This is a genomic window from Chryseobacterium tructae (genome assembly GCF_030409875.1).
Classification (GTDB): domain Bacteria; phylum Bacteroidota; class Bacteroidia; order Flavobacteriales; family Weeksellaceae; genus Chryseobacterium; species Chryseobacterium tructae.
Genome location: NZ_JAUFQR010000001.1, coordinates 2133845 through 2249187 on the forward strand (window position 1 = coordinate 2133845; position 115343 = coordinate 2249187).

Here is a 115343-nt window from a genome sequence, read left to right on the forward strand (position 1 = left end):
TCCCGCGAGATTTTCTTTTGCTCATGGAGGAAAAGACGGCCACCCATTTCCGGTTCCGATTAATGTATATGATGAAAGCATTAATATTCTTAGAAAAGGGATAGAAAAATCAAAACTTGGAAATTCAGATAAGCTGAATACTTTAAATAAACTCCATCAAATTGTAGCTGCTGCAGAAAAAGATTTTACTCCCGATTTTGATATTCAGGAAGTTATTGAAGAAGAACGTCAGAATTCATGGCGTTTTGGAGGAAAAACAGTCATGGGTGATGCTCAGAAACCTGCTCCTCCTAAACCTATTCAACTCTCTTTATTTTAATACGAAAATTTAGAGGTCTACCTATTAATTTGCATTCAATATCTAAAATTCTTTCACCATAACGACAAATATTGGTATACCATTCCCCTCCACTGGAAGGGTGTCAAATTGAAGATTTGACGGGGTGGTCTCTTCCAATATTTAAACTCTTGTTTAAATATGTGATATTGCTAACTTATCTTAAATTCAGTGAAATATGTGGTATTGAATCATAAATAAATCATTTTGTTTAATTAAAATTACGATTATTTCAATTTAAAATTTTATTTTTAAAGTCTTAAAAAAATGACCTGATGACCTATAAATCCCTAGAAGTGTGTTACGATTTTCCGTTTTTTCTTCAGGAAGAACTTGATGAAATATTTAAGGCTCATGAAAAAACATCCTTTCAAAAAGGAGATTTTATTCTTGAAGAAGGAAAGATGGCAAGTGAATACTATATTCTGGATAGCGGGTTGGCTCGTTCATTTGTTAATGATTTTAATGGAAATGAAGTTACCACTCATTTTTTCGTGGAAAATGAGGTCATTATTGAGGTCTTGTCTATGTTTCAAAGAATCCCAACGCAGGAAAATATTGTCTGTATCACAGATTGTGAATGCTGGAAGTTGGATTACGATACTTTTCAGGAGCTTTTTCACAAAATTCCTAATCTTAGGGAATGGGGAAGAGCATGGATGTCTAAGGAACTTTTTGATTACAAACAAAGGTCGGTGGAAATGTTTACCCTTTCAGCGACAAGAAGATATTTGAACCTGTTGGAGCAGAAATCTAAGGTCATACAGTTTGCCCCTTTGAAACAGATTGCTTCTTATCTTGGAGTGACAGATACTTCCCTGAGCAGAATCCGTAAAGAATTGGTCTCTCATCCCAAGAAAATTTAAATCTTGCCTTATGGCAAGTAGATTTTCATTACACCTTGGTAATTTTGATTAAAAGTTTAACACCAAAATTATTAAAAATGAAAATCAATCAAGTCTATATCAATCTACCCGTAAAAGATGTACAGAAAACCAGAGCATTCTGGACAACGCTTGGCTTTTCTATTAACGAACAGTTTTCAGATGATAAAGCGGTATGTGTGGTGATGAAAGAAGATCATATCTATACGATGTTTCTGAAAGAAGAGTTTTTTCAAACCTTTACGAACAGACCTTTTGCCAAAGGTGATACCACACAAGTGCTTCTTGCTATTGGAGTAGAACATAGAGAAGAAGTAGACGGAATGGTAAATACAGCCATTGAAAATGGGGGTTCCAAATACAGTGAGCCTATGGATCACGGATGGATGTATCAAAGTGCTTTTGCAGATATTGATGGCCATCAGTGGGAAGTAATGTATGCCGATTCTTCACAGTTTCCGGATAATATCTAATAAATTTTATTTCCAAATAAACATAGAAACAATGTCAAACGAAATAGAATTAGTAAAAAATCAGATCAATATTACCTATAAAGTAATCCTGATTAATACGGAAGGAATTACCCATGAAGAATCAATGATTTTTCCTAACGGAGAAGCTAATTGTATGAATTGGGTTTTAGGACATCTGATCTATATCAGAAATGGTTTACTGAATATTCTGGGTGAAGAATCAATTTGGGATGGTGAAACATTTTCAGGATATAACAGAGGAGCTATTGCCTTAGAGCGAAAAGATGAATTTATCAATTTTGAAGAATTGAAATCTTACTTAAAACAGTCTCAGGAAAAATTGGAAGGAAAGCTGATTGGGCTTGAACACTTTCCTGTTGAACAGATCAGTGATATTGCAACTCTCTGTTTCCACGAAAATTATCATAGTGGGCAGCTTGGATACATCCGCAGGCTTCTGGGAAAGCCTGGAGGGATAAAATAATAGTACAAAGAGACTGATTAACCTTGGAAATCTGTGTAATCTATGAGATCCACGAGAGGAAAATAGATTCCACAGTGCCCTTTTGAACTTTGTTAGCAGATCTTCAATCTGTACTCTGAATAATAAAAAAACTGTTGACTTTTTATTTCATCTCGCAGATTGGGCTGATCTCGCAGATGATTGAGGCTTAAAAACGTATGAAATCTGTAAAATATGCGGGAGAAAGATCTGCATTACTCAATTTTATCGAAGATAAGATTTTTGCGCCTTAAAAAATATAGAGTTTACAAATTATTCGCGCCTTTGCGTTTTTCTAACCATTAATTAATACAAAAAAACAAAATAATGGACACACCAAAATCAAAAAAAGTAGAGCTCGTTACTCCGGCTTATAGAATGCATACCCAAAGCTTTATCAATGTTTTGGATGGCATTTCGGAAGAAGATGCTTTGAAAAGAATTGAAAACAAAACCAACCATATAGTTTGGATGGCAGGAAATTTTGTGAATATGCGTTATGGCCTGGCCTGGGTATTGGGATTACAAGAACAGGATCCTAATAATGATCTTTTCTTCCAAGGAAAAGCATTGGATGAAAGTATACAATATCCAAGTCTCGCAGATTTGAAGAAGAACTTCCATGATATTTCTTCAAAAACATATCAGAAGTTATTGGAAGTAACAGATGAAGAATTGGATGAGATCTTTGAAATCGGGATGAATATTCCTTTATTAAAGAAACCAAACTCAATTTTGTAGGAATGTGCATCGGTCGTGAAGATTACCTCTGTGGACAAATAGGGCTAATGCGTAGGATTTTAGACTATCCGGGAATGAAATATGACGTGGATGAAAACCTTACCTATTAATCATGAACCCATTAGAAAAAGGATATAAGCTTGTTAACGGAATTCAGCTGTATTATGAAATTTACGGCTCCGGAAAACCATTGGTGCTGATTCATGGGGGTGGCTCTTCTATTTTGTTTGATTTTAAAGAGGTTATTGCAAGGCTTGAAAACAAATTTCAACTGATTGGAATAGACCTTCAGAACCATGGAAGAAGTGAACATCGTGATATTCCTGAAACATTTGAACAGGATGCTGATGATGTTGCAACTCTTTTGTCTGCTCTTAATATTCATAAAGCTTCATTTTGGGGATTCAGTAATGGCGGAAGTACGGTAATGCAGATCGGACACCGTCACCCCGGAATTGTAGAAAAACTGGTGGTGGCTTCAGCATTTTACAAGAGAAACGGAATGATGGATGGCTTTTTTGAAATGATGCAGGAAGCTACTTTAGAATCAATGCCGGAACCTTTAAAAATCAATTTTTTAAATCTCAATCCGGATTTTTCTAAGCTGGAAAACCTCTTTGATAAAGACAGCAAAAGGATGCAAACCTTTGTAGACTGGGATGATGCAGTACTGAAATCTATACAATCCCCTACATTATTTATCAGTGGAGATAAAGATGTGATGAAACCCGAGCATACCGTAACAATGTGGCGCTTGGTAGAAGACTCAAAATTAATGATCCTTCCTGCGACCCATGGAACGTATATGATGGCTGATTTTGACGGCAGTCTCAATGAAAATCTAATCAACTTCACAATAAAAGAAGTAGAAACATTTTTAAATACATAAAGTTACAGATTGCATTCAATTTTTTCACATCAGGATATTGGTGCTGTTTGTGAAATTATTCGTGTCATTTGTGTTTAAATAAAATAAAAAACAACAATTAAAATTAAAAATCATGGCAAAATTAAATCCGTACTTAAATTTCGATGGAAAAGCTGAAGAAGCTTTCAATTTTTACAAATCTGTTTTTGGAGGAGAATTCGTGGGTGAAGTTCATAAAATGGGAAATGCTCCCGGCACCGAAAACCTTTCTGAAGAAGAAAAAAACAGAGTGATGCATATTGCATTGCCTATTGGAGGCGACCTTTTAATGGCTTCCGATATTGTTCCTAGCTTCGGACAAAAACTAAATGTAGGAAATAATAATTATGTTTCTATTTTTCCGGATTCAAGAGACGAAGCAGACAGGCTTTTCAAAGGACTTTCTGAAGGTGGAAATGTAGAAATGCCAATAGAAGACCAGTTTTGGGGTGATTATTTTGGAAGCTTTCAGGATAAATATGGTGTTCATTGGATGGTAAATTATAATGAACAATACGGGAAATAATCTTATATTTAACTAATTATAAAAGGAGATGCCCGTTTTCGGGCAGCTCTTTTGTTTAATCATTAAAAAATAGAACTATGGATCCAATTAAAATAGACATTACAATTTTAGCTCCAGTAGAAAAGGTATGGAATTATTTCAATGAACCTAAGCATATCACAAAATGGAATTTTGCCCATGAAAGCTGGCATTGTCCTAGTTCTGAAAACGATCTGAAAGTAGGTGGGAAGTTTAAAAACAAAATGGAGGCAAAAGATAAAAGTTTTGCATTTGATTTTGAAGGAATATACGATGAAGTAATCCCACATGAGCTTATAAAGTACCATATGGAAGACGGACGTAACGTGGCGGTAATCTTTGATAAGATAGATGAGAATACCACAAAAGTCATTGAAGTTTTCGACCCGGAGAAACAAAATTCTGTGGAGATGCAAAGAGATGGCTGGTATGCTATCCTCAATAATTTCCATAAGTATGTTGAAAATCACTAACAATATTTTTTTGTAGCCATGATCAATTTAGTTATCATGTCAAAGAGTTTAAATTCCTTTTATACTGTCGGTTATGATCCTGAAGATGATTTCCTTTTGGGAATAATTGCAGTACCCGCAAGGAGAGCCTTGAAAAAGGAAAAGATAGACTCTTTGGAAAAGCTGTCAGACTATTCTGAAAAGGAGATCCTGCAGCTGCATGGTTTCGGAAAAAATGCAATAATGAAGCTGAAAGATCATATGAAGGAGCATCAAATGTGTTTTAAAGAAGCATAAGAGGTATTAAACACGAAATTTTTACCGTGTCATTGCGAATGAAGTGATCGTATTTCTTTAAGCGCAAAGACACCAGATTTCTTTTGTTTTATATGATATGTTTTTTTGAAATAAATTGACAAACAAGAATTTTATTATTCAAAATAAAGTAAGCTGTAATAAAAACCTATATATAGAAAAATCTCTCGCAGATCTTACAAATTTGATACCCTGATTATCTGCTAGATCTGCTCAATCTGCGAGATAAAAAATAAACAATCAACTTTAAAATGTAAACTTATGAATAAAGATATTTTTCCATGTCTCTGGTATGATGGAGATGCCAAACAATCTGCCGAATTTTACTGCAAAGTTTTTGGTGGTGAAGTTGCTGTGGATACCCCAATGGTAATGAACATTGATTTGTTCGGACAAAGGTTTATGTTGCTCAATGGTGGCGCGCAGTTTAAGAAGAATCCTTCTATTTCATTTATGGTAATCTGTGATACGGAAGATGAGGTTCAAAAGTATTGGGATCAGTTAGTGGATGGAGGTATGGCTCTCATGGAACTGGGTTCTTATTCATGGAGTAAAAAATATGGCTGGGTTCAGGATAAATTTGGAGTAACGTGGCAGTTGTTTCTTGGGGAGAAAGCCCAAGAACAGAAAATAGTACCTACTTTGATGTTTATTCATGAAAATAATGGTAAAGCGAAAGAAGCAATGGAGCTTTATACTCAAACTTTCCCTAATTCAAAGATTGGAAACATCCTGAAATATGGAGAAGGAAGTGAGGGACATCCTATAACAGAGCCCGCAGACCATGTTCAGCATGCCAATTTTGTGATTGATGGTTACTCTTTGTTTTGTATGGATAACTCTTATGATCATCAGTTTGACTTTAATGAAGGAATTTCAATGGTGATAATGACTGATGACCAACAACAAACAGACACTTATTGGAATGCACTTACGGCAAACGGTGGTAAAGAAAGTATGTGTGGCTGGCTCAAAGATAAATATGGCCTAAGCTGGCAAATTGTACCTAAAAAGCTGATTCAGCTGATGAACGATCCTAATCAGGAAAAAGCTTATAAAGTGGTGCAGGCTATGATGAAAATGCAGAAAATTATTATCCAGGATTTAGAAGACGCTTATAACTCTTAAAGATATTTCGGCGTATTGTTTGATATTACTTAGAAAAGGATTTGCTTATGAAAACACAGAACAAATCAAAATCTAAGTCTAAAGTCCCTAAAGAAGGGGTATTTCCGGAAATTATCAGAAATGATTATTTAGGAAGCCGAAAATTATTGAACAAAAAAGCCGTTATTTCGGGAGGCGACAGTGGAATAGGACAGGCTGTGGCCGTTCATTTTGCAAGAGAAGGAGCAGACGTTGCTATTATTTATAAAGAAAGTGACAATGATGCCAAAGAAACAAGAAGGTTGGTAGAGAAAGAAGGACGCAAATGCCTTTTAATTAAAGGAGATCTTACCAGAAAAGCATTCAGAACTAAGTGTATTGACAAGGTTAAGCAAGAATGGAAAAGTATTGATGTGCTTGTCAATAATGCGGGAATTCACACTTCAAAAAATAATCTGGAAAAAATTTCTGATGAACAGATTCAGAAGACATTTGATACCAATATTATTTCCATGATCTCCTTTACCCGGAATTTTCTTCCCTTGTTAGGAAGGGGAGGTCGTATTATATGTACTACTTCTGTTACTGCTTATCGGGGAAGTGATCATCTGATTGATTATGCTGCAACAAAGGGAGCTGTATTATCTTTCATTCGTTCTTTGGCTGATAATCTCGCGGAAAAAGAAATTTTGGTTAATGGCATTGCTCCTGGACCTATCTGGACACCACTCGTGAAAGAAGCGTTTGATGATCTGTCTACATTTGGAAAAGACACTCCGTTGAAACGGGCTGGCCAACCATCGGAAGTAGCACCGGCATATGTTTTTCTGGCTTCTAAAGATGCTAGCTATATCACAGGCGAAGTAATTCATATCAATGGCGGAGACTTTGTTGGCGGATAGGTGTTGCTTTATCATCACAAGTCCTTAAATTCGAACACACCATTTAATATTTAAAAAAAATATGGAACAATTATCATACGAAATAGAAATCAATGCAGAACCTGAAAAAGTTTGGAGTGTCCTTTGGGGCGATATTACTTACAGACAATGGACAACAGCTTTTACAGAAGGCTCTTTTTATGAAGGAACACTGGAAGAAAATAACATTGTAAAGTTCTTAGATCCTAAACACAATGGGATGTACAGCCGGGTTGAAAAAGTGATTCCCAATGAGGAAATACAATTTCTTCATTTAGGAGAAATATATGAAGGGATTGAGGTTGCTAAGGACTGGGGTGATGCAACAGAATCTTATTTTCTGGAAGAATATGATGAAGGAACGGTATTAAAAATAATGATTAAAACTACAGCTGAGTTTAAAACATTTTTTGAAGAAAAATTTCCTAAAGCGCTGAATATTATTAAACACCTTTCAGAAAATCAGTTGTAAAGAAGTGTTTAATTGAGAAACAACCAACCACAAAATTTAAGAATATGGAAACCTTATCGTACGAAACAATAATAGATGCTCCTCTACAGAAAGTATGGGATATTCTTTGGAGTCCTGAAACCTATAGCCAGTGGACAAAATACTTCGGGGCTGGATCTTCTGTCATAAAATCCGACTGGCAGATTGGTGGAAAAACATATTTTCTTAATGAAAAAGGAGATGGAATGGTTTCTACTATAGACAGCCTGGATGAACCCCGTCAAATCGTTTTTAAACACCTGGGAATGACTGAAAATGGAGTAGAAGATACCCAAAGTAAAGAAGTCATGGAGTGGAGTGGATGTTTTGAAAAATACTTTCTGACAGATCTTGGTGGAAAGACCAAGCTTCATACCGAGGTTCAGGTAGAGAGTGAATGGCGGGATCATATGGATACCGGATTTACAAAAGGATTAATCGTAGTAAAAAGCCTGGCAGAGGGTGTTAATCTTAGTTCAGTGTAGGAGAGTCTAAAGGGTAAATTTATTGGAGATATAATTTTATCGTAACTTTTCTTATTTATTAGTTATTTTTATCTATTTGCAAAAATATGAAACTATTAGTCATTCTCTTTGGTACATTTATATTGGCTTTACTAGGAACCTTAGTGTTTCAGGGAAAACCTGATTTTTTATTTTCAGGAAATCTCGGTATGGCAGTTTTTATCATATTTACAGGATTTTCCCATTTTAAATTTCAAAAAGGGATGGCCATGATGATTCCTGATTTTATTCCTGCTAAAATGTTTTGGGTATATTGTACAGGTTTCTTGGAAATTGCTGCAGGAATAGGATTGATGGTTCCTGCCATTCGTGAAATGACAGCTGTTTTATTGATTATTTTTTACATACTGGTATTTATAGCCAATATTAACTCATCCCAAAAGCAGATTAATATTTTTAAAGCAGATTTTACCGGGCCGGGAATGCATTATCTTTATACCCAAAGAATTCCTATGCAGGTTATTTTAATAGCATGGACCTGGTATTTCGGAATTTATTTACAGTAACACAAAAAACAGTCTTTTAGGGCTGTTTTTTTTAGTATATAAGTGTATAATAAATGTTAAATATTGTAACGTTTTGGATTTTGAATTGTCTTATCTGTAAAGAATCTGTTTTTTTTTCTTAATTAAAATCTCAGGGACTCTGTTTTTAAACTTTAAAAACGTAAATTATGAATCTAAATTCCAAAATTTTCGGTACAGCTTACATCGTACTATCCACTATTATGATTAACGCACAAAATTCTGCCTCCAAATTGCCGGGAGATCCTACTTTGCCATCTTCCAAAGCTGCTCTTGAGAAACTTGTTTCCTATGATAAAGGAACCTTCAAATATAAAGTAGAAGATTATTTTGCAAGGCCAAAAGCTTCAGCATTTAAAATTTCTCCTGATGGAAAATACCTTTCTTATAAGGAAAAAGACAAGGACAGTAAAAACCATGTATATGTTAAAGAACTGAATACAGGAAAAATTACCAAAGCGATTGTTGAAAAAGACGATCTGATCAAAGCGTATGGCTGGCTGAATAAAAGCCGCTTATTCTATACTCAGGATAAAGGCGGAAATGAAAATATTCACTTGTATGCTGCAGATGTAGACGGAACCAATCTTAAAGACCTTACACCATTTGACGGAATTACATTAGGCTCGATTATTCCCATAAAAGATACAGACTTCGTTGTTGTCACAATGAACAAAAACAATAAACAGATCTTTGAACCGTATAAAATCAATTTTGTAACGGGAGAAATGACTCAGTTGTACGAAAATAAGGATGTAAACAGTCCTATTGATGATTATATTTTTGATAAAGACGGTAATTTAAGAGGATATAGTGTTCTTGAAAACGGGCTGACCACTAAAACATATTACAAAGATTTGCAGACTGGGAAATTCAATCTTCTGAAATCTGCTGACTGGTCAGATACCTTTAGTATTATCAGATTCAACGATAACTCTAAAAATAAGGATGAAGCCTATGTGGTGACCAATTTAGATGGTGATAAAGCAAGAATTGTTTTGTATGACCTGAAGAAAAACGCTGTGATCAAAGAAGTATATGCTAACCCGGTATATGATGTAAGCTCAATAAGTGTGGCAGGTAAAAACAGGAATTATGAACTGGATTATATCAGCTATGAAGGCTTGAAAGGAGAAACCGTTCCTGTAAGTAAATTTTACAAAGAGATTGATGATAAATTAAAAGCTCAGTTTAAAGGAAAAGAATTTGCTATTGTTTCAGCAGATGATAATGATGAAAAGCTATTGGTAATGGTAGCCAGTGATAAATTATATGGGACCTATTACGAATATGATACTAAAGCAAAAGAATTAAAACTTCTTTACAATCTTATGCCTCAGCTCAAAGAGGAGGATATGGCAGAAATGAGACCTATTGAGTTCAAAAGCAGAGATGGCTTAACAATTCGTGGATATATTACTTTGCCAAAAGCGGCATTGGAAGGTAAAAAAGTGCCGTTGGTGGTTAATCCGCATGGTGGCCCACAAGGAATTAGAGATCATTGGGGTTTCAATCCGGAGACTCAGTTATTTGCAAGCAGAGGATATGCAACACTTCAGGTGAACTTTAGAATTTCGGGGGGATACGGAAAAGAATTCCAAAAAGCAGGATATAAACAGATTGGAAGAAAGGCAATGGATGATGTAGAAGATGGAGTGAAATATGCTATTAGCCAGGGTTGGATAGATAAGGATAAAATAGCGATCTATGGCGGAAGTCATGGTGGATATGCCACTTTAATGGGCTTGATCAAAACTCCGGATCTGTATTCTTGTGGAGTAGATTATGTAGGAGTATCCAATATTTTTACCTTCTTCGATTCGTTCCCGGAATACTGGAAACCATATAAAGAAATGGTAAAGCAAATCTGGTATGACCTTGATAATCCTGAAGAAGCTAAAATTGCTAAAGAAGTATCACCGGTATTTCAGATTGATAAGATCAAGAAACCATTATTTGTCGTACAAGGAGCCAATGATCCTAGAGTAAATATCAATGAATCTGATCAGATTGTAAAAGCTATGCGTGCCAAAGGTTTTGAAGTGCCTTATATGGTAAAATATGATGAAGGACATGGATTCGGGAAAGAACCCAACAGAATTGAATTGTATAAGTCGATGCTGGGATTCTTTGCTGAGAATTTCAATAAAAGATAAATCGGTAATTTTATAATTTTAGAAACGGAGGATGTGATGTCTTCCGTTTCTTTTTTTTCATTGCGAGCGTAGCAATCTCTCTTTGTAGAAATTGAATACTGAGGTTGGAAAACGCAAGGGCGCAAGAGACTAGATAAGCATTGTGTTTTAAGGCGCGAGGATTTTATCTGCGATAAAATTGAATGACGGATATATTTTTCTCACAGATCTTTAATCCTATAATTTATATATAAATAATTGTATTTATGATGAGTTTTGTTCTTCCACGCTTTGCATGAATTTTCAACTACTCTTGTCATTCAGAGCACAGGCATAAGGTCTGCGAACAAGGTTCAGAAGTGGAGCGTGGAATCTAAACGGTCTCTCGTAGACTTTACAGTTTTTTAGCCTCAATCATCTGCCAGATCTGCTCAATCAGCGAGATAAAGAAAAAATCAACAGTTTCTTTGTCATTCTGAATAAAGCAAAGCTGAATGGAGAATCTCAAGAATGATTTCTCATAGATTTTGCCGATGATACACAAATAGATGAAATAAAAACGCGATGAATGCAGGAAAATTTGAATTGTAAGAAAAATATTTTAAATTTATTAAAGTAAAACCAAAAGGATAGCCGTCATAGCAGTATGGAGGTTGTCGAAAAAATAACAATGCCACAGAAGGATAAAGAAAGCATCATATCACAAACCGTTTCAAATTACGGAGGAAAGCTGATGTCCTATATTCGTCCCAAAGTGAAAAACACGGAAGATGCGGAAGATATTCTGCAGGAAGTGTGGTATCAGTTCAGTAGTCTTACCAATCTTTCCGAGATCGTGAATGTTGGGGGCTGGCTGTACAGGGTAACGGCGAATAAAATTACGGATCGTTACCGTAAAAAGAAAACAGAAAATCTGGAAGATTTCGTCTATGAAGATGAAGACGGAAGCTTTTCCATCAAAGATATTTTATTGATGGATGAAAGTGCTGGGCCTGAAGTAAAGATGTTTCAGGATGAGATCTGGAAAAAACTGTTTGAAGCGCTTGATGAACTTCCCGAAAAACAAAGGCTGGTCTACGTAGAAAATGAACTCAACGACAAAACCCTCCAAGAGATCGCCGATGAACAAGGGGAAAATATTAAGACCATCATCAGTAGAAAAAATTATGCTGTGAAGCATTTGAGAAACAGATTGAGAAGGTTATACGAAGATTTAAAAAGTTAGAAAAAGAAATTATGAATTATAAACACAAAAAGGGCTGGATTTTTTTATTGTTTTGCCCGCCATTAATTCTCTTAGCCGTTACCTGGATCGTAATGTCGCTTTGGAATTGTCTTCTTCCTGAAATTTTAGGAGTAAAATCTATTAGTTTCTGGCAGGCAATGGGAATCCTGATCTTAAGTAAGATTCTTTTCGGAGGTTTCCATTTCGGAAAAGGAATGAGAGATTTTAAGGAGAGAAAGATGAGAGAGAAAATGGAAGGATTATCGCCCGAAGAAAAAGAGAAATTTAAAGAAGCCTGGAGAAATAGATGCTCCGGAGGATTCTTCAACAGAAATAACGAATAATTTGAAAATTTTAAAGAAGTAGTAAAGTAAAATTAAAATTCATTCGTCTTTATAAAAAACAAGAAGTAGTAAAATTTAAAATTTTGAAAAAATGAAAAATTCAGCATTAAAAGGTGCTCTTGGAGCACTAGCCGTTGTAGGTGTAGCCTTAATCGCTAAAAAAGCAGCCCAAAGAAAAAGATTTATCAGAGGTATTTTTGATGAATATGGAATCAAAGAAAAATCTCCTTTCGGATTAGCCGATAAGATCAGAGAAATGAATGATGAAGACTATCAGGAACTGAAAGGAAAATTCAAAAAAGAATTCAGTTCAAGATGTTGCAAAAAGGATAATACCTGCGAAGCATAAGCAGTAAATAACTAAATTGAAATTGTTTAATTCGGGCTCGGGAAGCTTTGCTTCCCGAGCCCGAATTTTTTATTTTAAACCAATCTAATCATTAATCGGAATTTAAGAATGTTTTGGCAGTGAATTTATTGATTAAATACTAAATTTGTCTTCCTTTTATTGTCTATTTATATGATCACAATACTGAAAAATATTTTCATCACAATATTTGCTCTTTTTTCTATAGCTGTGTGTGGCCAGAAATCTGAATTGAAACAGAAGGAATATGTTTTCTTTCTGCATAATAAATTTCTGGAAGATCATCCAGCTGATGAGGCTCACCCTAAATATGGTATTGTGGAGTATGAAAAAGTACTTCATCAGCTAAAAGATAGTAGTAATGTTATTCTTTTTGAAAAGAGAAAACCGAATACTGATCCGGCAGTATATGCTTTGAAAATAAAAAAACAAATTGATCGCCTGATAAAAAAAGGAGTTAAAGCTGAAAATATTACAGTTGTCGGAACCTCTCAAGGGGGTTATATTGCACAATATATTTCCTGGTATGAAAAAAATCCTGAACTGAAATTTGTTTTCATTGGAGCTAGTTTTAAAGATGATTCTCTAGAAAAAGATCCGAATTTCAGATTGTATGGTAGAATACTTTCCATTACAGAAAAATCAGATGAAGGTCATGTTCTTCTATCTCAGGAACAGCGATTTATCAGATCGAATATCAAAGATTTTAAAGAGATTGAACTTAATACAGGCCTAAACCATGGGTTTTTATTTAAAGCCCTTGATGCCTGGATTCTTCCAACAAAGGAATGGATCAATCGTAAATAGCTATAGAAAATACAAATAATTAACTTTGTATGGCTTGTTGGGAAGCATAAGAATACAATTTTTTTTGCCACGAATACACGAATAATTTAACTATCAATTAAAAAAAAAATTTTCTATGTTCCTATGTGGTAATATTTTAAACCACATAGGAACATAGATTTTATGCAAATAAATTTATTTGTGCATTAGTGGCCATTAAACATGCCGTATTCAATTTTATCGGAGATAAAACCTTTGCGCCTTAAAAATATAAAGCTTGTCAATATTCTTAGCGTCCTTTAGTTTGTACTATATTTTTTTAATGATTTCATTATTAGTTTTATAGTATTAATTAATCCACAAGAAACAGGGTGAATCAGTTTGCGCCAGAGGATGCTAGACCTATGCAAAGATTATGAACCCTGCTTCTTTGAAAGTAAGGTCATAATAGAAATTTAGGCTTTAGACCTATTATCAAGGACTTAGACAAGACTTTCAATGTGGATGATAACCCAAAAAGTTATGAAACAAAAGTACATTATCGGAATTGATATTTCCAAATCAAAATTAGATTGTGCAGTAATGGATTCTGAGTATAAGATCCAATGCGAGTTGATTATTCCCAACACAGAGAAAGGAATTGCTTCTTTTTTGAAAGATATTTTAAGAATGCTAAAAATAACAAAAGAAGATCTTTTGATTTGCTGCGAAAATACTGGGATTTATAATCGGCCATTGGAAAAATTCTGTTCAAAATTAGGGTATTTTTCTTTGGGTAGAACACCCAATGAAAAATCAAAAAAAAGCAGCAAGTGATTTAAGAGGAAAAAGACGACAGAAAAAGATGCCAGAAGAATTGCAGAATATGCTCTGCGTTATTATGATAAAGCAATGTTTTTATCAGGAACCAGATGAAGTTATACAACAAATGAATGTACTGGCAAAAATCCCGTGATACTTTACTGTTGCAAAAAACAGCTTTGGAAAATCAATTAAGGGAAGCTAAAAGCCACGATTTGTATGTGTTTAAGCTATTGACCCAAGCCTTTTCAAAAACGCTAAAAACTCTGACAACGTCAATAAAAGCAATAGAAAATGAGCTTTCAGAACTCATGGAGATCCGAGATGAGATTAAGGAAAACAAAGAACTTTTGACCTCAATTCCTGGAATCGGAACTCAATGTGCTCTTAATTTAATCATCATTACCAATAACTTCAAATCGTTTGATAACGCTAAACATCTGGCTTGTTATGCGGGAGTTGTTCCGTTCAAAAATCAATCAGGAACCATTGTGAAAAAAGAACGTGTATCGAAAATGGCGAATCAAAAACTGAAAAAGCTGCTCCATTTATCTGCCATGGCAAGTATAAGAACAGACAAGGAATTAAAGACCTATTTTCTGAGAAAAGTAGAAGAGGGTAAAAATAAAATGAGCATTCTTAATGCTATAAGAAATAAATTAGTACATAGGATAATGGCCGTAATCAAACGAAAACAGCCATTTTTTCCTAAAGAAGAATTTTTATCAATAAAAAACACTCATAATACTTGCTTATTAACATAGAAATCTTTGCGATTTCCAACATTACTATCAGACTTTGGAATTGAGATTGTTTCGTTTCATTCGCAATGATAAGGGGGCTTAACTAAATGGTATAATATATTGGTATTTGCAGGAAATAACTGCTCATTATTTACGATGAATACAAAGTAAAAAGAAAAATAAATCCTTATTTTTGTATTGCTCAATGAAAGATTACTACTATTTTCTCGGTATATCCCAGGATGCTTCAGAAGAAGACATCAAAAAAGCGTATCGAAAGCTATCTCTGAAATATCATCCTGATAAAAATGAGAATGACGATTTCTTCGCCGATCGTTTTCGTGAAATTCAGGAAGCCTATGAAATGTTGAGTGATCCGGCCAGGAGACGTAGTTATGACCAGAATTTAGAAAGTCATCAGCGAAGTTTCAGATATAATATTCCACCTGCCATTAAAACTTTTACAGCCAATAAAATTCATGCGAAAAAGGGGGAGGAGATTATTATAAGCTGGCAAACGAGTAATGCTGATGTAGTAAAGGTTCTGCCTTTCGGGCTTGAAAAACCTTATGGGGAGAGGATCTTTAAGATCACGGAGTTTAAAGACGGGAAATTCCAGCTATTGCTTCATGCAACCAATTCATTATTACACAAAACCGTCGTTCAGGGAATTACCATTACTGAGGTTTTTGAAAATGACACTGAGAAATTCAAAAATACGGTGGACGAAATGTATAAGCCACAGCCCAGAACGGAAATAAATAAATCCGGTCAGCCTAAAATTATAATGCTGTTTTGGGGTGTTATTATACTGGCAGTTGCTTTATATTTCCTGATAAAGGAATTCTTTTAAGCCATTTTCTTCCTTCCAGGACACTTTTTACATCTTTTCCCTTTCTTGAATTTTTTGCAGCAAGATTTCTTTTCGCAAAACATTTCTTCGTTGTTGAATGAGTATACAGGAGCCAAAGGCGGAACTTTAAACGGGACAATCATATTCATGTTGCAAATATATTAATTTAGAATAAATATAATTAATAAAAAATCATAAATTTCTTAAAACCTGATGGATAGCAGTCAGAGCTCTTCTTTATAGAGTAAAAAGCTTTAATATTTGAGTATATAGAAAGGGGTAATTTTTCACATTTTTCATACTAAAGAATTTGTTTTTTACCTATTATAAATAAAAACAAATGTTAGTGAACTTTAATCTTTACCGGAATTTTCATCTGATTTTTCATGAATAATTCATTGTTTTATTGATAATGAATTATAGATATTATTGATTACTATTTGTAAAATAAAGACAATAGTTGTTTAAAATAGATGAAACCTTATTTACTAGCTATCAAAAGCTAATTGTTTTGCAATAAGTAAACTATTTAGTGAATTATCATTGATGATATGCTGTTGTACAATCGTGTAAAAAATTGTAATTTTACCCATCTTTTTACAAACAAAATCTAATAAATAAAAATGAATACAGAACAGTTTGTGAGCCGTCACATTTCCCTAAATGAAGCCGATAAACAGGCGATGTTGGAAAAACTTGGCGTTTCTAGTATTGAAGAGTTAATTTCTCAGACCATCCCTTCTTCTATCCGTTTAGAAAAAGATCTTGAGATTTCAGATGCACTTTCGGAATATGAAATGCTAAACCACTCTAAGGAGTTGGCATCAAAAAATACTGATTATACAAGTTATATCGGTTTCGGATACCACAATACCCTTTTACCATCAGCTATTCAGAGAAATATCTTTGAAAATCCAAGCTGGTATACTGCATACACTCCATATCAGGCTGAAATTGCACAAGGAAGACTAGAAGCTCTTCTTAATTTTCAGACTGTAGTGTGTGATCTTACAGGTTTTGGTCTTGCAAATGCTTCTTTGTTGGATGAGTCTACTGCAGCTGCTGAAGCAATGCACATGTTCTTCAACAACAGAACAAAGATCAGAAGAAAGGAGAAGCTAATAAATTCTTTATCTCTGACCTTGTGTTGCCTCAAACAATCTCCGTATTGAAAACTAAGGCTGAAGGATTAGGAATTGAAGTTGTTGAAGGAGACCACAAAACTCATGCATTTGATGCTTCTTATTATGGTGTTTTATTACAATATCCAGGGAAAAACGGAATTGTTCTGGATTATACAGAAAACATCGTAGAATATAAGAAATTAGACCTTCAGGTAGCTGTTGCATGTGATCCAATGGCATTGGTGAAATTGAAGTCACCAGCTGAAATGGGTGCTGATTGTGCAGTAGGTACTTCACAGAGATTTGGTATTCCATTAGGATACGGAGGTCCTCACGCAGCATTCTTTGCTTGTAGAGAAGAATATAAAAGAGATATTCCTGGAAGAATCATTGGAGTTTCTCAGGACATGTACGGAAAACGTGCACTAAGAATGGCGTTACAGACTAGAGAACAGCACATCAAGAGAGAGAAGGCAACTTCTAATATCTGTACTGCTCAGGTTCTTTTAGCGGTAATGGCAGGTATGTATGCTGTTTACCACGGTCCAAAAGGATTAAACTATATCGCAGATCAGATCCACTTTAAAGCAAATGCATTAAAAGGAGGTCTTTCAGCATTAGGCTATCAGGTGGTAGAAGAGCCAATCTTCGATACCGTGAAAATCACAATGCCAGAAGAAGAAAAAGGAAGACTGATGAGAATGATGCAGGATCACAGACTTAACCTTAACTATTTCACAGAAGGAGTTGTAAGTATTGCGATCAACGAAAGTACTACATTAGAGAAATTAAACTATCTGATGGCTTCTTTTGCTCAGTTCAAAGACAAGCAGACTTTCAAATTAGAAATCAAAGAAGGATACAGCATTCCTGAAGAAAACCTTAGAAAGGATCAAATTCTTACAGAAGAAGTATTCAACAGATACCACACAGAAACAGAATTGATGCGTTACATCAAGCGTCTTGAGAGAAAAGACTTATCATTGACGCACTCAATGATTTCTTTAGGATCTTGTACAATGAAACTGAACGCAGCTACTCAAATGTTGCCACTTTCATGGGCAGATTGGGGGAGTGTACACCCATTTGTACCGGTAGATCAGGCTGGAGGATATCAGCAAATGATTGCAGAACTTGAAAAAGATCTTGCTGAGATCACAGGCTTCGCAGGAACTTCATTACAGCCAAACTCTGGAGCTCAAGGAGAGTATGCAGGATTAATGGTAATCAGAGAATACCATATCTCAAGAGGAGACCACCACAGAAATGTAGTATTGATCCCTCAATCTGCACACGGAACTAACCCAGCTTCTGCTGCCATGGCAGGAATGAAAATCGTAGTCGTTAAAAACCTTGAAAACGGGGAAATCGATTTCGAAGATCTTAAAGCTAAAACAGAATTACATTCAGAGAATCTATCTGCTGTAATGATTACATATCCGTCTACTTACGGATTCTTTGATGCTAACATCAAGGAAATTACCAACTTGATTCACGAGCACGGCGGACAAGTATATATGGATGGTGCCAATATGAACGCTCAGGTAGGATTTACAAGCCCAGGAAACATTGGAGCAGATGTTTGTCACCTGAACCTTCACAAGACTTTTGCAATCCCTCACGGAGGTGGAGGTCCTGGAGTTGGTCCAATCTGTGTTGCAAAACACTTAGTACCATTCCTTCCTTCCAATGCGAATATCAAAATTGGAACTAAAGAAGCAATTGAAGGTATTTCTGCAGCACCTTACGGTTCAGGATTGATCCTAAACATTTCTTATGCTTATATCAAAATGTTAGGAACAGATGGATTGAAAAAAGCTACAGGACATGCGATCATGAATGCTAACTACCTTAAAGTAATTTTAGCAGAGCACTTCCCAATCTTGTATTCAAACGAAAATGGAAGAGTAGCGCACGAATGTATCGTAGATTTCCGTCAGTTCAAATCTTTAGGAATTGAAGTAGCTGATGTAGCGAAGAGATTAATGGACTACGGTTTCCACGCACCTACAGTTTCTTTCCCAGTGGCAGGAACATTAATGATTGAGCCTACAGAATCTGAAAGCAAGTCTGAAATCGATCGTTTTGCAGAAGCTCTAATCTCTATCAAACATGAAATTGATGAGATTGCTAACGGACAAGCAGATCCGGCAAACAACGTATTGAAAAATGCTCCTCACACAGAACAATTGGTCATCTCTGATTCTTGGGATAAACCATACAGTAGAGAAAAGGCAGCTTATCCGCTAGAGTGGGTAAGAGACCACAAATTCTTCGCTTCTGTATCAAGAGTAGATGAAGCGTACGGAGACAGAAACTTAGTATGTACTTGTGAGCCTATTGAAGCTTATATGTAAATAGAAATTTTTCTAGATATATCAAATCCCTCTCAGTGATGAGAGGGATTTTTGTTTTTTATAATTTCGCAAAGTCTATTTTTCCATCAATTCATTAATTAAATTGTTAATAAAGGTATAAGTGTCATCTAATGCAGTTTCACAAAACTTTCTATTGGTAAGTAATATGCTAACTTCTCATAGAATGCGGAGCTTAGTTTTTTTCTAGATATATCAAATCCCTCTTATCACTGAGAGGGATTTTTGTTTTTATCGTCATTGTACGTGAGGTGATTTTAACGCAATTTCGCAAAGATTTTTTGATTACCCTTGTATAGGTCGTTAGCAAAGGTGCTTCACTCAGTGAAGCTTAAGCTCTTTGAATGTTTTTCTATTTTCCTTGGTCAATTATTCTAGTCTTGCCATTATGTAACATAATGTAGGGAAGTAGATTTTGTAGAGTGAATGCTATTTTTTTACCTTTTCTTTTTTTTTATGCTATTTTCTTCTAAATATTTATCAATAGGGATATTTTCGCTTAAAAGTAGGTGATATGTTTGTTCACTAATATTGATCCAATTCTTTTGCCAAGCCTTCTCAAAATATTTTTCTGCATCAGTAAGCATCATTATAGTTCTTAATATTCCTATTATCGTTGTTTTTTCTGTAAAATTATAATTTAAAATTTTATTAATAATAGTTTCTGAACTTAATTTATCTAATTCATCAATGGTATTTATACCAAAACTTTTTAGTTCAGTAATTACTTTGTTGGTATCAACGGGTAAAATTTTATTTTCTTTATAAAGAGGAGAAAATTTCTTTCTAATATAAGCTTCAAGAGATGTGGAGTTTATTTCAAAATTCAATTCACCAGACTGTGTTCCTTCAATTACTTTATTTGATAATTCATCAATTTCTTTTGAAATGTTATTGAATTCACGATCAGCTATTTCAAGAGAGCCTGATAGTAACATAAATCTTCGAGCTATCTCATCAGGTAATTTTCCCGAAAATTTATAATTTCTATCATGTTCGATTTCAGCCCATGCATGTTGTAATATGGATCTAATTTGAATTTCAAAAACAAGACCTTCTAATGATTTATATTCAACTAATTTTAGTCTATCTTTTTTTAATTTTCCAATATAATGTACCGATTTATACCCAACTTTGTCTGTGCCTAAGTTTTTACTTTTATCAATACTTTTTTCATTATCTATTTCAAAAATATTTTCAACAATTTTAGAAATTTTTTTAACATCGTCTTCTACATATGTTATTATTCTTATTCCTGATAAATCTGTTATTTGCTCTATAGGGTTATCATATTTTTCATTTGAAATTTTGTTTCGGAAACTTTCAACATCTTTCACTCTTGAAGTTATTGCGTGAAATGATAGCTTCTCTTCTTCTAAAACTTCAACTAAAATGCTTTCAATTTTAAAGCATAACTTCTTAAATAAGTGTCTTTTCTCAATAAACCAATTTACAGAAGATTCTACTATTTGATTCTTATTTTCGTTCATGTTATTAGTCCTATTTCAAATAATTCATATTTTTAACCTTAACAATTTTATGTTTTTTATTATTAAACCTTAAAATTGCTGGATAAATTCTAAATTTTTAATATTATAATTACTATTTATTCTTTATTAACACTTCTAATCTGTACATCATATCATCTTTTTCCTTCAACATTCTTTCGTAAAGAGCAATTTTCTCTTCATGAAGCTGGATGATTTTATCAATAGGATTGTAATTATTCACAATAACACCTGTTGCGTTATCATGAAAATTGCTTGAAATAATATTTATAGCCTGTTCTTCATCAAAATTCTGGAATGCTTCCACAGGGATTTTCAAAACTGCGGAGATTTTTTGAAGAAGAGGATCTTCAATAGTTTCTTTCTGTTCCAATAATGAGACTTTCTTTTGATTCCAGTCATCACCTAAATCCAATGCTAAGGCTTCCTGCTTGATGCCTAGCATTTCTCTGAATCTTTTTACATTTCTTCCCTGATGTACTTTCTGTTCCATTTGTGGTTTTAATCTTATTTGAAGGTTAATGATAAGTAAAGATAGAAAATTGCGGTGGATATTAAAATGTAGAGCTGAAGAATTATACCAAATTCTTTTTAATTAAAGCAAAAAAAGCCTTCCAAAATCTTGAAAGGCTCTTTGCATTATATTTATTTTGTTATCTTCTCTTATAGCTGTACGCCACCAAAATGGCTACTCCCATAGTAAGCACTGTTATCATTGAAATCGTTTCAATAGAGATTCCACTTTTCATCTGTGTGTTTTCTTTTTCACAAGAATAAAAGAATAATACTGTCAATAATAGACAGCTCGATAGTAATTTTCTAATCATAATTGCATTTGTTTGGTTATTAATGTTTTATAATCAAAAAGTATACCGATTTTATAGACTATATGAAGAGTGGCTTTTAGTGTGTGCGAGACCTAATTTTCATTTATTTTTCTTGAGATTTTATCAATGACTGTTTGGTGCTGGAAATAATCAACAATAGTGAGAATAACAAAAAATAAGCTGGGTACAACAAGTTCTAAGATCCAATGTTGAACAAGAAAGTAGAAAATAAGAAAAAGGATACCGGCATAGACCAGGTTAAATAGGATAGGATAGAAGGCTTCTACCTTATAGGTTAATGTTTTTGCACTTTCATTGTAGATAAAGTGTTCTTTGCCGGGCGATAGTATCAGAGGAGATCTTTTTGAAAAATCAAGCTTAATAAGACTGTCTTTTCCTGTAATTATATTATCATGAATATGTATGTCGTTCACTTCTCTTTCGATGAAAGAATCATGTACAGCATCAATGACGTTTTTTGAGGTTTTTTCCCTCTTTATTTTTGTTTTAAATGTATAGAACATACTCGTTATTCTTTACTCTTATCATGGTTTCCTTCGTTCCAGTAATAGCTGTCAGGATACATTCTTGCTCCAAATACTGCGGTTCCGACACGTACAATAGTTGATCCTTCTTCTATAGCTGTTTCAAGATCTCCACTCATTCCCATCGATAATTCATTCATTTCTACATTAGGAATATTTTCTTGTATGATTTCCTGTTGCAGATTTTTGAGGATTTTAAAGCATGGTCTTACCTTTTCTGTTTCTGCACTGAATAATCCAATAGTCATTAACCCTTTTATTTTCAGAGTAGAGAATTCGGTAACTTTTCTGATAAGTTCAATGGCTTCATTGGGTTCAATTCCAAATTTACTTTCCTCATTAGAGGTGTTTACCTGAATTAAAACATCAATCGTCCTGTTTTCTGCTAAAAGTCTTTGATGCAATTTTTCAGCCAGCTCTAAACGATCGAGTGATTGAACACAGCTCACTTCATATTTCAGAATATCTTTGATTTTATTGGTTTGAAGATGTCCAATAAAGTGATTAGTATGAGGTATTTCTTTCAGGTCTTCGTATTTCTCCTTCAGTTCCTGAACTTTATTTTCTGCAATTAAGGTCTGTCCGTTTTCCAGAGCGATCTTAATACGGTCTGCAGAAACCGTTTTGGTTGCGAGCAAAAGTTTTACTTCATCAGAATTCCTGCCCGCTTTTTCACAGGCATTTAAGATTCTTGTGTTGATGATTTTCAGATTGTGAAGGATGTCTTCTTTCATGATGGAGAGGTTTCTTTGGCTTCCAGTTTTTTTATTAAAGTTGTTTTTACAGCGGTTAAAGCATGGTCTTTAGCTTCTGCAAAAGAAATGGAGTATTTTCGTTCAATTGCTCTCATATCTTCCGGAAATTGGGTGAGCAGTCTGTCGTAGAAGGTATCCAGAAACTCAGTTGAAGGCATCTCATAATTGATTCTAAGCTGAAAACGTCTCAGTAAGGCAGTGTCAATAATCTCGGGATGATTAGTGGCACAAAGTAAAAGGGCATTTTCAGGATAATAATCAATGAGTTGGAGGAGGGTATTAACAAGTCTTCTCATTTCACCAACATCTTTATCATCATTGCCTCTCGCTTTTCCGATCTGATCCAGCTCATCAAGGAAAAGGACGGATCTTTCTCTGGCTGCTTTATCAAAAATCATTTTAATATTCTGGGAGGTTTCCCCGATTCTTGAAGAAATAATATTGCTTAAGTTTAAAATGATAATATTTTTTCCAAGGGCGTTGGCTATGGCTTTTGCGGTCATTGTTTTTCCACATCCCGAGCTTCCCTGAAGAAGAATTTTATGATTTACCGGAAGTCCGTATTCCTGCAGTTCTTTGCTATAGGTATGTTCCTTAATAAGCTGTACAAGCTGTTCTCTGTTGTCTTTGTTGAGAAATACATCGTTCAGGCTTATCTGTTCTTTATCTTGAATAATGAGGTTGTACAGATTCATGATGTCAATTAAATCGATTCTTAATTCTAACAAAGATAAGGCTTTATTAGATGGTGTTGAGCATCCTGATTGAGAATAAATGGCTAGTCCAGAGATCTGTCAATAAAAAATAAATCCGAACTCACGCTCGGATTTATCATTGGATATTAAAATTTGTTATGAAACTAAGATCTTTTTGTTTATGTTTTTAGGCCCTTTTACCTCATTGGTAAAAGAGCAATCTGATTCCTCAGAGTAAAAACATAAAACAATATAATTAGTATAGTTTTGCTATAGACTTATTTATTTTAGTGATTAGTTTCTTTCTCTTCTTACTGTCATGAAATATGATGAGAATACTACTAAACATGTTGCGATACCGATATAAGTTACCATTTTGTATTATTTTTAATTATTTGACTTTTTTTTATCAATCTTTCAATTGCAATATTACAGCTTTCAAATCACGTGCCAAAGTAAATCACTATGATGTATATCAGTGTGTTATGGGTGTTTTATTTAAATTTTAAGAGATTTTTTGTTTACATTCTGTTAATGTGTTATTGTGAATTTATTAATATATTTATTGTTCCGACTTTAAAAAAATGTGAAAATGTTAACCGTTTGCAGACTTATATATTAGACTTGACAAAACAAACAATAAGTAATGTGATGCATAGTATTGTTGTAAAATGATTTTTTGACGCGTAAAATTTCCATGAGAAAGCAATTTCTATGTTAAGAAAATTTATTTTTATCGCTAATTTTTATGTTGAATATTTTTGTCAGCCGTTAGATTTTATGACACCTTGTTATGTCAGACTTGTCAATGTATGGTTGGTTTGTCAGTCTGATAGGATTTGAATATGATCTAAATACAGAAGTTATGAGAGTGTTTTTTGGGAACAGGAGGTAGGTTTTGTTATTTTTGCATAAATAATACATTATGGGACGCAGTTATCTTTTTTTGGCTTTAGCTATTGTATTTGAAATCATAGCCACTACCTTTTTGAAGAAATCAGAGGAGTTTTCTAAACTATTACCCTCTGCAATTACTGTAATAGGATATGCCTGTGCCTTTTATTTTTTAAGTCTGAGCCTTCGACAGATTCCGGTGGGTGTTACGTATGCGATCTGGTCTGGAGTAGGAATTGTTTTTATTACCATAATCGGGGTTATTGCATTTAAACAGGTTCCTGATCTGCCTGCCATGATCGGTATAGCATTGATTATTATTGGAGTAATTGTAATCAATGTGTTTTCAAAGATGGGAACCCATTAGTATTTGATTGAATTATAGCTCTCATTTTAAGAGCTGTATGCTGGATTGAAAAAACTGAAACAAAAAAATCCTGTCATAAAAAATTTCTAAGCTATTTTCAATAATAAAATTAGTGTGATGACCGATGCTGGTTACGGTATCTTCTTCTACAAACACAAACCAAATTTCAGAAAGTCCATATCTTCTTTTGAATTCTTCGGAAGTATTGCAGTCTAGAAAAGATGAATGTTTCAAATCATAGAAAAAGATTCCTTTCTTTGTTCCGTTGTGTTCTATGATATTAAGAGAATGCTGGATATAGTTCAGAATTGTAATATTCTGGTCAAAACATTCTATAAAGTGATGAAGATCGATAAGTTGTATTACTTTTTCCTCTTGTTGGGATTCTGTCATAAAAAAACACTCCGATGTAATTTCTTCGGTTAATTCCTGAAAAACTGCTAATTCCATATACATTGATTAAACGCTGCAAAGAAAAGAAGAATCAGACTGCGTACATTTCTTTTTATACGAAACCGTCGGTATTTTATACGAAATCCAATCATGGAGAGAAGATATAATTGGTATAATAAAATGTGGGTTTTGTATAATAATATAGGGATAAGCTAGAGGATTACCTATTTTTGTATTGAGATATAAACCCGGGAATATGAAATACAGGTTATGGCAATTTAAAGAGACGCTTGCAATGGACTTTCTGGTGGAAGAACGTTACCAATTTGCCAGACACCTGTTGTTTCTTATCTCATTTTTTCTTTGGCTGTATAGTGGCAGATTCTGGCAGTCATTTTCAGGAATGCATCAGCTGTATGTACTGGTCTTTGTATACTCAATACTGATTACCATGATCTATATTAATATTTATATTCTGGTACCGAGACTTTTCTTTACAACAAGATATATTGCCTATTTAGTTCTTCTTATCATTATGGGAGTAATAGGGATTAATATTATAGGATTGGGTTTCAGATCGGTTTTTGCCGATTTCAGAGTTGGAAATATTCACAGAGAGACTGAAAAAGGAAGTGTTTATGAAGGCGTATTGATGTGTATTCCTATTATTTTTACCACCACCACAGTAAAGTTATTACAGAAATGGATTAAGGATAATCAAAGAATCAATGAGTTGAGTAATCTGACCATGCAAATGGAACTGAATGAGCTCAGAAATCAGATCAATCCTCATTTTCTCTTCAATATGCTGAACAATGTAAAAGCACTCATCAGAACAGATCCTGCAAAAGCCTCTGTGGTGATTGTTAAGCTTTCAGAGTTTCTCAGATATCAGCTTTATGAAAACAGTGCTGAAAAAACTTTATTAACTTCAGAAATTGATTTTCTGTCCAATTTTTTAAACCTTGAAAAGATAAGACGTGAAAATTTTACCTTTGATATTCAGGCAAAAGCAGACAACAGAACGATACATACAATCTTTATTCCACCAAACCTGTTTACTACTTTTGTAGAAAATGCGGTAAAACATAGTGTTGACATTAGTGGTAAAGAATCTTATGTGAAAATAAATATTGGAATTGAAGGGCAGAAGCTTTATTTTAAATGTATCAATTCCCGGGATCCTGATTATATTATTTCAGATACAAAGAATAGTGGGTTGGGCTTAGCTAATATTACCAGAAGATTAGAACTGCTTTATACCGACACTTTTGACCTGAAAATACATTCGGAACCTAAAGAATATATTGTCTATTTAAAAATTCCTGTATAATGAATTGTATTATAGTTGATGATGAACCCTTAGCAAGAGGAGAAATGCGTTCGCTTATCAATGAAACTTCAAAGATTGATATTCTGGGTGAGTTTTCCAATGCTCCTTCTGCACTGGATTTTCTTAAAGATAATGAGGTAGATGTTATTTTTCTTGATATTGAAATGCCAATGGTTACAGGTCTGGAATTTGCAGAAATGCTTCCCAAAAGATCACTGATTATCTTTACCACCGCCTATTCCCAATATGCCTTGAAAAGTTATGAATTGGAAGCTGTAGATTACCTTCTGAAACCGATTGACTCGCAAAGACTTGAAAAAGCCATCAATAAAGCTATATTATATACTGAACTGCTCTCTAATGATACAATAAAGAATACTGTGGAATCCAATACCACTGATTTTTTATTTATTAAAGCCGACAGGAGATTTTACAAAATATGGTTTTCCAATATTAAATTTATAGAAGGATTGAAAGATTATGTTGTCATTCATACCCAACAGCAAAAGCTTATTACCGCAATGAATCTTAAAACCATTCATCAGAAAGTTTCGGGAGAGAACTTTATTCGCGTGAGTAAATCATACGTTGTAAATGCAGATTATATCGATTCATTTGACAATCATAATGTCTATATCGAAGAAGCAGAGATTCCAATTGGAGAGGTGTATAAGGCTGAATTTTTCACAAAATACACAGATGGACTTTTAGGGGCGGATTAGTTGATTGATTAAGAATAAAGAATAAAGAATAAAGAATAAAGAATAAAGAATAAAGAATAAAGAATAAAGAATAAAGAGTAAAATTGTTATTAAGCTCTAATCATACATTTCTGTAGCTATAGAAAGTTTCATATAATATTACCTTTGTATCTTACCCAATCTTGTCATCCTGTAAGGATCTCACCCAATACATTTTTTTGGTAAGTACTTGTTATCCATTCATCTGTTAACATCAATAGGAGGGGGCTTTAGCCCACTCAAAAAATAAGAAAAAAAATCATCCGGCTTTAGCCGAAACGTATCATTCTGTAGGAATCTCAATAGAGTATAAAATACAACATCAGATTCCTACAGAAAGGCAAATACAGTTATACTACCTTTTTTGCCCAACAAAACGAATTACAGAACCTGTTCCGTTGTGAAATAAGCCTTCTTTAAGTTCCACTTCGGTTTCCTGAAGTTCGATGATTGAATAGTGAGGGAAATCTGCTTTAATTTCCTCAATAGAAAATAAATCCCTTATGTCTTTGGGGCCGCCTACTTTTTCATTTTTTGTGACATATTCAAGATGGTTTTTACTGAAAGCTTCAAAAATAATAAACCCGCCTTTACGAAGATATTGATCCAGCATTTGATGAATAGATGATTTAATATCTCCCGGAAAATGGGCGTAGATAAGAGCGATCACATCAAATTGTTGTTCATGGTAACCTAAATTTTGCAGTTCTCCAACCTGATAATCAATATTGACGTTATTTTGTGCTGCCAGCTTTAACGCTTTTTGTCTGCCTTGGTCACTGATGTCAAATGCTGAAGCTTTCCAGCCTTGTAATGCTGCATAAACGGAATTTCGCCCTTCACCATCAGCAGGAAACAGAATTTCACCGGGGTTCAATTTTTTAAGTTGTTCTTCCAAATACATATTAGGTGTTGTACCATATACAAATTCTTCATGGGTATACCTTTCGTTCCACTTATCAAGCCATGTATTGTCTTTCATTTTTAATAGTTTAAGTTTTCCCAAATGTAGGATCTTTTCACCTGTATTGACCAATGGAAAAAACTTTGATACTAATAGATTTTTTGAATGATAATGTGTGCTTAATAAATATCTAAATACTATTCCATACAATTAAAATTTGGAGTAATTTTGAAAAATGATGAATTTAAACCAGATTTTCACCAATCAACGTACAGGAAATAATCCAAATACTAAGGCTTCAAGAACTGATTTTCAAAGAGATTTCGACCGAATTATCTTCTCTTCTGCCTTCAGAAGACTACAAAATAAGACCCAGGTTTTTCCTCTTCCCGGAAGTGTTTTTGTACACAACAGACTTACGCATTCCTTAGAAGTATCCTCTGTGGGAAGAAGTTTAGGAAGTATTATTGGTGAATTCATTGCTGAGGACTATAAAAATGAACTTACTGAAGATTCAAAGAATTTTTATCTATATAATTTAGGAAATGTAATCGCAGCAGCATGTCTTTGTCATGATGTGGGGAATCCGGCTTTCGGACATTCCGGAGAAGATGCTATTGCAAGTTATTTTGAAAGAAATGAAAAAGACCTGAAATCAAAATTCAACGAAAAAGAATGGGCAGATCTGGTAAATTTTGAAGGAAATGCTAATGCTATCAGAGTCTTGGCTCAACAGCAACAGGGAAAAGATGCGGGAGGTATTCAGCTTACATTTTCTACATTGGCCAGTATTGCCAAATACCCATGTGAAGCGGTAGCCAAGAAAAAGGGAATCATCCACCGTAAAAAATTCGGTTTTTTTCAAAATGAAAAAGATATATTCCTTGAAATTGCTAAAGGAACACACTTGATTTCTGAATGTGAAGAACCTCATATCTTCAAAAGGCACCCATTTGTATGGTTGGTAGAAGCAGCCGATGATATCTGCTATAACATTATTGATATGGAAGATGCCCACAGATTGGGAATTGTTTCCACAGCAGATTGTAAAAATTTATTTTTTGAACTGGTGAAGTCAGAAACAGATGATGTTCAGAGAATTGAGACAAAATTAAGTTCTATCTCCAATGAGAACGAACAGATTTCTTATTTAAGAGCAAAAGTAATCAATGCCTTAATTAATAAATCGATTGAAATGTACAAATATAACTTTCAAACGATTCTTGAAGGAAATCTTGACAATGGTTTATTGGATATCTATAAAAAAGAAAATAAAGCATTACAAGACATTGCAAGCTTTTCTGTAGAAAAGATTTACAACCATAAAGCGGTTGTAGAGATCGAGAACGCAGGATATAATGTAATGTACGAATTATTGGATCACTTCATTCCTTCCATCCTAAAACCGGATGAGGAGAGAAAATCTTATGATAAAAAAGCCTTGAAATTACTTCCAAGACAATTTGTATATGAAAACGGAACAGATTACCAAAAAGTATTGGGGATCATTGATTTTGTTTCCGGAATGACAGATAATTATGCCACAGATCTTTATAGAAAAATCAAAGGAATTGAAATCGGAATGACAGTATAAGTCTATTACATAGAGACTGGAAGCAGGAAGAAAGGATGCTGGAAGTTACTATTTCACACTTCAATTACTTCCCGCTTCCAGCCTCAAACTTCCCTCCTTATAAATCATCCCTGGTTTAAATATTATTTCTATCTTTATAAGAATCAATATTTAAAAACTAAACTATGGGTATTTTTCTGGCTCCCGTTATTATCTTCGGGCTTATTATTTTATTTGCATCGTTTTTTGTGGTTAAGCAGGAGACGGCAGCAATCATTGAACGTTTTGGAAAATTCCAGGGAGTAAAACATTCAGGGCTTCATCTTAAGCTTCCCATTATAGATCAGATCGCAAAAAGATTAAATCTCAGAATTCAGCAGTTGGATGTCATGATTGATACCAAAACGTTGGATAATGTATTTATCAAAATGAAAATTTCCGTTCAGTATCAGGTTATCAGAGGCCAGGTAGGAGATGCTTATTATCGACTGGAAAATCCTGAAAATCAAATTACTTCATTCGTTTTTGATGTCGTGAGAGCAGAGGTTCCAAAGCTGAAACTGGATGATGTTTTTGTAAGAAAAGATGATGTGGCGATTGCCGTAAAAAGCGAACTTCAGGAAGCAATGAACAGCTATGGATATGATATCATCAAAGCATTGGTAACGGATATTGATCCGGATGAACAGGTAAAGCATGCGATGAACAGAATCAACGCAGCAGAAAGAGAGAAAACCGCAGCAGAATATGAATCTGAAGCTCAACGAATCAGAATTGTAGCTGTTGCAAAGGCAGAAGCCGAATCCAAGAAGCTACAAGGACAAGGGATTGCCGATCAGAGAAGAGAAATTGCAAAAGGACTTGAAGAATCTGTAAGAATGCTGAATAATGTAGAAATTAATTCACATGAAGCATCAGCTCTTATCGTAGTAACACAGCATTATGATACATTACATTCGGTAGGAGCGAGTACCAGAAGTAATCTTGTACTTCTTCCCAATTCACCAACGGCGGCCAGCAGTATGCTGAATGACCTCGTTGTAGCAATGACCACTGCCAATACTGTGGGAGAAGCTAATAAAGGGAAATATCCTGACCCGCCGCAAAAAGAATCGGGATATAAATAAAGAAAGGAAGATGGGAGTTGGAAGAGGGAAGTCATAGTAACCGAAATTAGGGATGAAGCTCTGTTTTAAAGAGTTTTAGACTAACTTTTCTACAATATGATAAAATAGGTAGCCTGTCTGACAGTAACTTCCTACCTCCAGATTCAGGCTTCCTGACTATAAAATAAAAAGGCTTCAGAATTTTCTGAAGCCTTTTTACTTTATTTCTTTGTTTTAGAAACCTGTTCTACCAATGTGTATTTAATGGAAGATGCATCTGCTGGTGGGTTAGCAATTTTTTCTGTTTTTACTTTTAAAACATATTCATACCCTGGTTCGTAGTTGAATCCTTCAATATTGCTGTAGAAATTACTCCAGTTTTCAGAAGCATTTTCTTTTACCTGTAAACACTTCATACGGCCGGCTCCTGCAGAACAATCTACGGTTTGTGCTCCTACAATAAGTGTTTTTTCTCCAGCTGTTGCAGCATCTTTTTTAGTTTTAGACACTTGCTTGATCAATGTGTATTTAATGGAAGAAGCATCTGCTGGTGGATTAGCAATTTTTTCTGTTTTTACTTTTAAAACATATTCATACCCTGGTTCATAAGTAAATCCCTCGATGTTTGTGTAAAAATTAGTCCAGTCTTCTGAAGCTTTTTCTTTTACCTGCAAACATTTCATAGGAGCTACTCCTGTACAGTCTGCTGTTTGTGGCCCTACGATGAATGTTTTTTCATCTGCAGCGGATACTCCTGCTGTCGTTGTACACTGCGTCATTGCGAATAGTGCTAATGCGGGTGCTGCCCCTTTTAGAATTGTTGCTATACTTTTCATAAACTTGATTTTAGACCATTCCTCGCAATTACCATGCCGGAATTTTCTTGAATTAGCGGATTTCAGGGATTGTTTTTTCGTTTTTTAATCATTTAATTTGAGGGCTTCAATTAAAAAAATCATATAAATTCATATTTTAAATATAATGAAATGAGGATGAGAAATATTGGAGCCCAGGAAATTATAAACCTGATCAAAGACCTTGAGTTGAATTCCGTTTCATAGAAATTTGATTGAGAATTTTAAGGTTTATATTTTGCTAAAAAAGATGAGAAAAAATTTGAACTGATGAAAAAATTATGTGTATTAATCTCTGCTTTTTCTATCGCTGCTAATGTATTTGCTCAAAAAGCAGATAATGGATTACAGGGATATTTTGAAGAACAGGGAAATGAGACTTTTTATAAAAGCTTCAATTTTGATGGGAATGGTAAAATAGCGGATGGGTTTAAAAGCAGCTATTACTTTACCAGAAATGATAGCCTGATTGTGATTCCGGATAAAGATGTATTTATTTTTAAAATCAAAAAAGATAAATTAATTGGTATTTCGGATTGGGTTAAAAACGGAATCTGGATTCGGAAAAAAGACAGTACAGAAGTTAACAACAGAGTGAATCCTGCGGAATCACAGAAAAGAGCCGCTTTATTGGCTGGGTATTATGATAAGACAAAGAATATGTCAGGGTTGGATGCTTTGTTTTCAAATGCCAACGATTATACCCGGATTAGCGATGATTTTTGTAATCAGGGATTGGCTAAAGCTTGTCTGAATGCTTTTGGTTTAAAGATGATGGAATATACTCCGGGCTTTTTTGGTGATCTTGAAAAAATTAAAGATAAGAAGCTGAAACCTCATCCGGAGCTGATAGAACTTTCCAAAAAAATGATCAACCTTGGAGAAATGGAAGGGTATAATGTTCTTGGTGCCTATTATCATCTTTTAGGACTTAAGGAAAAGGCTTTTGAAACCTGGAAAGAAGGTGAGAAGCATGGTGATCCCGCTTCTATGCTGTCGATGGGACTTATTGAAGTAGGAGATGAAATAGAAAAGGCTCCGAGAAGCCCAAATATTAAAAAGAAAAAGAAAAAATAATGAAGAAGAAACTGTTGTTTTCATCTGCTTTGGTTTTTAGTGCAATAGTAAGCGCACAGAAACTTAAAAAGGAAGATGTTATAGGATTTTGGAAGCTGAAAGAAGCTGGATTTTATGAAGGGAAGAAGAAGGTGGTGAAAGAGTTTGATAACTGCAGGCTGATGCGTAACTATGCTATAAGGGAGGATGGTTTTGCTGTGTATAATTATATAGAAGGAGCAGTGGGAGATTGTACACCATCAGAACCAAGACTTTCTTTTTGGAAAGTTGTAGACAACAGAATTCAGTTTTATGTTGATGATAAAAATATTCTGGAAGAAGTTGTTGTGACTTTCAATAAAGATAAAACCATGACATTTTCGGACTATAAACCGGTTTTTGTTAAGGTTGACGGAGATGCATTAGCAGAAAAAGTGACGAATACCATTCATTATGATATTCTAGAAAAGCAATATTAGAATGCAGAAAACCATGAATTATGTTACCCTTACTTATCTGCTGAACCTTTTCATATATTCTGTCTATTTTTTTAGTAAAGAGGGGAGTGAGGTCGACTTTTCCAAGGTAGAATATATGCTATCTGGAACTCTTGCTCTTTTTCTGATAGGTGCAGGGTATCTGAATGCAAAAAAGAGAATGACTTACCGATCTGTTCTCTGGGTGTTTTTTGTGAATATTTTGTTGTTTTCTCTATCGGGGGTATTTGATCAGTTTGGAAATAATTTTAATCTTTTTGCAACGGGAAGTGGAGATAGCTTCTTATTTACTCTAGTACTCATTGTCTATAATGGCTATTTATTTCCACTCATTGCAGAATTGGAAAAAAGTGGCTTTTCATTAGTATTGCCAGTATTGCTATCTTTTGTTCTGCCTTCGTTAGGGTATATCATTGGAATGAAACTCCATCCGAATAAAAAGGCTTCCGCAGAAATGTAGTCGTTGTAAATAAAAGCTGAAGTCATTTTAACAGATAAGTAGAAGATGAAAAACGGAAAGAAAGACTGAAAAAATCGCAATTGATGATATCGTCACCCTTGGAAATACAAGCACTCTTTGTCATTCCGGTAGGAATCTGAATTCAATATATAGTAGATCCAAAAGTAAAGAATTGCTGTTATTGATTCTGTGGCTTCTTATCCGGCATGATAAACTTTTGCTTACCGATTAATAGTTCAAAGAAAAGTCTGAAATCCGATATCAGTGACCACAACGGATATTTAAAAGTAGCAGGTTTGTTTCTTTCGATCACTGCATGGCTAAACCAGGCAAATCCATATCCGACGATTGGAATGTACCATAAAAACCTTTCTTTTCCTGAGCTGATAACATAGCCTATTACAACAAATATTAGCAGTGTTCCCATAAAATGAAAAATCCTGGTTCCTGTTTTACGGTGTTCCGTAAGATAAAACTGATAAAATTCACTGTATGTTTTAATTCTTTCAGGCATAGCGGTATTAGTTTGTTGTTTCTCTTGGAGTTACAGCAATAATGCTGCCGATTTTATCATAAAGGGTAAAAAAGAAAAAGGCAAAATAACTTCTTCTGTTATTTTGCCTTTTTTAATGTTTTTATATATTGTTTTAGTTATTCTTTAGCTCTTTTCCTAGCTTACTGTTTTTATAACCGTAGAAGAAGTAAATAAACATTCCGATCAGGAACCACATTCCAAACCAGAACCAGTTCTCATGACTCATCCCGGTAAGCAGGTATAAACAAGAACTTAGCCCTACTAATGGAATAAGAGAAAGATTCTTCATAAAGTAACTCCACATAAGATTAGGTTGATGATAATAAAGAAGAAAATAGAAGCTCTGAATTCCCCATCTTTAGGATCACTCCAGTTCATTAATGTTTGGAAAAATTCCGGCTGCCAGTAATAGAAAACGATCAGTCCACCAATAAAAATAACTGGAAAAATAATTTTACCGTTGATATAAGGAAGGTGGAATCGGCCTTTTATTTTTTCTTTGGCAGGAAGTGTTAACACTCCGGCACAAACCAATACAAATGCGAAGATCGTTCCGATACTCGTAAAGTCAAGGATAAAGGTTTTATCTGTAAATAAGATAGGAATTCCTACTACAATCCCTGTAACGATGGTTGCAAAAGATGGAGTTTTATATTTTGGGTGAATCTTAAGGAATTTCTGTGGCATTAATCCGTCACGGCTCATTGCATACCAGATTCTTGGTTGTCCCATCTGGAAAACCAATAGTACAGTGGTGATGGCAACAATAGCCACAAAAGAAACGACAAGTTCCATCCAGGCTACATTTGCATTCGTTTTTTCAAAGATGAATGAAAGTGGATCTCCCACACCATCAAATTTTCTATAATCTACCATTCCTGTTAATACCAACGTAAGAGCAATATAGATTACGGTACATAATACTAAAGAGATGATCATCCCTTTGGGTAAGGTCTTTTGAGGATCCTTAGTTTCTTCAGAAAGTACACTTAAGGCATCAAAACCAATATAGGCAAAGAAAACCCCTGAGACGGCACTCATAACTCCTGTAAAGCCGTTAGGCATAAAAGATGGAGTTCCTGTTGCAGGACTTATGGGTGTCCAGTTATCAGTATTGATATAAGCAAAACCTACCAGGATTACCAACAGAATTACTCCTAATTTTAAAATAACCAGCGAGTTGTTGAAATTTTTACTTTCCTTTACCCCTACATAACAAAGCCATGTGATTAGCCCATTAATGACCAAAGCAGGAATATCAACGATGAATTTCAGATTTCCAATTAATGGAGCCGATGTCCATGCATTTAAAAGTTCTTTGTTTTCAGAACCGTTTAAGAAAGCCTTTTTGGCTTCTGTATAACTGCAGGTTAAATAATCAGGAATATGCATTCCGAGACGTCCTAAAAAGCTGGTGAAATAGTCAGACCATGAAAAAGCTACGTAAATATTTCCGAAAGAATATTCCATAATTAATGCCCAACCGATGATCCAGGCAATTAATTCCCCAAAACTGGCATAAGCATAGGTATACGCAGATCCTGCTGTGGGAATTCTGCTGGCAAACTCAGCGTAGCATAAAGCGGTAAAACCACAGGCAAAGCCACAAATCAAATAGAGAAGGATCACCCCCGGGCCACCTCTGAAAACGGCTTCTCCCAAACTGCTGAAACTTCCTGCTCCGATAATTGCCGCAATACCAAAAAATACGATGTCCCATACACCTAAAACTCTTAAAAGTCCTGTTGAAGTATCTGTATCCGAATAGACTTTCCTTCTAAAAAGTTGACTCATTCAATAAACTATATTTGATTTGAAAAAAACAAATGTAATGATTTTTTATTTTGATGTTAACAGTCGTTAGTAACATTTAGATAAAAATGCTTAACGAAAAGCGTTTAGTCTTTATAAACAGGTATTTCCACATAGCTGCTATTATACCATTTTATTTCTAGTGGCTCATTCGCATCTTTTATGGTTTCATCACTTACATCTTTACCTGTACCATAATTAATCTGCCAGTAGGGATTTTTACCAACGCCTACAAATAAAATTAATTTGCTTCCTTTTTCAATTTTTCTGCTGGTGAACATTGATTGTTTGATAGGAATCTGCTCTATCTTATTGGGTTGAAGAAGCTGGCGAACCTCGTTATTTTTAGAATAACTGGCTCTTACTGAATGGTCGGATAACATAACACGTTTTCCATCCGGTTGTACCTGATACAGATAAATATTGGTGTCCATATCCTTTTTATTGATAGATACATCGAGTAATCCTGACAGATTTCCACTGATAATGATATCTTTATCAAGAGTTTCACTTTCAAAGTAAACGACATTGTTAACCCTTGCGCTATCTGTTTTGCTTATTTTGCGATAGATATCTTTATCGTCTCTGCTTTTGAAATCAACGACTTGTTTAGTGAAATCCATATTTTCAGGTTTAGTGAAGACTGATGAATTATCTTTTCGATCTTTAAGATAAAACTTAAGAGTAGAAGTGTGCATTCCGTCAAGAGTAGGAACGTGCTTCCAGGTATTGGTGTTCATCACCTGAAAATTAACCCTGTCTTTTAACAGTTCCGGTTTTTTTTCACCTTTAAGAATGTAATCAAACCATGAAAAGGCAAGTTCATCAATGCTTATTCTGGCAACAGGGTCAATAGGATTGCCCTCAACATAGGTTGCACCAAAGCTTTGTGCTCCTCCATGATCATATGGGCCTATAACTAAATAATGATTGGCGTTTTTATTATATTGATGGTGCTTCTTGAAATAGTAAAGGGCTCCAATCTGGTCATCATCATAATATCCTGTAGTTGTCAGGATGGGAATGTTGATCTTGGAGAAATCGCTTTTATAAGGAACCATTTTTTGCCAGTATTGGTCATATCCCGGATGATCTAGCCATCGCTGGAATATTTTACTTGGTTTTCCGCTGATGGTATCTAATGATCTGAATGATTTTCCACTTTTGTACCACGCTGTATTAATAGAATCCCATTTTGTAGCATTGGCAAAGTCTGCTTCATCAGTAAATTTATTGTTTGTAACATATTGTATCCATTGTAGCATGTAGCTCATGAATATGTTATTTCGTGCAGGATAATCTATTCCTATTCCAACAGAAACTTGTGGTACAATCGTTTTCAAAGCCGGATGGAGTTTCTTTACAGCTGCCCATTGGCTAAACCAAGATAACTTCCGCCAATCATTCCTACTTTACCATTACTCCAGGGTTGTTTACTTACCCAATCTATTACTTCATAGATATCCTGAGATTCATATTCAAAAGGATTATTGACATCATTACTGTTTCTTTTACCACGAGTATTGACTACCGCTCCTACATAATTATAAATAGCAGCTCTTTTTCCGAAATATCCATCAAACTGACCCGCGTAAATGTTATTGGTAAGAATGACCGGAAGTGGAGATTTATTTTCTTTTTTTCTGACGATCGTAATGGTTAGGATATTTCCGCTTTTTGTTTTAAGATCTTTGGTTTCAATAATGAAATTCTCCTGATCCTTTGCTGCGGTCACTTGTGGAACATAAGGCTGAATGCTTGAAAATACCTTATAATTGAGATAGATTTTGCAAAGTGCCAGAGCAGAGGCATAGGCTATACTGTCTTTTCCTTTTTGTTTCTCCAGTGAGGTTTTTAAAAGCTTTCTGAAATTATTCACGTTACCATCAACGGCAATACCTACTCTTGGGATTATTTTTTCATCCATGCTTTCATACTTTTTATTAAATGCAGTCTGAAAGGCTTTGGAAAAAGGGATTTTGTTGTCTAACTCATTTAATTTGGCCATGCTGTAAATCTCGTAGACAAGGGATTTGTATCCTGCCATATTATGATCAGCAAATTCCTTTCGGTACTCAGGTAAAGTAGCAATGGAAGCTTTATAGTCTTTAGCAACAACCTGCAGACGGGAAAGATTATCTAGAAAATCTACATTATTCTTAGGTCTGTTCTTCGTGGTTTGAAGTTGGGAAATCACCTGAAAGGCTAGTGTAGGCATTTGTTTTTCCAAAACAACAGAGTCTGTTATCGCTGTTTTGGGGAAGTAAAATTTTTGTGCCTGCATCAGATTGACAAAAATTAATGCTAAAAGTATCTTAAATTTCATGGTGTAGCGTGTTTATGGTATGTTTTTAGCTGCTGTTCAAAAAGTATCAGTTCAAAATATATTTTTGATCATTGTTTACTATAATTGTTTACATTTTTATCAGACGAAAGTAAGAAATTTTATCATGTGATAGTGAAATGTTTTTTCACCCTTGCGAATTCTCTTCTTTACGTATTAAATCTGTTAAAACTTGCTTAAACAATAAGTTTTTAATATTTTCGTTAACTTATTTAGACTAATTTTCTTATATAAAAGAAGAATGAAATCAAAAAAAATACTTTTAGCGGCTGCGGTCATCTACTTCGGAATCTCCGATGCTCAACAGTCCCAATATTTTACACAGAAAGAAAATTATAGATTCAATCTAGCTGAAAATCTTTATCAGACCAAAATATACAACGCCTCCCAATACGAATACGCAAGACAATATTTCTATAATCAGAATTTGTCCCGTTCAAAGAAGGAGGCGGCTCAGTTTTTTGATAATGTGATCGGAGTGATTCTTCAAAAGAATCATGCTGAAGAAGGATTGACAGCTTTTATGAAGGAATATCCTAATTCTGCGTATTTTGCTCAGGCTAATCTTCCTCTAGCAGATTATTATCTGGCGAAAAAAGACTTTGACAAAGCATTGGAAACATTGAAAAAAGTAAACCAATACCAACTGTCAAAAGAAGAGAATACTCAGTATATTCTGAAGTTGGGTTATGCTAAGTTTATGATGGGAGATTCTAAAGGAGCTACAGATGCTCTGGAAGAAGCTTATAAAACAGCTGACCAGTCTCAAAAAGGAGATATTGCTTATATGCTTGGACACCTGTATTACAGCAACAGACAAAATGATAAGGCTTTCCAGTATTTTGATTCTATAAAAGATCAGGATAAATTCTCAAAACTGGTACGTCCTTATTATGTACAGCTGTATTATAATGATAAGAATTATGATAAGGCTATTTCTGAAGGGAATGCATTATTAAACGAAAATATTTCAGAATCTTATAAAGCAGAAGTGCATAAGATCATCGGTGAAAGTTATTTCATGAAGAATGATTATAATGCTGCGTATCCTCATTTGAAAGACTATCTGAATGTACAGCAAAATCCATCTGAAAATGACCTTTATGAGATGGGATTTGTTGCCGCTCAGCTGAAAAAATATGATGAAGCGGTTTCTTATTATAACCAGCTTGTGAACAGTAATTCAGCGTTAGCGCAGAATGCTTATTACCAACTTGGAAATGCTTATTTAGCTGTTGATAAAAAACAGGAAGCTCTTTCCGCATTCCGTTCTTCTTATCAGATGGATTATGATGCGAAAGTGAAAAAACTGGCACACGAGCAGTATGCTAAACTAGGATACGATATCGGAAATCCGTTTGAAAATCCATCTACCGTTCTTCAAAGTTACATCAACGATAACCAGAATGCTTCCAATGCTTCAGAAATGAGATCTTTATTGGTGAAATCATACCTGTATTCCGGAAACTATAAGGAAACTCTGAATGCGATCGACAGATTACAGAGTTCAACTCCTGAAATCAATAAAGTGGATCAGGAAGTGTCTTACTTATTGGGAACAGAAGAGTTCAATAAGGGGAATTATGATGAAGCAGAGAAATATTTCTTAAGAAGCTTAGGATTCAATATCAATAAAGAATTTAACAGCAGAGCTTTATATTGGCTGGCTCAGGTATATTACCAAAAAGGAAACTATCCGTCTGCCATTGTTCGTTACGAAAAGCTTCTGAACGAAAATTTCCCTGAAAAACAACAGCTGCCTTATGATTTAGGGTATGCTTATTTCAAATCTAAAAAATTCGATCAGGCTGCCACTTACTTTAAACAATATCTGGCAAATCCTAAACCGGAATTTAAAAATGATGCAGAACTTCGTCTGGCAGACATTCACTATGCGAATAATGATCTGAATGAAGCAATTGCCATCTACGATAAAAATGCAGACGCTACAGATTATACGGTATATCAGAAAGCAATGGCTTTAGGATTTAAAGGAGATACTCAGGCGAAGATTGCTACTCTGAAAAACTTATTATCGAAATATCCGGATTCTGAGTATTATGATGATGCTCAATACGAGATAGGAACAGCTTATGCGGCTCAGGATGATTATGCGAATTCCAATGATTATTTTGGAAAAGTTATTAAAACATCTTCAGACAAAGACCTGATCGCCAATGCATCTATTTACAGAGCGCAAAATTATATTGATCAGAACCAGGCTGATAAAGCACTTTCTGAACTGAAATCGTTGGGAGATCAGTATAAAAATACGGCATATGCTCAAAAGATCGCTCAGGCAGCAAAACCAATATTCACGAAAAACGGCGATGTTTCAGGATATGAAAGCTTTGCCAGAAATATAGGCGTAAATGTTGATGCCTCTGAAATTGATGAGATCAACTTATCTACCGGAAAACAGAATTTCGCGAAGAAAGATTATAAAAATGCCATTTCTTATTATGAGAAATATCTAACGCAGAATCCAACAGGAGAAGGTCTTTATCAGGCTAAATATGAATTGGGAGAAAGTTATTACCAAACGAATAATACCACAAAAGCTTTACTTGTTTTACAGGAAGTGGCCGGAGTTCAGAATGATTATCAGGATGACGCTCAAACGCGTTTAGCACAGATCTTCATTGCTCAAGGGAATACTGCTGAAGCTAAGAAATATCTTGAAGGGATTAAAAACTCTTCCAATATCAGCATTAAAAATTATGCGAATGTTGAGCTGATGAAGTTATATGCAAACGAAAATAATTTCTCTGAAGCGGAAAAACTGGCAAATGCAGTTATTGGAAATTCTAAAAACTCTGCGGCGGTTATTGAAACAGCTAAAGTGATTAAGGCGAGAAGTCTGATGAATTCAGGAAAAGATAAAGATGCTCAGGCTGCTTATGTTTCCCTAGAAAAATCTTCCAATACTTCGGTAGCAGCAGAAGCATTGTATGCCAAAGCTTATTATCAGAATAAAGGAAAAGCATTCAAATCCTCCAATGAAACAATCTTTAAGCTTGCGAATAACTATGCTTCTGAAGAATATTGGGGAGCAAAAGCATTGGTATTGTTGGCCAAAAACTATATTGGCTTAAAAGATAATTACCAGGCAAGTTATACTTGTGACCAGATTATTGCCAATTATAAGAGCTTCCCGGAAATTGTAACAGAAGCGAAAGAAGTTAAAAAGCAGATTAAGAAATAAGGTATGATGTTTAAATTAGTAACATATTCTTTTTTAGTTTCTGTTTCATTATCCAGCTGTATTCCTTCGTATAGTGCCTCTCCCAAAGAATATAATCGGGCAAAGGTGAACTTTACAAAGCAAAAGGCTTTTGTGGTGAATAAAGAGCTTAAAAAAGAGCTTAATATTTTAAAACATTCTGATATCTATGAAATTGTAGAAGACAGTACAAACGCAGCCAGAATAACGCTGCATCCTATGACAAGATTTACTCCATCGTGCGGGAATCCGATGATTGGAAGTATGATTACTGTAGGTTTATTGCCTTCTGGATTTCCTTATGATATTTCTTATAGTTATGATGTAACTGAGGACAAGACAACGAAAAATTATCAATATCAATTAAAAGTTTATCAAAGCCTTTGGCTATTTAATATATTCAGAGTAGGCAGAACTTTTTCAAAACAATCGGGGAAAGCTTTATTAGGTAGTTATATGGCTTCTAATAAATAAACCCAATATATATTTTTTTCAAATAAAGAAAATATGAACAAGAAAATTCAATTATTATCTATAATATTTTTAGGGGTTTCGCAGTTCGCGTTTTCCCAGATCAAGGAGGAGAAACTGGTTCTTAACAAAAAGAGAGAGCCGGAAGTGAAGAAGATCGAGAAAAAGAAGACTTCCGTAGAAACTATTAAAAACTATCCGCCGGAAGAGAAATCCCAGAATCCTGTAAAATATAATATTACAGATGTTCCTGCCGTTTCTGACTTCAAGACTTCTACGATTCAGGGGAAGATGTAGCTCCAAAATTTGACGGAACCGCTCAGAATAACTATGTTCAGTTCGGAATGGGGAATTATGGGAAGATCCTGTTGGATGGAAATGTATCCAAAACCCTTGAAAATAAGTTTGAAGTAGGAGCAGATGTACATTTGCTTTCTACCAGCGGCCTTAAAAATGATTACGATTGGAAATCCAAACAAACTTCTGCAACAATAGGAGCTTTCCTGAACTCTTACGGAGATAAAGGAAAATTCAATATCAATGCTGAGTATGGATTGAATAACTATAACTATTATGGAATTTATGCTTTGGCTCCATTAGCAGATGTTGATTTAAAGCAGAAAGTGAATCAGTTCAAAGTAAATGGATACTATGATTTCTATTCCAATGAGATTTTAAATGATGTAAGAGTAAAATCTTCATTCCTGAAAGATCATTTTGATGCTCAGGAAAACCAGGTCTCAATTTTGGCTAATTTCTCCAAACATGCTGTAGAACTTGGGAAGTCAGGAATTAATCTAAATGCGGATTTAGGAGTAGGTTTAGAGGCAGTGAAAACAGAGTTTGCCATTGTTGATAAAAACTCTTCTAATTTCTTTAATACCAACTTAACTCCAAAAGTAACGTTTAGAAAAGGAGAGTCTTATTTGATGTTAGGGTCAGGATTTTCTTTCCTGAATGCTAAGAATTCAAACAGACTGATGGATCAGGTGAAGAATAACAAGACCTATTGGTTCCCGCAAGCGGAATTCCAGGTGGCTGCGGCTAAAGAATTTAAATTCTACGGTGGGGTAGACGGTGGTCTTAAACTAAATACTTACGGAGATCTTCTTCAGGAGAATCCTTACGTGCTTTCTGACCAGTATTTGAAACCTACAGAGACGAAATATCACTTTATGTAGGATTAAGAGGAGATATTGATGAAACATTGAAATATGATGTTTCTGCAGGGTTCGGAAAAATGAAGGACATCATGTTCTTTAAAGCCAACAGTCTTTTCGACAATAACTACACGCTGAACCGTTCTGCTTATGATTTTGCCAATACATGCTCTGCGATCTACGATGATGGAAATGTAAGTGATATCAAAGGAAGTGTACAATATTTCCCATTAGCAAACCTAATGATTGATGGAGAAGTAAGGTTTACAAAATATAACTTGAAGAACTACGACAATATCTACAACGTTCCTTTATTGAACGCTAGTATTGGAGCTAAATATACCATGCTGGATAAGAAGTTATTGTTAGGTTTCAAAGGAATTTTTGCAAGCGACAGAACAACCAACTCTTTTTCAATCGAAGGGATAGCAAATGCTCAAGCACCTAATGGAATGATTTACCGCTCATTAGAAAACACGAACGATAAAGTTGGTGGGTACGCGGATTTAAATCTTTCTGCAGAGTATAAAATTCACAAAAATTTCAGTATTTTCGCACTCGGAAATAACCTTCTAAGCTCAAAATATCAAACCTACAAGGCTTATAAAGTCTTAGGGCCACAGATTCTGGGTGGTGTGAAGATTACCTTCTAATCATTCATTCTTTATGAATACGGCTGCATAGTTTAATGGATAGAACTTTGGATTTCGGCTCCAACAGTGAGGGTTCGAATCCTTCTGCGGTCACAAAAGCTCCTTTTTTAAGGGGCTTTTTTTGTTATAGCATCCCGAAAGTAATGAAAGTAGAAGAAAAGATGAAAGTGTATATCCCTACTTTAAAACGCAGAATGTCAATTGTAAAATCTTTCCTATAGTTAATCAACACTTCCTTCCGAGGAAAGAATCTGGACGCAGACTCCTTACATCATAAACAACGAAGCTAGGTTCTATGAAATGCTAATGTCAGTTAACGGAAATCAACCATTATTCAGCCAAAAAGCAAAAATCAAGGACGGGGAGATTAGGAAAGAAATGCCTGTTCCGGTAAAAACCGCACTTCCCCAATAATACCCCCTCGCTGGCGCGAGCATCTTGCTCGTGTCCTAAATGGAAATAACAATAACAAAGCTAACTTTTATGAGTTAGCTTTGTTATTTAACCCAATTCTTTAATTTTATACTATGAGCAGAAAATATAAATTTCATGAAAAAGAGGGAGCATACTTTATAAGTTTTGCTACGGTATTCTGGATTGATATTTTTACCAGAATGGAGTATTTTGATATTGTTATTAATGCATTAGATTATTGTAGAAAGAATAAAGGGATGTCTATTTTTGGATATTGCATCATGCCAAGTCATGTTCATTTGCTTTTTCGATCGGAGAAAGGAGAACCATCAGAATTGATAAGAGATTTTAAAGGATTTACAGCAAGAGTGTTGTTAAAGGCAATTGAAGAGAATTCTCAGGAAAGTAGAAAAGAGTGGTTATTTTGGATGTTTGAGAAAGCAGGCAAAAGAAATTCAAACGTCAAAAAATATCAATTTTGGCAACAGAATAATAAACCAATAGAAGTTTGGTCTTTAAAAGTATTTGAACAGAAGCTTGATTATATTCATCAAAATCCCGTTGAAGGTGGTTTTGTTATTGATCCATGGGAATGGAAGTATAGTAGTGCTAGAAATTATTGTGATGATTATCAGGAGATCTTGGAAATAGATGTAAATTTATAAAAATATTTGATTAGCACGAGCAAGATGCTCGCGCTAGCGGGGAGATTAATATTTAGATCTTTATTGTCTTTACAGTTAATTTGGTTTGCTTTTGATTTCTCAGCCATTCTAAAACCTTTTCCGCATCGAATAGAACTTTCGCTTTCTGTTTCCGGTTTTCATAACCGAAGTTTATTCTTTAATAGCTTAGGAATTGCTGACCTATCTCTACCAATTACCCGGCAAAACGCATCGAATGCCAATGTTATACTCTTTACTCTCACAATTCTATATACTATCTCTAACATATCAATCCCCCTCGCTGGCGCGAGCATCTTGCTCGTGTCCTAAATGGAAATAACAACAACAAAGCTAACTTTTATGAGTTAGCTTTGTTGTTTAACCCAATTCTTTAATTTTATACTATGAGCAGAAAATATAAATTTCATGAAAAAGAGGGAGCATACTTTATAAGTTTTGCTACGGTATTCTGGATTGATATTTTTACCAGAATGGAGTATTTTGATATTGTTATTAATGCATTAGATTATTGTAGAAAGAATAAAGGGATGTCTATTTTTGGATATTGCATCATGCCAAGTCATGTTCATTTGCTTTTTCGATCGGAGAAAGGAGAACCATCAGAATTGATAAGAGATTTTAAAGGATTTACAGCAAGAGTGTTGTTAAAGGCAATTGAAGAGAATTCTCAGGAAAGTAGAAAAGAGTGGTTACTTTGGATGTTTGAGAAAGCAGGCAAAAGAAATTCAAACGTCAAAAAATATCAATTTTGGCAACAGAATAATAAACCAATAGAAGTTTGGTCTTTAAAAGTATTTGAACAGAAGCTTGATTATATTCATCAAAATCCCGTTGAAGGTGGTTTTGTTATTGATCCATGGGAATGGAAGTATAGTAGTGCTAGAAATTATTGTGATGATTATCAGGAGATCTTGGAAATAGATGTAAATTTATAAAAATATTTGATTAGCACGAGCAAGATGCTCGCGCTAGCGGGGAGATTAATATTTAGATCTTTATTGTCTTTACAGTTAATTTGGTTTCCTTTTGATTTCTCAGCCATTCTAAAACCTTTTCCGCATCGAATAGAACTTTCGCTTTCTGTTTCCGGTTTTCATAACCGAAGTTTATTCTTTAATAGCTTAGGAATTGCTGACCTATCTCTACCAATTACCCGGCAAAACGCATCGAATGCCAATATTATACTCTTTACTCTCACAATTCTATATACTATCTCTAACATATCAATCACCAGCAGGTCTGCTCTTCTTTTCCTTACCAATTCATGTATAGTTTAGTTTTTTATATTTTTAAAGTAATACTTTAATTAAATATATATAAAATTCAATATTTATGTTGATTATAAAATAGTAACTAAACTACTTTTGAACATGATAATTAATTCTAAGTAATGTTTGAAAAAATCTTACAAGAGCTTAAAATGAGGAGTACAAAATTGGGGTTAAGGCAAACAATTTGGAAGTCATGGTAACAGATCTGGTCAAACGGTTGAAACAGAGGATAAAATTGGAGGTGCAGTAACAGGAGTTGATGAGCAGATGAAAATATATCAGTTCTTTTGTGGTCACAAAGCTCCTTTTTTATTTCTCTAAAATATTTTGCTAAATTTGAGGTAAGGGAATAATCCAATCTATCAAGTAGTAGCTTAAAAATAACAATTCACGACCTCCTCATCTTATTTGGGGCATTTTTTTCCTAAATTAATGGTCTATAAATCATGAAATCGGAAGACCCAACATATAACAATTACAGACTGCCTGTGCCAAAAGAATTTGAGACGGTGTTTTCTCATTTCTATTTTGCAGAGAACAATTCAACAGATCCGATAACTAAAACGCTGCTGCCATCTTTTCAGACTATTATGGTGTTTAATTTCGGGACTAAAGCACGGTTGGTTTCCAGTGTACAAAACGAAATTGAAGTAGATAAGTGTATTGTACTTGGTCCCATAAAGTCTGCCTTTGGCTATACGCTTACTCCCGGAGCGCAAATTTTAGTGGCTAATTTCAAAGATGATGCTTTTTATCGCTTTTTTGGCAAAGCATTTCTTTCTGACCATCTTCCAATACACCCTGATGAATCAATGGAAGAAAATTGTTTTACTTATTTGTGGCATCAATTAAACGGCATTACAAACATTTCAGATAAAGTAGATCATATTCTCGATTTTTGCAGACCTTATTTAAAATTGCAGGACACTACCTCCGCTTTGCTGGCTAATTTTAAAGATAACACCTTAAATCCAATCAAAACTATTGCAGAAGAAACCAGACAGACTGAAAGGAATGTACAATTGATGCACAAAAAGCATTTTGGATATAGTGCAAAAGAAGTCAGCCGGTACAACCGTTTTGTAAAAGCAATCAGACAGATAGAACAAGTTCTTTTATCATCGAAAAATGTGGACTGGTTTGAAATTGTAGATGAATGCGGATATTATGACCAAAGCCAGCTTATCCACGATTTTAAGCATTTCATCAATCTTTCTCCTAAACATTTTGTAAGGTTCCAACAAGATATTTGTCAAGCTTCGGCTGAATAGTCTTTTCGTTTTCTTACAATTTTCCCGTTTGCTATCCTTCTACCTTTGTTTCGTTCAATTACTTAAAAACAAAAAAATGAAACATCTTATTATTTATGCCCATCCTAATAAGGCAAGTTTAAATCATCTATTTAAACAAACGGTTGAAGAAACACTATTGCAACAAAAACATGAGGTTGTAGTCAGGGATTTGTACCAGCTTAATTTCGATCCGGTGCTATCTCTTGAAGATATTTCCGGGCAAAGAAAAGGCATCGTTAGCGAAGCCATCAGAACTGAGCAGGAATACATAGCCTGGGCTGAAGTTGTAACGTTTATTTATCCGATATGGTGGACGGGCATGCCGGGCATTATGAAAGGGTATATTGACAGAGTCTTTAGCTATGGATTTGCCTATCGGTACGACAACGGTGTACAAAAAGGACTGTTGACTGGAAAAGAAGCGTATATCATCAATTCGCATGGAAAATCAAAGACGGAATATCAGGAAATTGGAATGGATAACGCTTTAAAGCTGACCTCGGATACAGGTGTCTATACGTATTGTGGCTTCGACATCAAGCAGCATTTCTTCTTTGACCGTGCCGACCGTGCAACACCAGAAATTATAGAAGCATGGAAAACGGAAATAGTTGATACCTATGCCGTTGGCAGGCCTAATATTTCATTATTTTCGTCAGTAAAAGAGTAATCTTTTATTAGATCATATAAATATCAAATACCGCTATTTTTGTCAAATCCTTAATAACGAGTTCTACATTTGTACTTTTAGCTTACGAGCTCTCTTTTTAATTTTGTGTGTGTAGTATCTCAGAATCTTTATAATAATGTTCTTATCTTTTTAAGAATTAAAATCTGAGTAGTATTTTGGAATTAGTTTTATTTAATTACATTTGGAATTAACAAGAATTTGTATCAAAGACTAATATATTAATAAACAACTATGAAAAACTTAAAGAAAATCGCAAGAAACGAAATGAAATCAATTAAAGGAGCAGGTCCAACTTACTGCAGAGTTGGCTACATTTATAGATGTGATTCTATTTATGTATGTGATCCAGATCAGGGCATTTACGATTGTGTTTGCGGATGTGTTCCTGTTACCGGACCTTTCTAATTGACTTTTCTTCAGAATATTCTGATTATAAAACGCATAATTAAGCCACCTGGAAAAGGTGGCTTTTGTTATCTTGAAAGAGACAAGGAGTTTTCACTGTAAAATCTCCTGACGTTGAGCTAATGAAACAAAATAAGCACAATTGTAGTAATTTTATTATTGAACTTTAGAGATTTCATCAATATTTATAAAGAATTGACTGTTTACTATAGCTAGAGTTGATCAAGTTTCTTTACCAAGCTTTATTTGTTATGCATTGGTGCAGTATGTTATTAAAATTAAAAGAAGTTCGTTCTTATTTTTTGATGAAAAATTTGATTTTATCAATCATTTTTTCTGCATTCCCTTGGGTTCCACCAAGACTTATCGCTTTATTGTAACTGTCTAATGCTAAATCATATTGCTTATTTGTATAGTAGGCTTCTCCTAAACTATCGAATAAATTGGCATCTTTAGGGAACTCTTTTGTAGCCAATTTAAATATTTCTATGGACTCATTGTGCTTGCCTAGTCTTAATAATTCATAGCCTAATTTATTTAGTTCGCTTGGGTTTTGGAAACTGTATTCTTTTTCAGTATTTTTTTTCAACAAATAATAAGTTTCTATTGCTTTATGTACGTCAGTTAGAGATGTCTTTCTTATTGCTTGATAAATAGACTTTTTAGGAATTTCGTAGTCTTTTCCTAACATTAAGTTATGAATAGTATGCCCCAGATCCCAAACTCTATTTAAGTTATTAGACAATAGAATTATCGTAATGTTATTTTTAAAATCGTTTAATAAAATGGACTCAAACTTATATGAGACACCATTATGTCTTTGCAGCTCATCTTTTTCAAAATATCTGCCAAGTGATCCGCCTTCGTCTTTTGCATAGGGATTATTCAGCAAAGTTTGAAAGGATTCTTTGGATATTAATTGATTCGTATTCATGGCATGAATCCATTTATAAAGATCATTGATGTCTACCCAAAGCCATCCGCTTATAAATTTCAATTCCGGGCATCGAACATTGTCCATATCATAACAGGAGGTTCTGTTTGTATCACCGGATTTTGGTTCAAATACCGAATTAGTCATTTTCAACGGTTTAATTATATTTTCAGTAACGAATTCCTGGAAGGACACACCAGTTACCTTTTCAATGATTCTTCTTTGCAAAAATACATTGCCATTATCATACCTGTAACCGGTTCCTGGTTCAAATAATAAAGTATCGTTATTTCTCAAAATATTCCAAGCATCTTCATCATTGATTATCGTTAGCCCGGACTCTATTCTAGGAATACCGCTTGCATAATTAATAAGATGTCTTAGGGTTACTTTTTCTGACCATTTCGGTAAGCCCAAATCAAATTTTGAAATAGGATCGTCAAGATGCAGCAGACCACGCTCCACCAAAATCATGATAGAAACTGCATTAAATTCCTTCGCAATAGAACCTGCATTAAATATTGACTTATCATGTAAAGGCGTTTGTTTTGTTTCATCGGTAAAACCAAATGATTTTTGATAGATAATTTGATCATCTTTAACAACAAGAACATTTCCATTGAATAAACCTCTTTCGTAAGATTTTGTCATTAAAGAATCAATTTTATTGGCATAGGCGGGGCTTTTTTCAGCTTTAAAATTTCTAGAATTACAGCTAAATATGATCAATAAAACTAAAAAACAACTGATATTTCTTGCTCGATTAAGTACTTTCATAAATGGTTAGTTTAAAGACGATTTGATTTATTAAGGGTCGGAATGAGATTGCCCATAACTTTGTAATAGACAATCGGAAATTGAGATTGGAAATTTACTTTTCTTTTTTGTCTCAATTTTTCTGCAAATATGTGTCAAAAAGCCTCAGGACGCGACCGATTAAAAAAAATCGAACTCATTTTTTGAAAATAATAGGATTTTACAAAGCTTGTTTTCGATAATCTGTTGGCGTTTTTCCTGTATATTTTTTAAAAGAAGTATTAAAAGAAGATTTGGAATTAAAACCAACTTTGTATAAGATTTCCAAAACGGTCAGTTCTTTTTGAGAAGGATCTGTAAGGATTTGCATTGATTTTTCAATTCTATATTCATTGACGAAATCGAAAAAGTGTTTATCCATATACAAGTTAATCAAAGTAGATAAATCTTTAACGGGTACTTTTACCTGCTCAGATAAATCCTGAATGGTTAATGATGAATCGAGATAAGGTTCTTTTTCCTCCATAAAATCTTTTAAGAATTTGATTTCCTTATTTTTTTCATCAATTCTTAAAGGGTTGATTTTTTGTTTCGGAACTACGTCTGTAATAGGTTTCAGATCGGAATTTACTCCCCGGAAAAACTCAGGATTGTTGAGTGCAACAAATAGATACCAACAGGTACAAAATAAAAATGCAAGCCCATCAAGAGTTACAATCCAAGTTCGGATCTCGCCCAAACCAAAGATAAAAGTTACCAGCCACCTTATAAGAACTATAAAATGTAATACATAGTATAGAATTGTTATCTTGTATAGCGCGTTAAGGACGGAAATATTGGGGTTTGTATAATTCTCGAGATATACCGTTTTAGACTTTCTGATCACCAGAAATGAAGCAATAAAATAAACTTGAAACAGAAATTCGAAAAGAAAATAAAAAAACTGCATTAGCGGCATGTCATTCATGCCATTTATAAAACGTATTTTCTCAGCTCTATCTACAAAATAGATTCCCCACATTAAAAACAAATTGTAAGCAACAAATGGAATCGTGTGGAATAAATGTTTCGGTTTTAATCGAAAGTTAGTATAACAAACAGACAATACATAGAGATAAAACGATGCTGAAACTAAATAGTTAATACTCCAACGAAACGCCTCGAGATTGATATGATTAACCGGAAATTCCCGCATCAAAAATTTTAATGCATCTATGGCGTTTGTAAAAAGGAAAAAAGCAAGAAGGTAATTTGAAAGTTTGTGTTTTGTTTTTACGGTGATTAAAAACAAAGCAAGCAAAAGTACCATGAAAATTCCAATAGAAGAAACCAGATGCAGAAAGTCGTACTTGTCCATATTATTTTAATGCAAGGCCAAATGTACTATTTCTTCAAAGATCTTCTTTATAAAAAGTTAGGAAAGACATTGAATAACTTGCATTATAACCAGGAGATTTCCCATGTCATAGCTTAATGTTTTTAAAATTCATATTTCAGCTTCTTTTTTATACTGTTGGCATTTTTTCATACCACAAAAATAAAGATTTCATTAAACAGTGACCTAGTTGGCATGCGCATTGTTAATATTAAAGCAAGTTTTGAAGAGATAACTTTGTTTAACACCACATCATTTAACTAATAATTCATTTTTGAACTTTTGCCTCCCTATTGACACGGGAGGTTTTTTTATTTGTCTAAATAGGCATCATGGAAATACAAGTTTATTTAAATGGCTTATGTATATAGCATATAGATCTTTAATGTTAAACATACTTTAAACTGCTGCAAATGGGATCTATTTTTTGAATGTACGATAAATGCTGGTATTGAATGTACAATAATTATTAGTTTTGGATACTGGATATAATCTATAAAGACTAAGAAGAAAATAAAAGGATTAAAAATTGCGATATGACGAACGTATTGGAAAATTATCTATCATCACATAGAGAGCTATTAGCCGAGGAAATTAACTTTTCTGTACAGTTTTTCAAACCGATCCACTTAAAAAAGGGTGACTTTTTTATTCGTGAAGATGAAATGTGCCATTATATTGGATTTGTGGCTAGTGGTGCTGTAAAAGCATATGCTATAGATAAAGAAGGAAAGGAAAATATAACCTGCTTCAAATTTGAAAATGAATTTGTCACTTCGTTCCAGGAGTTTGTAGTGAAGGAAAAATCCAGAAGAAGCATCAGGGCTATAGAAGATAGTATAATCTATAGGATAAGTTATCTGGATTATCAGTATTTGCTTAACCAGGTAACTGCCTGGAATGGTGTTATAAAATCTGTAATGGAGCAGGAGTATATCCAAAAGGAACGTTATCTGCTGAATTACAATAATAAATCAGTTGTGGATAAATACCTTCATGTTCTTTCTAATGAACCGATGCTGATACAACGCGTAACGACTCAGGATTTGGCGTCGTATCTGGGTGTCACGCAAAGATCACTTACCCGAGCAAAAGGGCAGATACATAAACCGAGTGTATTATAGGACAAATGTCCTTATGAAGCCTCTGAGGAGCGATGTAGATTTGCATAAAAAAATATGTTACGTCAAATTGCTCCTGAAGTGTTCCAGATTTCACTGATGCCAAGAAACAGTATTAACTGCTATATTATCGAAGGGACGCTGGTAGATTCAGGAATACGGAGTTCTTATAACACTGTAAAGAAAGCTATTCAGAAATTCCCATTTATCAACATGTACTGACGCATGCTCATGCAGACCACCAGGGTTGTAGTGATCAGATATGTGCTGAGTTCGCCATACCCTTACTATGTCATCCTGACGAAGTTTTTAGAACTGAAACGGGTATGGCAACCAAAGATTATCCTCGCCCACAGCATTGGCTAGCAAAACTTCAGCAAAAGTATTGGGCAGGCCAGGGGCATCAAGTTGAACGGACAATCGTTGAAGACGATATGATCGGAAACTTTAGAGTTGTAGAGACACCAGGACATTCGACAGGTCATATTTCTTTATTCCGAGAGAGAGATGGTGTACTGATTATCGGAGATGTAGCGACCAATATGAACCTGCTTACGACAGCGACTGGTCTACATCTTCCTCCCAATATATTTACTTCCGATCAACGGCTCAACATCAGATCGCTTCAGAAGTTGGCACAATTAAATCCTAACATTATCTGCTTTGGCCACGGATCAGTCATGCAAAATAGAGGAAGGAAGTTTGAACAATTTGTAGCTAAATGCAGTTTAGCTTTAAAGATGAGTTTTGCTAAAGTTACAGGCTAAATATAGAGTTAATATAATTGAATGCACGAATAGCTTCATTGCTGAAATATTATTTTCTAACAACTTCCTACTTTGCAACATCTTTAGGTTTTGAGGGGTATTCTATTGTATATCAACTATAACCAGATAAAATTTCCACCAAACGAATTTCTTTATAAAGTTTATACAGGCTTTACTCATAGAAAGATACCATGAGTACTTACATAGCAGAGTTTATGGTGTTTAGAAATATAATTATAATCAGCTTTACTATTCTGAACGAAAAAGTGAATTAAGGCAAGTATCTTTGCACACTTTTAATGAAATTAATTATACATTTATGATTCGAAGAGAACTACTTTTTTGTGGATCCTTATTTTTAATGTCTGAGCTTTGTATCGCACAAGTAGGAATTAATACTCCTAACCCACAAGCTACGTTGGATGTTACTTTGCAGGAAGGATATTCTATAGGTGATAAAGCTGGTATTACAGTTCCTTTACTTACCGGTGATCAGATAGAAGCTATACAATCCAATAATATAAAACAGGGTACTCTGGTATATGCTATCAGCCCATCAACTGCTATCTCCAAAGATGTTTATAGTATTGGGTATTGGTTTTGGAAAAATAATACTGATAAATGGGAGCCTATCAATAGCAATTCGCCCACCTTTTTTTATTCCCCATCAGTAGTGGTGAGTACAGATATTTCGGATCCTAATTTTGGAACAATAGATTTGTATAATAATTATAAAAATCAATTTAAAAGCCCTATGGTGAGTAGTGTTGGTTCTGCAGGGCACATTTATACGTATAATAAAAATCAATTGGAATACTATGTCACATGGTATGATCCTTCGGTTTTCAGTAATGTTTCTATTTCAGAGGCTGGAATCCTTACGTATCAGCTTTCTACCGGAGCCGATACGTCGAAACCTTCTTATATGAATGTCGTATTTGTTGTAAAGTAATTTGCTGTTATCTCAATGAAATATTTTATAAAAATTTTAGCTTCCATTACACTTTTGTTGGGGGCTGAATGCAAGATATATGCAGCAGACTATTATTGGGTTGGTGGATCCGGGAATTGGAGTGATATTAATCATTGGCGAATTTCATCAGGTGGAAATATACTTCCAGCTGTAGTTCCGGGGAAAACAGATAATGTTTTTTTTGATGTTAATTCCGGATTTACATCAGGAAGCAAGACTGTTACGGTGAATGTAGTGGCCAATTGTCACAACATCATTTTTTCAGGAAGTACTGTAGCACCTACGATTATATCTTCAACGGGTACCAATGCTTTGAATATTTATGGTTCCTCAGAATGGCAGAACGGTATGAGCCACAAGATTACAACCACAAATTATCAGAATAACAATGAACATAGAACCATTAAAAGTAATGGAGTAGTTATCGGTGATAATACCTGGTCAGGGACTGTTAATTTCTATGAAACCCAATCTATCAGTTTATTAGATGATTTTAATGTTAAATACATTCTCAATCAATATGCAGGAACTTGGAATACTAATGGTTTTAGGGTAGATTTAGGATCTGATTTTGCATCTCAGTCCAATGCTCAGAAAACGATTAATCTTAGCAATTCACATATCTATCTTAATGGGGTTATCTCTTCTTTCAATACAAAAGCGGCGAATACTGTTTTTAATTCAGGAACTTCTGTCATTCATTTTACAGCTCAGGTAACCAACTCAAGTCCTTCTTACGGAATTCAGGGTTCTGCAGGGCAGATCTATTATGATGTTATCTTTGAAAATCCTTTATCAACGGGTACCGCAATTGGTACAGGAGGAACATTATCAGGTTCACTTAATTTTCATCATGTTGAACTGAAAGGTGGCGGGTATATTTATGGCTTTAATCGGTATAACCAGCTTATTCTGGCTCCGGCTAAGACATTTTATCTAGAATCTAATACAAACCAAACCATCAACTCATTATTTTCCCTGGATACTCCGGCATGTGAAGGATGGTCAACAATTAAAAGTATGTCTGATGGTTCAGCTGCTAATATTTCTATGCCATCAGGCTCTTTAGTTCAGGTATCAGGAGTAGTCATGAAGGATATTAAAGCCTCTGGTGGTGCCAACTTTATTGCGTCCAATTCTATTAACAATGGAAATACTTCCGGCTGGATTTTTCCGTCCTATACTGGGCAGACTCTTTATTGGGTAGGAGGTTCAGGTAACTGGAATGATAAACTTCATTGGTCTCAGGCTTCGGGAGGAGTTGGAGGATATTGTGTGCCGGGACCGGGAGATAATGTATTTTTTGATGGCGGTTCTGGATTTACGTCAGGAAGTAAGACAATCACATTAGATAATGTTTCCTATTGTCACAACATCATTTTTTCAGGAAGTACTGTAGCACCTACGATTATATCTTCAACGGGTACCAATGCTTTGAATATTTATGGTTCCTCAGAATGGCAGAGCGGTATGAGTCACAAGATTACTACCACAAATTATCAAAATAACAATGAACAGAGAACTATAAAAAGTAATGGAGTGATTACTGGAGATAGTGGTTCGTCAGGAGCTGTCAATTTTTATGAAACTCAGTCTATCAGTTTATTAGATGATTTTAATGTCAGGTATAGTCTCAATCAATACGCAGGAACTTGGAATACCAATGGTTTTAGGGTAGATTTAGGATCTGATTTTTTATCCCAGTCTAGTTCTCAGAAAACAATCTATCTTAGCAATTCTCACATCTATCTTAATGGTATTATTTCTTCTTTCAATACAAAGGCGGCTAATACTGTTTTTAATTCAGGAACTTCTGTCATTCATTTTACAGCTCAGGTAACCAACTCAAGTCCTTCTTACGGAATTCAGGGTTCTGCAGGGCAGACCTACTATGATGTAATTTTTGAAAATCCTTTATCAACGGGTACCGCAATTGGTACAGGAGGAACATCAGCAAGTTCACTTAACTTTCATCATGTTGAACTGAAAGGCGGCGGGTATATTTATGGCTTTAATCGGTATAACCAGCTTATTCTGGCTCCGGCTAAGACATTTTATCTAGAATCCAACACGAATCAAACAATTAACTCATTATTTTCCTTAAATACTCCGGAATGCGAAGGATGGTCAACAATTAAAAGTATGTCTGATGGTTCAGCTGCTAATATTTCTATGCCATCGAGTTCTTTAGTTCAGGTATCAGGAGTGGTCATGAAGGATATTAAAGCCTCTGGTGGCGCCAGTTTTATTGCGTCCAATTCTATTAACAATGGAAATACTTCCGGCTGGATTTTTCCTTCCTATACTGGGCAGACTCTTTATTGGGTAGGAGGTTCAGGTAACTGGAATGATAAACTTCATTGGTCTCAGACTTCGGGAGGAGTTGGAGGATATTGTGTTCCGGGACCGGGAGATAATGTATTTTTTGATGGCGGTTCTGGATTTACATCAGGAAGTAAAACAATCACATTAGATAATGTTTCCTATTGTCATAACATCATTTTTTCAGGGAGTGCTGTAGCACCTACAATATTATCTTCAACCGCGACAAACACCTTAAATATTTATGGTTCCTCAGAATGGCAGAAAGGTATGAGCCACAAGATTACAACCACAAATTATCAGAATAACAATGAACATAGAACCATTAAAAGTAATGGAGTAGTTATCGGTGATAATACCTGGTCAGGGACTGTTAATTTCTATGAAACCCAATCTATCAGTTTATTAGATGATTTTAATGTTAAATACATTCTCAATCAATATGCAGGAACTTGGAATACTAATGGTTTTAGGGTAGATTTAGGATCTGATTTTGCATCTCAGTCCAATGCTCAGAAAACAATTAATCTTAGCAATTCACATATCTATCTTAATGGGGTTATCTCTTCTTTCAATACAAAGGCAGCTAATACCATTTTAAATTCAGGAACTTCAGTCATCCATTTTACAGCTCAGATAATTAATTCAAGTTCTTCGTACGGGATTCAGGGTTTTGCAGGGCAGACTTATTATGATGTTATCTTTGAAAATTCTTTATCAACGGGTACTGCCATTGGTACAGGAGGAACATCAGCAAGTTCACTTAACTTTCATCATGTTGAACTGAAAGGAGGCGGGTATATGTATGGTTTTAATAAATATGATCAATTAATTCTTACGGCAGGAAAATCTTATGTGTTTGAGGCTGGGAGTACCCAGACCATTATTTCAAAATTATATGCATCAGGAAATCCATGCTATATTATTTACCTTTTAAGTTCGGCTTCAGGGATAAGAGCAAATTTGAATGTTCAAGGAGGTTCTTTAAATTTTGATTTTGGTAATATTAAGGATATAAATGCTGTACAGCCGTTGCATTATGGAGAGAAGTCTACCAATGCAGGAAACAACATGAATTTTGTTTTTGAACCCTATAACCCGGGTAGTTTCGAAGGTTTAGGAAATGACTGGAACTGTCATGAATATGATAACACCAATGTGAATTCTTATACGCTAAGTGCTGATAGTTTTTTTCCTGGTCCATCTACTACTTTACAATGGACAAAGATTGATGATCCAAATCATGTAGAAATATTAAGCAATGGTTCAAAAATTGATCTTCGACCGTATGGGTACGGAATTTATCAGCTTGATGTTACTTATTCTACAGCAGGTTCTCCTGATTATTGTACCGTTACAGAACAAATTGCTATCAACAGAAAGATAGGTGTACCTTCTATTAATACTATTAAAGTATGCAAAAAGAAGAGCAATACATTAGCCGATATTATTGTTTCGGGACAAAATATTAAATGGTATAAAGATGAAACTTCTTTATCAGTGCTTCCTCTTACTACTATTATTACAGATGGTCAAACCTATTATGTAACACAAACTGATAATAATTGTGAAAGTAATAGGTATTTATATACTGTTCAAATCACAAATTGTCAATCACAAAGTATGATAAATCCTGTACTTCCTTTTAGAACAAAATAACGTGTATAGATCTTTGAATATAATGAATATTTTGCATGATATTCTTCTATTCATTTTGAAGGAATTGAAAAATAAAACCGGCAAACATCTTAGATGTTTGCCGGTTTTACATAGTAGAATCTTCTAAAAGGTTTTTTATTGAAAGTTTAATTCGTTTAAGCCTATAGAAATCTATTCCGGTTTATGTCAGTTATCAACAAATAAAGTCTACCCCGATTTTATCCAAGGTAGACTCATATTGAGATAAGTAGATTTGTTATTTTGGATATACTGTTGCGATAAATTGTTTGTCTGTAGGAGATAAAACAGTATTGTTACCCACGCTGAACCCATTTGTTGTCAATGTTGAGCTGATGCTATAATGCATAATGGATAGCTTATCGTAAGCACTATATTGTGTTTGGGAAGTTGAATATTTGGCAAAAAGGTTGTTATCTACCTGAGCTTGGCTCCAGTAATTTGGATACCCTGCATAATAGGCATATACTTTTGGCTTATCCCATGGAATAGCAGCTAAAGGATGTTGATGCTCATGGATCATTCCCAGTGCATGCCCAAATTCATGAATAGTTGTTCTGCTGAATTCTGCATCACTTGTTGAATCATTAAACCAGCCGAAGTTCATCGTTTCTTTATTAGAAGCTATACTAAGAGCGTCTTTTCCTATATATGAATATGATCCCGCATTGGCGGTGAAGGTAACACGGATCTGTGCCGTTCCACTGGTGATAAAGTTAAATTTAATGTTGGCATATTGAGACCATTCGTTAGCATATTGCATTACTTTGTTACGAACTTTAGTGGTTCCCCCATTAAGACTCACCGTTATCACGCTGCCATTCGGCCATTTTTTACTGGTAACGACTGCTCCTTTTGAAGCTGCTCCTGGAGAATATTCCTGCCCGGGAAGATAAACATCTTTACACATTTGCGTGCTTTCGAAACCTGCAGGGATATCCGCTTGGGGTATCGCTTGTAATGATGAGAGTGTTTGTTGTGCTTGTGGGGCTTTTTCTTCCATGTTGTCATTTGTAGTATTACATGATACTACAGCCATTGAAATAAATGTTCCCAATAAAATCTTTTTGTGTAATTCCATAATGCTGGTGTTTTTATGTTGATTAATGTTTTTTTAAGCTTTGGGGTAAGTAGATAATTTACTCTGTGGTGAAATAAATTTATGATAAAAAATAATACTCTTTCTTTTTTTGTTTTGTAAATTAAGATTAGTAATGTCTACACGGGTACTACATTTAATTGAGTTGCCCTTCTATAAAGGAATATAATTAATATGAAATCATATAATTTTATTTTTACAGAGATCTCCAATTGACATTTTTAATTGGTTATTGAATGAAATCAAGTCAATAGAGTAGTGTTAGATTCGTAATGCAGCTTCATTTTTGTTAATCATTTCGTTAAAAAATCAAAATTTAGTGATTTAATGATAAGTTTTTTGATTGTTTTCAGTTGAAAATGGAAATTCTTTAAAATCCTTTTTTATAAAATAATCTATCACAAGAGATTTAAAAATTGTAAGGTTAGCTACTTATATTAAAAAAATCAGCTGGAAAATAGTTTCCAGCCGATTTTTACAGAGTTAGTATAGAAAAAATGATATGGTTCAGATTGGGGTATTCTTTTATTGTTCCACAATAGTCAATGAATTGTAGACACCACTGCTGGAAACATCAAATTGACTGATAGTACCATCAAATGCTACTGTGATCCAGGTAAAAGGTCTTAATTTATCCCCTTTGTTCAAATAGACACTTACTGTACAAGCTGAGCCTACAGGAACTGCGTTAGGACTTGCTCCGGTATCGGAAGCATATCCGTTATTTGTTTTTACTCTTTGAGTAATGGTACCTGCAGGGTTTCTTACCTCCCAGATCGCTTCAGTTTGATTATTTCCACCGGTATTTACCTGGCTGGATTGCAATGCGAAAGTAAAGGTTGCAAAATAAACTCCTGTGCGGGGAGCAATAAACTCACCTGTAGCAGGATTGAAATTACTGGTAGGAACGCCAGAATCAGAATCCAACTTTTCTGTCCAATTGGTTAAATAGGATGATCGCCTCTGCATAATTCCAGATTTAGTACCTATTTCTGCAGGATTCCCACTTTCAAATACATAGGTATCTTGGGTTGCTTTATTGGCCATAACGACGATACGAGGTTTGCCTTTTGGAAAAAAACTAACCCAGTTTGTTCCGTCTGAAAATTCCAGATAGCCTTTCACTCCTATAGCCGGGCTCGCAACATAGCGTAAAGCACCTGCTCCTGCCTGGGTTGCTGTTTTATCAGTGTTTCCCACTGCAACCGAACCATTGGTTCCGCTTCGTAAATCTATGGCCACTTTCGGATTGGCAACCAATACTCCCAATTTACCAGTATTATCTATAATGACCTTGCCAGCATCAGTCTTGACTTCAACGGGATGGGTAGGATTGTCTACACCTATTCCTATTTGGGCATTAGCATGAGCCCAGAAAAGCAAAGGAACAAAAGCGCTCGCTAATTTTTTTATTGTATAATGTTGTTTCATCATTGTTGTGTTTAAAGTTCGCTAATACTTAAATTGTTGAATTTTCCGTCATTCAGAGTGTTTCTTGCAGAACCTATATTGTGTTTAACACTAAATTTAATGGTATTACCCGCTTTAAGGTTGAAAATGGCATTACAGTTTCCACTTATATAATTACTGACTGCACCGGCCTGAAAAGCCGGATAAGAATTGATGGTTTTATAGGTCTGAATATTCTCAATATTACGGTCGCTTTCTATGGCAGTCTCTATAAAAGTATTTTTAGGAATATTGCCGTTATCTAAAGTAATATTGAAAGACACCAGGTAAAATCCATCACGAGGAGCGGTAAAGATACCTGTAGAAGGATTAAAATCGCCATTAGGGGTTGTTCCCAGATCCACTGTTTCAGTCCAGCCTGACAGATAGACTGTAGAATTGCTTCCGATACTTTGAGCACTGCTTTTATTGGCATTTACAAGAGCTTTGGTAGGAGGAGTAAGTGGAAGAGCAATCCATTGTTCACCGTCAGAATATTCTAAAAAGCCACTGGTATTATAACGTATTGTGCCCATGCCGGATTCAATAGGTGTTTGAGTACTGGTTCCAAGACCAATGAGCCCTTTATTATCTGATGAACGAAGATCTACTTTCGTAATAGGATTTAAAACCCCAATGCCCAGATTCCCTGTTGAGCTTACAACCACATCATTTGATAATTTTGATGCATCTGGAGCTGTACCATTATCTTTTCCAGCATCAATTTGTAAAGATTGCAAAGGAGTACTAGTAAATAAACCGACTTGAGCAGCTATGGTACCTGATGAAGTAAATAGAACAAAAGCTAGTAATTGATTGATGATGCTAAATTTCATTTTCATAATAATCTATTTTTAATGTTCTATAATGGTTAAATTATTAAATCCATCATCCGGATTAGTGGGATCTGCAGCGTTAGTAGTAACTCTGAGAGCCACGGCTCCACTTGATACCAGGTTATGCCAAAGTCTGGTTGCCACCTTGGTACCTGTAGTTAAGGTAAGGGTTACCGTACTTGATCCTCCTGCTTGGGTCGATCGGGTCGAATTTGCATCATCAGCAGTACCTGTCATAGATTGTCCGAATGTTTTATAAACAGAGGCAAGGATAGTATTGGTAGAGGTATTGTAAAATTGGGATTCTACCCTGGAGCCATCATTGATAACTGCACCATTAAAATTGAAGGTCAAAAGAAATGTGTAAGTACCGTCACGAGGCGCAGTAAAAATACCAGATGCTGTATCAAAGCTATTGCTCATATCTCGCACAAGATTCCAATTATTGATAGTAGTAGCAGTACTTTGTGTTATTGATTGGGTGGCTATTTTACGAGCGACAACCACCGCTTTTTGAGGAGCTATATAAGCTTTATGCCAAACCACTCCGTCCGAAACTTCAATTTTAGGGCCTACAGGTATATTGGTCACATCATATCTTACGGCTCCTGCACCAGCTTCTACAGCAGTCATGGTCGTTGTGCTAAGCCCTAAAGAATTTTCACTCCCTGCGGATCTCATATCAAGTTTTACCAATGGACTAAGAACTCCTGCTCCAATAAAACCTGTGGTCTTATTAATAATGATATCATTAGCAGCTTGTAGTGGAAGAGGGGTTCCACTCATTGCATTATCTCTTGCTCCATCTATATGTAGAATTCCTTGAGGATTAGCTGTTCCTATACCAACTTGAGCAAATACAGGATTAATACATAAATACATAACTCCTAAGCTGAGGAGTAGAAAACGTATTTTTTCTTTCATTTGTTTGGTTTTTTTCGTTTGAATTATAGTGAAATTTTGATCAGGATACCACCATGTGGTATTAAAAAATGGTTATTTATTAAGTTGATTTTGAGTGTTTTAAATCCCAATATAATCAGATATGTTTTTCATATTTAATTAAAGCTCAAAATTATTGCATTAATCTGATATATAAAGTGTTGTGGACGTAGATATAGTTCGATGGCGTTCTGGATGTAACTCGATAAATAAGCCTAAAACTGATCAGATTTTTTATTCATGCACATAATAAGACGATAGAGATGGGGGAAATATCTTTAAGAAGATTTTTGCTTTGAAAAATTCATGAACTGCAGAACGGTATTTAGAACTAATGGGATAAGGGCATTCAGAGAATATTTGCATTCTCTTCATGAATATAGAATAAAAGCTTCCCTCGGATAGGAAATTATTTTAACGCAAAAACAACAGTATTTGCATTGAGGTTGAAGACCATAAAGTGATTGCCTTTATTATGGAAGATTAGCAAGGGAATTACAATATTCCTATTTTTTTATTCTCCAAATAATCTCAATGGCTTTTTGGGACTATATTCTATAATTCGTAAATCTATCATTTTTTGTGTATGGAAAATGACTTCATTGGGGAAACAAAAATTAATTTTCATAAGCTGTAATTCATCATATACTTTTGTTTTGAAGCAAGTTGTATTTCTGATGATTTCTTTAATCTTATCCTTTAATAACCTGTTGAGCCCAATATTTAATTTTGCAAAGTCGTTTAATAATTTTTCGTCAATATTCTTATAACCTACTTCAAAAATAATTTTATCTTCAATTTTTGTGAACAATTCATTAGGGATTCGAAGAACGCTTATTTCGTTAAATTCATTTTCATCCGGATAATAATCAAATAATCCTGACCAAAATTTCATAAGTGAAGAAATGGATATAAAATGGAACTTTGGGTTTTCATTTAGTTGATCCCTTTCAATATATGCCAGCCAGACAGGCATGAGAATAGAGTTTTGAAGATTGTTTAAGGCTTCTAATTCTGTTATATAAATTGAAAAAAAAGTATCCTCGTTATTATGAAACGCAATTTTTTTGCGGCATTTAACATCAAACAAAATCGTTCCCATATCTTTTATATTAACCAGATAATCGGCTCTCTTTGATTTTGTTTTTTCTAATAGAATTCCTGAACGTTCTATACCAAAAGGGCCTTGTCCAATATATAGATAAGGAATGTTATTCTTTTCCAATAGCTCTTTGAACCGAAGCTCTCCTCTAAGCCCATCTTGCTCAGTAGATGATAAAAAGTTGAGGATCTCAATACCATTAAATTTGTTTTCATGGTCAAAGACATTATACTGATTTGCAGAATAAGATTCTGTTATTTTAGAACGATTTCTGGAGTCTCCTTTACAAACCAGGATAGAATTTTTTTCATAATTAAAATCAATGTAGCTCATTTGTTCTGTGTTTTTATTGATAATTACGGAAACCATATTATTAACCAATACGGGTTCACAAATTGCGGTGCATGATAAATTTAAAAAAAATAATTCTAATAGTAGTGATGATTGTGTGTAAAAAAAATGCATTTTTACTCTTACCAATAGTGTTTGTCTGAAAGGCAAATGAAAAATATATTGTAAAAAATTACCTTTTCGTAACGTTTCCAAAATAGATCCCTTTAAAATAATAAGCTATTTTGATTGTAGTGGTTATTATTCGTTTTTAATATCGTGGGAAATTGTGATATTGTTCCAGATCAAAAAAAAATCCTCGAATGACTTCGAGGATAAAAACTAATAACCATGAAAACTCAAATTAAATATGAGAATCGGGCGCAAAATTACGGTAAATTATGTTATTAGGCAATTGTCATTATCAATAAGTCTCATTGTAAATTTCATTTGCTTTTTAAGTTACTATGCTGAGGAAAATAAGGGAGAATCTTTTCAGATGCAAAAATATCTGATAAACAGTAGGTTTTCTTTACCTGAAATTAATGTATTGCCCATATTGAATCTGCAAAGATTGATGTTATTTGGAAAGAAAAAGTGGGATGAAAAAAATAATTTTAGTTGGATGGGCTGTCATTGTAATGCTTTATTTCTGCTCTGGTGAGGTTTATATAGACAAAAAAAGAGATACTTATAATCAATTAATAAAGCGATAGATCTTATTATTTTGGATTTCAATGAATATAGAGAGGTGTAAAATTGCGGAGTGCCTCAGAGAGATGATGCGTATTGTTTATCACGATGTCATAAAAGTGATCTATTAGGGTGGGAAGAGCGTTCTTTCTTTTGGAAAACAGAAAGAAGAAATCGTATAGGCCCGTTGGCTTATTTATTGAAAATCAAATAATCAAAAACAAAAAAATGACCTGGAAGTTTCTCAGAAAGCTTCCAGGTTTATTGTATGATCATTTTTAAATGATTTCAGCGATGAAATGGTGTAAATTTATTTAGGGAGATACTTTCCTGACATTGAATAGTCCAATGAAGAAAATACATATAAATTTATACAGATTGGCTCCAAAAGAAATATTGGTGTCAACGAGGAAATCAATTGCAAAAAAAATTAACTAAGATTATAGTTTGCAATCACCAAGCTCAATATAAAATGTACATAATTCTGATCCGTTTCTTGTCTGTTAATCAGCTTGTTTTTATACTCGTAAGAATTTAAAGACTGTGCTAATTTCTGATAGGTCTCAAAATTGTCATCTTTAATTTTTACCCTTATGTTACCATCCTTTCTGTTAATAAGTTCATTATCTAAGGTTCTTACTTTAAATAAAACATTAGATAGTTTTGGACGGAAATTCATTGCCCCAATATACCTTTCAACAATATTGATCTTGAATGTATCAAATATGATGTTGTGAAAAACAATTTTAGAGTTAGGCTCTTGAGTATTGAGCTCGAGCTTATAATTCATTATAATTTAAATTTTAGTAAAGATAGGCTTAATTATATCAATAATAATACCTTGTTAATAGATCATCTCCATAATCATGATAATACATTATCTGTTATTGAAATGAATGAGTAAAGATAAAGTTTTTTATTGATAAAAAAGTATGAGAAGATTAAATATAATGGATTAATACCTACTTGGGATCTGTGATGGATCCAAGAAATACTTTGCTGTAAGGGTATTTAAAAAATTATTTTATGATTTAAATATTTAGAACCAAAGAAAATATTTAAATTTATAGTTCTTTACTATATCTCCAAAACATTCAAAAAAACTAATTAAAATTGAAGAAAACGTTAAGCACAATGCTTGTTATTCTAGCAAGTCTGAAATTGTGTGCACAAAATACCTATGTATTTTTCGGGTCATTTAATCATGATAAAGAAACTGAAGGAATCTATGTCTATGAATTGGATACTCTCAAAGGAAGACTTTCAAAAATAACATCCGCGAGAGGAGTTTTGAATCCGTCATTTCTGACTTTATCCCAGGATGGCAAATATGTTTTTGCCTGTACTGAAAGTAAAACAAAAAACGCAGGAAGTGTGAGCAGCTTTGAATTCGATCGTGAAAAGAAATCGCTTACTTTTATTAATAGCCAGAAAACTGGTGGCGAAAATCCAGTGTATTTATCAGCTCATAAAAACGGAAAATGGCTGATCAATGGAAATTATACGGAAGGAAGTACTTCCGTTTATCCTATTTCAGAAAATGGGCAGATACAGCCAAGGGTTCAGAATTTTCAATTCTCAGAAGGAAGTGTAAATCAAGATAGGCAAGATAGAGCTCATATTCATTCCACTGTGTTTTCTCCTGATTTTAAGTATGTGTTTTTACCGGATCTGGGAGCCGATAAAATCCGAACTTATCAATTTGAAAGTGATAAAAAAGAACCATTGGTGGAAGCTGAAAAACCTTTTACACCTACTACTTTAGGAAGTGGCCCTAGGCATTTTACCTTTCATCCCAATGGAAAATTAGCCTACTGCATTGAAGAAATGGGTGGAGCTGTAAGTGTTTACACGTATGATAACGGAAAACTGGAACCCATTCAGAGAATCAATACCCATTCCGATCAGTTTAAAGATGATTTTGAGAGCTCAGATATCCATATCTCTCCAGACGGACGTTATTTGTATGCTTCGAATCGAGGAAATGAAAATAATATAGCCATATTTTCTATTTTGAATGATGGCACTTTGAAAACTGTAGGGTATCAATCTACAAAAGGAAATCACCCGCGGACCTTTACAATAGACAGTACGGGAAAATTCTTGATTGTAGCACATCCGGTAAGTGGAACCGCCGTTGTTTTTAAACGAAATGCTGAAACGGGATTACTGAAAAAAGTTGGCCGGGAAGTAAAATTGAATGGAGTTTCTACCGTACAGATCAGAAAGTATTAATCTCCCATCTGTTTAAAAATAAATAATAAGGAATAGAATTTGCCACCTTACCATTACTTCTGATATTTCATTAACCTTTATGCCATGTCTGAAATTGTATTAAAAAGAGTATATGAAAATCCTTCTCCACAAGATGGTTACCGTATTTTGGTAGATCGTTTGTGGCCTCGTGGCCTCACTAAAGAGGAAGCCTATATTGAAGAATGGAATAAAGATCTGGCTCCATCTTCAGAGCTAAGAAAATGGTTTCACCATGATACGGAACGTTGGAAAGAGTTTTCAGAGAAGTATATGAAGGAACTCCATGAAAAAAATCTTGGGAAAGAATTTATAGAACAATATAAAGATCAGGAAAGAATTACGTTGGTGTATGCTGCAAAAGATGAACAACACTGTCATCCTATTATTTTGAAAGAATATCTGGAAAGCTTTCAATAGGATACTGAACCATACTAAGAGCTGCTTTCTTAGTCAAACTATTGGATGAAATAAAAAAGCAGAGATCAATTCTCTGCTTTTTCTTTTTTAACGGCCTGGTGCATAATAAGTATCACCCCCAATAATAAAACAGCAATGATCAGGTAACGCCAGGAAAGATCTTTCTGTTCCGTTACTGTTCCACTTACAGAAATAATAAAACTGGTTACAGACGTGATCACATATACCAATCCACCCATCAATCCACCGGCTGTCCCCGCATTTTTAGGGAAATACAACATACTTGTTGTGAAAAACGAAGTAAATAAGACCCCTGAACAGATATGAATAAAAAAGGCAAAAGGAATCATAATATAAAGGCTTTCCGCAAAATAGCTGGTAGTGATTAATCCTGCGATAAGTATCAATTGAAGGATAATAGGGAACAAAATTCTGGGGGTAAAGTCCAGAGAAAGTCTACGCTTTCCGATAAAACCACCAATCATCCATGAAAAACCCAAAATTAAAGTACAATAGCCAATTACTACAGGCGTAAAGTGGAATGTATTTTCAATAATAAATGGCCCGGTGATATTGAATAGCATTACAATAGAATAACTCAATCCCAAAATGATGATACCCAGCATGAAGATCTTATTTTTAAGCATCATTGAATACAGACTGATATTCTCCGAAAGATCCAACTTCTTTTTCTGGGGAAGGCTTTCACCACTGAAGAACCATTCGAACAGAAATAAAAAACCTGCATAAAAGGCTAAGAAGTAGAAGTTAGCATGCCAGTTAAAAAGCTTTTCAAGATACCCGCCAAGGAAAGGAGCGAGAATAGGGCCGCAAGACCAGGCAATCGTAAAATAACTCAGGTAATGCTTTACTTTTTCAGCATCATAAATGTCAACAAAAATCGCCCGTGTAGCAACAACAAGTACTGAAACGGCAATACCCTGAAGAATACGAAGCAGACATATTAACAAAATACTGTTAGTCATTGTAATGAAAATACTGCTCAATATCAAAATAAATAAAGCCAGTAATTTAGGACGGTAACGACCAATGCTGTCCAGAATTCCTCCAACAAATAACTGGGAAACTCCATAGCTTAGCAGGTAAGACGTTAAGGTGATCTGTATATCTTTTTCCGAGACCATCATTTCCTTAGCCATAGAGGGGAAAGAGGGCAGGTAAATATCAGTGACAAACCCAGAAAGCGGGATAGACACAAAGGCCATAATGGTTATTAATCTGATGCGTTTCTCAGATGCTTCTCTCAACATATTCATTCATTTTTTTACCATGCAAAAATACTTCAAGAATAGAAAATTAAGTTTTAAAAGACAAAGTAAAAATTACAAAATTCAAATATCTAGTAAGAATTCTTAAACTTCAGCGGAGAAGTCTGTGCATGCTTTTTAAAGAAGTTATTGAAATGAGAAGGCTGCTCAAAGCCTAGAGTATAACCAACCTGAGCAATATCCCAGTTGGTGTATTTCAACAGATTTTTAGACTCCTCAAATATTTTTTCTTTAATGATTTGTGTGGTGGTAAGGCTTGTCACTGATTTTACAGATGAATTCAAATGGTTGACATGTACATTCAGATGATCTGCAAAATCTGAGGCTGTTTTTAAAGACAAAGGATAGGCCGGAGAGTCTAAAGGAAATTGTTTGTTCAGAAGTTCATCAAATAACTTATACAAGCGAACATTGGCAGGAAGTTCATTAAGGCTCACATCTTCAACCCGGTTTTCCAGAGCGAGGTGCAACACAGAAGCCAGATTACTTTTAATACCACTGCAACGGAACGGATAGGAAGAGTGGTTCAGTTTATACATTTGCTCAAAATACATGGTGGTCAACTGGATCTGTTCCTCAGTGAGGAATATAAATGGTTTGCTCCATTCTTTAAATAAGGATGTCTTTTTAAATAGATTGAATTCTGAATTTACATTAAAGAATTCTTGATTAAACAGGCATGAAAATCCTTCCTGAAAATCATCTTCACATTCCCAGGTATAAGGAATATTAGGCGAAGGAAAGAATAAGGCTGGGCGGTCAACATACAATTTATGGGAAGCGTAATGAGCTGTTCCTTTGCCTATGATGAAGCATATTTTATAGTAATCACGTCGGTTGTAAGGGCTTTTAAAACTACAGTACTTTCGCGGAATAATATTGAAATGGGATTTTCCGGTCTGAAGATCTGCATCAGATACTTCGAGAACATTTTTGCGGGTACGTTTGTAATAATCTTGTATGGTTTCCAGTTGATCACTCATTATTCCAGAATTATAAAAATCAAAGATAGGCAAATCTTGAGATTTTCAGATTTGCCTTCGATAGTTTTTATAATTTGTTTTGATATGAGATCCTTACTGGTTCTTACTGACCTGCATTTCTATAATATAGGAAGGAAGTTGAAAAGGGGTAGATTGAGTATTTTCTTTAATAGAAAAACCTGTTTCTTTCAAAAACTCTAATAAAGGGTCTTCTGTAAGAATATTGGTCCATATAATATCAGTGAAAGAAGCTGCTGCTCTGCATTTCTTCCATAGTGATTCACGGGTTTCAGAATTGTTATATTCCTTAAGGATTACAAAGTTGAGCTCTGTAAGTCTTTTTTCTTCTGAAGATCCCGGATATCCGGAGCCGCTTTTTAAAATGCCATATCCTATAGGCTTGTGGTCGGCATAAGTGATGATAAGCTGATTAGATAAATTGTTGAGTTCATTGATCATTTTTCTAGGATCCCAATCTTCAATATATTGTTTGATCTCTTCCTCAGAAATTAATTCTTTATAGATAGTAGTAACAGAAGATTTAATAACTGTAAAAAGATCATCAACGCCCTCATCGGAACCTATGGTGAATTTTGAAATGATTTCCATTCTTTTTTTCTTCAAAATTATAAGATTAATTCCTTCAGAAAGGGTACAGATGATTAAAATACAACCAGTACAGTTTCTATTTTTGTAAATTTGTTCAGTACAGATTGATTGAAGACGATGAAAACCTATAAATATGAAACTTTTACAGCGGTTATTGAAGAACAGATTCGAAATGGAATTTTACAGAGCGGCGATAAGCTGCCATCTATCCGGGATATAAAGGAAAGGTATACCCTAAGCATAAGTTCTGTTCAAAATGGGTTCGAATATCTGATAATTAAAGGTTTGGTGGAAAGCATTCCTAGGTCAGGTTATTTTGTCGCCAGAAAAAGAGATGAAGATATCCCTGAGGGTAAGGCAAAATTCTCTCCGGTTGCCAGAGATGAAGCATTTATGAAAAATATATTGTTGACTTCCAAACGGATTTCAGAATCGAGTTCTTTTAATACAACTGTGCCTGGTGATCTTTTGATTCCCCAAAAACTGATTTTAAGAACAATGCAGGAAGTAATCCGTGAAAAAGGAGCCGCTCTGCTGAGATATTACCCGTCTAATGGACTTGAAGCCCTGAGAAAGCAGATTACCAAGCAAATGGGAATTTATGGCTGTAGGTTCAATCCTGATGAACTGATTATCACAGATGGTGCTTTGCAGGCGTTAACAATTGCATTAAGTTCTGTTACTAAAGCTGGTGATGTAGTGGCCGTGGATAGCCCATGTGTATTTTCCATATTGGAAGTGATTGCCAATCTGGATTTGAAAGTGATTGAGATTCCTGTTCATTATCGAAATGGTTTTGATACCGAATATTTTCGGAAAGTTTGTGGCGAAAATGATGTTCGAGCTCTTATAGTCACTCCAAATTTCCATAATCCAACCGGAATTATGATGAATGATGATACCAAGAAAGAAATATTGAAAATTGCAGATGGCCATCAAATAGGGATTATAGAAAATGATATGTATTCTGATCTTTATTTTGAAGAAAAAAGACCATCCAGTATTAAAAGCTTTGACAAGAAAGGTTCGGTGATGATCTATTCTTCATTTTCAAAGACACTGGCTCCCGGGATTCGTTTAGGCTGGTTGTATGCGGGACGTTTTTATTCCAAAGCAGAAAGAACGAAGTTTGTATTGGGAAGATCTGTTTCTCCCCTTTATCAGGAACTTATTTTAAAACTTTTGCAAGAAAACAGGTATGAAAGACATCTCCGTCAATTTCGAAAAAAACTCAATCAACAGGCCGTTCAGCTTCTTGAAGTCCTGAGGAAGTCCTTTCCGGAAGGTTCTTATTTTCATAGACCTCAAGGAGGATACAGCATCTGGGCGCAAATGCCAGAGCATATGGATATGAAGAAATTCTATAAATATTGCGAAGCAAATAAGATTTTATTTACGCCCGGAGGCACATTTTCGCATACAGATCACTATGATCATCATTTTAGAGTAGTCTTTACCGAAAGAATTACCCCTGACAGTCTTCGTTTATTGGAAGAAACGGGAAAGAAAGCCCGTGAGTTTATTCTTATTGGAGATTAAGACTGAGAAGGTTTTATCAAAGATCTGACGAGGTAGTAATAATTTCTATTAAAATTGTGAACCCATGCAGATCATTTTGGATGGTGAAAAATCAAATTAAATAGGGTTTCAGAATCGATACTGTTGTAGCCCGATGGAGCTTGGAATCGGTTTTTTGAGCGGTTTGAAGGGTTAAAAGTCGATAAAAATCGGTTTGAAGGTAGAAATATGTTAAAAAATCAGTCATTTTACCCAAACTTTTTTCTTTGCGACTAGGCTGGAATCACCATAAAACCTATATTTGCAGCCTAAATTTTTAAATATAATGAAAGAACTAATTGAAAAAATCAACGCAGAATTTGAAGCGTTCACTACTGAGGCAAACCAACAAGCGGAAAAAGGAAACAAGGCTGCAGGTACAAGAGCTCGTAAATCAGCTTTAGAACTTAGCAAATTGTTCAAGGATTTCAGAAAAGTTTCTGTAGAAGAATCTAAGAAGTAATTCAACCTTTAGCCGGCTTTTGTAGCCGGTTTTTTTATGCCCTTATTTTTGGACTATCTATTTTGTAATGTTCAACTTTTAGGGCTTTACTATTTATATCCGATATAATAGCAGAATATATCAATATGCTACTTTAATATAGAAGCTACTTCCCGGCTTCATTCTTCAGGTTTTATTTTTTTACACTATACGGTGAAAACTGTGAATTTAATTTGTATTTTCATCCCATCAATGGTATAACCCTGTCATGAAATATTATTATGTTTTATTTGCCCTGTTATCCGGGCTTTTTTCTGCACAGAAATTAAAAGTAGTAGACTCTGAAACGGGAGCTCCCATTCCCAATGCAAGGATTATTCTTCAGGATCAGATTGTGTATACAAATGAAGATGGTTTTGCTCCTGTAGACCAGAAAGCATCTAACTTTGAAATTTCGGCTTCCGGTTTTCAAAATGGAAAAATTTCGATATTCATCCCCTCAGTAAAGCTGAAAAGAGCTTATAAAAGTATTGATGAGGTGAAGATGTCAAAGGTGGACATTAAAGAGGTCTTTGAAGATGTTAATAAACATTATAAAAAACGATACTATAGAGAACCTTCGGTTTACAATGTCGTTTATAAAGAAAAGAGAACGGATAATAACAAATTACATTTTCTCGCGATAGCAGAGGCCAAACTTTGGAGTAAAAGCAATTATTATAATTACAAAGATGGCTTTCAAAAGGAGTATGACAATATTCTTCAAATGCAGTTGAATAATGTGAAATACCTGAAAAATGATAAATCAGATAGTATTTTTACGGCTGGAAACAAGGAATTTTCCCACGAATATATGGGCAATTATTTTTTCAATTTTGAGTTGAACAGGGTATTGTTTCATATAAAGAGTAAAGGCGCAAAATATTCTGGAATGATGGTGTTTGAAGAGGGCAATGAGCAATTGATCATTTTTAAGATCAAATCCGGAGAAGGCATCGAAATGAAAGGAGAGTTTAAATATAACAAAGCAGATAAAGTGATTACCTATTTTGAAATTCACTATCTGCAGGAAAGCTATCCAACAGTAAAAAGAAAAACAGCTGCCGGAGAAGAATATGATTATAAGCTTGGAAACGCAATGTTAGTGTTCGATTTTTATAAAAATAATGAAGGATACGTTCCTGCATTGACTAAATTAGAAGGTTACAAATACTTTGCCGTCTACAAAGGAATAAAACACGAAAAAAACTTTAGCAGAGAATTAATCTATAATACTTTTAAGAAATCTGACGATAAAGGCCTTGATCCAAAGGTAGATTTCAGCAAAAATATCTGGGATAATGTTCCGGTAAAGGAAAATAAGAGCAATACTATTTTACTTTCCGAAGGAGAACAGGCTTTCATGAACGGAAAATAAACGATCAGAGTTAAGATTTTGTATTAAATTTCTTTGTGAATTTGTGTTTCCATTTAAGATTTTATCAATAATGACATTGATAACTTACTGAATTTGTCTCCCTTTCATTTATATCCATATTTTACGTTTATCTCTTCACCATTTCCGCAATTTCCTTTATCTTTAGTGCAATCAATATACATTATGAGGATAAATAGATTTTTTGCAGTGCCGGCTGTCATGTTGGCTGCCCAATTTTCATGGGCTCAGGTAAAGGTTGACCCAAAGGAGAACCTTAATCCAATCGTAAAAAGTTTCGTAGATGAAGTGAATAACAATTCCCAACTTGAAGGGATGGCATATGAACTTCTGGATGGTATAGGACCCCGCCTTGTAGGAACTCCGGAAATGCTTGCCGCTAATGAATGGAGTGCTGAAAAGCTTCGTTCATGGGGAATAGATGCCAACCTTCAGCAATTCGGAACATGGAAGGGATGGCAGAGAGGAACTACCCATGTTGATATGGTATTCCAAGAGTAAAATCATTGTCAGCAACTCAGTTGGCATGGAGTCCGGCTACTAAAAAAGCAGTTGAAGCAGAAGTAGTTATTCTTCCGAAGGTATCATCCAAAGCAGAATTTGATAAATGGCTGCCTTCCGCAAAAGGAAAAATTGTGTTGATGGCTCAATACCAGAAGATCGGTCGTTCTGATGAACAAATCAAAGAGTTTGCTACTCCTGAATTATATGAAAAACTTAAAGCAGAAAAAGATCAGGCCACCAAGGATTTTGCAGCCTATGTAAAGAATATCGGCTATGATAACAATACCCTTCCTGAAGCGTTGGAAAATGCAGGAGCTGTAGGAATTGCCATTTCAAACTGGACAGGCATTATGGGGGCTAATAGAATCTTCGGAGCAAAAACATCCAAAATTCCAATGATCGATATTGATGTGGAAGATTATGGTATGTTGTATAGAATGGCAGAGAAAGGAGCTCAGCCTAAAATTAAGATTGATACTCAATCTAAAGTTCTTCCCGATGCTAAAAGCTTCAATACAATTGGTATGATTAAAGGGAAAGAGAAACCGGATGAGTATGTGATTCTTTCTGCTCACCTTGATTCTTGGGATGGAGCTCAGGGTGCTACAGACAATGGAACAGGCACACTGACGATGCTTGAGACTATGAGAATTCTTAAGAAATACTATCCCAATAATAAAAGAACGATTGTGATAGGGCTTTGGGGAAGTGAAGAGCAAGGGCTTAATGGCTCCAGAGGCTTCGTCGCAGATAATCCTCAGATTATAAAAGGAACGCAGGCAGCGTTTAATCAGGATAATGGTACAGGACGTGTTATCAATATCAGTGGACAAGGATTTATAAAAGCATATGATTATATCGGAAAATGGCTGGATGGCGTTCCAAAAGCAGTAAGAACACATATTAAGACTGATTTCCCTGGAATGCCTGGTGGCGGTGGTTCAGATCATGCTTCATTTGTAGCAGCTGGTGTACCAGGATTCTCTTTAAGTTCTTTGAACTGGGGATATTTCGGATATACTTGGCATACTACAAAGGATACTTATGATAAAATCGTTTTTGATGAGGTGAAAAATAATGTGATTTTAACAGCAGCATTAGCATATATGGCTTCTGAAGATCCTGAATTTACCAACAGAGAGAAAAGAGTAATGCCTAAGGATGATAAAGGAAATCCTGTACTATGGCCGGAAGCTAAAGAACCTAAAAGAAGTTCTAAAGAATATAAATAATAAAGATTCTATTACCCAGTAGAATTTATCAATGAAAAGGTTGTCTGAAAAGGCAGCCTTTTTTGTTTTTTACTTCACTTATGATTGAAATAATAGAGTTTAAATGACTAGAATATCTATCGAATTTTGCATGAATGTGTGCATATGTAAAGATATAGCATGCAAATTATTGATGTTGATTATAAATTGAGGACTGGAAAAAGGGCTTTAAATAATTAATACAATGCGATTTATTGTATTTCTCCTTGATCTTATTATTCTCTTTTTTTGTACAAATTCAGGTAATTATTTACAATAAAAATACATGTGATTATAAAATAATGTAGTGTGTGGATTTTTAATTTTAAAAAACCTTTAGAAATGAAAAACACACACTATGAAAAAAAATATTTCGGATCAGAAAGATCCGGTTCACAAAACCGATCCCATAAAAGCACAAAATTTTTATGTTGTAAAATCCGGCGAAACCCTGGAAAGTATTTCCAGAGATCTGATGCTTGAAAATGCTCGCTGCCTCTACGAATATCATAATCAAAGATGCAGCTTCCTGGATATTATTCCCGACAATGGCAGATTAAGATTTTTGCAGAAGCTTTGTATTCCCCCTCCTGAGGAGATTGTAAGAATGAATTTTCTCATACAACAACGGGAAGAAGGGATATATAAGCAGTTTTTAAATGGTAAAATTCCTTTTAATGCCAATGCTTTTTCAGGGGATTATAAAGTGATACAAACTGAAAGTGATGATGGGATTCTGAAAAGTGAATATGCCTATTCGCTGCATTTTAGATATATAAAAGAAGAAAAGGATCAACATATCCATTTTTCAATGAGCAATTTTAAAAAAGATGGTGAAGAATTGGAGCAAAAGATCAATAATCTGGCTGCTGCATTTGTACAAATCATTTATCCAATCACTTTAATGATAGATCATTCAGGAAGCTTGTTGACTGTGGGAACCCATAAAGAGATCCCAGAGATCATTGGTGAGATTGAAGCATTAAAAGAATATTATCAGGGCAAGTATGCTTCTTTACATATTGACCAGCTGAAAGATAAAATGGCCAATTCAGAGGTCATTAATGCTAGTCTAAAAAAGCTATTACCCATACAATTTCTTTTCAGTCGCTTTTATCAGGCTCATTATAATATACAAGGGATGTCAGTTCCTTATATAGACGAGTTTTCATGGATGGCCCCAGCTTCTCCGATTAAGATGGAACTTGTCAATAATACACTACCAGAAAAAGATCCTCAATTCATAGAAGTGCTACAAACAGGGAAGTCTGTCGATTATCGGACGGTTGAAGAATTGTATAACCAGGATTTGGAATATGATAACCTGACAAATCCGCATTCAAAATCATTGATAGCCAGTCATTCTGCAACCTATACGCTAAGTGCAGAGAACTTTTCTGTTCAGAAAATAAAAGCAGGATTTCATATTCAAATTGCTGACTATGAGAAGTCGATGACTTTTGATTTGGAAAAATTAGCAGGATAATAAAAGAACAAAATTGAATTTTGAATCAATCAACACAAAAATTATGTCAGAAAATGGATCAGAACATGATGGAAAACACTTTGTTATCCAAAAAGGTAAAGCCTGTTGTAATCAGGGAGATGGTTTCCCTCAGTTTAAGGTGACTTCTCATCAAAAACATTATTGGAATCACAAAGAAGCCAAAGGAGATTATCTCGCAGTAACAGAAGAAGACGTACAGTTTAATCCTTCCGGAACAAGTTTCGGAAAATGCAGACTAAAACCAACATCAGGCGGCTATTTACCTTGCGTCTATGCTCCCGCCGGGAAATGGCAAAAAACCTATGGAAAAGTGAAGGTAATGGGCAAAAGTTGCCTCTCTGAAATTTCTGAACTGATGTGCAGCACCGGTGGAATTATTACAGTGAAGGAACATGGCCAGACTTCTACGATGAACAGACAGAATATAACCTTGGCTGATGTAAAAAGCTACCATTTTATTAATCCGTTTATGGATCTGAAAGAAGCTCAGGAAGAATGGGAAGAACCGGATCCTATCTATGAATAAAACGGCTCAAAACTAGCAGATATGGCAAAATTGACTATTACAGGCAGCACTCAACCTATTGTTGGAAATACCGAAGCGTATTCACTTTCGGTTTTTGATAATTTGAAATCCTCCAATTCCTTTTCTTTTCCCCCGCCCAAAATACAATGGAATATTCATGTACAGGATCGGAAAGGATGGCGGATCACCCAAGGGAATATTAAAGAAGGAGAGCGTATTACGTATAAATTCACCCATAAAAGTTTAAAATATAGATCTTTAAAGATTGAAGTCATAAGAGGGAAGGATCATGGGGAGCTGTATATAAAACCAAAACAGGCTGAAGAACCCAAAATACTCCATGTAGATTTATTAGATATTAATTCTCAGCGGTTACAGAAAGGAAAAATACTTCATTATACAGATACTTTAATGGCTAAGGCTCATTGTGTGGGAATGTTTGGCCATAAAGTATCTTTTACGTTATGGGAGGATGATGCCATAGGTAAAGGCCATGATCCGATGATTAATATGATGAATAGAATTAATCCTGTACCTCTGGTAGGTGAAGTGGATCATGAAGGTGTGGCTAAAGTTATTTTCAGGCTGCCAAGCTATACAATGGCAGTACAGATAGCCAATGCTCAGGTCGCCAGAGGAGATAAAGTGAAGGCGAAACCCATGAGTATTATGTGACTGCAGAAATGACTTCCAAACATATTCTAAAGGCCAGTCCCAATGTAAATATTGCTAATCCGACTCATAGTCCGGAATTTCCCAAAAAGCAAAAAACTAAAGAAACTAGCCCTCCTCAAAAGAAATCTCCCGTTGCACCGAGGGAAAAAGAAGTAAAACCCGATAAACCCAAGCCTAAAGAAGAAACTCCGAAGTTCCCCCAAACTCCGGCTGCAAAAAAGCAGGCTGATCCTGAAGGGAAAATCATACATGCAGCCTTTACAGATGCTACAGGAAAGCCTTTGGAAAGGGCTAAAACAGGCGATGCCATATCTATTAAGATCGTCACTCAAAGTATGAAAGGGAAAAATGTAAAGGTCAGAATCTGGGAAGAAGACTTTTCAAGGTATAGCAATGATCTGGTATATGAAAAATCAGTAACACTGGCTTTTGATACTACCAATTTTATCAATGGTATTATCCTTACCAAAGATATGTACACCAAAAGTTACGAATGGGGAGAAGGTAACGAAAGGGAGTATTTCATAGAAGTTGAACATCTCAATACTTCTGTAACCTCTCAGGCGATCCCTGTAAGCCGGGATGCAGAGCCGATGAAAGTGGATGCTAATGATTCTGTTGCGGTGATTAAGGAGAAGGAAAAAGAAGAGAAAAAGATAAATTGTATATGTCAGGAACAATATAAAGATTTAATCTGGGGTGGTAAAGTAAGTTGTGAATTTAGAAAAAAAGTAGTTGAGATATGTAAGGATTTATGGCCTAAAAATTATATGGTAATGGCTAATAATCTTATGGCTTGTATGGCTTGGGAAACAGGAGAAAGTTTCAGCCCTTCTGCTAAAAATCCTAAGTCTTCAGCGACAGGGTTAATTCAATTTATGGCTGATACAGCTAAAGATTTAGGAACTACTACAAATGCACTTGCAAAGATGACGGCAGTAAAGCAACTGGATTATGTAAAGAAATACTTTGAAAATATCAGAAATAAAGATTATGAATTTGTTGATTTTTATTTAAGAATTCTATTCCCTGCTTCAATGGGAAAACCTGATGAACATGTTGTGTTTAGTAGAGAGGGAGAAGGTTTGAATAAAAGCGATAGAAACTATAAAGAGAGGATAAATGCTTATGGAGTAAATTCTGGATTTGATACAAATCCCAAATATGGCAATGGAGATGGGATGGTAACAAAAGGAGAAATAAAAAAAGGAATTCAAAAGTATATTGATAAAGGAAAATTAAATAAAATTAAGGTGTTTGACTGTCAGAAAGGCAGTCCTGTTAAAACTTTATTACCTGAAAAAGGAACTTGGAACGTGATAATTACTGAACATTATACCGGTAGTAAATGTACCCACATAGAACGTACTCCAATTAGAAATAACTGCAGAAGAGGAAAAATAGAGGTTTTTGATCATAAAGGAGATATAGTATTTACAATAGTTGATTGTTTACTGGAAGGAATAAAAGGAGAGGATAGAAGTAAAACTTCAGCTGACGTTCCTTATGGAGTCTATCAAATCAATCAAAGCATACCTTTTTATAGCTCTACAGCCACAAACAAAATTACCTATGGCCCAAACCCAAGATTAGTTTTTGAACCCATTAAAGGAAGTAAAGATGAGGCAGATAATAGTGGCAGATCTGCAATTAGAATACATGGAGGAAGACAGGAAGGTTATCCTGTTAAAACGTTAAAGAGAACGGAAGGGTGTATAAGAATTTACGATAAGGATGCAAAAGAATTCTATACTTGGTGGACTGAATTTAAAAAAACGAATCCAGGCGTGAAGCCCGGAAAAGTAATAATTAAAAAATAAATTATGAAAATATTCCTATTGATTACGCTTCTCATTATAACAGGTTGCCAGAATAATAAACAAAATAATGACCTTATGACTCAAAAAACTATAGAACTGGATCAGGAAAGTAAACTCATTGACAATATACATTTAGAGAATAATTACCTGTTTGATAAAAATACTATTTTGCTTAAAAAGTTTAAGTATAAAGAAGATTACATTGAAAATATTAAGATAAAAGATCTTTTGGATAAGAATTTTAGAAGTCAATTGATAGAAGATTTAAACAATACCAAAACAGAAGAAGATGATCTGAAATCTTCTTTCATTTGCCAGTTATTATTGTTAAGAATCGCAGAATTATCAGATAGTAGCGCTTTTTATATATTGTCTGAGCTCTCAAATAATGAAACGGTTTCCTATAATGGGATCGAGCTCTATGAGAATCTTTTGATTCAAATGTTTTTCAATAATCCTTATTTTTTTATTCAACAAAGTGTAAAATACAATGATTCTTTATTGCTGGATTATATTCTTAAAATGTCTCAAGGGTATTTTGTTGATGAAGATTTTTTAGACATGAATTTAGGATATGTAAAGTCAGGCGACAAAGATCTGTTGCTTTTAAAACCTGAAGCAGAAAAAGAAATTGTTTATCTTCCATTGATAAAAAAGATGGAAGGAATGCCAAAAGTAAAAGTGCAACTTGGCCCCTCTTTTTATACCGGTTTTGAGACAATCAATAAAGATTTTGTAAATATTAATGCTGTTTTTGGAAAAGATCTGATTCACAAGATGAATATGCAGGAAATGAATTATTTTAAACAACATGTTCTTCCTGTGTTAGGAAAACTTCAGCTAAACTCAGGTGAAATTAGTAATAAATAGATACTCCGGATGGATAAAAGTTTCTCTCGATTAAGCATTAAATTGTTGTTTACTTTGTTACTTACACTGATGTTTTCATGTACAAAAACGGATAGCCCGGTAAATGGAGAACATAAGAATTCGATATCACTTACAGATCAAAGAGATAATCAGGGAAATAATGATATTACAAGGTTAGATCATGAGTTAGAAGGAGAAGATGAATTTATATCTAAAAAATTATTTCAAAAATGGAAAGGTAAATATGAATATTCATTTCAATATATAGATCATAATGGAACTTCATCTGATCTGATAGTTAATGTTAACTTAATAAATCCGGATAGTTGTATTTTTAAAAGTTGGTTATCGAATAATAAAGGTAAAAGATATGCTAAGGATGATAACTATTAAGAATATATCGGAGGAATTTTTGCTACAACTAATAGAGATTCTATAGAATTTTTTACAAAAAGAATAATAGAAGGCGGGAATGAGAATCTATCACCTTTATTAACATTGATTAAAAGAAAGAATGAGTATTTTATATATAGTTTCCTCACCTCTCCACCTCACAATGGGATCGTTGAGATGCCAATACAAAAGATCAAATAAAAATAAATCCGTCCCACAGTTTCGTGGGACGGATTTTATTTAAATATAATTCTTTACGTCAGAGAATTTTGAAATCTGCGCTTCATGTTGTTTGGAAAGCTTTCCAAAACCATAGTCACAGAATATAAAAGGCAATTCGTTGGAAGCTGCAGAATCATAATCCGTCTGCGTATCTCCAACATAAACAGAATCTTCCATAGATAAATTATTTCTTTCCATGAGAAGCTGTATGTTTTCTGACTTCGTTTTTTGAGTCCGTCCGTGAGATTCAAAGTCTGTAAAGAGACTATTAAATTGGTAATATTCTAAAAAAGACTCAATATATCCGTCCTGACAATTGCTTACAATAAAAAGATTGTGCGTATTGGCTAGACTTTTCAAAGTATCTTCAACCCCAGGATAAAGAATACCACCTTGTATCTTCAATACCTTGTTTTCTTCAGCTACCACTTCAGAAAGTAGCTCCTGAATCTGTAGCTCCGAAATCCCGGGAAGCATATCCTTCAGAATATCATGAGCCAGTAAACCCATATACTGATTCATGTCGTCGGGTTTTAGTTCCTGTTGTATCAATTGATGCTTACCTAAAACATCATTCCATATTTTGATAATGGTTGCTCTGGAATCCCATAAAGTTCCATCCAGATCGAAAATTAAATTTTTATAACTCAAGGTGTTTCTTATTTAATTGATGAATAATAATTTTTTTAAATTTTATCAAGCAATTATTTAACCATTAAGAAAGGTTCAGTGATTAAGTTTAATTAAGGAGAAATCAAAGATTTTGATAAACAAAATGCCTTAAGGCGAAGCTCAACCTCATATTCTAAATTCCTTACAATATTTTAATGGTTAAAATAATAGACCGAGCTTACAAGATCATACTCAGTTGCACTCTTTTCCTTGCCTCATCCACTTCTGTTACCTTTACTCTTACATGCTGATGTAATTTTACGACTTCATTCACATCCGATACAAATCCGTCCTTTAGCTGTGAAATGTGAACCAATCCACTTTCTTTGATTCCAAGATCCACAAAACATCCGAAAGCCGTAATATTATTCACGATTCCTGGTAAAATCATGCCTGATTTCAGGTCTCTAATGCTTTTTACACTAGGATCAAACTCAAATACCTTGGCTGCTTTTCTCGGATCTAAGCCCGGTTTTTCAAGTTCCTTTAAAATATCTTTGATTCCCAGGATTCCAATGTCTCCTGTAATATAATTTTCAGCTTGTATCAAAGCAATTTTTTCCTTGCTGGCAATCAGTTCGCTAGTTTTAATCCCCAGATCCTTTGCCATTTTTTCTACAATACCATAAGCTTCAGGGTGTACCGCAGAATTATCCAATGGATTTTTTGAATTGTTGATTCTTACAAACGCTGCTGCTTGCTGGAAAGCCTTTTCTCCAAGTCTCGGAACTTTCTTAAGCTGCTTTCTGTCCTCAAAAGCACCATTTTCAGCCCGGTAATTCACAATGTTTTCAGCCATTTTTTCACCAATCCCGGAAACATAGCTTAATAAAGATTTACTGGCTGTATTCAGGTTAATTCCTACAGAGTTTACACATTTCATCACGGTAGAATCCAGCTCATTTTTCAATTGAGTCTGATCCACATCATGCTGATATTGCCCAACACCAATCGATTTTGGATCAATTTTTACCAGTTCAGCCAACGGGTCAGAAAGTCTTCTGCCGATAGAAACCGCACCACGAACCGTTACATCATAACTTGGAAACTCATCTCTTGCAATTTTACTGGCAGAATATACCGAGGCTCCCGCTTCCGAAACCACAAAAACCTGTAAAGGCTTATCAAAAGCAATCTTCTTGATAAAAAACTCCGTTTCACGGCTTGCAGTCCCGTTTCCGATAGAAATTGCTTCAATATTGTAAGCATTCACCATAGAACGGATCTTTTTCATCGCCATTCCGGATTCATTCTGTGGAGCGTGAGGGTAGAGGGTCTCATTATGCAGAAGATCTCCTTTTTCATCCAGACAAACCACTTTACAGCCACTTCTGTAACCGGGATCAATCGCAAGAATCCTTTTTTCTCCCAATGGCGGAGCCAACAACAACTGACTCAGATTCTCAGAAAAGATATCAATTGCTTTTTTATCTGCCTTTTCTTTTGCTTCCTGTAAAGCTTCATTGGAAATAGCAGGCTCCAGAAGTCTTTTATAACTGTCTTTGATGGCTAAAGCAATCTGTTCAGAGCTTTCATTATTAGATTTGATAATCGCTTTTTCAATAAAATCGATAGCTTCTTCTTTGTCAATTCCTACATTGGTTTTCACAAAACCTTCCGCTTCTGCTCTCAACATCGCCAAAAGCCTGTGAGAAGGGGTTCTGCTGAGGTTTTCTTCCCATTCGAAATATTGAGAGAACTTCTGGGCATCCTCTTCTTCCTTTTTAGCCTTTACCACTTTAGAAGTAACAACAGCCTTACGCTGGAACAAACGACGCAGGTTCTTACGAACATACATGTTCTCATTGATCCATTCTGCCATGATGTCTCTGGCTCCCTGTAACGCATCTGCTTCAGAAGGAACATCATTATTCAAATATTTAGAGGCCAGAAACTGTACATCATTGTTCTTCTGGCTCATAATGATCCTGGCTAAAGGCTCTAATCCTTTTTCCTTAGCAGCATCTGCTTTGGTCTTCTTACGTTTCTTAAAAGGAAGATATAAGTCTTCCAGCTCCTGCATATCAAAGCTGTCTTCAATTCTTTGTTGAAGCTCAGGTGTTAAAGCATCCTGTTCTTCTATAGATTTTAAAATAGATTCTTTTCTTTTGACAATTTCATCAAACTGCTTGCTGATCTTGGCGATCTGCTCAATCTGTACTTCATCCAGATTTCCGGTTTTATCCTTTCGGTAACGGGAAATAAAAGGAATGGTACAGTCTTCTGCTAATAATTGTAAAGTATTGTTGATGCTCTTCTCAGAAATATCGAGCTGCTTCTGTATAAATTCTACGGTCGTCATTGTTCTGTTTTCGAATAGCTAAAATAGGGTTTTGAAGTGAGAAAGTAAAAAGACATTATCAGATATATAAATAAAAAATCCCACGGAGTACGCAGGACTAAAGATATTCTTCGGCTTATAGCCTTATTGTGAATTGCTTTGTTCAAAGATAAAAAATAATTTCATTAGAAGAATATGGGAACCCGTAATTGCTAAAAAATATTTATTCTTATTTTTAGAATTGGATAACCAGATAAATACAAGATGAAAACATTAGGAATCGACCTTGGAACCAACAGTGTGGGTTGGGCCATTAGAAATACGGAATTACAGGATAATCAAATCGAAGATTGTGGCGTGATTACTTTTGAAAAAGGAGTAGCTTCAGAAAAAGGTATAGAATTTCCAAAGGTTCAGAAACGGACGGAAAGCAGAGGGAAAAGAAGGAATTATCAGGCTGAAAAATATAGAAAGTATGCTCTGTTAGATTTTTTAATAGAGAAAAAAATGTGTCCTTTAACAATAGAAGAGCTTGATCGCTGGAGAAAGTATGAAAAAGGAAAAGATAGAGAATATCCACAGTCTAAGAAGTTTATTAACTGGTTGAGATTTGATTTTGATGGAGATGGAAAACCGGATTTTCATTTGTTTGAAAAAGATAAAAATGAAAGTTATTATGTTTTCCGGGCATTTTCTATTGAAGAAAATTATGTACATGTTTTTAAAAATAATCCTCAAATCTTAGGACGTGTGTTATATCAATTGGTTCAAAGGAGAGGATTTAAGGGAAGGGACGAAGAGGAAGCTAAAATAATACTTAACGGAAGTGAAAAAAGTGGTACAAAAGGAAGAGATGAAATAGAAAGTTTTATTGATTCTTATAGTTCGTTGGGGGCTGCATTGTACTATTATCAAAAAGAAAATGGAGGAAGGATCAGGCAGCGTTATAATCTTAGGAAAGATTATGAAGCAGAACTGAGACAAATTTGTAAAGTTCAGAGTATTTCTACTTCAGATTATGAAAAACTTTGGAAAGCTATTGTCTGGCAAAGACCTTTAAGAACTCAAAAAGGATTAGTAGGTAACTGTATTTATGAGAAAAATAAGAGAAGAGTAGCAGTAAGTCACCCACTGTATGAAGAATACAGAACATGGGTGTTCATCAATAATCTAAATATTGTACCCCTCCGGATACAGAATTGTCAGATTATCTTCATGAAAGAATTTATCCATTGTTTTATAAGTCAACGCCCGATTTTGAACTTAACGTGATTGATAAACAACTTGCAAAAGATGGGGCTAAAAGATTATCCAGGCATGTAGGTAAAACAAAGGTTATATCCGTAAAACTATTGAAGAGTTTTCATGATGTTTTCGGTGAAGATTGGAAGGGAAAATTAAAATGGGATATTAATGGAGATAGAGCTATACAACCCCTAAAAAAGGATCATGAAGATTACACTTTCGACGATTTATGGCATATACTTTTAACTTTTGATGGGCAGGAAAATCTTAAAAAACTGGCAGTAGAGAAGTTGAAATTAGACGGAGAGAAAGCTATAAAATTTTCCAAAATAAAATTACAGCAAGGGTATGCAACATTAAGCTTATCTGCTGTGAAGAAAATTTTACCATATCTTCAGAAAGGATTTCTGTATAGTCATGCTGTCTATCTGGCGAATTTGTATAAGGTTTTGGGTGAAAATGGGATATCAGAAACTTTAATTAATCATTTTGCAGAAGAAGTGAGTCTATTTTTACACAAAGATTCTTTAGACAGAAAAGTTGCAGCTATTGTTAACAGTCTTATTTCTGAGATGCTTAATAGTAATGAAAGATACTATATTTCTGATAGTAGAGATCTGGATAAGGATGAAAAAGAAGCAATATTGAATAAGATTATAGATAACTATGGTTTATTAAGTTGGGAAAGAATGAATGAAACAGAAAAGTCAGACGTAATTGAGAAGGTTTCAGTTCAGTATCTGGATTTTTTAAAAAAGCCAATAACATTTAAAAGTAATCTATTCATAAAACCAATAAGAATTCATGATCAGATTTTAAAATTCTTACAAGATACCTATCATGTGTCTGAGGATAGGAAGAAATATCTTTGGCATCCTTCAGAGCAGGAAAATTATCCTGAAGCTGAGGATTATTTTGAGTATTCTATTGGTAAGAAAATGTATTATTTAAGAGAAAATGAAGTTCCTAGATTTCTTTATAAAAATCCTGATGCTGAATTTGAAGGCAGGCAGATCAAGCTCTTGGGGAATCCAGAACCTTTAAGCAGAGGTTTTAAAAATCCAATGGCATTAAAATCATTGTATAAACTTAAAAGCCTTATTAATTATTTTTTGCAGCAAGGTAAAATTGATGAAGAAACCAGAGTAGTAATAGAAATAGCCAGAGAACTGAATGATAAAAATAAAAGAAAGGCTATTGAAGTCTGGCAGAAAGAAAGGGAAAGAGAAAATGAATCATATAGAAAAGAAATTCAAGAATATAGAGAGCAGTTTCCGCATATTGCTTTAATAGATGAAAGTACTATTATACGTAAATTAAGACTATGGCATGAGCAGAATAAGATCTGTGTTTATACTGGAAAGCTTATTTCTATAACAGATTTACTATCTAACAATAAATTTGATTTTGAACATACTATTCCGGCAAGTATAAGCTTTGATAATGAACTTAAAAACCTAACCATCGCAGATGCAACTTATAACCGATTGTATAAAAGTAACAAATTTCCTACACAATTGTTGAATTATGAATCTGAGTCTGCTATCAATGGAGAGACTGTTAACCCTATTATCAGAAATATTGAATTCCTTTTTGGAGAAAGGACTATTGAGCATAAAGAGATAAAAGGAAAGACTGAGACAATTATAAAATGGAAAAAAATAACTGAACTTGAAAAACAATATGATGATTGGAAGAAAAAAGCATCTTATGCAAGTTCAAAGGAAATAAAAGATAACTGCATTATTAAGTATCATACCATTAAGATGGATTTAGATTATTGGAGGGCTAAACTAGCATCCTTTACCATTACTGAATATAAAGCAGGTTGGAGAAATAATCAACTTAGAGATACTCAGATTATTACTAAATATGCTCTTCCATACTTTAAGACCATATTTAAAAACGTTTCAGTAGAAAAAGGAAGTATAACAGATATTTTTAAAAAAGTTTATAAAGTACAATCAACTAAAGACAAAAAAGATAGAAGAAAGCATAGCCACCATGCTCAAGATGCAGCTATTCTTACTTTAATTCCGAATGTTTTTCATAGAGAAAGAATTATTAAGCTGTATGAGGCAGAAATTGATAAGAGAACAGGTAATATTTATCACGAAAAACCTTTGGGTTGGGAAAGTTTCTCTGAAAAATATATACAGGAAATTCAAAATAAAATTCTAATTAATAACCTTGTAGATAATAGGACTGTGACTCAAACTTATAAAGTTCCAAGAAGAAGAGGTAAAATAGATCATATCAAGACTAAAGATGAACAAGGGAATTATAATTATAAACTTGATAGTGAAGAACAAAAGATTCCTAAAGTAGCAAAAGGTGATACGATCAGAGGGCAATTACATGGTGAAACTTTCTATGGAGCAATAAAACAACCTTTAAGAAATGATGAAGGTCAGATTCTGTTTGATGAAAATAAAAAAATGATCTTAAAGGATGAAATTTTTATTGTAGTGAGAAAGCCTTTGCTATATAAAAATGATGCTAATTCCCCAGGTTTCAAAACAATAGAAGAAATAGAAAAGAGCATTGTAGATAAAGCTTTATTTAAAATGATAAAGAAGCAGGTTGATAACTCAGATTTTAAAACAGCTCTTACAGATGGTGTTTATATGTTAGATGCCGAAGAAAATAAAACTGGCCAAAAGATAAGAAGGATACGATGTTTTGAAAAACAATTGAGATATAAAACTGCAGTAAAAATTCATAAACATCAGTTTGAGTCTACAAAAGATTATAAAAAGGCAACCCTGGCTGTTAACGGAGAAAATCCATATTGTCTTTTCTACAAAAGTGACGAGGGGAGGGCAATGAAAGTATTGTCAATTATTGAACTCTCAGAATTAAAACTTAAAAATCTGAAAGACCTGTATAGTGAGCCTGAATTTTTATCATCTGAAACTGGAAAAGGGAAAAATAAATCTTCTATTCCGTTATATTCAATTTTGAAAAAAGAAGATAAGGTAATTTTTTATAAAGACTCAATTAATGAATTAAAAGATTTAGATACTGAAGAGTTATCCGGAAGAATGTTTAAAGTTTACCAGTTTGAAGGAGATTCGAATAGAATGAAATTTAGACATCATTTAGCTGCGGGAATAGACACCGAATTAAAAAAAGAAAATAAAGAATATTCAGCGGTTGATTTTGAAGCAAAACAGATGTTTTTAAGATTGAGCCAAGGACAATGGAATTTTGCCATTGAACACAAAGATTTTGAACTGACACTCAGCGGAAAAATAAAATGGAATTTATAAAATGATCACTCGTTCTATATATATTGGCAATCCTGCTTATCTCAAACTTAAAGATGAGCAAATGTATATTCTGGATCCTTCTACTAAGGATTTGAAAGGTAAAGTTCCGGTAGAAGATTTAGGAGTGCTGATGCTTGATCATTTTCAGATCACAATTTCACATCAGTTGATTCAGAAAATGATGGGAAATAATGTAGTTGTCATAAGTTGTGATGCTCATCATTTACCTCATGGAATAATGCTCCCGATGTATGGACATACAGAACATTCAGATAGAATCAAAGATCAACTGGAAGCGAGCGAACCATTGAAAAAACAACTTTGGAAACAAACTGTTGAATGTAAAATTGAGAATCAAAAAGAAGTGCTCAGAAGATTAGGGAATTATTATGAACCTATGGCTGAGTACCAGAGAAATGTAAAAAGTGGTGATATTACTAATATGGAGGGAATTGCCGCACAACATTACTGGAAACATCTGATTAGTCTTGATTTTTTAAGAGCCCGTTTTGGAGATTCACCCAATCAGTTTTTCAATTTTGGGTATTCAGTTCTTAGAAGTATGGTAGCAAGAGCCATTATTGAAACAGGATTATTACCGGTTCTCGGAATCTTTCATAAAAATAAATACAATCCTTATTGCCTTGCAGATGATTTGATGGAGCCATTTCGCCCATTTATAGATCTTTTAGTAATGCAATGGCTTGAAAAATGGCCGGAAACAGAAGAGCTCGATAAAGAATTTAAGGCTCATATTCTTAAAGTAGCAACTGTAGATGTTGGAATTGATGGAAAAACCAGACCATTGCTGATTGCTGTAAAAATAACCGCTTTTTCACTTTATAAATGCTACACAGGGGAAAAACGTTTGATCTCTTATCCTGAACTATTATGAACGCCGAAAGGTTTAACGCCTATCGTATTATGTGGGTATTGGTTTTATATGATTTACCGACTGAAACCAAAGCAAATATGCGGGATGCAAATTTGTTCAGAAAACGCTTACTGGATGATGGGTTTACCCTGTTTCAGTTTTCAATGTATGTAAGACATTGTCCAAGTCGTGAAAATGCTGAAGTTCATATTAAAAGAGTAAAAGGCATGCTTCCTAAAGCTGGAAAAGTGGCCATTATGTGTATTACGGATAAGCAGTTCAGTGATATTGAGATCTTTTTTGCCAGAAATAAAGAAGAACCACCACCAACCTTCCAGCAACTAGAATTATTCTAATTTTTAAATCCTAAATGAACAATAAATCCGTTGAATTTCAACGGATTAAATTTTGAGGTTGTGGTTAATCACAAAGTTAGTGATTTATGAAAGCAATTCACAACTACTCGTAAAGATATGTCCTGCATCTGGGGGTTGTGGTTAATCACAAAGTTAGTGATTTATGAAAGCAATTCACAACCTTAGATGTTTCCGTACTGTAAAACTCATAGTTGTGGTTAATCACAAAGTTAGTGATTTATGAAAGCAATTCACAACTGCATTTATAAACGAACTTACTAAACAGCTGTTGTGGTTAATCACAAAGTTAGTGATTTATGAAAGCAATTCACAACACTGCAAGTAAGCCCCCAACCTCTATTAAGGTTGTGGTTAATCACAAAGTTAGTGATTTATGAAAGCAATTCACAACCTCTTTTTGTGGGTTATCCAAAAGGGTTGGGTTGTGGTTAATCACAAAGTTAGTGATTTATGAAAGCAATTCACAACTGTCTCCGTAAACATGTGTTACAGATACAAGTTGTGGTTAATCACAAAGTTAGTGATTTATGAAAGCAATTCACAACATCCTGTGATACAGCCTTATTGAAGTAATAGTTGTGGTTAATCACAAAGTTAGTGATTTATGAAAGCAATTCACAACCTGGTGCTGATTTGCTATAAGATTCACTCTGTTGTGGTTAATCACAAAGTTAGTGATTTATGAAAGCAATTCACAACTAGTCAATTTTTCTTTTTCACTCACTGCTGGTTGTGGTTAATCACAAAGTTAGTGATTTATGAAAGCAATTCACAACTAGTCAATTTTTCTTTTTCACTCACTGCTGGTTGTGGTTAATCACAAAGTTAGTGATTTATGAAAGCAATTCACAACATAACTTAATTAAAAGGTAATATTATCCAAGTTGTGGTTAATCACAAAGTTAGTGATTTATGAAAGCAATTCACAACTCCCTTGACTTTTTCAACAGCTGAAATGAAGTTGTGGTTAATCACAAAGTTAGTGATTTATGAAAGCAATTCACAACAAGAAAATGTTAAGTATAAGATTGAGGCAAGTTGTGGTTAATCACAAAGTTAGTGATTTATGAAAGCAATTCACAACTATTCTATCTGTAGGTGATAATCAATTAAAGTTGTGGTTAATCACAAAGTTAGTGATTTATGAAAGCAATTCACAACTGAACACTTGGGCAAGAGTGAAAAATTTTAGTTGTGGTTAATCACAAAGTTAGTGATTTATGAAAGCAATTCACAACATGATCCATATTTTTCTCTGGCTGTAGGCGGTTGTGGTTAATCACAAAGTTAGTGATTTATGAAAGCAATTCACAACTAACCCACCTTTCTTGATTGCAAATTCATAGTTGTGGTTAATCACAAAGTTAGTGATTTATGAAAGCAATTCACAACTAACCCACCTTTCTTGATTGCAAATTCATAGTTGTGGTTAATCACAAAGTTAGTGATTTATGAAAGCAATTCACAACCAAATGGACTGCTGGAGAATTGTGGAAACAGTTGTGGTTAATCACAAAGTTAGTGATTTATGAAAGCAATTCACAACCTCGTCTGAGCTAGAGTTTAAACATCACAAGTTGTGGTTAATCACAAAGTTAGTGATTTATGAAAGCAATTCACAACTTAAAAGACTTTTGATATAAATTACACTTAGTTGTGGTTAATCACAAAGTTAGTGATTTATGAAAGCAATTCACAACCTTACTTAAAGCTTTTTGAAGAAAAATTCGGCTGTGACTAATCACGAAGATAATAAATTTCAAAAGGAAATAGTACTATAATACAATAGATTTCCCCATCTCATTTATTTCTTTTCCGGTTACAATCCCTAACACGGATAGTAAAACTTACATTTCTTGATGTATGATAAGAGAAGACCCATATGGTTTTTCTATTTTTGTATCCGAAAACAATAAACTTTTTTAAACAGTTCAATAATATGAAAAAAATTAGTGTAATTGCATTAGTAGCAGTAGGGTTACTGGCAGCATCATGTAATAGTAAAGAAAAAACAGATACAGCAGTGGCTACTGAGCAAGCAGTTGCTGAAGGTAAAGGAGAAGCATTAGCAGTAGATGCTGCAGCTTCTGTAGTTAACTGGAAAGCTTTCCACAAAGGAGGTTTTGCTCCTCGTTGGGGAACTCTTAATGTAAAATCTGGAGATCTAAACATTGAAGGTGGGCAAGTAGTAGCTGGAAACTTCAATATTGATATGACTTCTATTAAAGTAGATCCTGCTTCAGTAACTGAAAAAGATAAAAAACCTGTAGACCTTGAGGCTCACCTTAAGAATCCTGATTTCTTTGATGTAGAGAAAAATCCTACTTCAGACTTCAAAATTACAAGCGTAGCTGATCTTAAAGAAGCCCCGAAAGATGCAGTAGCAGGTGCTAACAAAACAGTAAGCGGAAACCTTACATTAATGGGTAAGACAATGAACGTTACTTTCCCTGCTAAAGTAGATGTAGTAGATAATACAGCTGCTATTCAGGCTAAATTTACCGTAAACAGAACAGACTGGGGAATCAAATTCGGAACTACTGAAACTGATCCTGCTGAATGGATGATTAGCAAAGACATCGAAATTGCTATTGATGTAAAAGCAAAAAAATAAGTACATACACTTGTTATACATAGAGAGATGCCTTAACTAAGGCAGCTCTTTTTTGTGACAATACATCAATGATTTTTTTGGATGATGAAGAAATCACTTTTAATTTGATAGACAACCTTTAACCTTTTTTAGAAATTGATAACAGCCCAACGGCATCATTTTTTCACTCCATTAAAGATAACACCTAAAATCATAATATCATGTCCAAAAAAATTGCAATCCTGGCGACCCATGGTTTCGAAGAAAGTGAACTTCAATCACCGAAAGAATATTTAGAACAACAGGGATGGACAACACATGTTGTAAGCCCTGAAAAAGGAACCATCAAATCATGGGCAGAGAAAAATTGGGGAAAAGATTATCATGTCGATAAAACACTGGATGAGGTAAATGCTTCTGACTATGATGCTTTGGTTTTACCTGGCGGGGTGATAAATCCTGATCAATTAAGAACAAACGGGCAGGCTTTGGCATTTGTTCGGGACTTTTTTATTCAAAATAAGCCTGTTGCGGCAATTTGTCACGGGCCACAGATCTTAATCAATGCAAAAGTTGTTAACGGAAGAAATATGACTTCTGTAAAATCGATTAGTAAAGATTTAATCAATGCAGGAGCTTATTGGGAAGATCAGGAGGTTGTTGTTGATAATGGTTTGGTGACCAGCAGAACTCCAAAAGATTTGCCAGCATTTAATGCCAAAATGGTAGAAGAATTTAAAGAAGGAAAACATGTAGGGCAAGCGTTATAGCTCAAATTAATAAAATATAGAGCCTGGAATTTCTAAATTCCAGGCTCTTTTATATAATAATCCTTAAGAAAAGTTTATCAATTGAGCTCCCATGAATTCTGAATGCGCACACAATATTCACTTCCCAGATACAGAGGATTGCCATGTTTTTCAGACCAGAAACCATCCAGGATATCCGAGCTTATGCAGCGATAAACAGCAACTCCTTTATAGATTTTATGATCATCACCCTCATAATGAAAGTTAAGCACTAAGATCTGGTCTTTATAAATCCTGTTCCATTTTGTATATGATTTCCAATAACCCATTGCGCAATGATTCGAGCATTTTCATCAACGGATAAAACTAAGGTGCCGCGATAAGAAAACTGGTCAGACTTTTCCTGGTTACTTCCTTTAATGGAATAGGTTCCTGCTAAATCATAAACTGTCATGAATGTATTTTTATGGGTGGCAAATTTAAAAAATCTTATCCTGATCCTGTCATAAATATTGTATTAACACGGATATTAAAGCTTGGATATTCCTTGGTTATATAAATTAAGCTTTATTTTTGCAGCAAATTGATTTTAAAAATGATTCCATTTCTGTTGATTGCAAACCTTATTACATTTGGGGTTTTGGATTTGATAAACTGCAGGCCAAAAGACATCAATGGCGGATTTCAGAGAATGTTCTTTTAGGGCTTTCGTTGATCGGAGTTATTGGTGCAGCTTCAGGAATGATCATCTTTCATCATAAAGTGTCCAAAAAATCTTTTTTAGTAAAATTTTTCATTGTGGTTTTGATTGATGTTGTATTGTTGTATCGATTGATAAGACATTGATATAGATAATTTATTTAAGTGATAAAAAAATGTTTTCCTACATGTATCAGCCGACTCAAGAAGGCAAAATCACTTTCTTTATTCCTGAATCCCAATTTTATAATAAGAGACACTCATTTAGAACATATGAATAAGATTTCCTGAATAATTGAATCAATTTACCGCCAGAAACTTATTGGAATGAAAGAGAAAACAATGAAATAACTCAACCTCTGATACTGTATGTTTTTTAATGATTATAAAAAGAAATTATCTAATTTTCTCATTATGAAATTGTTAAATATTACATAAAGATTTTAATTAATTCATTTAAAATCACTATTTTTGCACCCGTAAAAATCCTATATGCAAAACATTAGAAATATTGCGATTATCGCACACGTTGACCACGGTAAGACGACTTTGGTTGACAAAATCATTCACGCTACCAATATTTTCAGAGAAAATCAGGAGAGTGGAGAATTAATTATGGATAACAATGATCTTGAAAGAGAAAGAGGGATCACGATTTTATCCAAGAATATTTCTGTTACTTATAAAGACACTAAAATTAACGTAATTGATACTCCTGGTCACGCGGATTTCGGTGGAGAAGTAGAAAGAGTATTAAAAATGGCTGATGGGGTTATTTTGTTAGTGGATGCGTTCGAAGGGCCAATGCCGCAGACAAGATTCGTACTTCAGAAAGCGTTAGAATTAGGATTGAGACCATTAGTGGTTATCAATAAAGTAGATAAGCCAAACTGTCGTCCTGATGAAGTTCATGATAAAGTATTTGACTTATTCTTCAACCTTGAAGCTACAGAAGAACAGTTGGATTTCCCTACGTTCTATGGATCTTCAAAACAAGGTTGGTTCAACACTTCATTAGAACAAACTGAAGATATTATGCCATTATTAGATGGTATCTTACAGTATGTTCCTGAGCCTAAAGTAACTGAAGGAAACCTTCAGATGCAGATTACTTCATTAGATTTCTCTTCTTTCTTAGGAAGAATTGCCATCGGAAAAGTAACAAGAGGAGAACTTAAAGAATCTCAATGGATCGGTCTTGCTCAGGCAGATGGAAAAGTGGTAAAAGGAAAAGTAAAAGAATTATACGTTTTCGAAGGTTTAGGGAAGAAAAAAGTAACTGAAGTACAAGCAGGAGATATCTGTGCTGTAGTAGGTTTTGATGCTTTCCAGATTGGAGATTCTTTCGTAGATCTTGAAAACCCTGAGCCGTTGGAAAGAACAGCAATTGATGAGCCTACGTTGAACATGACGTTCTCAATTAACAATTCACCTTTCTTCGGTAAAGACGGTAAATATGTTACCTCTAATCACCTGAAAGAAAGATTATATAAAGAATTAGAGAAAAACTTAGCATTAAGAGTTCAACAGACTGATGATGCCAACACTTTCTTGGTATTCGGTAGAGGTATTCTTCACTTGTCAGTTTTGATCGAAACAATGAGAAGAGAAGGATATGAAATGACAATTGGTCAGCCACAGGTTATCTTAAGAGAAATTGATGGTGAAAAATGTGAGCCTTATGAATCTTTAGTTGTTGACGTTCCTGAAGAATTTGCTTCAAGAGTAATCGACTTAGCAACTCAGAGAAAAGGGGATCTTCACATTATGGAAACTAAAGGAGAGATGCAGCACATGGAATTCGAAATTCCTTCAAGAGGTTTGATCGGATTGCGTTCTCAAATGTTAACAGCTACTGCAGGTGAAGCTATTATGGCACACCGTTTCACAGAATACAAACCTTTCAAAGGAGCTATTCCTGGAAGAAGTAATGGTGTATTGATCAGCAAAACTCAAGGTCCTGCTACAGAATATTCTATCGCTAAATTACAAGATAGAGGTAAGTTCTATGTTGATCCGGGTGAGGAGATCTATGCTGGGATGGTTATTGGTGAGCAAAATAAGCCAGGTGACTTGGTCGTAAACATCGTTGAAGCAAAACAATTGAATAACATGAGAGCTTCTGGAAAAGATAAAGATACAGGTGTTGCACCAAAAATCTTATTCTCTCTTGAAGAATGTATGGAATATATCCAAGCTGATGAAGCTATCGAGGTAACTCCAAACTTTATCAGAATGCGTAAAAAACTTCTTTCAGAAGAAGAAAGAAAAAGAGTTGAAAGATCAGCGAAATCGTAATCATTTCGATTTACAATCAATATCATATAGAAAAGCCTCGAATTTTTCGAGGCTTTTTTTCTAAAGAATAGGAAAAAATGTTTATTTTTTCACAACAATATCCAAAATATTAAAATTTAATTTAAAGTAGTTTTGCGGCTATGAAAATGAGTAAACTAAAACTTATCGTTTTATTAGGAGTTCTAGCGTCTTACAGTACCTCATGTTCAGTTCAGAACAGTGTAACAAAGACTCCGCCTGTTAAAAATACAACAAAACCTAATACCAATAATACTACCACACAACCAAAACCTCCTGTAGTCGTTACCAAACCTACAACAGGAACTTCTACAGAAGAAACTTTCAGAACCAATCTTCCGGAGATCAAAAGAGAGTTTCGTGGCGCTTGGATCGCCAGTGTTGCCAATATCAACTGGCCTTCAAAAAACAATCTTACCGTCGAACAACAGAAAGCAGAAGCAATCAGTATGCTGGATATGCTGAAAGAAAATAATTTCAATGCAGCTATTTTCCAGATCAGACCTTCCGCGGATGCTTTATATACAAGTAATATCGAACCTTGGTCTTACTTTTTGACCGGAGAAACAGGAGCAGCTCCCTATCCCAACTATGATCCCTTATTATTTTGGATCGAAGAAGCTCACAAAAGAGGATTGGAATTGCATGTTTGGTTAAATCCTTACCGTGCTCATCATACCAATGGCGGGAATGTGAACAAGATGTCAATGGCCAACAGAATGTCTGACATTGTAGTAAGATTGAAAAATGGAATGTACTGGTTTGATCCGGCAAATCCTAAAACACAGGATCATGTATCCAATGTCGTAAAAGATATCGTAAAAAGATATGATATTGATGCGATTCACTTTGATGATTATTTCTACCCATACGCTACGTACAACAAAGGAGCTGATTTTCCGGATCATGCAACATGGAATGCTTACGTAAACAGTGGCGGAAATTTATCCAGAGCAGATTGGAGAAGAGATAATGTGAATAAATTTGTAGAACGTATCTATAAAGAAATTCATGCAGAAAAAAATAATGTAAGATTTGGAATCAGTCCATTCGGAATCTGGAAACCAGGATATCCTGCAGGAATTGTAGGTTCTTCTCAGTTTGACGAGCTGTATGCAGATGCCAAATTATGGTTAAACAGAGGTTGGGTAGATTATTTCTCCCCACAATTATATTGGCCCATTGATTCTAAAGGTCAAGGTTTTGAAGCATTATTAAACTGGTGGGAATCAGAAAATACAATGAAGCGTCACTTATGGCCAGGTTTAAATACAGTGGAGATCAAGACATACGACCGTCCAACAGAAATCAAAAATCAGATTGAAATTTCCAGAAAAATTCTGAAAAATGATGCAGGAGAAATTCACTGGAGTATTGCTGGTCTTACCAAAAATCCGGGAATGCTTCCGGCTCTGAAAAATGGGCCATACAGCGAGAAGGCATTAATTCCTAAATCTCCATGGATCAAAACAACTCCATTGCAGACGCCAACTTTATTCATTTCAGATAATGGAAGTTTTGCCCAGACAAGATGGAGTACAAAAAATGCTTCAGAAGTTTTTCAGTGGGTACTTTTCTGTCAGTATGACGGAGTATGGCAAACGGAAATCGTACCATTAGATACGCTTTTCAAAGATATTCCTAAATTTAAAAATGGAAAAAAATTAAGTGGAGTAGCGATCAAAGCTATCGACAGATTAGGAAACGAAAGTGACTACATGGCGAAAAAAGTCAAATAAGAAGATACTGAGGATGATATTGGATTCAATATTGTTAAAGTTTATATACATAATAAAAAGGGTTCAGCTTCAAGTTGAGCCCTTTTTTGTATGATAAGAGGTCGTAGGAAATGAAAACCAAATTTCCATTCACTTTATCATTCTGTAAGAATCTAAAGACATCATGAAATAAAAAATCAAATGTAAATCATGCTGTTTTATTTTAGAATAACTATAAATTATCGCTTTAAAGCATTGAAAGCCAATATTTTGTAAACTAAATGTTCCATTTTTGTGTAAAACAAAAACCTTCGCGGAATCATTTTTGCATGAATACTCTCATAATCACCAAAATATAACATTATGAATACTAACCGACTTTCCGCCAATGTGGAAAAAGCACTTAGCGATCAGATGAACAAGGAAATTCATGCATCACACATTTTTCTATCGTATGGAATTTGGGCCGATGACAAAGGCTATCAGGGAATTGCTAATTTTCTTTACCGTCATGCGCAGGAAGAAAGAAACCATTCCATCAAATTCATGGAGTACATTTTAAATAGAGGGGGAAAACCCAAGGTAACTGCCATCCCGGCACCTCCAGCCGATCCTAAAACACTTACAGCTTGCTTCGAAGGCGTTTTCAAACATGAAGTTGACAATACAACTGCTATCTACAAAATTGTAGATCTTTCCATGGCTGAAAAAGACTGGGCCACATGGAATTTTATGCAATGGTTTGTACAGGAACAAATCGAAGAAGAAACATTAGCTCAAAACCTGATCGATAAATTAAAAATTGCAGGTGGTGACAGAGCCACAGATGAGTCTTTATTTACTTTAGATAAAACTTTACAGGAAGCACCGAATGACGTACCATTAGCTCAGAATGCTACAGGAAATAATCCATAAAGTCATTGGTGAAGCAAAAACTGCTTGAAAATCTGTCAGAACGCTGACAGATTTTTTTTATTATGAAACTCCCTTAAAATTCACTATCTTTGCACGCTGAAAGTTCAGGAATCAACAATAAGGGGAAAATATTGAACCTTACACTTTGAACTTCCAACTTTAAACCTTAAACTTTGAATTTTACAATATGAAATGTGGAATCGTAGGCTTACCGAATGTAGGTAAATCAACTCTTTTTAACTGCCTGAGCAACGCAAAAGCTCAATCAGCAAACTATCCTTTCTGTACGATTGAACCAAACCTGGGAACAGTTTCTGTACCGGATCAGAGATTATTTGAATTGGAGAAAATCGTAAAGCCTGAGAGAGTTTTACCCGCTGTAGTTGAAATCGTTGATATTGCAGGTCTTGTAAAAGGTGCCAGTAAAGGAGAAGGATTGGGGAACCAGTTCTTAGCAAATATCCGTGAATGTGAGGCGATCATCCACGTTTTAAGATGTTTTGATAATGGAAATATCATTCACGTAGAAGGTTCGGTAGATCCGTTAAGAGATAAAGAAATTATTGATATTGAACTTCAATTGAAAGACCTTGAAACAGTAGGAAAAGCAGTTGAAAAAGCTAAAAAATTCATCAAATCTGGTAAGAAAGAAGATATTCTGGTGTACGAAACACTTCAGAATTTGCAAAAATTCCTTGAAGATGGGAAAAATGCAAGAGAATTTGCAGTTAATGATGTGACAGCTTCTATCATTAATGAAGTTCAGCTTTTAACAAATAAGCCGGTGCTTTACGTTTGTAACGTAGATGAAAATTCTATCAAAAACGGAAACGATTGGATTGCTAAGATCGAAGAAATGGCTAAAAATGAAGGAGCGGAAGTTGTTGTACTTGCTGCTCAGATTGAAGCTGACATCAACGAGCTAGAAACTTTTGAAGAAAGAGAAATTTTCCTTGATGAACTAGGTCTTACAGAGCCAGGAGTAAACCGTTTGATCAGAAAAGCTTACGATCTTTTAAAACTTCAGACGTATTTCACTGCCGGAGTAAAAGAAGTACGAGCTTGGACTATCGGACAAGGATGGACGGCTCCTCAGGCTGCTGGAGTAATCCACACAGACTTTGAAAAAGGATTTATCCGTGCAGAAGTAATCAAGTATAATGATTATATGACTTACGGTTCAGAAGTAAAAGTGAAAGAAGCCGGAAAACTTTCTGTAGAAGGTAAAGAATATATAGTTCAGGATGGTGACATCATGCACTTTAGATTCAACGTATAAAAAGAAAAAATATTAAAGTTAGTTTATAAAAAAGCGTTTCCATGTATTTGGGAGCGTTTTTTGCATTGATGAGTAAAATTATATCCATGAAGGCCTCTTATTTTGTCATCCCAGTTTTCTTTTTTTCATGTTCAAAATCTATTGAAGATAAGTGTTTCGTTGAAAAGATGAATACTGAAGATATTGTGATACTGAATGAAGATCCTCAGTCTTATACCCTAAAACAAATTCTTTCAGAAAAACCCAAATACCTTGAAATTATCAATCTTACAGCATATCGGGATTTTAAAACAGACAGAACAGAATATCTTTTACAAGCAATGGATTCCGGAAAAGAAGGCGAGACAAGAGAAAATAACTTTATACTATTTGATGAAAAATTTTCTAATCAATTTGTATGTTTTGCTAAACAACAAGTTGGAAATATCTTATATGGAGTAGGAGTTAACAAGCTTGGATACTGGTTGTTAAAAGTTGAAAATAATAAACCCTCTGCTTATTTTTTCGGATTAAGTCCTAACCAGTATTATTTTAATAAAACTCAGCAGGACCTATTTGTTCAGGGTGACTATCTCCAGATTAAAGGAAGCCTTGTGAGTCCTGTACAATCTAATGAGAGTGATAAGAATAAGGATTATTCAGTAATTGAAGATGGCAAATTGTTTACAATTAAATTAACAGATCTGATGCGGGATTCTGATAATGATGGCTATAATGATATATTTGAGAATAGTTTTGGGCTAAATCCCCATCAGGAAGATACAGACAGGGACGGAATCAATGATTTTGAGGATATGAATCCTATGTTTAAATCATCAAAGGATAAATTTACCCTTCTTTATGAATCATTGTTGCCTAATGCTTCCATAGACTCTGAAAAAAAGAACTATGAATTTCAGGTGTATAGAAGCGATTGTGACTATTTCCATCAGATTAATCCAGTACAGAAAGTATTATTTGTACCTGAGGATAAAAAAGAGCAGACTTATTATACCAAGGTGTCTGATATTATCGAAGAAATGATCTCTCCAATACAAAAGAATGAGAAGAATCCAGCCCGTTTTTATATATATAAAGTAGGAAGCTATTTTAAAAATGATTATGCTGCAGATTATGAAAATGGGAAATGGGTACTTAAAGTGGTGGGTGGATATATTATTTAAAAGATTGTGAAATTTTATTCATGAAAAATAAAGAATTGAGTAAGATATATAATAATGAAAGAGAGCTTGCAAAAGCATTTTTATGTAAATTTGGCAGCATTTTTTAATGAATGCCCGTAACTATGAACATCTTATATTTTGCAATTCCTGTTTTCCTTTTTTCGTGCTCGAAGCCTGTAAAAGATAATTGCTTTACAGATAAAAGCCCTCAGCTTTACAATAAGGATGAAGACTCCCAATTAAAATTTACTGTACAACAGATTCTTAAGGATAAACCCAGCTATCTTCAAATGGAAAGCCTTCCCAATTATAGAGACTTTAAGAAAGACAGTACAGAATATAATGATCTTAATCCCGAATATGTAGAACGTAGGGTAAAATTGATAAAAGATGGTGATCTTTTTAACGAAAAGTTCGGAGATTTTAGCTTATACGTCGCCACACAGCAGATTGGAAATACTTTTTATACTCTTGCCGAAAACTCTTTGGGATATTGGTTGTTGAAGATTGAAAATGGTAAACGCTCTGCTTACTTTTTAGGAATGAGCAGAGATCAATATTATTTTAATAGAATTCAGCAGAGGCCTGTTATTGATGGAGAATATGTTCAGGCAGAAGGGAGCTTGGGGAATCGCATTGAATCTGAAAAGTCTCGTATTAAAAAAGGTTTTTCAGCTCTTGAAGATGGGAAGTTATTTAGAATCAAGCTTAAAGATATTGAACAGGATTCGGATCAGGATGGATATAATGATATTTTTGAGAAAAGCTTTGGTCTGAATCCGTATAATAAAGATACAGATGGAGACGGGATCAATGATTCTGATGATATGAATCCTATGTATACATCTGAAAACAATAAATGGAGTGAGTTCTATAATCATGCAATGATATTTGAAGGGCCTTCTACGATGTCGGAATATGGAAAAGAATACTTGAAGTATACCTTTAGTTTCTTTAAGGGAGATTGTGATTATTTGCATCAGATGAGTCCAAGCTTCAGGGTTTTATTTATACCGGAAGACAAGAATAAGCAGACAGCTTATATGAGAACGGCGAATCTAAAAGTTACCTATTTCAGCAAGTTATTTCAGGATAAGAAGAATCCGGAAACATTTTCTTTATCTACACAGAAGCAAAAGAGGCAGGATTTATTATATTCTTTAGAATACAAACAAGGAAAATGGCAAGTAAGTCAGGATTACTAAGTCTTTTTTCTTCTGAATATACTTTGTCTGTTTTCTAAAAAAGCACTTTCAAATGAATGAAAGTGCTCAAATTATAAAAATAACATATAAGGTATATGTGTTTAGTCTAGTGGCGGATCCAGTATGGTTCTACACTTTCTTTCGAAGCAGCTTAGACCAACAGTTGTACATAAGCCTGTTGCTGGATCAAGGCATCTCAATAGCCCGCCAATGATTGATTTCAATTCTTTTTTGTTCAGTCTTTTTCCGTTGATTACATTTTATTTTTCCATGATTTTTTATTTCAAAAATGGATCATCTTATTAATCAAAGGGAGGCTCAAGGACATATCTGCACTCTCTTTCAGCACATCTTATTCCGGTATCGATGCAGCGTCTCGTTTCAGGATCAAGACACATTTGTAATCCACCTTTAATGGATTTTAGCTCTTTCTTGTTTAGGTTTTTTGCGTTTTTCATAGCACTATATTTTGAGATTGATGATTATTCTATCGGAATTGGTCCTGGTCTGCATTCTTTTTGAGCACAAGATGGTGAAATAATAGTACAGCCATAAGGATCAGATGAAGGTTCACATGGCTGAACCGGGCACAATACTGGTTGTATACAATTAAGTAATCCACCTTTAATGGTCTTTAATTCTCTTTTGTTTAATTTTTTTGCATTTTTCATAGTATTGATTTTTTATAGTAAAGTTTAATAAGAATGTTTTTTCTTCCTGGACACAGAACGCAGAATCAGTCGCACGGCGAGAGCTGCTGGATTCGTATGGGAGGTAGATGATTGCTAAGGTCTGCAAATTTTTTGCCCACAGCGAGGATGAATCATTGTACATCCGTTAGCATCTGCATGAGATTCACATGTTCCGGGATATGGCTCACAAGGTTCAGGAACCATACAGTTGTACATCCCTCCTGTAATAGATTTTAGTTCTTTTTTGTTTAGTTTTTTGCCGCTGGATAGGATTTGATTTTTCATTGGTTTGATTTTTAGTGAGTTAGTAAATACTAAAGTAGTGAAAATAATAATATGTATATCACTTGGTGTAGAAAAAAATGATATAAGTATTTTATGCTGATTAAAAATCAACTTTGTATCTTTGAATTTTACAAATAATTAGGGATGGAAAAAATAGTCCACGCTTCATTGGAAGATTTTTATAGAGAAATGACTGCCAAGCTAGGCAAGAACCTGGAAGATATTTTTCCTAAAGGTCTTCATAAAGACCTTGGACACTTTAATGTGTTTGATATCGCACAAACTCTTGAAAGGGTAAAAACCACCTCTGAAATGCCTTATAATCGACGAAAGTATTATAAGATCAGCCTTATCAGAGGAAAGAACAGAGCAGAATACGCAGATAAAACGATTTCAATAGAAAAAAATGCACTTTTGTTTGCTACTCCCAAGGTTCCTTATCATTGGGTGCCTGAAGATACCAATCAGTCCGGAAGTTTTTGCGTCTTTACAGAAGACTTTTTTATTAAAGATGCATCATACAACAATTTGGAAAGCCTGCCTATTTTTCAGCCAGGTGCTATTCCTATATTCGAAATTGAGGATGAACAGGCAGATGAAATAGAATTTCTTTTTAAGAAAATTAAAAAGGAAATTGATTCAGATTATATATTTAAATATGATCTGATCAGGAATTATGTATCGGAATTGATTCACTATGGACAAAAGCTACAGCCTGCAACAAAAATCTCAATGACAAAAGATGCCTCCATGAGAGTTGTATCTTTATTTATAGAGTTACTCGAAAGACAGTTTCCTATTGAATCCAGGGAACAGAGACTGCAACTGAAAACAGCGAACGATTTTGCAGAAAGGCTATCGGTACACGTTAATTATCTCAACAAAAGATTAAAAGAAAATACGGGAAAAACTACCACAGAATTTATCAGTGACCGTATTGCTCAGGAAGCAAAGATCCTTTTAAGGCAAACGCAATGGACTGTTTCAGAAATATCCTATGCATTGGGCTTTGAAGAAATAGCTCATTTTTCAAACTTTTTCAAAAGAAAAACAGCATTTACTCCTTTAGAATTTCGCTCATGATTTGAATTTTGCAAATTTTGGATTGATTCAGGTAAATGTTTTCTATTGTAAATAGGCCAACTTTGTAGTATTAAAATAACAAAAAATATGGAAGCAAAGACAAAAATTGCATTGGTAACGGGAGGGAGTAGAGGTTTAGGAAAAAATTCAGCTCTCAAAATCGCTCAAAAAGGACTTGATGTTATCATTACTTATAGAAGCAATAAAGAAGAAGCTGATCAAGTTGTTAACGAAATAAAAACTTTAGGCCAAAATGCAGTGGCGTTTCAATTGGATACCAAAGACCGTAAAAGCTTTGACGGGTTTGTGAAAAATGTAACAGAACATTTAGAGGAAGCCACTGGAAATCCACATATCGATTATCTTATTAATAATGCCGGAACAGCATTATATTCACCCATTACTGAAGTGACAGAAGAGCAGATGGATGATATGGTAGATATTCATTTTAAAGGAGTATTTTTCCTCACTCAAAAACTATTGCCTTTTATCAATGATGGTGGTGGGATTATTAATATTTCATCAGGATTGGCAAGATTTGCAACACCGGGGTCTTCCGTTTACGGATCAATAAAGGCTGGGGTAGAAATGCTTACCAAATACATGGCCAAGGAATTGGGAGCAAGAAAAATAAAAGCTAATGTAATCGCTCCTGGTGCTATTGAAACCGATTTTGGAGGTGGAAGAGTAAGGGATAATAAAGAGATCAATGATATGGTAGCCGGGTCTACAGCTCTAGGCAGAGTAGGGCTTCCTGATGATATTGGTGGCGTTGTTGCTTTTCTATGTACAGAAGATGCCGGATGGATTAATGGACAAAGAATTGAAGCTTCAGGGGGAATGTTTCTATAAAATAATCAAGAGAAATATTTTTATCAAAAAAACAAAAGAACCAACTGTATCAGGTTGGTTCTTTTTATTATTATAAGCCTATCGGTTCAGGAAGTACAATAGGACCATCCGGGTCTATTGGTTCCAGGGGCTCCGGTAATTGACATTTTTTTTCTCTGCATCCGGGTCCATAATATTTACAGTAACCGCTAGGAGCACATGGGTAGCTACCTAATCCCCCGTGGATTGCTTTTAATTCAGACTTTGCTAATTTTTTTCCTTTGTTTAAGTTTAGATTTTTCATGGTATTATCTTTTAATGAAGGTTGGATTTATGGTCTGCAAACTATTTGGCCACAACGTGGAGAGATGATAGTACAATAGGCTCTCGGATCATCAGAAACAATGGGCGGATCACAGTTTGGACCTTCACACGGATTTCCCGGTTGCATACAATTAAGCATACCTCCGGCAATTGTTTTTAATTCTTTTTTACTGAGTTTCTTTGCTTGTAAAGAAGTTTGTTTTTTCATAACAGTGATATTTGGTTGTTGATTTAATTCCAAGGCTCCTGTGGCATGTTTGGCTTACATTGATCTTCTGCACACTTAGGATGATATTGTCTGCATCTTAATGAGGGATCAAGACACATTAAAAGACCTCCGTTGATAGTACGCAGCTCTTTTTTACTTAATTTTTTAGCTTTAAATAATGATTCTCTTTTCATGATTCTGATTTTTAATGAGTTAGTTATTACGAATATATGAAAAGTTTCAATAGTAAATCACTTATTGAGGAAAAAATATAAATTATTATTGTATTGTTTATGGTTAAAAATGAATGAGTTGTCTAATGGTGGTTGAAATACTTCTTCAAACTACAAAGCAATTAATTATAGTTTTGAAAGATTTTCTAGAGCGCGCTCCAATGTTTCCTGTTTCTTGGCAAAGCATAAGCGAATCACATTTTCATTCAGTTTGTTTTTATAAAATGAAGAAAAAGGAACACTGGCCACTTTATGAGTAATCGTAAGTTCACTGGCAAAATCAAAATCATTTTTATCCGAAATTTTGGAATATTTTACGGCCTGGAAATAGGTGCCTTCACAATCCAGAAGTTCAAAGGATGTTCCGGAAAGTCCTTTTCTTAAAAAATCTCTTTTCTCCTGAAAGAACTGATTAAGGTGAATATAATGCTCATCGTTTTTCATGTATTCCGCTAAAGCAAGCTGAATAGGAGTGTTTACACAGAAAACATTGAATTGGTGTACCTTTCGGAACTCATCAGTTAAAGCTTTAGGTGCAGCACAATACCCTACTTTCCAGCCTGTAACATGGAAAAGCTTTCCAAATGAGGCTACAAGAAGACATCTTTCCTTTAGTTCGGGATATTTACAAATACTTAAATGCTGTTTTCCGTCAAATACAATGTTTTCATATACTTCATCACTTAAAATAAGAATAGAAGTATCCTTTACCAATTGAATAAGCTCTTGAATATCTTGCTCTTTTAATATCTTTCCTGATGGATTATTCGGATTATTAAGGATAATCATTTTGGTTTTCTCACTGATCAGATTCTTTACAACATTCCAATCAATTTCATAATCGGGTGCCTTCATTTCGAACCGCTTTACAATGCCACCAAAAAGTTCAACGGTAGGTTCGTAGCAGTCGTAAGCCGGTTCAAAAATAATAACTTCATCCTCTTTCTTGATAAAAGCGGCAATTGCTGTAAAAATAGCCTGAGTTCCACCCGCCGTAACGGTTATTTCTGAATCCGGATGATAGGTAGTTTGGTGGCTGTTCTCAATTTTTCTTGCGATTTCTTCCTTTAAACCAATCATTCCGCCTAATGGTGCATATTGATTGAATCCTTTTTTTACAAAGTGATCTACGTAGTTTAATAACTCAGAATCCGGCATGAAATCCGGAAACCCCTGAGAAAGATTAATGGCTTCATTTTCATTGGCAAGCTGTGTCATTTGGCTGAAAATAGTAGTTCCCACATTGGAAAGCTTTGATAAAGGAAGTTGTATCATAAAAAACAGATTTTGTTGATACCGAATTTAATGAATTATTTAAATAACTCATTAAAATAGTTTGTATGTTGGAAAATACAGAGGTACAAGGAATTATTTTGGTGGCTTTATTTTAAGGCGCAAAAGAATCAAAGATTCTCGGCAAGAAATATATTTTCTAATAGGTTTTTATATTATCCAGAAGAAGCAGCCCATTTTTTAGCAATCATTTACGAAATCTGTATAATCTACGAGAGATAAAATCCCAGCGTCTTACCATCGATTAAATCTAAAGAAAACTTGCGTCTTCATGTTTTCTAACAAATCCCCTTAGTATTTTCAGTAGTAAAAAAATAAACAATTGTTTAAATAATAATACTTTTTGCTTTTAAATATGTCGGGTGATGCTTACATTTGTTATGCTAAAAATAGTTTAAAGCCAATGATCATGAAAATTAAGAGGATAGAGTTTCCGGCAAGATCCATTTTGTCTCAAGGAAAAGAAAAGTTTGATTATGTAGATAGTTTTGAGGGTGGTCTGGTAGGTAACGGGCAGAATTTCGATATTACACAAATCGGAAAAGCTTTTTTTACAAGCAGCCCAAAATGGGGGAAGAAAATGTTTGCTTTCAGAAATAAAGTGGTAAGGTTATTCGGGTTAAAAACTGGTGAAAAGGTTGATCCTGTTACAGAATCCGACAGTTTTACCTGTGAAGTGGGAGAGCGAATAGGGCTTTTTAAAGTTTTTAATAAAACCAATAATGAAATTATTCTTGGGGAAGATGATAAGCATCTGGACTTCAGAATTTCTCTTTTATTTGATAAAAACCAAGGTGGGCAGGATGAAAATGCTTTAACAATTTCCACTACTGTGAAATTCCATAATTGGCTGGGAGTCCTATACTTTTTGCCTGTGCGTCCTTTTCATCAGCTCATTGTTCCTGCTATGCTTAAAAATATCATAGTCCAACTGGAAAGTACTCCATCATAATATTGAAGGGTAAATGTTGGGCGATAGACATTTATCCTTTATTTTTCATCTACTTAAGTCTACTTTTTTGTAATGCAAATCCGGATTTCAGGAAGAATGTTGATAAAAAAATGAAGACGAAAATTCGGATAATTTTGGACAATTTCGTACTTTTGTATGTTTGCTGAAATCATATATGTCACAAGAAATAAATCCAACCTACTCCGAAGATAATATCAGAACCCTCGATTGGCAGGAACATATCCGTTTGCGCCCCGGCATGTACATCGGGAAGCTCGGTGACGGTTCTTCTGCCGATGATGGTATTTACATTTTACTTAAAGAAATCCTGGACAACTCTATTGATGAGTTTAGGATGAGATCCGGTAAAAGAATTGAAATAAAGCTGGATGACGGCAAGGTTACGATCCGTGACTTTGGTCGTGGAATTCCGCTGGGGAAAGTCGTAGATGCCGTTTCCAAAATGAATACCGGAGGTAAATACGATAGTAAGGCGTTCAAGAAATCTGTCGGACTGAATGGGGTGGGTACCAAAGCTGTAAATGCCCTTTCAGAGTATTTCAGAGTACGTTCTTTCCGTGATGGAAAAATGAAGGTAGCGGAGTTTTCCCGCGGTATGATCAAAGAAAACTTTGATGAAAAAGAGACCTCAGACAGAAACGGAACTGAAATTTCATTTATTCCCGATGGAGAAATCTTCCTGCACTTCAAATACAGAAAAGAGTATATCGAAAGAATGCTCCGAAACTATGCGTATCTGAATCCGGGACTGAAAATATTATTCAATGGGGAAACCTATTTTTCTGAAAATGGGTTGAAAGACCTTTTGGAAGAAGAGCTGGAAAGTGATATTCTTTATCCGATCGTTCACTTAAAAGATGAGGATATTGAAGTGGCCATTACCCATTCTGATAAATCACAGACAGAAACTTATTTTTCATTTGTTAACGGACAGAATACAACACAAGGTGGTACTCACCTTAATGCTTTCCGTGAGGCATATGTGAAAACAATTCGTGAGTTTTTTAATAAGAATTTTGACGCTTCTGATATCAGAAAATCAATTATTGCAGCAATTTCCATCAATGTGGAAGAGCCGGTTTTTGAATCTCAGACTAAAACTAAACTAGGTTCCAATGATATGGGGCCAAACGGTCCTACCGTAAGAACTTTCATTATTGATTTTCTGAAAAGCAAATTAGATAATTTCTTACACAAGAACCCTGAAATAGCAGAAGCAATCCAGCGAAAGATTCTGATCTCTGAGAGAGAGAGAAAAGAACTTTCCGGAATCCAGAAACTGGCAAGAGAAAGAGCTAAAAAAGTATCTCTTCATAATAAAAAACTGCGTGACTGCAGACAACATTATAACGATCAGAAAGCTGAAAGAAAAGGAGATACACAGATCTTTATTACCGAGGGAGATTCCGCATCAGGATCCATCACCAAATCAAGAGATGTAGAAACCCAGGCGGTATTCTCATTAAAAGGAAAACCTTTGAATTGCTATGGTCTTACGAAAAAAGTGGTGTATGAGAATGAGGAGTTCAACCTTCTTCAGGCAGCTTTAAATATTGAAGAAAGTTTAGAAGACCTAAGATATAACCAGGTTATCATTGCAACCGATGCCGATGTCGATGGAATGCACATCCGCTTGTTGATGATCACATTCTTCCTGCAATTCTTCCCGGATCTGATTAAAAATAATCACCTTTATATCCTTCAGACCCCATTATTTAGGGTTAGAAATAAAAAAGAAACCAGATATTGTTATTCAGAAGCGGAAAGAGTAAAAGCATTAAATGACCTTGGAAAGAATCCTGAAATTACCCGATTCAAAGGATTGGGAGAGATCTCTCCGGATGAATTTAAGCATTTCATTGGTAAAGACATCCGTTTAGAACCCGTGGTAATAGGGAAAGATCAAACTATAGATCAGTTATTGGAATTTTATATGGGTAAAAATACACCAGATAGACAAACTTTCATTCTTGAGAACTTGGTAGTGGAAGATGACTCTGATATTGATAAGAAACACATTCTTGATGAAGTAAGCAGCTAATAACTGAAGAACACCATATAAGAATCACAATGAGATTAAGTAACCGTAGTAAAGCATCATTTTATAACTTTATACACACATTGCTGCTGATGATCGCAGTATTTGGAATAGTAGGATTTGTAGTCAATAAGTACAGATTTCATGCATTAGGGAACGAAAGCTACCTGATGATTGTAGTTCCCCTATTATTGCTTTTCATATTTCATTTTAATGGAAGACAGATCTTTGAATATGATAGCGATGGGGAAGCATTGCATTTTAAGAACAGGAATATCATTCCTTTTTTAAGCAAAGCTCTCCACGATGAATTTCCAAAATATAAGCTGATAAAATATGATGTAGTCAGTATTTTTTTCATCAAGAGATTATACATTACAGTATCAAGTAAGAATAATGGGTCTACCATTCTGAAATATCAGATTTCTTATTTGACCAGAAAAGAAGTAAACGATTTAAAACTCTCTCTGAATAAAGTTGTAAAAGCTAATAAAGAGAAAAAAGATTAATATAACAGATGACGACAGAAGAATATTCGCATGAGGGTGACAGCTTAAAGAAGGTTTCCGGTCTCTATAAAGACTGGTTTCTGGATTATGCTTCCTATGTAATTTTGGATAGGGCTATTCCTTCGATATTTGACGGGCTGAAGCCTGTTCAGCGAAGAATTATGCACTCTATGCGGGAACTGGAAGATGGCCGTTACAATAAAGTGGCCAATATCGTGGGAAATACCATGAAGTATCACCCTCATGGTGATGCCTCCATTACTGATGCCATGGTGCAGGTTGGGCAAAAAGAATTGCTGATTGATACCCAGGGAAACTGGGGGAATATCTATACAGGAGATTCTGCAGCAGCAGCAAGGTATATTGAAGCGAGACTGACTCCTTTTGCCCTGGAAGTTGTCTTTAATCCTAAAACGACAGAATGGACAAAATCCTATGATGGTAGAAATAACGAGCCCATTGATCTTCCGGTAAAATTTCCTTTGCTTCTGGCTCAGGGAGTAGAAGGAATTGGAGTTGGACTTTCCACAAAGATTCTCCCGCATAACTTCAACGAGCTTATTAATGCTTCTGTAGCCCATTTAAAAGGAAAAAGATTTGAGATTTATCCGGATTTTTTAACAGCCGGTTATCTTGATGTATCAGAATACAATGATGGCCATAGAGGCGGAAAAGTAAGAGCAAGAGCAAAGATCACACAGACGGATAAACATATGCTGGTGATCTCCGAACTTCCCTATTCTAAAACCACGAGCGATCTGATCGATTCTATCTTAAAAGCGAATGAAAAAGGAAAGATCAAGATCAAAAAAATTGAAGACAATACGTCCGATAAAGTAGAGATCCTGATCCATATTCATAATGATGTTTCTCCGGATAAGACGATTGATGCCTTGTATGCTTTCACAGACTGCCAGGTAACGATTTCTCCGAATGCCTGTGTGATTGTTGGCGATAAACCAATGTTCATGAATGTTTCCGATATTCTTAAAACTAATACGGATCATACGGTTTCCCTGTTGAAAAAAGAACTTGAGATAGAACTTCATGAGCTTCAGGAAAGCTGGCATTTCTCTTCGTTGGAAAGAATCTTCATCGAAAACAGAATCTATCACGATATCGAAGAAGTGAAGAGTTGGGAAGAGGTGTTAAAAACCATTGATAAAGGGTTGAAACCTCATACGAAACACCTTTTAAGAGCCGTAACAGAAGAAGATATTCTAAGATTAACGGAGATCAGAATCAAGAGAATTTCAAGATTTGATTTAGATAAATTTAAAGAAAACATTGCCTCTCTTGAAGGGAAAATAGAGCAGGTAAAATACCACCTTGCGAATCTGATCGCTTATGCGATTGAGTATTATCTGAATATACAAAAGAAATACGGAAAAGATAAGCAGAGAAAAACAGAATTGAGAATCTTTGATACCATTGATGCAACAAAAGTAGCCGTAGCGAATGAGAAATTCTATGCCAACTTTGAAGAAGGGTTCATTGGGACATCATTGAAGAAAGATCAGTATTTATTTGATTGTTCGGATATTGATGATATCATTATTTTCAGAAAAGATGGTAGCATGAAGGTGGTAAAAGTAGAAGCTAAGACATTTGTAGGAAAAGATATTCTCCACGTTGCCATCTGGAAGAAAAATGATAAGCGAACGGTCTATAACATGATTTACCGTGAAGGTAGAGAAGGTCCTTATTATATGAAACGTTTCTCTGTAACAGGAGTCACAAGAAATACAGACTATCCGCTAGCTTCAGATAAAAAAGGTTCAGAGACATTGTATTTTTCAGCCAACCCGAATGGGGAAGCAGAAACGGTTACGGTTCTTTTAAAACCAAACCCAAGAATCAGAAAGAATAAAATGGAGATCAATTTCTCTGATCTGGCTATTAAAGGCCGTGATTCTAAAGGGAATTTGGTAACGAAATATGCCGTGAAGAAAGTAGACCTTAAAGAAGAAGGCGTTTCTACACTGGCTCCAAGAAAGATCTGGTTGATGATACGGTAAGAAGACTGAATGCTGATGCAAGAGGTACCTTGTTAGGAAATTTCAAAGGAGATGACAGAATATTAACCATCAATACCAATGGCGAGGTAAAATTGGTTTCATTTGATCTTGGGAACCGTTTTGATGATGAATATCTGGTATTGGAAAAATGGAAGCCGGAACAACCTATTACGTGTATCTACTATGATGGGGAAAAGGATATTTATTTCATCAAGAGATTCTTGTTAGAGAATACGGTGAATGTCCAGATCTTTATGCCATCCGAGCACCCGAAATCGTTCATAGAGAATGTAATCGTAGCGAATGATGTCACCGCAGAAATTATTTTTGCTAAAGATAAAGGTAAAGAACGTGATTCGGAAACCATTAATATCGACGAATTTATTGCGGTAAAAGGAATAAAAGCAATTGGTAATCAGTTTACCAAATTTAAAGTAAAAGCCATCAATATTACCATTCCTGAACCTGTAGAAGAGGAGCCGGAGGTATATGAAGATCCTGAACCAACAGGAGATATAGATGAAGACGGAGGCGTTATTGGTGATCTGTTCAGGAAGATGGAGAAATGAGAACAGAATAGATACTATAAACATATTATAAGGATACAATAAAAAACATCAGATGGATATATTGGTTTTAATTATTATTGCAGTCACTTGTGTATTCAGTTACATGGGATTCAACAATCCGGGTTTATTTGAAAAATATAAATTCAATGTTGGAGCGATTGCAAACCGTAAAGAATATATAAGGCTCATCAGTTCTGCATTTTTACATGCAGACTTTATGCACCTGTTTTTTAATATGCTTTCCTTGTACTTCTTTCAGGGGGTAGTGGTTCAAATGTTTGGAGAAATAGGGTTTTTGATTATCTATTTTGGATCGATGATCCTTGGAAACCTATTCAGCTTACAGATATATCAGAAACAACCATGGTATTCGGCTATCGGAGCATCCGGAGCTGTTTCGGGAATTATTTTTGCATCCATAGCCATGGCTCCCAATGAGATCAGTGTCAACTTCTTGCCGGGATGGCTGTTTGGAACATTGTATTTCGGATATTCCGTATATATGATGCTAAATCCAAAGCAATGGGATAATCTGGGACATGCTGCTCACCTTGGAGGAGCATTTTTCGGGCTTATTTACTCAATTCTTCTGCATCCGCAACAAGCAATGAGTAATATTCTCTATCTTGGAGTAATGTCATTACCATTGATTTATCTGGGATATCAGATTTTTATAAAGAAAAGGATCAATTAAAAGAATGAAAAAAACTATAAACCTACTTTTAGTGCTTGTAAGTAATTATTTTTTAGCACAAAATGATTTTACACTAATCACTCCTAAACCTTCAGATTCTAAAGCCAATAAAATTGTTTTTTCCAACAATAGCTTAGGGTATATTATCAATAGTAATAAAGAATTGT

The 115343-nt window shown here is 34.6% G+C and carries 105 protein-coding genes, 1 tRNA gene, 6 pseudogenes and 1 CRISPR repeat array (2 of these 113 running past the window's edge); of the genes and pseudogenes, 79 read left to right on the forward strand and 33 right to left on the reverse strand.

What is annotated here, in order from left to right:
- The 23 genes and pseudogenes from QWZ06_RS10570 to gcvP form a co-directional block, all read left to right on the forward strand.
- Positions 1-319: the 3' portion of a DUF763 domain-containing protein gene (locus QWZ06_RS10570; RefSeq protein ID WP_290297881.1), read on the forward strand. Its footprint begins 128 nt before the window's first position; the window shows 319 of its 447 coding nt (coding positions 129-447); its start codon lies beyond the left edge, outside the window; it ends in the stop codon at positions 317-319.
- A 293-nt stretch (positions 320-612) separates the two neighbouring features.
- A complete protein-coding gene (locus QWZ06_RS10575) occupies positions 613-1203 on the forward strand; it encodes a Crp/Fnr family transcriptional regulator (protein WP_290297883.1) in 591 nt (196 codons plus the stop codon).
- A gap of 77 nt (positions 1204-1280) precedes the next feature.
- Positions 1281-1694, forward strand: a complete 414-nt coding sequence (locus tag QWZ06_RS10580; protein WP_290297885.1) for a VOC family protein — start codon at positions 1281-1283, stop codon at positions 1692-1694.
- Positions 1695-1725: 31 nt separating this feature from the next.
- Positions 1726-2178 (forward strand): hypothetical protein, encoded by a 453-nt coding sequence (locus tag QWZ06_RS10585; RefSeq protein ID WP_290297887.1) that lies wholly within the window; start codon positions 1726-1728, stop codon positions 2176-2178.
- Between the two features lie 345 nt (positions 2179-2523).
- The gene (locus QWZ06_RS10590; protein WP_290297889.1) at positions 2524-2937 is read left to right on the forward strand and encodes a DinB family protein; all 414 of its coding nucleotides are present in this window, start codon (positions 2524-2526) and stop codon (positions 2935-2937) included.
- 112 nt (positions 2938-3049) lie between these two features.
- Positions 3050-3826, forward strand: coding sequence for an alpha/beta fold hydrolase (locus QWZ06_RS10595; RefSeq protein ID WP_290297891.1), 777 nt, complete (start codon positions 3050-3052; stop codon positions 3824-3826).
- Between the two features lie 112 nt (positions 3827-3938).
- A complete protein-coding gene (locus QWZ06_RS10600) occupies positions 3939-4370 on the forward strand; it encodes a VOC family protein (protein ID WP_160137632.1) in 432 nt (143 codons plus the stop codon).
- A 77-nt stretch (positions 4371-4447) separates the two neighbouring features.
- Positions 4448-4861 (forward strand): SRPBCC family protein, encoded by a 414-nt coding sequence (locus tag QWZ06_RS10605; protein WP_290297894.1) that lies wholly within the window; start codon positions 4448-4450, stop codon positions 4859-4861.
- A 36-nt stretch (positions 4862-4897) separates the two neighbouring features.
- Positions 4898-5137, forward strand: coding sequence for a helix-hairpin-helix domain-containing protein (locus QWZ06_RS10610; protein ID WP_290297896.1), 240 nt, complete (start codon positions 4898-4900; stop codon positions 5135-5137).
- 279 nt (positions 5138-5416) lie between these two features.
- The gene (locus tag QWZ06_RS10615) at positions 5417-6283 is read left to right on the forward strand and encodes a VOC family protein (RefSeq protein ID WP_290297898.1); all 867 of its coding nucleotides are present in this window, start codon (positions 5417-5419) and stop codon (positions 6281-6283) included.
- Positions 6284-6330: 47 nt separating this feature from the next.
- Positions 6331-7164, forward strand: coding sequence for an SDR family oxidoreductase (locus QWZ06_RS10620; RefSeq protein WP_290297900.1), 834 nt, complete (start codon positions 6331-6333; stop codon positions 7162-7164).
- 61 nt (positions 7165-7225) lie between these two features.
- Complete coding sequence (locus tag QWZ06_RS10625) at positions 7226-7654, forward strand: SRPBCC family protein (protein WP_290297903.1); 429 nt, start codon at positions 7226-7228, stop codon at positions 7652-7654.
- A gap of 44 nt (positions 7655-7698) precedes the next feature.
- Complete coding sequence (locus QWZ06_RS10630) at positions 7699-8157, forward strand: SRPBCC family protein (protein WP_290297905.1); 459 nt, start codon at positions 7699-7701, stop codon at positions 8155-8157.
- A gap of 86 nt (positions 8158-8243) precedes the next feature.
- Positions 8244-8702 carry a DoxX family protein gene (locus QWZ06_RS10635; protein WP_290297907.1) on the forward strand — a complete coding sequence of 153 codons (459 nt, stop codon included), beginning with the start codon at positions 8244-8246 and terminating at the stop codon, positions 8700-8702.
- Positions 8703-8869: 167 nt separating this feature from the next.
- Positions 8870-10876, forward strand: coding sequence for a S9 family peptidase (locus QWZ06_RS10640; RefSeq protein WP_290297909.1), 2007 nt, complete (start codon positions 8870-8872; stop codon positions 10874-10876).
- Between the two features lie 649 nt (positions 10877-11525).
- The gene (locus tag QWZ06_RS10645) at positions 11526-12080 is read left to right on the forward strand and encodes an RNA polymerase sigma factor (protein WP_228407645.1); all 555 of its coding nucleotides are present in this window, start codon (positions 11526-11528) and stop codon (positions 12078-12080) included.
- A gap of 11 nt (positions 12081-12091) precedes the next feature.
- Positions 12092-12424, forward strand: a complete 333-nt coding sequence (locus QWZ06_RS10650) for a hypothetical protein (protein WP_290297915.1) — start codon at positions 12092-12094, stop codon at positions 12422-12424.
- 91 nt (positions 12425-12515) lie between these two features.
- The gene (locus QWZ06_RS10655) at positions 12516-12773 is read left to right on the forward strand and encodes a hypothetical protein (RefSeq protein WP_068943721.1); all 258 of its coding nucleotides are present in this window, start codon (positions 12516-12518) and stop codon (positions 12771-12773) included.
- A gap of 171 nt (positions 12774-12944) precedes the next feature.
- Entirely contained in the window at positions 12945-13598 is a 654-nt protein-coding gene (locus QWZ06_RS10660) for an alpha/beta hydrolase (protein ID WP_290297920.1), read from the forward strand.
- A 501-nt stretch (positions 13599-14099) separates the two neighbouring features.
- Positions 14100-14393 carry an IS110 family transposase gene (locus QWZ06_RS10665; protein ID WP_290297923.1) on the forward strand — a complete coding sequence of 98 codons (294 nt, stop codon included), beginning with the start codon at positions 14100-14102 and terminating at the stop codon, positions 14391-14393.
- Between the two features lie 116 nt (positions 14394-14509).
- The gene (locus tag QWZ06_RS10670) at positions 14510-15142 is read left to right on the forward strand and encodes a transposase (RefSeq protein ID WP_290297925.1); all 633 of its coding nucleotides are present in this window, start codon (positions 14510-14512) and stop codon (positions 15140-15142) included.
- A gap of 184 nt (positions 15143-15326) precedes the next feature.
- Entirely contained in the window at positions 15327-15974 is a 648-nt protein-coding gene (locus QWZ06_RS10675; protein WP_290297927.1) for a J domain-containing protein, read from the forward strand.
- A 623-nt stretch (positions 15975-16597) separates the two neighbouring features.
- Positions 16598-19455 (forward strand): annotated as a pseudogene (gcvP, locus tag QWZ06_RS10680) (aminomethyl-transferring glycine dehydrogenase).
- 455 nt (positions 19456-19910) lie between these two features.
- On the opposite strand, the gene QWZ06_RS10685 reads toward gcvP, so the two are convergent.
- From QWZ06_RS10685 to QWZ06_RS10705, 5 genes are all read right to left on the reverse strand, one after another.
- Entirely contained in the window at positions 19911-20963 is a 1053-nt protein-coding gene (locus tag QWZ06_RS10685) for a GTP pyrophosphokinase (protein WP_290297928.1), read from the reverse strand.
- 112 nt (positions 20964-21075) lie between these two features.
- Complete coding sequence (locus QWZ06_RS10690) at positions 21076-21474, reverse strand: helix-turn-helix domain-containing protein (protein ID WP_290297929.1); 399 nt, start codon at positions 21472-21474, stop codon at positions 21076-21078.
- Between the two features lie 426 nt (positions 21475-21900).
- The gene (locus QWZ06_RS10695; RefSeq protein WP_290297930.1) at positions 21901-22332 is read right to left on the reverse strand and encodes a hypothetical protein; all 432 of its coding nucleotides are present in this window, start codon (positions 22330-22332) and stop codon (positions 21901-21903) included.
- A gap of 5 nt (positions 22333-22337) precedes the next feature.
- Complete coding sequence (locus QWZ06_RS10700; RefSeq protein WP_290297932.1) at positions 22338-23087, reverse strand: YggS family pyridoxal phosphate-dependent enzyme; 750 nt, start codon at positions 23085-23087, stop codon at positions 22338-22340.
- The gene (locus tag QWZ06_RS10705; RefSeq protein WP_290301341.1) at positions 23084-23803 is read right to left on the reverse strand and encodes an AAA family ATPase; all 720 of its coding nucleotides are present in this window, start codon (positions 23801-23803) and stop codon (positions 23084-23086) included. The genes QWZ06_RS10700 and QWZ06_RS10705 overlap by 4 nt, the downstream gene beginning before the upstream one ends.
- Positions 23804-24728: 925 nt before the next feature.
- Here QWZ06_RS10705 and QWZ06_RS10710 point away from each other — a divergent pair.
- Positions 24729-25064 (forward strand): DMT family transporter, encoded by a 336-nt coding sequence (locus tag QWZ06_RS10710; RefSeq protein ID WP_290297934.1) that lies wholly within the window; start codon positions 24729-24731, stop codon positions 25062-25064.
- Positions 25065-25085: 21 nt separating this feature from the next.
- Here the strand turns inward: QWZ06_RS10710 and QWZ06_RS10715 are convergent, their stop codons facing one another.
- Positions 25086-25514 carry a hypothetical protein gene (locus QWZ06_RS10715; protein WP_290297935.1) on the reverse strand — a complete coding sequence of 143 codons (429 nt, stop codon included), beginning with the start codon at positions 25512-25514 and terminating at the stop codon, positions 25086-25088.
- Between the two features lie 199 nt (positions 25515-25713).
- Here QWZ06_RS10715 and QWZ06_RS10720 point away from each other — a divergent pair, with 199 nt between their 5' ends.
- A complete protein-coding gene (locus tag QWZ06_RS10720; RefSeq protein ID WP_290297937.1) occupies positions 25714-26790 on the forward strand; it encodes a sensor histidine kinase in 1077 nt (358 codons plus the stop codon).
- Positions 26790-27512 carry a LytR/AlgR family response regulator transcription factor gene (locus QWZ06_RS10725; protein WP_290297939.1) on the forward strand — a complete coding sequence of 241 codons (723 nt, stop codon included), beginning with the start codon at positions 26790-26792 and terminating at the stop codon, positions 27510-27512. The genes QWZ06_RS10720 and QWZ06_RS10725 overlap by 1 nt, the downstream gene beginning before the upstream one ends.
- A gap of 373 nt (positions 27513-27885) precedes the next feature.
- Here the strand turns inward: QWZ06_RS10725 and QWZ06_RS10730 are convergent, their stop codons facing one another.
- Positions 27886-28512 (reverse strand): class I SAM-dependent methyltransferase, encoded by a 627-nt coding sequence (locus tag QWZ06_RS10730; protein ID WP_290297940.1) that lies wholly within the window; start codon positions 28510-28512, stop codon positions 27886-27888.
- Between the two features lie 160 nt (positions 28513-28672).
- Between QWZ06_RS10730 and QWZ06_RS10735 the strand changes: the two genes are divergently transcribed.
- Both QWZ06_RS10735 and QWZ06_RS10740 read left to right on the forward strand, forming a co-directional pair.
- Positions 28673-30028: a deoxyguanosinetriphosphate triphosphohydrolase gene (locus tag QWZ06_RS10735; protein WP_290301342.1), complete on the forward strand. Its 1356-nt coding sequence runs from the start codon at positions 28673-28675 to the stop codon at positions 30026-30028.
- 164 nt (positions 30029-30192) lie between these two features.
- On the forward strand, positions 30193-31134 hold the full coding sequence (locus QWZ06_RS10740; protein WP_290297942.1) for an SPFH domain-containing protein: 942 nt from the start codon (positions 30193-30195) through the stop codon (positions 31132-31134).
- Between the two features lie 200 nt (positions 31135-31334).
- Here the strand turns inward: QWZ06_RS10740 and QWZ06_RS10745 are convergent, their stop codons facing one another.
- Positions 31335-31949: a DUF4377 domain-containing protein gene (locus QWZ06_RS10745; protein ID WP_290297943.1), complete on the reverse strand. Its 615-nt coding sequence runs from the start codon at positions 31947-31949 to the stop codon at positions 31335-31337.
- A gap of 288 nt (positions 31950-32237) precedes the next feature.
- Here QWZ06_RS10745 and QWZ06_RS10750 point away from each other — a divergent pair, with 288 nt between their 5' ends.
- Genes QWZ06_RS10750 through QWZ06_RS10760 form a run of 3 tightly spaced genes read left to right on the forward strand, consistent with a single transcriptional unit; the run spans position 32238 to position 33980 of the window.
- Positions 32238-33044 (forward strand): hypothetical protein, encoded by an 807-nt coding sequence (locus QWZ06_RS10750; RefSeq protein ID WP_290297945.1) that lies wholly within the window; start codon positions 32238-32240, stop codon positions 33042-33044.
- Positions 33044-33502 (forward strand): lipocalin-like domain-containing protein, encoded by a 459-nt coding sequence (locus QWZ06_RS10755; protein ID WP_290297947.1) that lies wholly within the window; start codon positions 33044-33046, stop codon positions 33500-33502. Before QWZ06_RS10750 ends, QWZ06_RS10755 begins: the two co-directional genes overlap by 1 nt.
- Before the next feature lies 1 nt (position 33503).
- Positions 33504-33980 carry a hypothetical protein gene (locus QWZ06_RS10760; RefSeq protein ID WP_290297948.1) on the forward strand — a complete coding sequence of 159 codons (477 nt, stop codon included), beginning with the start codon at positions 33504-33506 and terminating at the stop codon, positions 33978-33980.
- A 178-nt stretch (positions 33981-34158) separates the two neighbouring features.
- On the opposite strand, the gene QWZ06_RS10765 is transcribed toward QWZ06_RS10760, so the two are convergent.
- From QWZ06_RS10765 to QWZ06_RS27820, 3 genes and pseudogenes are all read right to left on the reverse strand, one after another.
- Positions 34159-34494 carry an Mpo1-like protein gene (locus tag QWZ06_RS10765; RefSeq protein WP_290297950.1) on the reverse strand — a complete coding sequence of 112 codons (336 nt, stop codon included), beginning with the start codon at positions 34492-34494 and terminating at the stop codon, positions 34159-34161.
- 133 nt (positions 34495-34627) lie between these two features.
- Positions 34628-36309 (reverse strand): annotated as a pseudogene (locus tag QWZ06_RS10770) (APC family permease).
- 104 nt (positions 36310-36413) lie between these two features.
- Positions 36414-38653: pseudogene (locus tag QWZ06_RS27820) on the reverse strand (CocE/NonD family hydrolase).
- Between the two features lie 259 nt (positions 38654-38912).
- Here QWZ06_RS27820 and QWZ06_RS10785 point away from each other — a divergent pair.
- The 11 genes from QWZ06_RS10785 (at position 38913) to QWZ06_RS28180 (ending at position 48937) form a co-directional block, all read left to right on the forward strand.
- Entirely contained in the window at positions 38913-41876 is a 2964-nt protein-coding gene (locus tag QWZ06_RS10785; protein ID WP_290297955.1) for a tetratricopeptide repeat protein, read from the forward strand.
- Between the two features lie 3 nt (positions 41877-41879).
- A complete protein-coding gene (locus tag QWZ06_RS10790; protein ID WP_290297956.1) occupies positions 41880-42368 on the forward strand; it encodes a hypothetical protein in 489 nt (162 codons plus the stop codon).
- A gap of 33 nt (positions 42369-42401) precedes the next feature.
- Positions 42402-42662: a hypothetical protein gene (locus QWZ06_RS27825; RefSeq protein ID WP_353959955.1), complete on the forward strand. Its 261-nt coding sequence runs from the start codon at positions 42402-42404 to the stop codon at positions 42660-42662.
- A 47-nt stretch (positions 42663-42709) separates the two neighbouring features.
- Entirely contained in the window at positions 42710-43546 is an 837-nt protein-coding gene (locus QWZ06_RS27830) for a hypothetical protein (protein ID WP_353959956.1), read from the forward strand.
- 26 nt (positions 43547-43572) lie between these two features.
- The gene (locus QWZ06_RS27835) at positions 43573-44178 is read left to right on the forward strand and encodes a hypothetical protein (protein WP_353959957.1); all 606 of its coding nucleotides are present in this window, start codon (positions 43573-43575) and stop codon (positions 44176-44178) included.
- A gap of 21 nt (positions 44179-44199) precedes the next feature.
- Positions 44200-44271: transfer RNA gene (locus QWZ06_RS10800), tRNA-Arg, on the forward strand.
- 434 nt (positions 44272-44705) lie between these two features.
- Entirely contained in the window at positions 44706-45257 is a 552-nt protein-coding gene (locus QWZ06_RS10805; protein WP_290297958.1) for an REP-associated tyrosine transposase, read from the forward strand.
- Between the two features lie 404 nt (positions 45258-45661).
- Positions 45662-46213 carry an REP-associated tyrosine transposase gene (locus tag QWZ06_RS10810; protein WP_290297960.1) on the forward strand — a complete coding sequence of 184 codons (552 nt, stop codon included), beginning with the start codon at positions 45662-45664 and terminating at the stop codon, positions 46211-46213.
- Positions 46214-46995: 782 nt separating this feature from the next.
- Positions 46996-47820 (forward strand): helix-turn-helix domain-containing protein, encoded by an 825-nt coding sequence (locus tag QWZ06_RS10815; RefSeq protein WP_290297961.1) that lies wholly within the window; start codon positions 46996-46998, stop codon positions 47818-47820.
- A 76-nt stretch (positions 47821-47896) separates the two neighbouring features.
- Entirely contained in the window at positions 47897-48511 is a 615-nt protein-coding gene (locus tag QWZ06_RS10820; protein ID WP_290297963.1) for an NAD(P)H-dependent oxidoreductase, read from the forward strand.
- Positions 48512-48763: 252 nt separating this feature from the next.
- Positions 48764-48937, forward strand: a complete 174-nt coding sequence (locus tag QWZ06_RS28180; RefSeq protein ID WP_435384118.1) for a bacteriocin-like protein — start codon at positions 48764-48766, stop codon at positions 48935-48937.
- A gap of 295 nt (positions 48938-49232) precedes the next feature.
- On the opposite strand, the gene QWZ06_RS10825 is transcribed toward QWZ06_RS28180, so the two are convergent.
- Positions 49233-50648: a beta-lactamase family protein gene (locus QWZ06_RS10825; RefSeq protein WP_290297965.1), complete on the reverse strand. Its 1416-nt coding sequence runs from the start codon at positions 50646-50648 to the stop codon at positions 49233-49235.
- Positions 50649-50847: 199 nt separating this feature from the next.
- A complete protein-coding gene (locus tag QWZ06_RS10830) occupies positions 50848-51984 on the reverse strand; it encodes a helix-turn-helix domain-containing protein (protein ID WP_290297967.1) in 1137 nt (378 codons plus the stop codon).
- 554 nt (positions 51985-52538) lie between these two features.
- Here QWZ06_RS10830 and QWZ06_RS10835 point away from each other — a divergent pair.
- The 4 genes and pseudogenes from QWZ06_RS10835 to QWZ06_RS10850 all read left to right on the forward strand — a co-directional run bounded on the left by QWZ06_RS10835 (position 52539) and on the right by QWZ06_RS10850 (position 58844).
- Positions 52539-53126 (forward strand): Crp/Fnr family transcriptional regulator, encoded by a 588-nt coding sequence (locus tag QWZ06_RS10835; protein ID WP_290297968.1) that lies wholly within the window; start codon positions 52539-52541, stop codon positions 53124-53126.
- Positions 53127-53180: 54 nt separating this feature from the next.
- Positions 53181-53890: pseudogene (locus tag QWZ06_RS10840) on the forward strand (MBL fold metallo-hydrolase).
- 319 nt (positions 53891-54209) lie between these two features.
- Positions 54210-54842 (forward strand): phage tail-like protein, encoded by a 633-nt coding sequence (locus QWZ06_RS10845; RefSeq protein ID WP_290297971.1) that lies wholly within the window; start codon positions 54210-54212, stop codon positions 54840-54842.
- A gap of 15 nt (positions 54843-54857) precedes the next feature.
- The gene (locus QWZ06_RS10850) at positions 54858-58844 is read left to right on the forward strand and encodes a hypothetical protein (RefSeq protein ID WP_290297972.1); all 3987 of its coding nucleotides are present in this window, start codon (positions 54858-54860) and stop codon (positions 58842-58844) included.
- Between the two features lie 256 nt (positions 58845-59100).
- Here the strand turns inward: QWZ06_RS10850 and QWZ06_RS10855 are convergent, their stop codons facing one another.
- From QWZ06_RS10855 to QWZ06_RS10880, 6 genes are all read right to left on the reverse strand, one after another.
- Positions 59101-59943, reverse strand: a complete 843-nt coding sequence (locus QWZ06_RS10855) for a M12 family metallopeptidase (RefSeq protein ID WP_290297973.1) — start codon at positions 59941-59943, stop codon at positions 59101-59103.
- 543 nt (positions 59944-60486) lie between these two features.
- On the reverse strand, positions 60487-61395 hold the full coding sequence (locus QWZ06_RS10860) for a hypothetical protein (RefSeq protein ID WP_290297974.1): 909 nt from the start codon (positions 61393-61395) through the stop codon (positions 60487-60489).
- Between the two features lie 8 nt (positions 61396-61403).
- The gene (locus QWZ06_RS10865; RefSeq protein ID WP_290297976.1) at positions 61404-62252 is read right to left on the reverse strand and encodes a complement C1q domain-containing protein; all 849 of its coding nucleotides are present in this window, start codon (positions 62250-62252) and stop codon (positions 61404-61406) included.
- Positions 62253-62264: 12 nt separating this feature from the next.
- Entirely contained in the window at positions 62265-63170 is a 906-nt protein-coding gene (locus QWZ06_RS10870) for a hypothetical protein (protein ID WP_290297977.1), read from the reverse strand.
- A 532-nt stretch (positions 63171-63702) separates the two neighbouring features.
- Entirely contained in the window at positions 63703-64623 is a 921-nt protein-coding gene (locus QWZ06_RS10875) for a hypothetical protein (protein ID WP_290297979.1), read from the reverse strand.
- 1120 nt (positions 64624-65743) lie between these two features.
- Positions 65744-66103 (reverse strand): prevent-host-death protein, encoded by a 360-nt coding sequence (locus QWZ06_RS10880; protein WP_290297981.1) that lies wholly within the window; start codon positions 66101-66103, stop codon positions 65744-65746.
- Between the two features lie 344 nt (positions 66104-66447).
- Here QWZ06_RS10880 and QWZ06_RS10885 point away from each other — a divergent pair, with 344 nt between their 5' ends.
- Positions 66448-67548: a lactonase family protein gene (locus tag QWZ06_RS10885; RefSeq protein WP_290297983.1), complete on the forward strand. Its 1101-nt coding sequence runs from the start codon at positions 66448-66450 to the stop codon at positions 67546-67548.
- Between the two features lie 84 nt (positions 67549-67632).
- On the forward strand, positions 67633-67986 hold the full coding sequence (locus QWZ06_RS10890; protein WP_290297985.1) for a DUF488 domain-containing protein: 354 nt from the start codon (positions 67633-67635) through the stop codon (positions 67984-67986).
- Between the two features lie 65 nt (positions 67987-68051).
- On the opposite strand, the gene QWZ06_RS10895 is transcribed toward QWZ06_RS10890, so the two are convergent.
- The 3 genes from QWZ06_RS10895 to QWZ06_RS10905 form a co-directional block, all read right to left on the reverse strand.
- Complete coding sequence (locus QWZ06_RS10895) at positions 68052-69257, reverse strand: MFS transporter (protein WP_290297986.1); 1206 nt, start codon at positions 69255-69257, stop codon at positions 68052-68054.
- A gap of 89 nt (positions 69258-69346) precedes the next feature.
- Positions 69347-70258 (reverse strand): helix-turn-helix domain-containing protein, encoded by a 912-nt coding sequence (locus QWZ06_RS10900; protein ID WP_290297988.1) that lies wholly within the window; start codon positions 70256-70258, stop codon positions 69347-69349.
- Between the two features lie 93 nt (positions 70259-70351).
- A complete protein-coding gene (locus QWZ06_RS10905) occupies positions 70352-70867 on the reverse strand; it encodes a hypothetical protein (RefSeq protein ID WP_290297989.1) in 516 nt (171 codons plus the stop codon).
- Between the two features lie 117 nt (positions 70868-70984).
- Here QWZ06_RS10905 and QWZ06_RS10910 point away from each other — a divergent pair, with 117 nt between their 5' ends.
- The 10 genes and pseudogenes from QWZ06_RS10910 to QWZ06_RS10955 all read left to right on the forward strand — a co-directional run bounded on the left by QWZ06_RS10910 (position 70985) and on the right by QWZ06_RS10955 (position 81846).
- Positions 70985-72406, forward strand: coding sequence for an aminotransferase-like domain-containing protein (locus QWZ06_RS10910; RefSeq protein ID WP_290297990.1), 1422 nt, complete (start codon positions 70985-70987; stop codon positions 72404-72406).
- Between the two features lie 304 nt (positions 72407-72710).
- Positions 72711-72887, forward strand: coding sequence for a BF3379 family histone-like protein (locus tag QWZ06_RS10915; RefSeq protein ID WP_034684091.1), 177 nt, complete (start codon positions 72711-72713; stop codon positions 72885-72887).
- Between the two features lie 247 nt (positions 72888-73134).
- A complete protein-coding gene (locus QWZ06_RS10920; RefSeq protein ID WP_290297994.1) occupies positions 73135-74283 on the forward strand; it encodes a hypothetical protein in 1149 nt (382 codons plus the stop codon).
- Between the two features lie 183 nt (positions 74284-74466).
- Positions 74467-76037, forward strand: a pseudogene (locus QWZ06_RS10925) (M28 family peptidase).
- Between the two features lie 376 nt (positions 76038-76413).
- Positions 76414-77541, forward strand: coding sequence for a hypothetical protein (locus QWZ06_RS10930; protein ID WP_290297995.1), 1128 nt, complete (start codon positions 76414-76416; stop codon positions 77539-77541).
- 43 nt (positions 77542-77584) lie between these two features.
- A complete protein-coding gene (locus QWZ06_RS10935) occupies positions 77585-78088 on the forward strand; it encodes a DUF4280 domain-containing protein (RefSeq protein WP_290297997.1) in 504 nt (167 codons plus the stop codon).
- A 21-nt stretch (positions 78089-78109) separates the two neighbouring features.
- On the forward strand, positions 78110-78763 hold the full coding sequence (locus QWZ06_RS10940) for a hypothetical protein (RefSeq protein ID WP_290297999.1): 654 nt from the start codon (positions 78110-78112) through the stop codon (positions 78761-78763).
- An 8-nt stretch (positions 78764-78771) separates the two neighbouring features.
- The gene (locus tag QWZ06_RS10945; protein WP_290298000.1) at positions 78772-80583 is read left to right on the forward strand and encodes a L,D-transpeptidase family protein; all 1812 of its coding nucleotides are present in this window, start codon (positions 78772-78774) and stop codon (positions 80581-80583) included.
- Between the two features lie 3 nt (positions 80584-80586).
- Positions 80587-81453: a hypothetical protein gene (locus QWZ06_RS10950; protein WP_290298002.1), complete on the forward strand. Its 867-nt coding sequence runs from the start codon at positions 80587-80589 to the stop codon at positions 81451-81453.
- A gap of 54 nt (positions 81454-81507) precedes the next feature.
- The gene (locus QWZ06_RS10955) at positions 81508-81846 is read left to right on the forward strand and encodes a hypothetical protein (RefSeq protein WP_290298005.1); all 339 of its coding nucleotides are present in this window, start codon (positions 81508-81510) and stop codon (positions 81844-81846) included.
- A gap of 240 nt (positions 81847-82086) precedes the next feature.
- Here QWZ06_RS10955 and QWZ06_RS10960 read toward each other — a convergent pair whose 3' ends face one another.
- A complete protein-coding gene (locus QWZ06_RS10960; protein WP_290298006.1) occupies positions 82087-82719 on the reverse strand; it encodes an HAD family hydrolase in 633 nt (210 codons plus the stop codon).
- Between the two features lie 199 nt (positions 82720-82918).
- Positions 82919-85042: a Tex family protein gene (locus tag QWZ06_RS10965; protein WP_290298008.1), complete on the reverse strand. Its 2124-nt coding sequence runs from the start codon at positions 85040-85042 to the stop codon at positions 82919-82921.
- A gap of 243 nt (positions 85043-85285) precedes the next feature.
- Between QWZ06_RS10965 and cas9 (QWZ06_RS10970) the strand changes: the two genes are divergently transcribed.
- From cas9 (QWZ06_RS10970) to QWZ06_RS10995, 6 genes are all read left to right on the forward strand, one after another.
- Complete coding sequence (gene cas9, locus QWZ06_RS10970) at positions 85286-86293, forward strand: type II CRISPR RNA-guided endonuclease Cas9 (protein WP_290298010.1); 1008 nt, start codon at positions 85286-85288, stop codon at positions 86291-86293.
- Positions 86221-89538, forward strand: a complete 3318-nt coding sequence (gene cas9 / locus QWZ06_RS10975; protein WP_290298012.1) for a type II CRISPR RNA-guided endonuclease Cas9 — start codon at positions 86221-86223, stop codon at positions 89536-89538. The genes cas9 (QWZ06_RS10970) and cas9 (QWZ06_RS10975) overlap by 73 nt, the downstream gene beginning before the upstream one ends.
- A gap of 1 nt (position 89539) precedes the next feature.
- Positions 89540-90433 (forward strand): type II CRISPR-associated endonuclease Cas1, encoded by an 894-nt coding sequence (cas1, locus tag QWZ06_RS10980; RefSeq protein ID WP_290298014.1) that lies wholly within the window; start codon positions 89540-89542, stop codon positions 90431-90433.
- Positions 90430-90768: a CRISPR-associated endonuclease Cas2 gene (gene cas2 / locus QWZ06_RS10985; RefSeq protein WP_290298015.1), complete on the forward strand. Its 339-nt coding sequence runs from the start codon at positions 90430-90432 to the stop codon at positions 90766-90768. Before cas1 ends, cas2 begins: the two co-directional genes overlap by 4 nt.
- Positions 90769-90825: 57 nt before the next feature.
- Positions 90826-92489: a CRISPR direct-repeat array (repeat unit 47 nt; unit sequence GTTGTGGTTAATCACAAAGTTAGTGATTTATGAAAGCAATTCACAAC).
- 239 nt (positions 92490-92728) lie between these two features.
- A complete protein-coding gene (locus QWZ06_RS10990; protein WP_290298016.1) occupies positions 92729-93403 on the forward strand; it encodes a YceI family protein in 675 nt (224 codons plus the stop codon).
- Between the two features lie 200 nt (positions 93404-93603).
- Positions 93604-94152: a type 1 glutamine amidotransferase domain-containing protein gene (locus QWZ06_RS10995; RefSeq protein ID WP_290298017.1), complete on the forward strand. Its 549-nt coding sequence runs from the start codon at positions 93604-93606 to the stop codon at positions 94150-94152.
- A 77-nt stretch (positions 94153-94229) separates the two neighbouring features.
- On the opposite strand, the gene QWZ06_RS27840 is transcribed toward QWZ06_RS10995, so the two are convergent.
- Both QWZ06_RS27840 and QWZ06_RS27845 read right to left on the reverse strand, forming a co-directional pair.
- Positions 94230-94403 carry a hypothetical protein gene (locus tag QWZ06_RS27840; protein ID WP_353959958.1) on the reverse strand — a complete coding sequence of 58 codons (174 nt, stop codon included), beginning with the start codon at positions 94401-94403 and terminating at the stop codon, positions 94230-94232.
- Complete coding sequence (locus QWZ06_RS27845; protein ID WP_353959959.1) at positions 94403-94585, reverse strand: hypothetical protein; 183 nt, start codon at positions 94583-94585, stop codon at positions 94403-94405. Before QWZ06_RS27845 ends, QWZ06_RS27840 begins: the two co-directional genes overlap by 1 nt.
- A gap of 119 nt (positions 94586-94704) precedes the next feature.
- Between QWZ06_RS27845 and QWZ06_RS11005 the strand changes: the two genes are divergently transcribed.
- From QWZ06_RS11005 to QWZ06_RS11035, 7 genes are all read left to right on the forward strand, one after another.
- Positions 94705-94977, forward strand: a complete 273-nt coding sequence (locus QWZ06_RS11005; RefSeq protein ID WP_290298018.1) for a DUF1294 domain-containing protein — start codon at positions 94705-94707, stop codon at positions 94975-94977.
- A 345-nt stretch (positions 94978-95322) separates the two neighbouring features.
- A complete protein-coding gene (gene typA, locus QWZ06_RS11010) occupies positions 95323-97128 on the forward strand; it encodes a translational GTPase TypA (RefSeq protein WP_290298020.1) in 1806 nt (601 codons plus the stop codon).
- Positions 97129-97268: 140 nt separating this feature from the next.
- Complete coding sequence (locus tag QWZ06_RS11015; RefSeq protein ID WP_290298021.1) at positions 97269-98885, forward strand: glycoside hydrolase family 10-like protein; 1617 nt, start codon at positions 97269-97271, stop codon at positions 98883-98885.
- A 342-nt stretch (positions 98886-99227) separates the two neighbouring features.
- Complete coding sequence (locus QWZ06_RS11020) at positions 99228-99779, forward strand: ferritin (protein WP_290298022.1); 552 nt, start codon at positions 99228-99230, stop codon at positions 99777-99779.
- A gap of 187 nt (positions 99780-99966) precedes the next feature.
- Positions 99967-101058: a redox-regulated ATPase YchF gene (gene ychF, locus QWZ06_RS11025; RefSeq protein ID WP_290298023.1), complete on the forward strand. Its 1092-nt coding sequence runs from the start codon at positions 99967-99969 to the stop codon at positions 101056-101058.
- Between the two features lie 167 nt (positions 101059-101225).
- The gene (locus tag QWZ06_RS11030; protein WP_290298024.1) at positions 101226-102221 is read left to right on the forward strand and encodes a hypothetical protein; all 996 of its coding nucleotides are present in this window, start codon (positions 101226-101228) and stop codon (positions 102219-102221) included.
- A 122-nt stretch (positions 102222-102343) separates the two neighbouring features.
- Positions 102344-103426 carry a hypothetical protein gene (locus QWZ06_RS11035; RefSeq protein WP_290298026.1) on the forward strand — a complete coding sequence of 361 codons (1083 nt, stop codon included), beginning with the start codon at positions 102344-102346 and terminating at the stop codon, positions 103424-103426.
- A gap of 101 nt (positions 103427-103527) precedes the next feature.
- Here QWZ06_RS11035 and QWZ06_RS11040 read toward each other — a convergent pair whose 3' ends face one another.
- From QWZ06_RS11040 to QWZ06_RS11050, 3 genes are all read right to left on the reverse strand, one after another.
- Positions 103528-103680 carry a bacteriocin gene (locus QWZ06_RS11040; protein WP_290301343.1) on the reverse strand — a complete coding sequence of 51 codons (153 nt, stop codon included), beginning with the start codon at positions 103678-103680 and terminating at the stop codon, positions 103528-103530.
- Positions 103681-103908: 228 nt separating this feature from the next.
- A complete protein-coding gene (locus tag QWZ06_RS11045) occupies positions 103909-104097 on the reverse strand; it encodes a hypothetical protein (protein WP_290298028.1) in 189 nt (62 codons plus the stop codon).
- Positions 104098-104211: 114 nt separating this feature from the next.
- Entirely contained in the window at positions 104212-104403 is a 192-nt protein-coding gene (locus QWZ06_RS11050; RefSeq protein WP_290298029.1) for a bacteriocin, read from the reverse strand.
- A 144-nt stretch (positions 104404-104547) separates the two neighbouring features.
- On the opposite strand from QWZ06_RS11050, the gene QWZ06_RS11055 reads away from it, so the two are divergent.
- Positions 104548-105486 (forward strand): helix-turn-helix domain-containing protein, encoded by a 939-nt coding sequence (locus QWZ06_RS11055; protein WP_290298030.1) that lies wholly within the window; start codon positions 104548-104550, stop codon positions 105484-105486.
- Positions 105487-105573: 87 nt separating this feature from the next.
- Positions 105574-106338, forward strand: coding sequence for an SDR family NAD(P)-dependent oxidoreductase (locus QWZ06_RS11060; RefSeq protein ID WP_290298032.1), 765 nt, complete (start codon positions 105574-105576; stop codon positions 106336-106338).
- A gap of 70 nt (positions 106339-106408) precedes the next feature.
- Here the strand turns inward: QWZ06_RS11060 and QWZ06_RS11065 are convergent, their stop codons facing one another.
- From QWZ06_RS11065 to QWZ06_RS11080, 4 genes are all read right to left on the reverse strand, one after another.
- Positions 106409-106621, reverse strand: coding sequence for a hypothetical protein (locus tag QWZ06_RS11065; protein WP_290298034.1), 213 nt, complete (start codon positions 106619-106621; stop codon positions 106409-106411).
- Between the two features lie 27 nt (positions 106622-106648).
- Complete coding sequence (locus tag QWZ06_RS11070) at positions 106649-106849, reverse strand: bacteriocin (protein WP_290298035.1); 201 nt, start codon at positions 106847-106849, stop codon at positions 106649-106651.
- A 23-nt stretch (positions 106850-106872) separates the two neighbouring features.
- On the reverse strand, positions 106873-107043 hold the full coding sequence (locus tag QWZ06_RS11075) for a bacteriocin (protein WP_290298037.1): 171 nt from the start codon (positions 107041-107043) through the stop codon (positions 106873-106875).
- Positions 107044-107208: 165 nt separating this feature from the next.
- A complete protein-coding gene (locus tag QWZ06_RS11080; RefSeq protein ID WP_290298038.1) occupies positions 107209-108357 on the reverse strand; it encodes a methionine aminotransferase in 1149 nt (382 codons plus the stop codon).
- 427 nt (positions 108358-108784) lie between these two features.
- On the opposite strand from QWZ06_RS11080, the gene QWZ06_RS11085 reads away from it, so the two are divergent.
- From QWZ06_RS11085 to QWZ06_RS11110, 6 genes and pseudogenes are all read left to right on the forward strand, one after another.
- Positions 108785-109327, forward strand: a complete 543-nt coding sequence (locus QWZ06_RS11085; protein WP_290298040.1) for a DUF2867 domain-containing protein — start codon at positions 108785-108787, stop codon at positions 109325-109327.
- A 175-nt stretch (positions 109328-109502) separates the two neighbouring features.
- Positions 109503-111389 (forward strand): DNA topoisomerase IV subunit B, encoded by a 1887-nt coding sequence (locus QWZ06_RS11090; protein ID WP_290298041.1) that lies wholly within the window; start codon positions 109503-109505, stop codon positions 111387-111389.
- An 89-nt stretch (positions 111390-111478) separates the two neighbouring features.
- The gene (locus QWZ06_RS11095) at positions 111479-111895 is read left to right on the forward strand and encodes a hypothetical protein (protein WP_290298044.1); all 417 of its coding nucleotides are present in this window, start codon (positions 111479-111481) and stop codon (positions 111893-111895) included.
- A gap of 8 nt (positions 111896-111903) precedes the next feature.
- A pseudogene (locus QWZ06_RS11100) lies at positions 111904-114482 on the forward strand (DNA gyrase/topoisomerase IV subunit A).
- A gap of 52 nt (positions 114483-114534) precedes the next feature.
- Positions 114535-115176, forward strand: a complete 642-nt coding sequence (locus tag QWZ06_RS11105; protein ID WP_290298045.1) for a rhomboid family intramembrane serine protease — start codon at positions 114535-114537, stop codon at positions 115174-115176.
- A 4-nt stretch (positions 115177-115180) separates the two neighbouring features.
- Positions 115181-115343 carry the 5' portion of a YCF48-related protein gene (locus QWZ06_RS11110; RefSeq protein ID WP_290298046.1) on the forward strand. The gene runs 1886 nt beyond the window's last position, so the window shows 163 of its 2049 coding nt (coding positions 1-163); the start codon lies at positions 115181-115183; its stop codon lies beyond the right edge, outside the window.

Bases quoted from the DNA above. Each gene is read 5' to 3' on its own strand.
- QWZ06_RS10860 (WP_290297974.1), bottom strand. From the start codon at position 61,395: ATGATGAAACAACATTATACAATAAAAAAATTAGCGAGCGCTTTTGTT.
- QWZ06_RS10890 (WP_290297985.1), top strand. From the start codon at position 67,633: ATGTCTGAAATTGTATTAAAAAGAGTATATGAAAATCCTTCTCCACAA.
- QWZ06_RS10595 (WP_290297891.1), top strand. From the start codon at position 3,050: ATGAACCCATTAGAAAAAGGATATAAGCTTGTTAACGGAATTCAGCTG.
- QWZ06_RS10675 (WP_290297927.1), top strand. From the start codon at position 15,327: ATGAAAGATTACTACTATTTTCTCGGTATATCCCAGGATGCTTCAGAA.
- QWZ06_RS10930 (WP_290297995.1), top strand. From the start codon at position 76,414: ATGAAAAAAAATATTTCGGATCAGAAAGATCCGGTTCACAAAACCGAT.
- QWZ06_RS10625 (WP_290297903.1), top strand. From the start codon at position 7,226: ATGGAACAATTATCATACGAAATAGAAATCAATGCAGAACCTGAAAAA.
- QWZ06_RS10645 (WP_228407645.1), top strand. From the start codon at position 11,526: ATGCCACAGAAGGATAAAGAAAGCATCATATCACAAACCGTTTCAAAT.
- QWZ06_RS10950 (WP_290298002.1), top strand. From the start codon at position 80,587: ATGAAAATATTCCTATTGATTACGCTTCTCATTATAACAGGTTGCCAG.
- QWZ06_RS10755 (WP_290297947.1), top strand. From the start codon at position 33,044: ATGAAGAAGAAACTGTTGTTTTCATCTGCTTTGGTTTTTAGTGCAATA.
- QWZ06_RS11075 (WP_290298037.1), bottom strand. From the start codon at position 107,043: ATGAAAAGAGAATCATTATTTAAAGCTAAAAAATTAAGTAAAAAAGAG.
- QWZ06_RS10765 (WP_290297950.1), bottom strand. From the start codon at position 34,494: ATGCCTGAAAGAATTAAAACATACAGTGAATTTTATCAGTTTTATCTT.
- QWZ06_RS10865 (WP_290297976.1), bottom strand. From the start codon at position 62,252: ATGAAAATGAAATTTAGCATCATCAATCAATTACTAGCTTTTGTTCTA.
- QWZ06_RS10820 (WP_290297963.1), top strand. From the start codon at position 47,897: ATGAAACATCTTATTATTTATGCCCATCCTAATAAGGCAAGTTTAAAT.
- QWZ06_RS11045 (WP_290298028.1), bottom strand. From the start codon at position 104,097: ATGAAAAATGCAAAAAAATTAAACAAAAGAGAATTAAAGACCATTAAA.
- QWZ06_RS10835 (WP_290297968.1), top strand. From the start codon at position 52,539: ATGACGAACGTATTGGAAAATTATCTATCATCACATAGAGAGCTATTA.
- QWZ06_RS11035 (WP_290298026.1), top strand. From the start codon at position 102,344: ATGAACATCTTATATTTTGCAATTCCTGTTTTCCTTTTTTCGTGCTCG.
- QWZ06_RS10720 (WP_290297937.1), top strand. From the start codon at position 25,714: ATGAAATACAGGTTATGGCAATTTAAAGAGACGCTTGCAATGGACTTT.
- QWZ06_RS10875 (WP_290297979.1), bottom strand. From the start codon at position 64,623: ATGAGCTACATTGATTTTAATTATGAAAAAAATTCTATCCTGGTTTGT.
- QWZ06_RS11060 (WP_290298032.1), top strand. From the start codon at position 105,574: ATGGAAGCAAAGACAAAAATTGCATTGGTAACGGGAGGGAGTAGAGGT.
- QWZ06_RS10850 (WP_290297972.1), top strand. From the start codon at position 54,858: ATGAAATATTTTATAAAAATTTTAGCTTCCATTACACTTTTGTTGGGG.
- QWZ06_RS10885 (WP_290297983.1), top strand. From the start codon at position 66,448: ATGCTTGTTATTCTAGCAAGTCTGAAATTGTGTGCACAAAATACCTAT.
- QWZ06_RS10605 (WP_290297894.1), top strand. From the start codon at position 4,448: ATGGATCCAATTAAAATAGACATTACAATTTTAGCTCCAGTAGAAAAG.
- QWZ06_RS10940 (WP_290297999.1), top strand. From the start codon at position 78,110: ATGGCAAAATTGACTATTACAGGCAGCACTCAACCTATTGTTGGAAAT.
- QWZ06_RS10630 (WP_290297905.1), top strand. From the start codon at position 7,699: ATGGAAACCTTATCGTACGAAACAATAATAGATGCTCCTCTACAGAAA.
- QWZ06_RS10705 (WP_290301341.1), bottom strand. From the start codon at position 23,803: ATGAATCTGTACAACCTCATTATTCAAGATAAAGAACAGATAAGCCTG.
- QWZ06_RS10640 (WP_290297909.1), top strand. From the start codon at position 8,870: ATGAATCTAAATTCCAAAATTTTCGGTACAGCTTACATCGTACTATCC.
- QWZ06_RS10620 (WP_290297900.1), top strand. From the start codon at position 6,331: ATGAAAACACAGAACAAATCAAAATCTAAGTCTAAAGTCCCTAAAGAA.
- QWZ06_RS10635 (WP_290297907.1), top strand. From the start codon at position 8,244: ATGAAACTATTAGTCATTCTCTTTGGTACATTTATATTGGCTTTACTA.
- QWZ06_RS28180 (WP_435384118.1), top strand. From the start codon at position 48,764: ATGAAAAACTTAAAGAAAATCGCAAGAAACGAAATGAAATCAATTAAA.
- QWZ06_RS10615 (WP_290297898.1), top strand. From the start codon at position 5,417: ATGAATAAAGATATTTTTCCATGTCTCTGGTATGATGGAGATGCCAAA.
- QWZ06_RS10990 (WP_290298016.1), top strand. From the start codon at position 92,729: ATGAAAAAAATTAGTGTAATTGCATTAGTAGCAGTAGGGTTACTGGCA.
- QWZ06_RS10715 (WP_290297935.1), bottom strand. From the start codon at position 25,514: ATGGAATTAGCAGTTTTTCAGGAATTAACCGAAGAAATTACATCGGAG.
- QWZ06_RS10575 (WP_290297883.1), top strand. From the start codon at position 613: ATGACCTATAAATCCCTAGAAGTGTGTTACGATTTTCCGTTTTTTCTT.
- QWZ06_RS10610 (WP_290297896.1), top strand. From the start codon at position 4,898: ATGTCAAAGAGTTTAAATTCCTTTTATACTGTCGGTTATGATCCTGAA.
- QWZ06_RS10905 (WP_290297989.1), bottom strand. From the start codon at position 70,867: ATGGAAATCATTTCAAAATTCACCATAGGTTCCGATGAGGGCGTTGAT.
- QWZ06_RS10580 (WP_290297885.1), top strand. From the start codon at position 1,281: ATGAAAATCAATCAAGTCTATATCAATCTACCCGTAAAAGATGTACAG.
- QWZ06_RS10915 (WP_034684091.1), top strand. From the start codon at position 72,711: ATGAAAGAACTAATTGAAAAAATCAACGCAGAATTTGAAGCGTTCACT.
- QWZ06_RS11090 (WP_290298041.1), top strand. From the start codon at position 109,503: ATGTCACAAGAAATAAATCCAACCTACTCCGAAGATAATATCAGAACC.
- QWZ06_RS10825 (WP_290297965.1), bottom strand. From the start codon at position 50,648: ATGAAAGTACTTAATCGAGCAAGAAATATCAGTTGTTTTTTAGTTTTA.
- QWZ06_RS10690 (WP_290297929.1), bottom strand. From the start codon at position 21,474: ATGGAACAGAAAGTACATCAGGGAAGAAATGTAAAAAGATTCAGAGAA.
- QWZ06_RS10805 (WP_290297958.1), top strand. From the start codon at position 44,706: ATGAGCAGAAAATATAAATTTCATGAAAAAGAGGGAGCATACTTTATA.
- QWZ06_RS10995 (WP_290298017.1), top strand. From the start codon at position 93,604: ATGTCCAAAAAAATTGCAATCCTGGCGACCCATGGTTTCGAAGAAAGT.
- QWZ06_RS10745 (WP_290297943.1), bottom strand. From the start codon at position 31,949: ATGAAAAGTATAGCAACAATTCTAAAAGGGGCAGCACCCGCATTAGCA.
- cas1 (WP_290298014.1), top strand. From the start codon at position 89,540: ATGATCACTCGTTCTATATATATTGGCAATCCTGCTTATCTCAAACTT.
- QWZ06_RS10600 (WP_160137632.1), top strand. From the start codon at position 3,939: ATGGCAAAATTAAATCCGTACTTAAATTTCGATGGAAAAGCTGAAGAA.
- QWZ06_RS10845 (WP_290297971.1), top strand. From the start codon at position 54,210: ATGATTCGAAGAGAACTACTTTTTTGTGGATCCTTATTTTTAATGTCT.
- QWZ06_RS10695 (WP_290297930.1), bottom strand. From the start codon at position 22,332: ATGTTCTATACATTTAAAACAAAAATAAAGAGGGAAAAAACCTCAAAA.
- QWZ06_RS10740 (WP_290297942.1), top strand. From the start codon at position 30,193: ATGGGTATTTTTCTGGCTCCCGTTATTATCTTCGGGCTTATTATTTTA.
- QWZ06_RS11015 (WP_290298021.1), top strand. From the start codon at position 97,269: ATGAAAATGAGTAAACTAAAACTTATCGTTTTATTAGGAGTTCTAGCG.
- QWZ06_RS10710 (WP_290297934.1), top strand. From the start codon at position 24,729: ATGGGACGCAGTTATCTTTTTTTGGCTTTAGCTATTGTATTTGAAATC.
- QWZ06_RS10880 (WP_290297981.1), bottom strand. From the start codon at position 66,103: ATGAATTATAAGCTCGAGCTCAATACTCAAGAGCCTAACTCTAAAATT.
- QWZ06_RS10935 (WP_290297997.1), top strand. From the start codon at position 77,585: ATGTCAGAAAATGGATCAGAACATGATGGAAAACACTTTGTTATCCAA.
- QWZ06_RS10670 (WP_290297925.1), top strand. From the start codon at position 14,510: ATGTACTGGCAAAAATCCCGTGATACTTTACTGTTGCAAAAAACAGCT.
- QWZ06_RS11030 (WP_290298024.1), top strand. From the start codon at position 101,226: ATGAATACTGAAGATATTGTGATACTGAATGAAGATCCTCAGTCTTAT.
- QWZ06_RS10650 (WP_290297915.1), top strand. From the start codon at position 12,092: ATGAATTATAAACACAAAAAGGGCTGGATTTTTTTATTGTTTTGCCCG.
- QWZ06_RS11080 (WP_290298038.1), bottom strand. From the start codon at position 108,357: ATGATACAACTTCCTTTATCAAAGCTTTCCAATGTGGGAACTACTATT.
- QWZ06_RS10870 (WP_290297977.1), bottom strand. From the start codon at position 63,170: ATGAAAGAAAAAATACGTTTTCTACTCCTCAGCTTAGGAGTTATGTAT.
- QWZ06_RS10910 (WP_290297990.1), top strand. From the start codon at position 70,985: ATGAAAACCTATAAATATGAAACTTTTACAGCGGTTATTGAAGAACAG.
- QWZ06_RS10655 (WP_068943721.1), top strand. From the start codon at position 12,516: ATGAAAAATTCAGCATTAAAAGGTGCTCTTGGAGCACTAGCCGTTGTA.
- QWZ06_RS10945 (WP_290298000.1), top strand. From the start codon at position 78,772: ATGACTTCCAAACATATTCTAAAGGCCAGTCCCAATGTAAATATTGCT.
- QWZ06_RS11105 (WP_290298045.1), top strand. From the start codon at position 114,535: ATGGATATATTGGTTTTAATTATTATTGCAGTCACTTGTGTATTCAGT.
- QWZ06_RS10760 (WP_290297948.1), top strand. From the start codon at position 33,504: ATGCAGAAAACCATGAATTATGTTACCCTTACTTATCTGCTGAACCTT.
- QWZ06_RS10585 (WP_290297887.1), top strand. From the start codon at position 1,726: ATGTCAAACGAAATAGAATTAGTAAAAAATCAGATCAATATTACCTAT.
- QWZ06_RS27830 (WP_353959956.1), top strand. From the start codon at position 42,710: ATGGGGAATTATGGGAAGATCCTGTTGGATGGAAATGTATCCAAAACC.
- QWZ06_RS10830 (WP_290297967.1), bottom strand. From the start codon at position 51,984: ATGGACAAGTACGACTTTCTGCATCTGGTTTCTTCTATTGGAATTTTC.
- QWZ06_RS10920 (WP_290297994.1), top strand. From the start codon at position 73,135: ATGAAATATTATTATGTTTTATTTGCCCTGTTATCCGGGCTTTTTTCT.
- ychF (WP_290298023.1), top strand. From the start codon at position 99,967: ATGAAATGTGGAATCGTAGGCTTACCGAATGTAGGTAAATCAACTCTT.
- QWZ06_RS10665 (WP_290297923.1), top strand. From the start codon at position 14,100: ATGAAACAAAAGTACATTATCGGAATTGATATTTCCAAATCAAAATTA.
- QWZ06_RS10660 (WP_290297920.1), top strand. From the start codon at position 12,945: ATGATCACAATACTGAAAAATATTTTCATCACAATATTTGCTCTTTTT.
- QWZ06_RS10810 (WP_290297960.1), top strand. From the start codon at position 45,662: ATGAGCAGAAAATATAAATTTCATGAAAAAGAGGGAGCATACTTTATA.
- QWZ06_RS10855 (WP_290297973.1), bottom strand. From the start codon at position 59,943: ATGGAATTACACAAAAAGATTTTATTGGGAACATTTATTTCAATGGCT.
- QWZ06_RS10785 (WP_290297955.1), top strand. From the start codon at position 38,913: ATGAAATCAAAAAAAATACTTTTAGCGGCTGCGGTCATCTACTTCGGA.
- QWZ06_RS11085 (WP_290298040.1), top strand. From the start codon at position 108,785: ATGAAAATTAAGAGGATAGAGTTTCCGGCAAGATCCATTTTGTCTCAA.
- typA (WP_290298020.1), top strand. From the start codon at position 95,323: ATGCAAAACATTAGAAATATTGCGATTATCGCACACGTTGACCACGGT.
- QWZ06_RS11050 (WP_290298029.1), bottom strand. From the start codon at position 104,403: ATGAAAAATCAAATCCTATCCAGCGGCAAAAAACTAAACAAAAAAGAA.
- QWZ06_RS10730 (WP_290297940.1), bottom strand. From the start codon at position 28,512: ATGAAAGACAATACATGGCTTGATAAGTGGAACGAAAGGTATACCCAT.
- QWZ06_RS11055 (WP_290298030.1), top strand. From the start codon at position 104,548: ATGGAAAAAATAGTCCACGCTTCATTGGAAGATTTTTATAGAGAAATG.
- QWZ06_RS10900 (WP_290297988.1), bottom strand. From the start codon at position 70,258: ATGAGTGATCAACTGGAAACCATACAAGATTATTACAAACGTACCCGC.
- QWZ06_RS10815 (WP_290297961.1), top strand. From the start codon at position 46,996: ATGAAATCGGAAGACCCAACATATAACAATTACAGACTGCCTGTGCCA.
- QWZ06_RS10685 (WP_290297928.1), bottom strand. From the start codon at position 20,963: ATGAACGAAAATAAGAATCAAATAGTAGAATCTTCTGTAAATTGGTTT.
- QWZ06_RS11095 (WP_290298044.1), top strand. From the start codon at position 111,479: ATGATCGCAGTATTTGGAATAGTAGGATTTGTAGTCAATAAGTACAGA.
- QWZ06_RS10700 (WP_290297932.1), bottom strand. From the start codon at position 23,087: ATGAAAGAAGACATCCTTCACAATCTGAAAATCATCAACACAAGAATC.
- QWZ06_RS10590 (WP_290297889.1), top strand. From the start codon at position 2,524: ATGGACACACCAAAATCAAAAAAAGTAGAGCTCGTTACTCCGGCTTAT.
- QWZ06_RS27825 (WP_353959955.1), top strand. From the start codon at position 42,402: ATGAACAAGAAAATTCAATTATTATCTATAATATTTTTAGGGGTTTCG.
- cas9 (WP_290298010.1), top strand. From the start codon at position 85,286: ATGAAAACATTAGGAATCGACCTTGGAACCAACAGTGTGGGTTGGGCC.
- QWZ06_RS10750 (WP_290297945.1), top strand. From the start codon at position 32,238: ATGAAAAAATTATGTGTATTAATCTCTGCTTTTTCTATCGCTGCTAAT.
- QWZ06_RS10735 (WP_290301342.1), top strand. From the start codon at position 28,673: ATGAATTTAAACCAGATTTTCACCAATCAACGTACAGGAAATAATCCA.
- QWZ06_RS11065 (WP_290298034.1), bottom strand. From the start codon at position 106,621: ATGAAAAATCTAAACTTAAACAAAGGAAAAAAATTAGCAAAGTCTGAA.
- QWZ06_RS10790 (WP_290297956.1), top strand. From the start codon at position 41,880: ATGATGTTTAAATTAGTAACATATTCTTTTTTAGTTTCTGTTTCATTA.
- QWZ06_RS11020 (WP_290298022.1), top strand. From the start codon at position 99,228: ATGAATACTAACCGACTTTCCGCCAATGTGGAAAAAGCACTTAGCGAT.
- QWZ06_RS11070 (WP_290298035.1), bottom strand. From the start codon at position 106,849: ATGAAAAAACAAACTTCTTTACAAGCAAAGAAACTCAGTAAAAAAGAA.
- QWZ06_RS10725 (WP_290297939.1), top strand. From the start codon at position 26,790: ATGAATTGTATTATAGTTGATGATGAACCCTTAGCAAGAGGAGAAATG.
- QWZ06_RS10895 (WP_290297986.1), bottom strand. From the start codon at position 69,257: ATGTTGAGAGAAGCATCTGAGAAACGCATCAGATTAATAACCATTATG.
- QWZ06_RS10965 (WP_290298008.1), bottom strand. From the start codon at position 85,042: ATGACGACCGTAGAATTTATACAGAAGCAGCTCGATATTTCTGAGAAG.
- QWZ06_RS27845 (WP_353959959.1), bottom strand. From the start codon at position 94,585: ATGACAGTTTATGATTTAGCAGGAACCTATTCCATTAAAGGAAGTAAC.
- cas2 (WP_290298015.1), top strand. From the start codon at position 90,430: ATGAACGCCGAAAGGTTTAACGCCTATCGTATTATGTGGGTATTGGTT.